The sequence below is a fragment of the Streptomyces wedmorensis genome, assembly GCF_000716445.1.
Lineage (GTDB): Bacteria > Actinomycetota > Actinomycetes > Streptomycetales > Streptomycetaceae > Streptomyces > Streptomyces wedmorensis.
The window spans coordinates 1-115,343 of sequence record NZ_JNWK01000021.1 but is presented as its reverse complement, the minus strand read 5'-3'; the positions used below and the strand labels follow the sequence as shown (position 1 = coordinate 115,343).

88 protein-coding genes, 1 pseudogene and 2 riboswitches (1 of these 91 running past the window's edge) are annotated in these 115,343 nt (G+C 72.5%); of the genes and pseudogenes, 33 read left to right on the top strand and 56 right to left on the bottom strand.

The window, feature by feature from the left end; all coding sequences use genetic code 11:
* Both pruA and OO54_RS18695 read right to left on the bottom strand, forming a co-directional pair.
* A protein-coding gene (pruA, locus tag OO54_RS18700; RefSeq protein WP_033204539.1) for an L-glutamate gamma-semialdehyde dehydrogenase crosses the window boundary here: on the bottom strand, window positions 1–1,210 show its 5' portion. 422 nt of this gene lie to the left of the window's left edge; the window shows 1,210 of its 1,632 coding nt (coding positions 1–1,210); it begins with the start codon at window positions 1,208–1,210; the stop codon falls past the left edge of the window.
* A gap of 30 nt (window positions 1,211–1,240) precedes the next feature.
* Window positions 1,241–2,167 (bottom strand): proline dehydrogenase family protein, encoded by a 927-nt coding sequence (locus OO54_RS18695; protein ID WP_017236005.1) that lies wholly within the window; start codon window positions 2,165–2,167, stop codon window positions 1,241–1,243.
* Window positions 2,168–2,350: 183 nt separating this feature from the next.
* On the opposite strand from OO54_RS18695, the gene OO54_RS18690 reads away from it, so the two are divergent.
* Both OO54_RS18690 and OO54_RS18685 read left to right on the top strand, forming a co-directional pair.
* Window positions 2,351–3,463 (top strand): PucR family transcriptional regulator, encoded by a 1,113-nt coding sequence (locus tag OO54_RS18690; protein WP_033204537.1) that lies wholly within the window; start codon window positions 2,351–2,353, stop codon window positions 3,461–3,463.
* A 112-nt stretch (window positions 3,464–3,575) separates the two neighbouring features.
* Window positions 3,576–4,568, top strand: a complete 993-nt coding sequence (locus OO54_RS18685) for an NAD(P)-dependent alcohol dehydrogenase (protein ID WP_033204535.1) — start codon at window positions 3,576–3,578, stop codon at window positions 4,566–4,568.
* On the opposite strand, the gene OO54_RS18680 is transcribed toward OO54_RS18685, so the two are convergent.
* The 7 genes from OO54_RS18680 to OO54_RS18650 all read right to left on the bottom strand — a co-directional run bounded on the left by OO54_RS18680 (window position 4,540) and on the right by OO54_RS18650 (window position 15,128).
* On the bottom strand, window positions 4,540–5,121 hold the full coding sequence (locus tag OO54_RS18680; protein ID WP_033204533.1) for a TetR/AcrR family transcriptional regulator: 582 nt from the start codon (window positions 5,119–5,121) through the stop codon (window positions 4,540–4,542). The genes OO54_RS18685 and OO54_RS18680 overlap by 29 nt on opposite strands.
* Window positions 5,122–5,201: 80 nt before the next feature.
* Entirely contained in the window at window positions 5,202–6,791 is a 1,590-nt protein-coding gene (serA, locus tag OO54_RS18675; protein WP_033204532.1) for a phosphoglycerate dehydrogenase, read from the bottom strand.
* A gap of 236 nt (window positions 6,792–7,027) precedes the next feature.
* Entirely contained in the window at window positions 7,028–8,029 is a 1,002-nt protein-coding gene (gene ilvC / locus OO54_RS18670) for a ketol-acid reductoisomerase (protein WP_017236010.1), read from the bottom strand.
* Between the two features lie 119 nt (window positions 8,030–8,148).
* Complete coding sequence (ilvN, locus tag OO54_RS18665) at window positions 8,149–8,676, bottom strand: acetolactate synthase small subunit (RefSeq protein ID WP_017236011.1); 528 nt, start codon at window positions 8,674–8,676, stop codon at window positions 8,149–8,151.
* 31 nt (window positions 8,677–8,707) lie between these two features.
* Window positions 8,708–10,558: an acetolactate synthase large subunit gene (locus OO54_RS18660; protein WP_033204530.1), complete on the bottom strand. Its 1,851-nt coding sequence runs from the start codon at window positions 10,556–10,558 to the stop codon at window positions 8,708–8,710.
* 230 nt (window positions 10,559–10,788) lie between these two features.
* The gene (locus OO54_RS18655; protein WP_033204529.1) at window positions 10,789–13,629 is read right to left on the bottom strand and encodes a putative bifunctional diguanylate cyclase/phosphodiesterase; all 2,841 of its coding nucleotides are present in this window, start codon (window positions 13,627–13,629) and stop codon (window positions 10,789–10,791) included.
* A 533-nt stretch (window positions 13,630–14,162) separates the two neighbouring features.
* Window positions 14,163–15,128: a 2-hydroxyacid dehydrogenase gene (locus OO54_RS18650; protein ID WP_063738300.1), complete on the bottom strand. Its 966-nt coding sequence runs from the start codon at window positions 15,126–15,128 to the stop codon at window positions 14,163–14,165.
* A gap of 75 nt (window positions 15,129–15,203) precedes the next feature.
* Between OO54_RS18650 and OO54_RS18645 the strand changes: the two genes are divergently transcribed.
* From OO54_RS18645 to OO54_RS47455, 3 genes are all read left to right on the top strand, one after another.
* Window positions 15,204–16,214 (top strand): aldo/keto reductase, encoded by a 1,011-nt coding sequence (locus tag OO54_RS18645; RefSeq protein ID WP_017236014.1) that lies wholly within the window; start codon window positions 15,204–15,206, stop codon window positions 16,212–16,214.
* Between the two features lie 95 nt (window positions 16,215–16,309).
* Complete coding sequence (locus OO54_RS18640) at window positions 16,310–17,446, top strand: PQQ-dependent sugar dehydrogenase (RefSeq protein ID WP_033204527.1); 1,137 nt, start codon at window positions 16,310–16,312, stop codon at window positions 17,444–17,446.
* Window positions 17,443–17,769 carry a DUF6191 domain-containing protein gene (locus tag OO54_RS47455; RefSeq protein WP_324611647.1) on the top strand — a complete coding sequence of 109 codons (327 nt, stop codon included), beginning with the start codon at window positions 17,443–17,445 and terminating at the stop codon, window positions 17,767–17,769. The genes OO54_RS18640 and OO54_RS47455 overlap by 4 nt, the downstream gene beginning before the upstream one ends.
* Here the strand turns inward: OO54_RS47455 and OO54_RS18635 are convergent.
* The 6 genes from OO54_RS18635 to OO54_RS18610 all read right to left on the bottom strand — a co-directional run bounded on the left by OO54_RS18635 (window position 17,653) and on the right by OO54_RS18610 (window position 26,839).
* Entirely contained in the window at window positions 17,653–20,709 is a 3,057-nt protein-coding gene (locus OO54_RS18635; RefSeq protein ID WP_078905255.1) for a helix-turn-helix transcriptional regulator, read from the bottom strand. The two genes, OO54_RS47455 and OO54_RS18635, sit on opposite strands and share 117 nt — an antisense overlap.
* Window positions 20,710–20,716: 7 nt before the next feature.
* Complete coding sequence (locus tag OO54_RS18630) at window positions 20,717–20,914, bottom strand: hypothetical protein (protein ID WP_017236018.1); 198 nt, start codon at window positions 20,912–20,914, stop codon at window positions 20,717–20,719.
* A 160-nt stretch (window positions 20,915–21,074) separates the two neighbouring features.
* Complete coding sequence (locus tag OO54_RS18625; protein WP_033204523.1) at window positions 21,075–21,722, bottom strand: hypothetical protein; 648 nt, start codon at window positions 21,720–21,722, stop codon at window positions 21,075–21,077.
* Between the two features lie 35 nt (window positions 21,723–21,757).
* Window positions 21,758–22,324, bottom strand: coding sequence for a GNAT family N-acetyltransferase (locus OO54_RS18620; RefSeq protein WP_033204521.1), 567 nt, complete (start codon window positions 22,322–22,324; stop codon window positions 21,758–21,760).
* Entirely contained in the window at window positions 22,302–24,548 is a 2,247-nt protein-coding gene (locus OO54_RS18615) for an MMPL family transporter (protein ID WP_033204519.1), read from the bottom strand. The genes OO54_RS18620 and OO54_RS18615 overlap by 23 nt, the downstream gene beginning before the upstream one ends.
* Window positions 24,549–24,736: 188 nt before the next feature.
* A complete protein-coding gene (locus tag OO54_RS18610; RefSeq protein WP_033204589.1) occupies window positions 24,737–26,839 on the bottom strand; it encodes a phosphocholine-specific phospholipase C in 2,103 nt (700 codons plus the stop codon).
* A 280-nt stretch (window positions 26,840–27,119) separates the two neighbouring features.
* Between OO54_RS18610 and OO54_RS18605 the strand changes: the two genes are divergently transcribed.
* Window positions 27,120–27,446, top strand: a complete 327-nt coding sequence (locus OO54_RS18605; RefSeq protein ID WP_157856491.1) for a hypothetical protein — start codon at window positions 27,120–27,122, stop codon at window positions 27,444–27,446.
* 152 nt (window positions 27,447–27,598) lie between these two features.
* On the opposite strand, the gene gatB is transcribed toward OO54_RS18605, so the two are convergent.
* The 9 genes from gatB to OO54_RS18560 form a co-directional block, all read right to left on the bottom strand.
* The gene (gatB, locus tag OO54_RS18600) at window positions 27,599–29,110 is read right to left on the bottom strand and encodes an Asp-tRNA(Asn)/Glu-tRNA(Gln) amidotransferase subunit GatB (protein ID WP_033204516.1); all 1,512 of its coding nucleotides are present in this window, start codon (window positions 29,108–29,110) and stop codon (window positions 27,599–27,601) included.
* Between the two features lie 16 nt (window positions 29,111–29,126).
* Window positions 29,127–29,360 carry a hypothetical protein gene (locus OO54_RS18595; protein ID WP_030693796.1) on the bottom strand — a complete coding sequence of 78 codons (234 nt, stop codon included), beginning with the start codon at window positions 29,358–29,360 and terminating at the stop codon, window positions 29,127–29,129.
* Window positions 29,361–29,365: 5 nt separating this feature from the next.
* Window positions 29,366–30,865, bottom strand: coding sequence for an Asp-tRNA(Asn)/Glu-tRNA(Gln) amidotransferase subunit GatA (gatA, locus tag OO54_RS18590; protein WP_033204515.1), 1,500 nt, complete (start codon window positions 30,863–30,865; stop codon window positions 29,366–29,368).
* Between the two features lie 6 nt (window positions 30,866–30,871).
* The gene (gene gatC / locus OO54_RS18585; protein WP_015036350.1) at window positions 30,872–31,168 is read right to left on the bottom strand and encodes an Asp-tRNA(Asn)/Glu-tRNA(Gln) amidotransferase subunit GatC; all 297 of its coding nucleotides are present in this window, start codon (window positions 31,166–31,168) and stop codon (window positions 30,872–30,874) included.
* A gap of 94 nt (window positions 31,169–31,262) precedes the next feature.
* Window positions 31,263–33,377, bottom strand: a complete 2,115-nt coding sequence (locus tag OO54_RS18580; protein WP_033204513.1) for a putative bifunctional diguanylate cyclase/phosphodiesterase — start codon at window positions 33,375–33,377, stop codon at window positions 31,263–31,265.
* A gap of 254 nt (window positions 33,378–33,631) precedes the next feature.
* Window positions 33,632–35,812 carry an NAD-dependent DNA ligase LigA gene (ligA, locus tag OO54_RS18575; RefSeq protein ID WP_033204511.1) on the bottom strand — a complete coding sequence of 727 codons (2,181 nt, stop codon included), beginning with the start codon at window positions 35,810–35,812 and terminating at the stop codon, window positions 33,632–33,634.
* Window positions 35,813–35,844: 32 nt separating this feature from the next.
* Window positions 35,845–36,885: a methionine synthase gene (locus OO54_RS18570; protein ID WP_399522778.1), complete on the bottom strand. Its 1,041-nt coding sequence runs from the start codon at window positions 36,883–36,885 to the stop codon at window positions 35,845–35,847.
* A 2-nt stretch (window positions 36,886–36,887) separates the two neighbouring features.
* Complete coding sequence (locus OO54_RS18565; protein ID WP_017236029.1) at window positions 36,888–37,586, bottom strand: SDR family oxidoreductase; 699 nt, start codon at window positions 37,584–37,586, stop codon at window positions 36,888–36,890.
* A 7-nt stretch (window positions 37,587–37,593) separates the two neighbouring features.
* Window positions 37,594–38,133, bottom strand: coding sequence for an LOG family protein (locus OO54_RS18560; protein WP_033204510.1), 540 nt, complete (start codon window positions 38,131–38,133; stop codon window positions 37,594–37,596).
* 98 nt (window positions 38,134–38,231) lie between these two features.
* Between OO54_RS18560 and OO54_RS18555 the strand changes: the two genes are divergently transcribed.
* The gene (locus tag OO54_RS18555) at window positions 38,232–39,041 is read left to right on the top strand and encodes an alpha/beta fold hydrolase (RefSeq protein ID WP_033204508.1); all 810 of its coding nucleotides are present in this window, start codon (window positions 38,232–38,234) and stop codon (window positions 39,039–39,041) included.
* Window positions 39,042–39,210: 169 nt separating this feature from the next.
* Here OO54_RS18555 and mnmA read toward each other — a convergent pair whose 3' ends face one another.
* Window positions 39,211–40,338: a tRNA 2-thiouridine(34) synthase MnmA gene (gene mnmA, locus OO54_RS18550; RefSeq protein ID WP_033204507.1), complete on the bottom strand. Its 1,128-nt coding sequence runs from the start codon at window positions 40,336–40,338 to the stop codon at window positions 39,211–39,213.
* A gap of 61 nt (window positions 40,339–40,399) precedes the next feature.
* On the opposite strand from mnmA, the gene OO54_RS18545 reads away from it, so the two are divergent.
* Entirely contained in the window at window positions 40,400–41,068 is a 669-nt protein-coding gene (locus OO54_RS18545; protein WP_033204506.1) for an N-acetylmuramoyl-L-alanine amidase, read from the top strand.
* Here the strand turns inward: OO54_RS18545 and OO54_RS18540 are convergent.
* From OO54_RS18540 to OO54_RS18490, 11 genes are all read right to left on the bottom strand, one after another.
* Window positions 41,061–42,224 carry a cysteine desulfurase family protein gene (locus OO54_RS18540; RefSeq protein WP_033204504.1) on the bottom strand — a complete coding sequence of 388 codons (1,164 nt, stop codon included), beginning with the start codon at window positions 42,222–42,224 and terminating at the stop codon, window positions 41,061–41,063. The two genes, OO54_RS18545 and OO54_RS18540, sit on opposite strands and share 8 nt — an antisense overlap.
* 87 nt (window positions 42,225–42,311) lie before the next feature.
* On the bottom strand, window positions 42,312–43,187 hold the full coding sequence (locus tag OO54_RS18535; protein WP_033204503.1) for a thioesterase family protein: 876 nt from the start codon (window positions 43,185–43,187) through the stop codon (window positions 42,312–42,314).
* A gap of 23 nt (window positions 43,188–43,210) precedes the next feature.
* Complete coding sequence (locus OO54_RS18530) at window positions 43,211–43,888, bottom strand: trimeric intracellular cation channel family protein (RefSeq protein WP_033204501.1); 678 nt, start codon at window positions 43,886–43,888, stop codon at window positions 43,211–43,213.
* A gap of 96 nt (window positions 43,889–43,984) precedes the next feature.
* Window positions 43,985–45,025, bottom strand: a complete 1,041-nt coding sequence (locus OO54_RS18525; protein ID WP_051787033.1) for an ABC transporter ATP-binding protein — start codon at window positions 45,023–45,025, stop codon at window positions 43,985–43,987.
* A gap of 8 nt (window positions 45,026–45,033) precedes the next feature.
* On the bottom strand, window positions 45,034–46,137 hold the full coding sequence (locus OO54_RS18520) for an ABC transporter ATP-binding protein (protein ID WP_033204497.1): 1,104 nt from the start codon (window positions 46,135–46,137) through the stop codon (window positions 45,034–45,036).
* A complete protein-coding gene (locus OO54_RS18515; RefSeq protein WP_033204495.1) occupies window positions 46,134–47,132 on the bottom strand; it encodes an ABC transporter permease in 999 nt (332 codons plus the stop codon). The genes OO54_RS18520 and OO54_RS18515 overlap by 4 nt, the downstream gene beginning before the upstream one ends.
* Before the next feature lie 114 nt (window positions 47,133–47,246).
* Window positions 47,247–49,013: an ABC transporter substrate-binding protein gene (locus OO54_RS18510; protein ID WP_033204493.1), complete on the bottom strand. Its 1,767-nt coding sequence runs from the start codon at window positions 49,011–49,013 to the stop codon at window positions 47,247–47,249.
* Window positions 49,014–49,123: 110 nt separating this feature from the next.
* The gene (locus tag OO54_RS18505) at window positions 49,124–50,152 is read right to left on the bottom strand and encodes an ABC transporter permease (RefSeq protein ID WP_017236041.1); all 1,029 of its coding nucleotides are present in this window, start codon (window positions 50,150–50,152) and stop codon (window positions 49,124–49,126) included.
* Between the two features lie 362 nt (window positions 50,153–50,514).
* Entirely contained in the window at window positions 50,515–51,306 is a 792-nt protein-coding gene (locus OO54_RS18500) for an enhanced serine sensitivity protein SseB C-terminal domain-containing protein (RefSeq protein WP_033204585.1), read from the bottom strand.
* Between the two features lie 103 nt (window positions 51,307–51,409).
* Window positions 51,410–52,150, bottom strand: coding sequence for an enhanced serine sensitivity protein SseB (locus tag OO54_RS18495; RefSeq protein WP_033204492.1), 741 nt, complete (start codon window positions 52,148–52,150; stop codon window positions 51,410–51,412).
* 270 nt (window positions 52,151–52,420) lie between these two features.
* Window positions 52,421–53,083 (bottom strand): AAA family ATPase, encoded by a 663-nt coding sequence (locus OO54_RS18490; protein WP_033204491.1) that lies wholly within the window; start codon window positions 53,081–53,083, stop codon window positions 52,421–52,423.
* Window positions 53,084–53,243: 160 nt separating this feature from the next.
* Window positions 53,244–53,342: riboswitch (glycine riboswitch) on the top strand.
* A 1-nt stretch (window position 53,343) separates the two neighbouring features.
* A riboswitch (glycine riboswitch) is annotated at window positions 53,344–53,455 on the top strand.
* A 59-nt stretch (window positions 53,456–53,514) separates the two neighbouring features.
* Here OO54_RS18490 and gcvT point away from each other — a divergent pair.
* The 4 genes from gcvT (at window position 53,515) to OO54_RS18470 (ending at window position 57,924) form a co-directional block, all read left to right on the top strand.
* Window positions 53,515–54,630, top strand: coding sequence for a glycine cleavage system aminomethyltransferase GcvT (gene gcvT, locus OO54_RS18485; RefSeq protein WP_017236045.1), 1,116 nt, complete (start codon window positions 53,515–53,517; stop codon window positions 54,628–54,630).
* A 77-nt stretch (window positions 54,631–54,707) separates the two neighbouring features.
* Complete coding sequence (gcvH, locus tag OO54_RS18480; RefSeq protein WP_033204489.1) at window positions 54,708–55,085, top strand: glycine cleavage system protein GcvH; 378 nt, start codon at window positions 54,708–54,710, stop codon at window positions 55,083–55,085.
* Window positions 55,086–55,109: 24 nt separating this feature from the next.
* Window positions 55,110–56,378, top strand: a complete 1,269-nt coding sequence (locus OO54_RS18475) for a serine hydroxymethyltransferase (protein WP_033204487.1) — start codon at window positions 55,110–55,112, stop codon at window positions 56,376–56,378.
* A gap of 175 nt (window positions 56,379–56,553) precedes the next feature.
* Window positions 56,554–57,924 (top strand): L-serine ammonia-lyase, encoded by a 1,371-nt coding sequence (locus OO54_RS18470; RefSeq protein WP_017236048.1) that lies wholly within the window; start codon window positions 56,554–56,556, stop codon window positions 57,922–57,924.
* On the opposite strand, the gene OO54_RS18465 is transcribed toward OO54_RS18470, so the two are convergent.
* A complete protein-coding gene (locus OO54_RS18465; RefSeq protein WP_033204485.1) occupies window positions 57,911–58,927 on the bottom strand; it encodes a helix-turn-helix domain-containing protein in 1,017 nt (338 codons plus the stop codon). The two genes, OO54_RS18470 and OO54_RS18465, sit on opposite strands and share 14 nt — an antisense overlap.
* 230 nt (window positions 58,928–59,157) lie before the next feature.
* Between OO54_RS18465 and OO54_RS18460 the strand changes: the two genes are divergently transcribed.
* The 3 genes from OO54_RS18460 (at window position 59,158) to OO54_RS18450 (ending at window position 64,380) form a co-directional block, all read left to right on the top strand.
* The gene (locus OO54_RS18460; protein WP_234439305.1) at window positions 59,158–59,682 is read left to right on the top strand and encodes a hypothetical protein; all 525 of its coding nucleotides are present in this window, start codon (window positions 59,158–59,160) and stop codon (window positions 59,680–59,682) included.
* Window positions 59,683–59,741: 59 nt separating this feature from the next.
* Window positions 59,742–60,899 carry a trypsin-like serine protease gene (locus OO54_RS42450; RefSeq protein WP_051787031.1) on the top strand — a complete coding sequence of 386 codons (1,158 nt, stop codon included), beginning with the start codon at window positions 59,742–59,744 and terminating at the stop codon, window positions 60,897–60,899.
* 88 nt (window positions 60,900–60,987) lie between these two features.
* Window positions 60,988–64,380, top strand: a complete 3,393-nt coding sequence (locus tag OO54_RS18450) for an ALF repeat-containing protein (protein ID WP_033204483.1) — start codon at window positions 60,988–60,990, stop codon at window positions 64,378–64,380.
* A 210-nt stretch (window positions 64,381–64,590) separates the two neighbouring features.
* On the opposite strand, the pseudogene OO54_RS18445 reads toward OO54_RS18450, so the two are convergent.
* Window positions 64,591–64,992: pseudogene (locus OO54_RS18445) on the bottom strand (CopD family protein); the annotation flags it as partial.
* A gap of 128 nt (window positions 64,993–65,120) precedes the next feature.
* The gene (locus tag OO54_RS18440) at window positions 65,121–65,336 is read right to left on the bottom strand and encodes an EF-hand domain-containing protein (RefSeq protein ID WP_017236050.1); all 216 of its coding nucleotides are present in this window, start codon (window positions 65,334–65,336) and stop codon (window positions 65,121–65,123) included.
* A gap of 74 nt (window positions 65,337–65,410) precedes the next feature.
* Here OO54_RS18440 and OO54_RS18435 point away from each other — a divergent pair, with 74 nt between their 5' ends.
* Entirely contained in the window at window positions 65,411–66,046 is a 636-nt protein-coding gene (locus OO54_RS18435) for an N-acetyltransferase (protein ID WP_033204480.1), read from the top strand.
* A gap of 46 nt (window positions 66,047–66,092) precedes the next feature.
* Here OO54_RS18435 and OO54_RS18430 read toward each other — a convergent pair whose 3' ends face one another.
* The 6 genes from OO54_RS18430 to OO54_RS18405 all read right to left on the bottom strand — a co-directional run bounded on the left by OO54_RS18430 (window position 66,093) and on the right by OO54_RS18405 (window position 72,549).
* Complete coding sequence (locus OO54_RS18430) at window positions 66,093–67,274, bottom strand: YncE family protein (protein ID WP_033204477.1); 1,182 nt, start codon at window positions 67,272–67,274, stop codon at window positions 66,093–66,095.
* A complete protein-coding gene (locus OO54_RS18425; protein WP_033204475.1) occupies window positions 67,274–68,041 on the bottom strand; it encodes a polysaccharide deacetylase family protein in 768 nt (255 codons plus the stop codon). The genes OO54_RS18430 and OO54_RS18425 overlap by 1 nt, the downstream gene beginning before the upstream one ends.
* A gap of 404 nt (window positions 68,042–68,445) precedes the next feature.
* The gene (locus OO54_RS18420) at window positions 68,446–68,952 is read right to left on the bottom strand and encodes an ATP-binding protein (RefSeq protein ID WP_033204473.1); all 507 of its coding nucleotides are present in this window, start codon (window positions 68,950–68,952) and stop codon (window positions 68,446–68,448) included.
* Window positions 68,953–69,048: 96 nt separating this feature from the next.
* Window positions 69,049–69,816, bottom strand: a complete 768-nt coding sequence (locus OO54_RS18415) for an enoyl-CoA hydratase/isomerase family protein (RefSeq protein WP_017236055.1) — start codon at window positions 69,814–69,816, stop codon at window positions 69,049–69,051.
* Between the two features lie 91 nt (window positions 69,817–69,907).
* On the bottom strand, window positions 69,908–71,167 hold the full coding sequence (locus OO54_RS18410; protein ID WP_078905253.1) for a L,D-transpeptidase: 1,260 nt from the start codon (window positions 71,165–71,167) through the stop codon (window positions 69,908–69,910).
* Between the two features lie 164 nt (window positions 71,168–71,331).
* Window positions 71,332–72,549 carry a L,D-transpeptidase gene (locus OO54_RS18405; protein WP_078905252.1) on the bottom strand — a complete coding sequence of 406 codons (1,218 nt, stop codon included), beginning with the start codon at window positions 72,547–72,549 and terminating at the stop codon, window positions 71,332–71,334.
* A gap of 164 nt (window positions 72,550–72,713) precedes the next feature.
* Between OO54_RS18405 and glgX the strand changes: the two genes are divergently transcribed.
* The gene (glgX, locus tag OO54_RS18400) at window positions 72,714–74,918 is read left to right on the top strand and encodes a glycogen debranching protein GlgX (protein ID WP_033204469.1); all 2,205 of its coding nucleotides are present in this window, start codon (window positions 72,714–72,716) and stop codon (window positions 74,916–74,918) included.
* 219 nt (window positions 74,919–75,137) lie between these two features.
* Here the strand turns inward: glgX and OO54_RS18395 are convergent, their stop codons facing one another.
* Window positions 75,138–76,109, bottom strand: coding sequence for an AraC family transcriptional regulator (locus OO54_RS18395; protein WP_033204467.1), 972 nt, complete (start codon window positions 76,107–76,109; stop codon window positions 75,138–75,140).
* 225 nt (window positions 76,110–76,334) lie between these two features.
* On the opposite strand from OO54_RS18395, the gene OO54_RS18390 reads away from it, so the two are divergent.
* Window positions 76,335–78,137 (top strand): ABC transporter ATP-binding protein, encoded by a 1,803-nt coding sequence (locus OO54_RS18390; protein ID WP_399522770.1) that lies wholly within the window; start codon window positions 76,335–76,337, stop codon window positions 78,135–78,137.
* The gene (locus OO54_RS18385; RefSeq protein ID WP_033204466.1) at window positions 78,134–79,972 is read left to right on the top strand and encodes an ABC transporter ATP-binding protein; all 1,839 of its coding nucleotides are present in this window, start codon (window positions 78,134–78,136) and stop codon (window positions 79,970–79,972) included. The genes OO54_RS18390 and OO54_RS18385 overlap by 4 nt, the downstream gene beginning before the upstream one ends.
* Window positions 79,973–80,126: 154 nt before the next feature.
* On the opposite strand, the gene OO54_RS18380 is transcribed toward OO54_RS18385, so the two are convergent.
* A complete protein-coding gene (locus OO54_RS18380; protein ID WP_078905251.1) occupies window positions 80,127–81,614 on the bottom strand; it encodes an MFS transporter in 1,488 nt (495 codons plus the stop codon).
* 125 nt (window positions 81,615–81,739) lie between these two features.
* On the opposite strand from OO54_RS18380, the gene OO54_RS18375 reads away from it, so the two are divergent.
* The 4 genes from OO54_RS18375 (at window position 81,740) to OO54_RS18360 (ending at window position 86,937) form a co-directional block, all read left to right on the top strand.
* Entirely contained in the window at window positions 81,740–82,636 is an 897-nt protein-coding gene (locus OO54_RS18375; RefSeq protein WP_033204465.1) for a TetR/AcrR family transcriptional regulator C-terminal domain-containing protein, read from the top strand.
* Between the two features lie 203 nt (window positions 82,637–82,839).
* Entirely contained in the window at window positions 82,840–84,663 is a 1,824-nt protein-coding gene (locus OO54_RS18370; RefSeq protein WP_033204463.1) for a M4 family metallopeptidase, read from the top strand.
* 98 nt (window positions 84,664–84,761) lie between these two features.
* Window positions 84,762–85,427 (top strand): response regulator, encoded by a 666-nt coding sequence (locus tag OO54_RS18365; protein WP_033204461.1) that lies wholly within the window; start codon window positions 84,762–84,764, stop codon window positions 85,425–85,427.
* On the top strand, window positions 85,420–86,937 hold the full coding sequence (locus OO54_RS18360) for a sensor histidine kinase (protein ID WP_033204460.1): 1,518 nt from the start codon (window positions 85,420–85,422) through the stop codon (window positions 86,935–86,937). Before OO54_RS18365 ends, OO54_RS18360 begins: the two co-directional genes overlap by 8 nt.
* Window positions 86,938–86,995: 58 nt before the next feature.
* Here OO54_RS18360 and glgP read toward each other — a convergent pair whose 3' ends face one another.
* The 6 genes from glgP to OO54_RS18330 form a co-directional block, all read right to left on the bottom strand.
* Entirely contained in the window at window positions 86,996–89,551 is a 2,556-nt protein-coding gene (gene glgP, locus OO54_RS18355; protein ID WP_033204458.1) for an alpha-glucan family phosphorylase, read from the bottom strand.
* A gap of 222 nt (window positions 89,552–89,773) precedes the next feature.
* Window positions 89,774–91,120, bottom strand: coding sequence for an FAD-dependent monooxygenase (locus OO54_RS18350; protein WP_051787029.1), 1,347 nt, complete (start codon window positions 91,118–91,120; stop codon window positions 89,774–89,776).
* Between the two features lie 222 nt (window positions 91,121–91,342).
* On the bottom strand, window positions 91,343–92,446 hold the full coding sequence (locus OO54_RS18345) for a monodechloroaminopyrrolnitrin synthase PrnB family protein (RefSeq protein WP_033204454.1): 1,104 nt from the start codon (window positions 92,444–92,446) through the stop codon (window positions 91,343–91,345).
* A 23-nt stretch (window positions 92,447–92,469) separates the two neighbouring features.
* The gene (locus OO54_RS18340) at window positions 92,470–93,885 is read right to left on the bottom strand and encodes an MFS transporter (RefSeq protein ID WP_051787028.1); all 1,416 of its coding nucleotides are present in this window, start codon (window positions 93,883–93,885) and stop codon (window positions 92,470–92,472) included.
* An 11-nt stretch (window positions 93,886–93,896) separates the two neighbouring features.
* On the bottom strand, window positions 93,897–95,327 hold the full coding sequence (locus tag OO54_RS18335) for a 4-hydroxyphenylacetate 3-hydroxylase family protein (protein ID WP_033204451.1): 1,431 nt from the start codon (window positions 95,325–95,327) through the stop codon (window positions 93,897–93,899).
* A gap of 138 nt (window positions 95,328–95,465) precedes the next feature.
* Window positions 95,466–96,431, bottom strand: a complete 966-nt coding sequence (locus OO54_RS18330) for an AraC family transcriptional regulator (RefSeq protein ID WP_033204449.1) — start codon at window positions 96,429–96,431, stop codon at window positions 95,466–95,468.
* Between the two features lie 118 nt (window positions 96,432–96,549).
* Here OO54_RS18330 and OO54_RS18325 point away from each other — a divergent pair, with 118 nt between their 5' ends.
* The 5 genes from OO54_RS18325 to glgB all read left to right on the top strand — a co-directional run bounded on the left by OO54_RS18325 (window position 96,550) and on the right by glgB (window position 105,544).
* Entirely contained in the window at window positions 96,550–97,491 is a 942-nt protein-coding gene (locus OO54_RS18325; protein ID WP_078905250.1) for an SDR family oxidoreductase, read from the top strand.
* A gap of 332 nt (window positions 97,492–97,823) precedes the next feature.
* A complete protein-coding gene (locus OO54_RS18320) occupies window positions 97,824–99,809 on the top strand; it encodes an alpha-1,4-glucan--maltose-1-phosphate maltosyltransferase (protein ID WP_063781451.1) in 1,986 nt (661 codons plus the stop codon).
* Window positions 99,806–101,500 carry a maltose alpha-D-glucosyltransferase gene (treS, locus tag OO54_RS18315; RefSeq protein WP_033204442.1) on the top strand — a complete coding sequence of 565 codons (1,695 nt, stop codon included), beginning with the start codon at window positions 99,806–99,808 and terminating at the stop codon, window positions 101,498–101,500. The genes OO54_RS18320 and treS overlap by 4 nt, the downstream gene beginning before the upstream one ends.
* Before the next feature lie 233 nt (window positions 101,501–101,733).
* Window positions 101,734–103,077, top strand: coding sequence for a maltokinase N-terminal cap-like domain-containing protein (locus OO54_RS18310; RefSeq protein WP_033204441.1), 1,344 nt, complete (start codon window positions 101,734–101,736; stop codon window positions 103,075–103,077).
* Window positions 103,078–103,243: 166 nt separating this feature from the next.
* Window positions 103,244–105,544: a 1,4-alpha-glucan branching enzyme gene (gene glgB, locus OO54_RS18305; protein WP_200146610.1), complete on the top strand. Its 2,301-nt coding sequence runs from the start codon at window positions 103,244–103,246 to the stop codon at window positions 105,542–105,544.
* On the opposite strand, the gene OO54_RS18300 is transcribed toward glgB, so the two are convergent.
* Entirely contained in the window at window positions 105,531–107,804 is a 2,274-nt protein-coding gene (locus tag OO54_RS18300) for a HelD family protein (protein WP_033204439.1), read from the bottom strand. The two genes, glgB and OO54_RS18300, sit on opposite strands and share 14 nt — an antisense overlap.
* 220 nt (window positions 107,805–108,024) lie before the next feature.
* The gene (locus OO54_RS18295; RefSeq protein WP_200146609.1) at window positions 108,025–108,543 is read right to left on the bottom strand and encodes an Lrp/AsnC family transcriptional regulator; all 519 of its coding nucleotides are present in this window, start codon (window positions 108,541–108,543) and stop codon (window positions 108,025–108,027) included.
* A 67-nt stretch (window positions 108,544–108,610) separates the two neighbouring features.
* Between OO54_RS18295 and OO54_RS18290 the strand changes: the two genes are divergently transcribed.
* A complete protein-coding gene (locus tag OO54_RS18290; protein WP_033204437.1) occupies window positions 108,611–109,531 on the top strand; it encodes an NAD-dependent epimerase/dehydratase family protein in 921 nt (306 codons plus the stop codon).
* The gene (locus tag OO54_RS18285; protein ID WP_033204435.1) at window positions 109,531–110,412 is read left to right on the top strand and encodes an aldo/keto reductase; all 882 of its coding nucleotides are present in this window, start codon (window positions 109,531–109,533) and stop codon (window positions 110,410–110,412) included. The genes OO54_RS18290 and OO54_RS18285 overlap by 1 nt, the downstream gene beginning before the upstream one ends.
* Before the next feature lie 209 nt (window positions 110,413–110,621).
* On the opposite strand, the gene OO54_RS18280 is transcribed toward OO54_RS18285, so the two are convergent.
* Complete coding sequence (locus tag OO54_RS18280; protein ID WP_399522759.1) at window positions 110,622–112,004, bottom strand: cation:dicarboxylate symporter family transporter; 1,383 nt, start codon at window positions 112,002–112,004, stop codon at window positions 110,622–110,624.
* Between the two features lie 167 nt (window positions 112,005–112,171).
* Here OO54_RS18280 and OO54_RS18275 point away from each other — a divergent pair, with 167 nt between their 5' ends.
* From OO54_RS18275 to OO54_RS18265, 3 genes are all read left to right on the top strand, one after another.
* Complete coding sequence (locus OO54_RS18275) at window positions 112,172–113,803, top strand: sensor histidine kinase (RefSeq protein WP_033204433.1); 1,632 nt, start codon at window positions 112,172–112,174, stop codon at window positions 113,801–113,803.
* The gene (locus OO54_RS18270) at window positions 113,800–114,495 is read left to right on the top strand and encodes a response regulator (RefSeq protein WP_033204431.1); all 696 of its coding nucleotides are present in this window, start codon (window positions 113,800–113,802) and stop codon (window positions 114,493–114,495) included. The genes OO54_RS18275 and OO54_RS18270 overlap by 4 nt, the downstream gene beginning before the upstream one ends.
* Before the next feature lie 145 nt (window positions 114,496–114,640).
* Entirely contained in the window at window positions 114,641–115,249 is a 609-nt protein-coding gene (locus OO54_RS18265; protein WP_234439304.1) for a helix-turn-helix transcriptional regulator, read from the top strand.
* Window positions 115,250–115,343: the final 94 nt, after the last annotated feature.

Below are 115,343 nucleotides of genomic sequence, written 5' to 3'. Positions count from 1 at the left end.
AGTCGTCGTAGGTGCCACCCGCGATGATCGTGCAGCTCGGGTCGGCCGCGGCACGGTCGATCGCGGCCTTGTTCTTGGCGAACGAACGCTCGTCGATGACGGCGCCGATGAAGTTCGACAGGTCGGTGACGTCACCCATGGTGATGCCGTCGACCTCGGCCGCGAACTCGTCCTTGAAGCCGTCGTTCCAGATGGACGCCGGGATGTACGCACGCGAGGACGCGGAGCACTTCTGGCCCTGGAACTCGAAGGAGCCGCGGGTCAGCGCGGTCTTCAGGATCGCGCGGTCGGCGCTGGGGTGCGCGACGACGAAGTCCTTGCCGCCGGTCTCGCCGACGATCCGCGGGTACGCGCGGTACTTCTCGATGTTGTTGCCGACCGTCTTCCACAGGTGCTGGAAGGTCTTGGTCGAGCCGGTGAAGTGGATGCCGGCCAGGTCGCGGTGGTTCAGGGCCACCTCGGAGACGGCGATGCCGTCACCGGTCACCAGGTTGATGACGCCCTTCGGCAGGCCGGCCTCCTCCAGGAGCTCCATGAGGAGCACGGCGGAGTGCGTCTGCGTCGGGGACGGCTTCCAGACCACCACGTTGCCCATGAGGGCGGGGGCGGTGGGCAGGTTGCCCGCGATGGCCGTGAAGTTGAACGGCGTGATCGCGTAGACGAAGCCCTCCAGCGGGCGGTGGTCCAGACGGTTCCACACACCCGGGGAGTTCGCCGGCGGCTGCTCGGCCAGGATCTGGCGGGCGTACGCCACGTTGAAGCGCCAGAAGTCGACGAGCTCGCACGGGGTGTCGATCTCGGCCTGCTGGGCGGTCTTGGACTGGCCGAGCATGGTGGACGCGGCCAGCGTCTCGCGCCACGGGCCGGCGAGCAGCTCGGCGGCGCGCAGGATGATCGCGGCGCGGTCGTCGAAGGACATCGCGCGCCAGGCCGGGGCCGCGTCCAGGGCCGCGTCGATCGCGTCCTGGGCGTCCTGCTCGGTGGCGCCGCGGAAGGTGCCGATGACGGCCTTGTGGTTGTGCGGCTGGACGACCTTGAACTCCTCGCCGCCGCCGAGGCGCTTCACGCCGCCGATGGTCATCGGCAGCTCGCGCGGGTTCTCGGCCAGCTCCTTGAGCTTGGTCTCCAGGCGGAGGCGCTCGGGGGAACCGGGGGCGTAGCTGTGCACCGGCTCGTTGACCGGAGCGGGGACCTGGGTGACAGCGTCCATGAGTCTCGATACTCCTTGTGAGAGGTGGGCTCAGCCCTTGGTGAGGATGGAGCGGACGAAGAAGAGCAGGTTGGCCGGCTTCTCCGCGAGGCGGCGCATGAAGTAGCCGTACCAGTCGGTGCCGTACGCGGTGTAGACGCGCATGCGGTGCCCCTCGGCGGCGAGACGGGTCTGCTCCTCGCTCCGGATGCCGTACAGCATCTGGAACTCGTACTCGTCCAGCTTGCGGCCGGCGCGGCGGGCCAGCTCCTGTCCGATGGAGATCAGGCGGGGGTCGTGCGAGCCGATCATCGGGTAGCCCTCGCCGTCCATCAGGATCTTCATGATCCGGACGTACGCCTTGTCGATCTCGGGCTTGTCCTGGATGGCGACGGAGGCGGGCTCCTTGTAGGCGCCCTTCACGATCCGGACGCGGGAGCCGTTGGCGGCCAGGCGGCGGGCGTCGTCCTCGGTGCGGAAGAGGTACGCCTGGATGACGCAGCCGGTCTGCGGGAAGGACTTCCGCAGCTCCTCGTGGATGGCGAACATCGAGTCGAGGGTGGTGTGGTCCTCGGCGTCCAGGGTGACGGTGGTGCCGATCTCGGCGGCGGCCTCGACGACCGGGCGGACGTTCGCCAGGGCCAGCTCGTGGCCGTTCTCCAGCGACTGGCCGAACATCGACAGCTTGACGGACATCTCGGCGCGGGCGCCGAGGCCCAGCTCCTTGAGGCGGCCGATGAGCTCCAGGTAGGCGTCCCGGGCGGCGTACGACTGCTCGACGGTGGTGATGTCCTCACCGACGACGTCGAGGGTGACCTCCAGGCCGCGGGCGCTCAGCTCGGACACGATCGGGACGACGTCGTCGACCGTCTCACCGGCGATGAAGCGGGCGACGACCTGCTTGGTCCCGGGGGCGGCCGACACGAGACGGCGCATCTTGTCGCTGCGCGACGCGGCGAGGATCACGGGACCCAGCACGGGGCACCTCCAAAAGGGGCTGCGGAGAACGGGGCCGTACCCGGATCAAGGGAACGAAACGGGAACAGCACGAAGAACCACCGTGAAACCTAAGGATCGCTCCGATCCTCTGCCATCGACAGCTGTCACGCATCCGTGCGCGGCTTCTCATACACATGTCTGAAGGGGTGCGAGAATGGCGCTGTGAAGGGCGATTACCAAGAACTGGTCGACGAGATCTCCGCGCTCCTCGGCGCCCCGGCGACCTTGGAGAACCGCGATTTCGGGCTGATCGCCTTCGGGGCGCACGACAGCGACGACGACACCGAGATGGACCCCGTCCGGACGCGGTCGATCCTGACCCGGAAGTCCACTCCGGCGGTCCGCGCCTGGTTCGAGGGTTTCGGCATCACCCGGGCCACCGGCCCGGTCCGCATCCCGGCCGCCCCGGAGGCCGGGGTGTTCCGGGACAGGATCTGCCTTCCGGTACGCCATCGGGGCGTCGTCCTCGGGTACGTCTGGCTGCTCGACGCCGAGCCCGGCCCCTCGCCCGAACGGCTGACCGCCGCGATGGACGTCGCCGCCCGGATCGGCGACCTCCTCGCCGACGAGGAGCGCGCGGGCGCCGACCTCTCCCGCGAGTTCCTCGCGGTGCTGACCGCCGGGCGCGGCTGGCAGAGCGACATGGCCGTCGCCGCCCTCCGCGCGGCCCTCGGCCCCAGCGCGGACGGCCTGCACACCGTCGTCTGCGTGACCCCCTGGCAGGGCGAGGCCCCCTCGATCCGGGCGGTCCCCGGCGCGGCGGCGGTCGCCACCCTGCCGGAGAGCGAGTCCCTCGCCGTCCTCGTACGGCTGCGCACGGCCGAGGACCTCTCCCCCGCCCACACGGCCGCCGACCGGCTGCGCGCCGCCGCGCCGGCCGGCATCGCGACCCCCCGGCGGGGCCTCACGGAGCTCCCGTCGGCCTGGCGCGAAGCCAACACCGCGGCCCGTGCCGCCACGGCCCAGCCGACGCTCGGCCCGGTGGCCGAGTGGGCCGGGATCGGCCCGTACCGGCTGCTCGCGGCGCTCTACCACCCCGAGGTCGACCCCGTCGTCGCGCCGCTGCTCGCGCCGGCCCATGCCGAACTCGCCCGCACCGCCGAGGCGTTCCTCGACAACGCCGGCCAGGCGGGCCGCACGGCGGCGGCCCTGGGCATCCACCGGCAGACCCTCTACTACCGGCTGTCCCGGGTCGAGCAGCTCACCGGCCTGGACCTGGACGACGGCGAGGACCGCCTGCTGCTCCACATGTCCTTGAAGTCGGCCAAGCTGTAAGCCTCCGGGTTGACGGCCCCTCAGGGCCGAATCGGGGTCGTCCCCGATGTCCCGGCGCCGCCGGGCGCCCTACCGTCTTAGGTGTGGGACGGTGAACTTCCGAGGGGGTGCCATGAAGGCCTGGGTGCAGGACCGGTACGGATCGGCGGACGTGCTGGAGTTCGCGGAGGTCGAGAGGCCGGTGCCGGGCGAGCGGGAGGTGCTCGTCCGCGTCCACGCCGCCGCCGTCAACGCGGCGGACTGGCACCTGATGCGGGGCGACCCGTACGTGGCCCGGCTGGCCCTCGGCCTGCGAAGACCGAAGGAGCGGATCCGGGGCCGGGACTTCGCGGGCCGGGTGGAGGCCGTGGGCGCCGGGGTGACCGGGCTGCGCCCCGGGGACGAGGTCTTCGGTGAGGCCCCCGGGGCCTTCGCCGAGTACGTGTGCGCCCCCGAGGAGGCGACGGAGCGCAAGCCCGCCGGCCTGACCTTCGAGCAGGCCGCGGCGATACCGCTGGCGGGCAACACCGCCCTGATGGGGCTGCGGGACCTGGGCGGTGTGCGACCGGGCGGGAAGGTGCTGGTCAACGGCGCCTCGGGAGGTGTCGGGACCTTCGCCGTGCAGCTCGCGAAGGCGTTCGGCGCCGAGGTCACGGGGGTGTGCAGCACCCGGAACGCGACGCTGGTCCTCGGCCTCGGCGCGGACCGGGTGATCGACTACACCCGGCAGGACTTCACCACCGGCCCTGACCGCTACGACCTGGTGTTCGACCTGGTGGGCAACCGGTCGCTGGCCGAGCTGCGGCGGATCCTCTCCCCCGCCGGCGTACTCGTCCTGTCCGGCGGCGGCGTCTTCGAGGGAGGCAGCGTCTTCGGGCCGATGGGGCTGATCATCAAGGGGCAGCTGCTCTCCCGGTTCTCGGGCCGCCGGCTCCACGTCCTCACGGCGGAGCCCCGCAGGGAGAACCTGGCGACGCTGCGGGAACTCGCCGAGAACGGCGACATCACCCCGGTGGTCGAGCGGACCTACCCGCTGGACGAGGCGCCGCGTGCCCTGCGGTACGTCGAGGAGGAGCACGCCCGCGCGAAGGTGGTCCTCAGCTGTCCTCCCCCATCAGGACCTTGAGCCCCGCGGTGAGGTCCTCCGCGCTCGGCGCGGTGTCCGGGTCGACCATCCACTGGATCATCACGCCGGTGGCCATGGCCTGGAGCAGCAGTCCGGCCACCCGGGCCTTCTCCGGGTCCGCCGCCGGGTCGATGCCGAGCATCCCCTCGGCGATGCCGAGCCGGCCCTCCCGCTGCGGCTCCTTGATCGCCTCGCGCAGCTTCTCGTCGTCGTCGAGCCGGGTGACGACCTCGGTCTGGAGCTTCCAGACCGGCCGGCTGACCTCGGCGGCGCCGATGAGCTGCGCCCACATCGCGCGGAAGCGCTCGTACGGGTCGGCCGGCGGGGGTGCGGCGCCCTCCGGGCCGTCCGGGACGCTGACCTGCTCGCCCCACTCCTCGGTGAGCGCGAGGAAGGCCTGCTGGAGCAGGGCGTCCTTGGAGCCGTAGTGGTAGCCGATGGAGGCGAGGTTGGTGCCGGACGCGGCGACGATGTCGCGCGCCGTGGTCCTCCCGTACCCCTTCTCCAGGAGGCAGCGCTTGGCGCCTTCGAGCAGGTCTTCCTTGTGTCCCATGACAGCACTGTACCCGGTCGATAGACAATCGTGTAAGACGAGCGTCTATCGACCGGGTACGAGTACGAGCGAGCCGCGCGTCAGACCAGGTTGACCGAACGGGCCGAGGTGGCGCCGATCTCCTGCGCGATCTCCGCGAGCACCGGCGCCGGCAGCTTGTCGTCCACGGTGAGCACGACGAGCGCCTCGCCGCCCTCCTCCGTACGGGAGACCTGCATGCCCGCGATGTTCAGACCGGCCTCGCCGAGGATCCGGCCGACCGTGCCGACGACGCCCGGACGGTCCTCGTAGCGCAGCACGACCATGTGGTCGGCGAGCGCCAGGTCCACGTCGTAGTCGCCGACCGCGACGATCTTCTGCAGGTGCTTGGGTCCGGCCAGCGTGCCGGAGACCGCGACCTCCTCGCCGTTCGCGAGCGTGCCGCGGACGGTGACCACGTTGCGGTGGTCGGGCGACTCGGAGCTCGTCGTCAGCCGCACCTCGACACCGCGCTCCTGCGCGAACAGCGGGGCGTTGACGTACGACACGGTCTCGTCGACCACGTCCTCGAACACGCCCTTGAGCGCGGAGAGTTCGAGCACCTTCACATCGTGCTGGGTGATCTCGCCGTACACCTCGACGTCGAGACGCGCGGCGACCTCGCCCGCGAGCGCGGTGAAGATCCGGCCGAGCTTCTCGGCGAGCGGCAGACCCGGCTTCACGTCCTCGGCGATGACACCGCCCTGGACGTTGACCGCGTCCGGCACGAGCTCGCCGGCGAGCGCCAGGCGCACCGAGCGGGCGACCGCGATACCGGCCTTCTCCTGGGCCTCGTCCGTGGACGCGCCGAGGTGCGGGGTGCAGACGACCTGGTCGAGCTCGAACAGCGGGGAGTCCGTGCAGGGCTCCTTCGCGTACACGTCGAGGCCCGCGCCCGCGACCCGGCCCTCCTTGAGGGCGGTGTAGAGCGCCGCCTCGTCCACGATCCCGCCGCGCGCGGCGTTGACGATCCGGACGGAGGGCTTGACCTTGTGCAGCGCCTCGTCACCGATGAGACCGATGGTCTCCGGGGTCTTCGGGAGGTGGACGGTGATGAAGTCGGCGACCTCCAGGAGCTCGTCCAGGGCCAGCAGCTTCACCCCCATCTGGGCGGCGCGGGCGGGCTGCACGTAGGGGTCGTACGCGACGATCTTCATGCCGAAGGCCGACATGCGCTGGGCGACCAGGACGCCGATGCGGCCGAGGCCCACGACGCCGAGGATCTTCTCGCTCAGCTCGACGCCCGTGTACTTGTTGCGCTTCCACTCGCCGTTCTTCAGCGCGGTGTTGGCCTGCGGGATGTTGCGCGCGGTGGCGACGAGCAGACCGCACGCCAGCTCGGCGGCGGTGACGATGTTCGACGTCGGGGCGTTGACGACCATGACGCCGGCCTTGGTGGCGGCGGAGACGTCGACGTTGTCCAGACCGACACCGGCACGGGCGACGACCCGGAGCTTGTTCGCGGCGGCGAGGGCCTCCGCGTCGACCTTGGTCGCGGAACGGACCAGGATCGCGTCCACATCGGCGATGGCGGGGATCAGCTCGTCGCGGTCGGCGCCGTTGCAGTGCCGGATCTCGAAGTCCGGGCCCAGCGCGTCGACGGTGGCGGGCGACAGCTCTTCAGCGATGAGTACGACAGGTTTCGAGCTCACGTGAGTCCTCACAGGTCCAGTGCGGACGGCCGTCCCGACGGCCGCAGGCGGTGGAGGGGGCTTGCCGCGTGAAAGCGCACGACGCTGTGGGCCTGACGCGTATGTTGTTGAGCAGTGTAGTGGTGCGTCGGCGCACTTCATGCGCCTCGTTGGAAGGATCACCCGTCCGTGGTTGGACGGGGTGTCCAACGATGTGGCGAGGGGCCGGACACGATGTCCGGCCCCCGCCCGAAGGCTTACGCCTCCTCGTCGTTCACCCAGCTCATGAGCTTCCGCAGCTCCTTGCCGGTGGTCTCCAGGAGGTGGTTCTCGTCCTGGGTCTTGTACTCGTTGTACTTCTTCAGACCGCCGTGGTACTCGGCCATCCACTCCTTGGCGAAGGTGCCGTCCTGGATCTCCGCGAGGACCTTCTTCATCTCGGCCTTGGTGGCGTCGGTGATGATCCGCGGGCCGGTGACGTAGTCGCCCCACTCGGCGGTCTCGGAGACCGACCAGCGCATCTTCTCCAGGCCGCCCTCGTACATGAGGTCGACGATGAGCTTCAGCTCGTGGAGGCACTCGAAGTACGCGATCTCCGGCTGGTAGCCGGCCTCGGTCAGGGTCTCGAAGCCCGCCTTGACCAGCGCCGCGGTACCACCGCAGAGGACGGCCTGCTCACCGAACAGGTCGGTCTCGGTCTCCTCCTTGAAGGTCGTCTTGATGACGCCCGCACGGGTGCCGCCGATGCCCTTGGCGTACGAGAGCGCCAGCGCGAAGGCGTTGCCGGTCGCGTCCTGCTCGACGGCGGCGATGCACGGAACGCCGCGGCCCTCCTCGTACTGACGACGGACCAGGTGGCCCGGACCCTTCGGGGCGACCAGGGCGACGTCGACGCCCTCGGGGACCTCGATGAAGCCGTAGCGGACGTTGAGGCCGTGACCGAAGAAGAGCGCGTCGCCCGCCTTCAGGTTGTCCTTGATGGACTCCTCGTAGACCTTGGCCTGGATCGGGTCGGGGGTCAGGATCATGATGAGGTCGGCCTCGGCCGCGGCCTCGGCGACGGACACGACGCGCAGGCCCTGCTCCTCGGCCTTGGCCTTCGACTTCGAGCCCTCCTGGAGGCCGACGCGGACGTCGACACCGGAGTCACGGAGCGACAGCGCGTGGGCGTGTCCCTGGCTGCCGTAGCCGATCACCGCGACCTTGCGGCCCTGGATGATGGACAGGTCGGCATCGGCGTCGTAGAACAGCTCGGCCACTGGAAATCTCCTTGAGGTGCTGGTGTTGCATCCCACCGTACGGCGGGGAGCGGAAGGAAGGTTTTCGGGTCTCGTCAGTCGGACCGCCGGGTGAACCGGCGGTCTGCCTCCGATGACTCTCAGGCGCTGCGGTCGAGGGCCCGCAGGGACCGGTCCGTGATGGACCGGGAACCACGCCCTATGGCGATCGTGCCGGACTGCACGAGCTCCTTGATGCCGAACTGCTCCAGCATCTTGAGCATCGCGTCGAGCTTGTCACTCGAACCGGTGGCCTCGATGGTGACCGCCTCGGGCGAGACGTCCACGGTCTTGGCGCGGAACAGCTGCACGATCTCGACGATCTGGGAGCGGGTCTCGTTGTCGGCGCGGACCTTCACCAGGACGAGCTCGCGCTGGATCGCAGCGCTGGGCTCGAGTTCGACGATCTTCAGGACGTTGACCAGCTTGTTGAGCTGCTTGGTCACCTGCTCCAGGGGCAGGTCCTCGACATTGACCACGATGGTGATGCGGGAGATGTCGGGGTGCTCGGTGATGCCGACGGCGAGGGAGTCGATGTTGAAGCCGCGGCGGGAGAACAGGGCGGCGATCCGGGCGAGGATGCCGGGCGTGTTCTCGACGAGAACGGAGAGCGTGTGCTTGGTGGACATGTCTTGGTCTCTTCCTTTTCGCTCTGCTCGCTCAGTCGTCTTCGCCGTCGCCGAAGTCGGGGCGGACGCCCCGCGCGGCCATGACCTCGTCGTTCGAGGTGCCGGCGGCGACCATCGGCCAGACCTGGGCGTCCTCGTGGACGATGAAGTCGATCACGACCGGGCGGTCGTTGATGGCGTTGGCCTCGGCGATGACCTTGTCCAGGTCGGCCGGGTCCTCACAGCGCAGGGCGACACAGCCCATGGCCTCGGAGAGCTTGACGAAGTCGGGGACGCGGGTGCCCTTGTTCGCCTGGACGTCGTCCGGGCCGGAGTGCAGGACGGTGTTGGAGTAGCGCTGGTTGTAGAAGAGGGTCTGCCACTGGCGGACCATTCCCAGGGCGCCGTTGTTGATGATGGCGACCTTGATCGGGATGTTGTTCAGGGCGCAGGTGGTGAGCTCCTGATTGGTCATCTGGAAGCAGCCGTCGCCGTCGACCGCCCAGACCGTGCGGTCCGGCATGCCGGCCTTGGCGCCCATCGCGGCGGGGACCGCGTACCCCATCGTCCCGGCGCCGCCGGAGTTCAGCCAGGTGGCGGGCTTCTCGTAGTCGATGAAGTGGGCGGCCCACATCTGGTGCTGGCCGACGCCCGCGGCGAAGATCGTGCCCTCGGGGGCGAGCTGGCCGATGCGCTGGATGACCTGCTGCGGCGAGAGGCTGCCGTCCTCCGGCAGGTCGTAGCCGAGCGGGTAGGTCTCGCGCCAGCGGTTCAGGTCGCTCCACCAGGCGGCGTAGTCGCCCTTGTTGCCCTCGCTGTGCTCGGCCTGGACGGCCTGGATCAGGTCGGCGATGACCTCGCGGGCGTCACCGACGATCGGGACGTCGGCGGCGCGGTTCTTGCCGATCTCGGCCGGGTCGATGTCCGCGTGGACGATCTTGGCGTACGGGGCGAAGCTGTCGAGCTTGCCGGTGACGCGGTCGTCGAAGCGGGCACCAAGGGCGACGATCAGGTCGGCCTTCTGCAGCGCGGTGACGGCGGTGACGGCACCGTGCATGCCGGGCATGCCCACGTGCAGCGGGTGGCTGTCGGGGAAGGCGCCGAGGGCCATCAGGGTGGTGGTGACCGGGGCGCCGGTGAGCTCGGCGAGGATCTTCAGCTCGGCGGTGGCGCCGGCCTTGATGACGCCGCCGCCGACGTACAGGACGGGCCGCTTGGCGGCGGAGATCAGCTTGGCGGCCTCGCGGATCTGCTTGGCGTGCGGCTTGGTCACCGGGCGGTAGCCGGGCAGGTCGGTCTGCGGCGGCCAGCTGAACGTGGTCTTCGCCTGGAGCGCGTCCTTGGCGATGTCGACCAGGACCGGGCCCGGGCGGCCGGTGGAGGCGATGTGGAAGGCCTCGGCGATCGTCCGCGGGATGTCCTCGGCCTTGGTGACGAGGAAGTTGTGCTTGGTGATCGGCATCGTGATGCCGCAGATGTCCGCCTCCTGGAAGGCGTCCGTGCCGATCGCCTTGGAGGCGACCTGGCCGGTGATCGCGACGAGCGGGACCGAGTCCATGTGCGCGTCGGCGATCGGGGTGACCAGGTTGGTCGCGCCGGGGCCCGAGGTCGCCATGCAGACGCCGACCTTGCCGGTCGCCTGGGCGTAGCCGGTGGCCGCGTGGCCCGCGCCCTGCTCGTGCCGGACCAGGATGTGGCGCACCCGCTGCGAGTCCATCATCGGGTCGTAGGCGGGGAGGATCGCGCCGCCCGGGATGCCGAAGACGGTGTCGGCGCCCACTTCCTCGAGAGAACGGATGAGGGACTGCGCACCCGTGACGTGCTCGACGGTGGTGGCGGGCTGCGCGCCGTTGCGGGGTCGCGGCTGCGGATGGTGCCCGGTGGCCTGGTCGGTCATCAGCATCTCTTCTCGAAGCAGAGGGTTTTTGCGAGGTGTTTTGCGAGGGTTTGCGTCGACTTTGGAGTGAGCCGGTGCAACAAAAAACCCCTCGTGCCGTGAGGCAAGCGAGGGGAGCGCGTCGGGTGCGTTCTCAGCGGGGCCTGATCGGTGGCCCTGCTTCAGCCGACGCGCTTTCCAAGTACGAGAATTCGGGTGCGCATGGCACTGACCCTCCCTCTCGGCCCTCATCACTGTCAAGTGGGTGGGACGGGCGTCTCATTATTTGAGCGGATCGGGGGACGGTTTCCGGCCGGTACGGGCACCCCGCCGGGCAGCGGATAGTCGTCCCGGACCAGTGCTCTGCGCAGCCGGTACTCGTCGAGCGGGCCCGAGAAGGCCATGCCCTGGGCGTGGCCGCATCCCATCGCACGCAGGGCGATCACCTGCTCCGGCACGTCGACGCCGTCGGCGACGGTCTGCACGCCGAGCTCGCCGGCGATGCGCAGCACGCCGCGCGTGATCTTGCGGAGCCGTGGCGACTCGACCACGCCCTCGACGAGCCCACGGTCCAGCTTCAGTATGTCGACCGGAAGCCTGCGCAGGGCGTTGATCGCCACGTGTCCGCTGCCGAATCCGTCGAGCGCGATCCGCACGCCGAGGCGGCGCAGGGCCACCAACCGCTGCTCGAGTTCGTCGAGCGGCGTCCTGGCGTCGCTGTCGGCGAGCTCGATGATCAGCGAGCCGGACGGCAGCCCGTGCCGGGTGAGCAGGGACTCGACCGAGCCGAGCGGCAGCGAGCGGTCCAGGAGGCGGTGGGCGGAGAGGCGGATGGAGACCGGCGCGCGGTGGCCGATCCCGGCCCGCTCGGCGGCCTGCTCCACGGCCTCTTCGAGGAGCCAGCGGCCGAGCTCCGCGGTGCGCTCTCCGTCGTCGGTGACCCGGAGGTACTCCGCCGGGGTGAAGAGGATGCCCTGCGTCGACCGCCAGCGGGCCTGGGCGCTGACGGCGGAGATCCGGCCGGTGGCGAGGTCGACGACCGGCTGGTGGAGGAGGGCGAACTCGCCGTCGTGGAGGGCCGTGCGCAGCCGGGCGGCCAGCTCGGTGCGCCGGACCACCTCGGCCTGCATCTGCGGTGCGTAGAGCTCGACGCGGTCCTTGCCCGCGGCCTTGGCGCGGTACATGGCGAGGTCGGCGTTGCGCAGGAGGTCGCCGGCCTCCATGCCGGGCTCGGCGAAGGCGACGCCGATGGAGGCGGCGACCCGCACCTCGTTGCCGCCGTCGACGCGGTACGGCTGGGAGAGCGTGAGCCGGAGCCGGTCGGCGATCTCCTGGACCTGGCTCTCGCGGGCCTCCTGCTCGCGTCCGCCGTCGCCGAGGATGAGGGCGGCGAACTCGTCGCCGCCGAGTCTGGCGGCGGTGTCCCCGGCCCGCACGGAGTCGTGGAGGCGGCGGGCGGCCTGGACGAGCAGGTCGTCGCCCGCCTGGTGGCCGAGGCGGTCGTTGACCGCCTTGAACCCGTCGAGGTCGATGAAGAGCACGGCGGTGCCGGAGTCCGAGGAGCGGCGGCCGCTGAGCGCCTGCCGGACCCGCCGGGTGAAGAGGGCCCGGTTGGGCAGGTCGGTGAGCGGGTCGTGTTCGGCGTTGTGCTGCAACTGGGCCTGGAGGCGGACGCGTTCGGTCACGTCCCGGCTGTTGAAGATCAGACCGCCCTGGTGCCGGTTGACCGTCGACTCCACGTTGAGCCAGTCACCGCGGCCGGAGCGGAAGCGGCACTCGATCCGGGTGGTGGGCTCCTCGGCGGGCGAGACGGCGAGGAAGCGCCGGACCTCGTGGACGACGGCGCCGAGGTCCTCGGGGTGGATGAGGGAGGCCAGCTCGGAGCCGATCAGCTCCTCGGCCTCGCGTCCGTAGACCCCGGTCGCGGCCGGGCTCACGTAGCGCAGTACCCCGGTCGGCGCGGCGATCATGATGACGTCGCTGGAGCCCTGCACGAGCGACCTGAAGTGGTTCTCCTTCTGGGCCAGTTCGTGGGTGAGGGCGATGTTGTCGAGGAGCATGATGCCCTGCCGCACGACGAGGGCGAGCACCACCGTGCAGCCGGTCAGGACGACGACCCGGTCGACCCTGCGCCCCTCGACCACGGTGTACAGGATGCCGAGGGTGCAGACCGCGGCCGCGAGGTACGGCGTGAGGGCGGCGAGCGACCCGGCGACGGGGCGGCTGTGCAGCAGGGGGCCGCGGGTGGGCGCCGCGGGGTCCGGCAGCCGGCGCGCGCCCCAGGGCGCGTAGGCGAGGAGGAGCGAGCCGGCGAACCAGCCGGCGTCGAGCAGCTGGCCCGAGGCGTAGTTCTCGCGGAGCAGCGGCGAGGTGAACAGGGCGTCGCACAGCACGGTCAGGGCGAGCGCGGCGATGGCGGTGTTGGTCGCCGAGCGGTTCGCCTGCGAGCGCCGGAAGTGCAGGACCAGGACCATGCTGACGAGCACGATGTCGAGCAGCGGGTACGCGAGCGACAGCGCGGCCTGGGCGACGGACTCGCCCTCGAAGTGGGCGGTACGGGCGAGGGCCAGGCTCCAGGACAGCGTGAGCAGCGAGCCCCCGATGAGCCAGGCGTCGAGCCCGAGGCAGACCCAGCCGGCCCGGGTGACGGGCTTCTTGGCGAGGACGAGGAGGCCGACGATGGCGGGCGGGGCGAAGAGCAAGAAGAAGAGGTCGGCGACGGAGGAGTCCGGCACCTCGGAGCGGAGCACCACCTCGTACCAGCCCCACACCGCGTTGCCCGAGGCGGCCATGAACGAGGAGAAGGCGAACAGCAGCCAGGCGGGCCGCGCGCTGCCGCGGTGGGCGCGGCCGTAGAGGAAGCAGGAGACCGCGGCGGTGAGCGCGGCGGCGCTGAGTCCGAAGTCGCCCATGAAGAGCGCGAGCCGCGGCGAGCCCCAGCCGAGCGAGGCGCCGGTCGTGTAGCCCGCGCAAATCAGCCCCAGGGCGATCTGGGCGAGGATCCCGCCCAGGCCGGACCGCCCGGGGTCCGGATGCCCGGGGCTGCCGCCACCGCCGACGGGGCGGCGGCGGGTGATGACCGCCCCGGGCGCGCTCACCGGACCCTCCGGCGGCGGGCCATCGCACCCGGCCGGTTCGTGCGGGCGCGCCGAGGGCTCGTCGAGAGTCCCGGGGGCGTGTCCGTCGCAGTCGCCGGGAGCGGCGTCCGATAGCGCGACGCCGTGGCTCTCGGTGCCGCTCCACCCGGCCGCCGCGTGCGGTCCGGTGCCGGGCGGTCCGGCGGCGCGGGGCGCGCGGTGGGGCGCGGCCTGGTCCGGTACCGATCGCGCGAGGCCGGCGGCGAGGCGCGGAAGGCTTGCCGACGGCGGCGTCGCCGCGTCGGATCGTCGGTCTTTCGGCCGTGCTTCACCCGTCGCCCCCCTCGGATTCTGATGACCCGTCACTTCGCTCCCCAGCGTCAGCCCGTACTCGACGCAGTCCCCCGCTTCGGGACGATACACCAGGACGGTCACTCAGGGACAGGGTCGCAGTACTCTCAGTGACGATCAGGGGGCTTGCGCACGGCGCGTGTCGGGGGCGCGGTTCACCCGTCCGGCCCCTCCGGTACGCCGGTCCGCCCGGTCCGCCGCGCTCAGTCGGTGGTGAGCAGGACGTTGACCAGTTCCTCGCCGGCCACGAAGCGCCGCAGCTGCCCGGCGATCAGCCGCTTCGCCCGCGGCATGAAGGCCGAAGTGGAACCTCCCACATGGGGACTGATCAGGACACCCGGAGCGTGCCACAACGGGTGCCCGGCCGGCAGCGGTTCCGGGTCGGTGACGTCGAGCGCCGCCGTGATCCGGCCGCCCTCCACCTCCTTGAGCAGCGCGGACGTGTCGACGACCGGCCCCCGGGCGACGTTCACCAGGAGCGCCCCGTCCTTCATCCGCGCCAGGAACCCGGCGTCGGCGAGGTGCCGGGTGCCGGGCGTGAGCGGAGTGGAGAGGACGACCACGTCCGCCTCCGGCAGCAGGGCGGGGAGGTCCGCGAGCGCCTGGACCGGGCCGCGCTCTGTGGTGCGCGCGGAGCGTGCGACGCGTGCCACCCGCGCGCACTCGAAGGGCGCGAGCCGGTCCTCGATGGCGGCGCCGATCGACCCGTACCCCACGATCAGGACGGACTTGTCGGCGAGCGCCGGGTAGAAGCCCGCCCGCCACTCCTCGGCGTCCTGGCCGCGCACGAATCCGGGGATGCCGCGCAGCGAGGCGAGGATCAGCGCGAGCGTGAGCTCGGCGGTGCTGGCCTCGTGGACGCCCTTCGCGTTGCACAGGGCGACGCCCGGCGGCAGCAGGTCGATGCCCGGCGTGACGTGGTCGATGCCCGCGGACAGGGTCTGCACGGCCCGCAGCGAGGTCATGGCGGCCAGCGGCCGTACGGCGATCTCGGAGCCCTTCATGTACGGCACCACGTAGAAGGCGCAGCGCGCCGGATCGGCCGGGAACTCCGGCCCGCCGTCCCAGAAGCGGTAGTTCAGGCCCGACGCGCCCGGAGCGGGAAGCCCCTCGATCTCGTCCGCGTGAACCGGAAGCCACACGTCGGCGGCCGTGTCTTCGAATCTCATGACCGGGAGGCTATGCGAAGAATCCCGTGCGCCATTGGTTACTTTGGGGGACGGCACAGGGAGGGGTACCGGCAGGTGGAGCGCAGGACAATCGGGGCGACGGCGCTCGACGTGGGTGCGATCGGCCTGGGGTGCATGCCGATGAGCTGGGCGTACAGCCGCTCCCAGCAGCGGGGGGACCGCTCGCTGCGGACCGTGCACGCGGCACTCGACGCCGGGGTGAGCCTGCTCGACACCGCCGACATGTACGGACCGTTCACCAACGAGCTCATGTTGGGACGGGTGTTGAAGGAGCGTCGGGCGGACGCCTTCGTCTCGACGAAGTGCGGACTGCTCGTCGGCGACGGGCACGTGGTCGCCAACGGCAGGCCGGGGTACGTGCGTCGGGCCTGCGACGCGTCGCTGCGGCGGCTCCAGACCGACGTGATCGACCTCTACCAGCTGCACCGCGCCGACCCCGAGGTGCCGGTCGAGGAGACCTGGGGCGCCATGGCCGAACTGGTGTCGGCGGGCAAGGTGCGGGCGCTCGGGCTGTGCGCGGTGGGTGCCAGGTCGGCCCGCCGGGGCGCGGCCGGCGCCGGTCGCGACGGATACGAGGGAACGATCCGCCAACTGGAGCGGATCCAGCAGGTCTTCCCGGTGGCGGCGGTCGAGGCCGAGCTGTCGGTGTGGTCGCAGGAGGCGCTGGCGCGGCTGCTGCCCTGGTGCGCGGCGCGAGGGGTCGGTTTCCTGGCGGCGATGCCGCTGGGGAACGGGTTCCTGACCGGGACGCTCACTCCGGGCGGCGGCTTCGAGCCGGACGATCCGCGCGCCCGTCACCCCCGTTTCACCGCGGAGATGATGGCCGCGAACCAGCCGCTCGTGGCGGGGCTGCGGAGGGTGGCCGCGCGGCACGGGGCGGACGTCACCCCGGCGCAGGTGGCGCTGGCGTGGGTGCTGGGCCGCGGCGCGCACGTCGTGCCGGTGCCGGGGGCGAAGCGGGAGCGGTGGGTGGTGGAGAACGCCCGGGCGGCCGGGCTGCGGCTGACGGCGGAGGACCTGGCGGAGATCGCGGCGCTGCCCGCGCCGCGGGGCTCCTGGGACTGAACCGCGCGACCCGGCGGCGGTCGGGAACCTGATCGGGCCGAGCGGTGTATCAAGGGTGAAGGGATGCCGCTCGACTCGTCGAAGGGGACCGGACCATGAGCCGTCCTGCTGTTGTGAAGGCCCTGTGGGGCGCCGCCGTGCTGGTCCTCGTGGCCGGCTGTTCCTCGGGAGGCACCGAGGACCGGCCGGGTACGGCTCCGCCGGCCTCCGCTTCGGCCTCCGCGTCCGCCTCCCCCACCGGGTCCGGGGCCCCGTCCTCCGGCGGGCGGGTGACGGTGGCGGGCACGCTCGCCGAGGGGCTGAAGTCGCCCTGGGGGGTCGCCGCGCTGCCCGGCGGCGACCTGCTGGTGTCCTCGCGGGACGAGCGGACGATCACCCGGGTGAACGGACGGACCGGCGCGAAGACCGTGCTCGGCGAGGTGCCGGGGGTCGTCCCGGGGGGAGAGGGCGGACTCCTGGGCCTCGCGGTCCGGGACGGCTGGGTGTACGCGTATCTGACGGCCGCCTCGGACAACCGCATCGTGCGCATGCGGTACGGCGGCGCGGACGGCGACCGGCTCGGCGCGCCGGAGCCGGTGCTGACCGGCATCCCGAAGGGTTTCGTGCACGACGGCGGGCGGATCGCGTTCGGCCCGGACGGCATGCTGTACGCGGGGACGGGCGAGACGGGCCGGACCGGGCTCTCCCAGGACCGGTCCTCGCTGGGCGGGAAGATCCTGCGCATGACGCCGGAGGGCGGACCGGCTCCGGGCAACCCCTTCCCCGGATCGGTCGTCTACTCGTACGGCCACCGCAATGTGCAGGGGATCGCCTGGGACGCGGAGGGACGTCTGTGGGCGGCCGAGTTCGGGCAGAACACCTGGGACGAGCTGAACCTGATCGAGCCCGGCCGGAACTACGGCTGGCCGGAGGCCGAGGGACGGGCCGGGCGGTCCGGGTTCGTGGACCCGGTGGCCCAGTGGCCGACCTCGGAGGCCTCCCCCAGCGGGATCGCGTACGCGCGGGGCGCGATCTGGATGGCCGGGCTGAGGGGCGAGCGGCTGTGGCGCGTGCCGCTGTCCGGAGCGGAACGTTCGGGGGAGCCGGAGGCGTTCCTGAGAGGTGAGTACGGACGCCTGCGCACGGTGGTCGCGGCGGGCGGCGACCGGCTCTGGCTGGTGACCAGCGAGACCGACACCCGGGGGACGCCCGGGGCCGGAGACGACCGGATCCTCCGGCTGGAGGTGAGGTGAAGGAGGCGGTGACCGTGTTCGGCGGGCTGGAGGAGATCTTCGCACCGGGGCGCAGGCACGCCGAGGACGAGCTGCGGCGGCAGGCCCTCACCCGGGAGGACCCGGGGGACGCCGACCCGGCGCGCGGCCCGATAGACCTGACCTCGGGCCGCGTGACGATACGGGTCCCCGGCGCCGGGGCGGCGGTGCCGGGGACCCGGCCGGGCTCAGAGGGCCGGGTCGAGGAGGTGGAGGCGGTGGGCCAGGGCGGCGGCCTCCCCACGGCCGGCGACGCCGAGCTTGGCGAGGATGTTGGAGACGTGGACGCTGGCCGTCTTGGGTGAGATGAACAGCTCCTCGGCGATCTGACGGTTGGTGCGGCCGACCGCGACGAGCCGCAGCACGTCCTGCTCACGGGGGGTGAGACCGAAGGTGTCGTCCCCCGGCTCCGCCGGGGCCGGGGCCTGCTTCTCGGCCGCGAGGGAGAGGCGGGCGCGGGCGGCGAGGAGTTCGACGTCCTCGCGGAGCGGGCGGGCGCCGAGGCGGACGGCGGTGGCGTGGGCCTCGCGGAGCAGGGCCGCGGCCTCCTCCCGGTGGCCGCCCTCGACGAGCAGCGCGTCGGCGAGGCGTCGACGGGCACGGGCGAGCTCGTAGGGGCGTTCGAGCGGCTCGTAGGCGGCGACGACCTCGGCCCAGCGGTCGGCGCTCTCGCGGCCCTCGGCGCGGGCGAGCTCCTCGGACACCTGCCGGGAGTAGGCCTGCCAGATCGGGGCCGGGGTGGCGAGGGCCCGGACGCAGCGGCGGACGACGGCGAGCGCCTCCTCGCGGCCCTCGTCGGCGGCGGGCAGTCCCCGGCTGTCGGCCTCCGCGGTGACGGCGGTGAGGACGAGCGGCCAGCCGTAGCGGTGGGTGCCGGGCGGGAACCCTGTCTCTGCGGTGGCGGCGAGCTGGTCCCGTACGTCCGCGAGGCGTCCTTCGGCGGCGGCGACGGCGATCTCGGACTGCGCCACGGGCAGGGTGTACTGCGGGATCGGGTCGCGGGTGCCGTAGCGCGTGAGGGCCTCGGCGAGGTGCCCGGTGGCCCGGGCCGGTTCGCCGCGGAAGGTGGCGAGGTGGGCGAGCTGGAGCAGGGCCGTGCCGCCCGGCTTGGTGCTGCCGGCCGCGGAGCGGAGCAGCCGCTCGGCCTCCTCCTTGCTCCGGTCCCATTCGCCGAGCGAGAGGAGCGACTCGGCGAGGTTGGCGCGGATCCAGCCCGCGCTGTCGACGAGGCCGCGGGAGCGGGCCAGTTCGATGCCGCTGGTGGCGGTCTCCACGGCCTCGCGGGAGCGGCCGAGGGCCTCCATGGAGGAGGAGAGGTTCACATGGGCGCGGGCGGCCTCGTGGAACTGTCCGAGGACGGTGGTCCGTTCGAGGGCCTCGGCCATGGCGGCGAGTCCGCCCTCGATGTCGCCGGCCGACACCATGATGGTGCCGAGGGTGATCCGGGCGTTCAGCTCGATCGGCTCGGCCTTGACGAACCGCGCGTACTCGACGGCGCGTTCGGCGGCGGCGAGCGCCTCGGGGCCGGGGTTGCGGAGCATGCCCCAGCCGGCGGCGCCGACCAGGACGGTGGCGTGCACGGCGGACGGCGGCAGGCCCTTGACGAGTTCCTGGGCGCGGGCGATCTCGGGCCAGCCGTCGCCCCGGCCGAGGTTGGACTGGAGCCGGGCCATCTCCGTCCAGAACCAGGCGGCGCGCAGCGGGTCGTTCTCGTCGCCGTCGAGGATCCGGAGCGCCGTGCGGCAGATCTTCGCGGCCCGCTCCCGCTCTCCGCTGAGCCGGGCGGCGACGGCGGCCTCGGCGAGCAGGTCGAGGAAGCGCAGCGAGGTGGTCTCGGGGTCGCAGCCGCAGGCGGGGTACGCGTCGGCGTAGTCGATGGGGCGCAGGGAGTCGCGCGTCTCGCCGGGGACCTTGTCCCACAGCTCCATGGCCCGTTCGAGGAGGCTGAGCTGCTCGGCGTAGGCGTGGCGCTTGCGGGTCTCGACGGCGGCCTGGAGGACGGCGGGGAGGGCCTTCTCCGGGGCGTGCGCGTGGTACCAGTACGTCGCGAGTCGGGTGGTCCGCTCGTGGGGGCGGACGAGCGCGGGGTCGGCCTCCAGGACCTCGGCGTAGCGCCGGTTGAGGCGGGAGCGTTCCCCCGGCAGCAGGTCGTCGCTGACGGCCTCGCGGACCAGGGAGTGGCGGAAGCGGTAGGCGTCGCCGTCGGGGACGGCGAGCAGGATGTTGGCGCCGACGCAGGCCCGCAGCGCTTCGATGAGTTCGTCCTCGGCGAGCCGGGCGACGGCGGCGAGCAGGCCGTACTCGACGGTGGAGCCACCTTCGGCGACGATCCTTGCGACCCGCTGGGCGTCTTCGGGGAGCGTCTCGACCCGGACCAGCAGGAGGTCGCGCAGGGAGTCGCTGAGCTGGCCGGCGGCGCAGCCGGCCTCGTGGGAGACGACGAGCTCCTCGACGAAGAAGGCGTTGCCGTCGGAGCGTTCGAAGACCTCTTCGACGAGGCCGGGGTCGGGTTCGGCGGCGAGGATGCCGGTGAGCTGGCGGTGTACCTCGGCGCGGGTGAAGCGGGAGAGCTCGATGCGGCGGATGGTGCGGAGCCGGTCGAGTTCGGCGAGGAGGGGGCGCAGCGGGTGGCGGCGGTGGATGTCGTCGGCTCGGTAGCTGGCGATGACCACGATCCGGCCGCGGCGGAGGGTGCGGAGGAGGTAGGTGAGCAGGTGCCGGGTGGAGGTGTCGGCCCAGTGCAGGTCCTCCAGGACGAGCACGATCGTACGGTCGGCGGCGAGCCGTTCCAGGAGCCGTACGGTCAGTTCGAAGAGGCGGGCGGTGGAGTCCTCGTCGGCGGGCTCGTGGCTGCCGGGGTCGCCCAGTTCGGGCAGCAGGCGGGCGAGTTCGCCCTGGTGGCCGTCGGCGGCGGCGGTCAGTTCGCCGGGGAGCTTGCGGTGGAGCGAGCGCAGGGCGGTGGCGAAGGGTGCGAAGGGCAGGCCGTCGGCGCCGAGTTCGAGGCAGCCGCCGAGGGCGACGACGGCGCCCCGGTCGCAGGCGGTGTCGAGGAACTCCTCGATGAGGCGGGTCTTTCCGACGCCCGCCTCGCCTCCTATGAGCAGGGCCTGGGGCTCTCCCGCGGTGGCGCGGGAGAGCGCCTCGGTGAGGGCGGTGAGTTCGCCGGCCCGGCCGACGAAGACGGGGCTGACTGACCTGGTCTCCACGGCGCCGAGCATCGCACAACCATCCGTGTTGTCGCTCATACGGGGGTCACGCGGCCCGGACGAAGCGGCCGCGGTCGCCGCCGTCCACCTGCCCCTCCGTGCCGTGGTTGCCGTGCCGGCGGCCGAAGAGGCGCAGGCCCCGGGCGGCGCCGACGGCCTCGGCGGCCTCGTGCGTGAGTCGCTGGGCGGCGGCCTCGCGGACGAGCTCGGCGTGGTTCATGCGCTGGAGTTCGTACTCGAACATGGGGTGCTCCCTGGTTCTTCTCGGTTTCGGTATCGCTCCTTGCGATGCCTCTACTTTCGTTTCCCAGGGGGTGCGGTCACATCGGGCGAGTGCCGCATGTTCGGGGTACGGGGGGCCTTAGGCGGGTCCCAGGAGGTCCTTAGACGGGTCGGGCCCCACCTCAGGACCCGGCGGTCGGGAGGCTCAGGAACAGGTCGAAGTAGGTACCGACCGACAGGAGCAGCCCCAGGCCGCCCAGGACGGCGCCGGCCGCGGCGACCGCGCGGACCCAGCCGGGGCGGCGGGGAAGGGTGAGCACGACGAGGGCGACGATCAGGGCGAGCAGGGCGAAGAGGCCGTTCACCAGTGCGGTGCTGTGCCAGGCGTCGCCGTAGATCTCGGAGATCTGCTGGGCCGTGGAGCCGCCCTGGGAGGTGCTGATCTGCCCGACGAGCGTCTCGCGCTCGGAGACGACCTTGCCGGTCCAGGTGCCGGTGAGCGCGACGGCACCGAGGGCGGCCGAGACCACGGCGGCGGCGCCGGCGCCGATCCCGGTGTCCTCGGCGGCCGTCTCCGTCACCGCCGCGGCCTCGTCGAGCTCGTCGTCGTCGAGCTCGTCGTCGTCGAGCTCGTCGTCCGGTTCGCTGTCGGGCTCGCTGTCGTCCGGGGCGTCGCTCCGGGCGTCGCTCACGTCGCCGGAAGGGTCACCGCCCGGGTCGCCGTCCGTCCCGTCGCGCGGGTCCACGACGGCGTCGGCGGCGGCCTCCGCGGTCTCCGGCTCCGGCCGCGACGTCTTCTCTTCGGTCTTCTCGGTCGTCTTGATGTCCATGCGGCGCACGCTAGGGGGCCCACATGAGAGCGGCCTTAAGAGGCGGCCGCCGCCTTCGCCGCGCGCCATTCGGGGGCGAGGACGGCCCAGACCTCGGTGTCCGAGCGGGTGCCGCGGTACAGGTAGTTCTCCCGCAGCACGCCCTCCCTCGACATGCCCAGGCGACGGGCCACGGCGATGCTCGGCCCGTTCTCCGAGGAGGCGAGCCACTCGACGCGGTGGATCCCGCGCTCCTCGATCGCCCAGTCGATGATGACCCGGCAGGCCCGGGTGATCAGGCCCTTTCCGGCGGCGGAGGGCTCCAGCCAGCAGCCCGCCTCGGCGGTGCCGTTCGCGGCGTCGAAGGTCCGGAAGAGCACACCGCCGACGAGGGTGCCCCCGGTCCAGATGCCGTACAGGCGTCCGGCGTCGTTCGCGGCCTTCTCGGCGTACGAGGTGAGGTAGGCGCGGGCGGAGTCGAGGTCGGCGACGAAGTCGGGGAGGGCGATGTGCTGCCCGACGAACTCCCGGCCCCGGTCCATGTGGGCGAGGAGCTCCTCCGCCTGCCAGGGTTCCAGGGGCCGCAGCTCGGCACCGTCGTCACCCAGCGATATCGCGAACATCGTCGTTCCTCTCCTCGGCGGCGGGAGCCGTCACGCGCTGCAGGGGGATCTTCGCACGCGTGTCGGCGGCCTCGCGGCACTCGGGCGGTTCGATGCTGATCCTCGGCAGGATCCGGTCGAGCCGCTTCGGCAGCCACCAGTTCGCCCCGCCGAGCAGGTGCATGAGGGCGGGGACGAGGAGCGTGCGCAGCACGAACGCGTCGAGGGCGACGGCCGCCGCGAGCGCGATGCCGAACATCGCGATGACCCGGTCGCCGGAGAGGACGAAGGCCAGGAAGACCGAGATCATGATGACGGCGGCGGAGTTGATCACACGGCTGGTCTCGGCGAGGCCGACCCGCACCGCCCGCCGGTTGTCGCCGGTCTCCAGCCACTCCTCGTACATCCGGCTGACCAGGAAGACCTGGTAGTCCATGGACAGGCCGAAGAGCACCGAGACCATGATCACGGGGAGGAACGGCTCGATGGGTCCCGCGCTGCCCAGGCCGAGGAGCTCGCTCCCCCAGCCCCACTGGAAGATCGCCACGACGATGCCGAAGGCGGCGGCGACGGCGGCGACGTTCATGGCGGCGGCCTTGAGCGGGATGCCGATGGAGCGGAAGGCGAGCAGGAGCAGCAGGCAGCCCAGGGCGATGACGACGCCGACGAAGAGCGGCAGCTTGCCGACGATGATCTCGGCGAAGTCGTCGTAGGAGGCGGTCACGCCGCCGACGTGCACCTGGAGCGAGGTGCCGGCCTCGGCCTCCGGGAGGACGTCCTGGCGGAGCCGGTCGACGAGCTCGCTGGTGGCCTTGGACTGGGGCGAGGAGTCGGGGACGACGGTGAGGACGGCGGTGTCGCCCGCGCTGTTGTACGTGACCGGGGAGACGGACGCGACGCCCTTGGCGGCGGTGAGCGCGGCCGGCAGCTGGTCGAGGGCGACCCGGTCGTCGGCGCCGTCCAGGCCGGCGACGAGGGTGAGTGGGCCGTTGACGCCCGGGCCGAAGCCCTCGGCGAGCAGGTCGTAGGCCTGGCGCGTGGTCGCGGTGGCCGGATTGTTGCCCTGGTCGGAGGTGCCGAGGTGGAGCGAGAGGGTCGGCAGCGCCAGGACGGCCATGACGAGGACGGCGACGCCGCCGAGGAGCTTGGGGTGCCGCTCGACGAAGGCGGACCAGCGGGCGGCGAAGCCGGTGGGCAGCTCGGGCTGCGGCCCGCGCTCGGCGAGCGTCCGGCGTTCGCGCCGGGACAGCGCCCGCATGCCGATGAACGAGAGCAGCGCCGGCAGCAGGGTGACGGAGGCGGCGACCGTGAGGATCACGGTGAGCGAGGCCGCGATGGCGACGCCGTTGAGGAAGCCGAGCCGCAGGATCAGCATGCCGAGCAGGGCGATGCAGACGGTGGCGCCGGCGAAGACGACGGCGCGGCCGGTGGTGGCGACGGCGTTCTCGGCGGCCTCCGTGACGGAGAGGCCGCGTTTGAGGCCCTTGCGGTGCCGGGTCACGATGAACAGGGCGTAGTCGATGCCCACGCCGAGGCCGACGAGCATGCCGAGCATGGGGGCGAAGTCGGCGACGGTCATCAGATGCCCGAGGAGCACGATCCCGGAGTACGCGATGCCGACGCTGACGAGCGCGGTCGCGATGGGGAGCACGGAGGCGGCGAGCGAGCCGAAGGCGAGGAAGAGGACGACGGCCGCGACGGCGACGCCGACGACCTCCGCGACGTGCCCGCCGGGGGCCTCGGTCAGGGCGACGGCGGTACCGCCGAGCTCGACCCGCAGGGCGTCGGTCTGGGCTTCCTTCGCGGTGGAGACGAGGGCCTCGGCCTGGGAGACGGGGATGTCGTCGGCCTGCTCGCGGAAGGTGACCGTGGCGTAGGCGGTGCGTCCGTCCTCGCTGATCTGTCCGGGGCCCGCGGCCTCCCCGTAGGGGGAGGCGACGGAGGCGACGCCGGGGAGTTCGGCGACCCGGTCGAGCACGCCGGTCATGCGCCGCTCGACGGCGTCGGCGCGGACGCTGCCGCGGTCGGTGTGCCAGACGATGGTGTCGCTGTCGCCGCCGAGGCCGTGGAAGCCGCGTTCGAGCAGGGCGGTGGCACGGCCGGACTCGGTCCCCGGGACCTCGTAGTCGTTCGAGTACGCGTTGCCGGCCACGACGGCCGCGGTGCCGACCCCGACGAGGGCGAGGACCCACAGGAGGACGGCGACGAGACGGTGCCGGATGCACCATCGTGCGATGGCTGCCAAAGGACGGGCTCCCTGGGTGGTTCGTGGATCTTCAGCGGGAAAAGCCCGTAAAGAACACATGACCTGTATGGGGGCAACTGTCGCAGCCCCGGGAGATCTTTTGCCCCTTTCGTGTCGATCCTCACAGCCGTGCGCGGACGAACGGGCCTTTGGACCCGTGCGTCCGCGCACGGCGGGAGGACCGAAGGTCAGCCGGAGACCGACGGACGTCCGTTCTCGATGTGGCCCATGAGCCGGCGGCGGAAGCCGTCGGGCGCGGTCACCTCGACGTCGTACCAGCCGTGCGCGTCGGCGGCCGAATGGACGACGGTACGGGTCTTCCCGGGCTTCACGGTGACGGTGCGGGTCCAGTCGGCGAGGTCGTCCTCCTCCACGTACCCGAGCGGCCGGACCGTGAAGGAGAGCGGGGCGTCGCCGGTGTTCCGTACGGTGAGATGCAGGTCGCGGTCGTGGTGGTCGATCCGCGAGGCCAGCTCGGCGCCGCCCGCCGCGGGGCCCTCGAACTCGCGCCGGAAGCCGTTGGGGCCGGTGATCGTGAAGCGGTAACGATCACCCGGAACGGGGACCGTCCACTCCCCCGTGCCCCTGACGTCCCGGTGCTGCGGGACGGCGAACTCGCCCGCGTACGGGTAGAGGGCGAAGTGCGCGCTCGCCTTCCCCGTGTTGCCGAGCGTGACCGTCACGGCACCGGCACCGGTCGTCGCGGAGGCGTCCGGCTGGTACGGCAGCGGGCGGGCGGGGCGGACGCCGGGCTCCTGGACGGGCATCCGCTGGACGGCCGGGGGCTGCGGCCGCCAGCGGCCGGTGAAGGGCGGGATCGGGGCCGGCTGCTCGACGGGAGGCTGCCGACGGGGCCGGTGGAAGTCGAAGGCGGAGGTGAGGTCGCCGGTGACGGTCCGGCGCCAGGGGGTGATGTTGGGTTCCCGGATGCCGGTCAGCTTCTCCAGGAAGCGGATCACCGAGGTGTGGTCGAAGGTCTCGGAGCAGACGTGGCCGCCGACCGACCAGGGGGAGACGACGAGCAGCGGGACGCGGATGCCCAGGCCGGTGGGCCGGCCCTGCCAGCGCTCGTCCGGGTCGTCGGCGGGCGGGACGGGCGGCGGGACGTGGTCGAAGAAGCCGTCGTTCTCGTCGTAGTTGATCAGGACGACGGTGTGGCGCCAGACGTCCGGGTGGGAACCGAGGGCGTCGAGGACCTTGTAGACGAGGGTCGCGGAGGCGATCGGCGAGGAGGAGCCGGGGTGCTCGGAGTCGATCGCGGAGGGCACGAGGTAGGAGACCTCGGGGAGGGTGCCGGCGGCGACGTCGGCGCGGAAGGCGTCGGCGAGGGTGCCGGACTCGACGCGGCGGAGCCCCCGCTCGAAGAGGGAGCGCTCGGCGGCGGTGAGCGTCGCGACGCCCTCCTCCAGGAGGCCGAGCAGCCTCGCCCGCTCGGCGGGGTCCCCGGTGTCGCGGACGGCGGCGTAGAAGGACTCCATGAAGGTGTGCCCGCCGGTGCCGGCGAGCGCCTTGCGGGCGATCTTCTTGAAGGTGGTGAAGAACTCGATGTTGTTGTCGGTGAAGTTCTCCCACTCGGTGTACGTCTTCCAGCTCCGCCCGGCGGCTTCGAGCCGCTCGGCGTAGGTGGGCCAGCCGTAGCCGGGGTGCGTGCCCTCGGCGTAGGCGGCGTTGGTGACGGCCCGGCTGCCGTCGGCCTCGAAGCCGGTCCAGCCGGACCAGAGGTGGTTGCGGTTGGGGCTCGTCGAGGTGTGGACGGACGAGTGGTAGGCGTCGCAGATGGTGAAGGTGTCGGCGAGCTCGTAGTGGAGCGGGATGTCCTGGCGGTCGTAGTACGCCATGGTGGCGGCGGTCTTGGCCGAGACCCATCCGTCCATCCAGCCGCCGTGCCAGGCCTTGGCGCCGCCGCTCCAGGAGTGGTCGAGATCGCCGATGTACTGGAGGTCCTTCTGCTGCGTCTCGGCGGCGCCGCGGATCGGGAAGGGCAGCACGGTCCGGCCGAGCGGGGCCGGCTGCTCGAAGACCGGCTTGCCGGAGGGCAGTTCGACGGCGTTGCGGTCGCCGAATCCGCGGACGCCGCGGAGGGTGCCGAAGTAGTGGTCGAAGGAACGGTTCTCCTGCATCAGGATCACCACGTGCCGCACGGCCCCCATCCCGCCGGCCGGAGGCTCCGCGGCCATCGCCGCCTGCAACGACGGCGGCAGCAGCGAACCTGCCGCGGCGACACCGAGGGCGCCCCCGCCCAGGGCGAGGAGCCTTCTGCGGGACAGCTCGGGGGACTTCTCGGGGGACAAGACCGACCTCCAGTCGACGGCCGACGGCTCGCCTTCGAGCCATCGGGTGGTACGCCGGGGACGGTAGTGAGACGCGGTGACGGCGAGAAGACCCCGCGGAGAAATGGCGATGAACGGCCACACACCGGCAATCCTGTTTACCGGACTCCCATTCGGGAATGCGGGGGCGCATCAATTCCCGAAGAATGCGCCCGTATTGCGCGGCCCGCGCTCCATTGCCCGAAAGGAGAATTCCCCCTACTCTCGACTCAGCCTGCTCGACGCATAGTTGGGGGTGGTGATGAGGCTTCGACCGATTTCTCTCCACTGCACGACGACAGAGGACGACCGCGGCGAGGACGAACAGCGCCTGCTGGTCAACGGGGTTCAGGTGTGGGGCGCGGAATCGCCGGGACCGAACAACGGGGACACAGCCGACCTGTCCGCCGTCCCGCTGATCGACTTCGGCACCCGTGCCCGAGTCGAACTCTTCGACGACGATTCCCCGGACGACGACCTCCTCGGCCGCTTTTACGCGGGCCGGTCCCATGTGGGCCAGGGAGAACTGGAGTACAAGTTCACCGAGGACGACGCGGACTGCACGCTGATCTACGAGGTACTCGCCTAGCGCCCGGACGAGGTGCTCGCCCGGCGCCCCGGGCGAGCGAGGTGCCCGCCCGGCCTCCCCGGCGATCACCCTGCCTCCCGGGCGACGGCAGAGGGCGGTACCGCCGTCTCGCGACAGCCGTACCGCCCTCGTACGAGGTTCCCGGAAGGGGATCAGCCCTCGGTGACGCCCAGCTTCTCCAGGATCAGGTCCTTGACCTTCGCCGCGTCCGCCTGGCCACGGGTGGCCTTCATGACCGCGCCGACCAGGGCGCCGACCGCGGCGACCTTGCCGCCGCGGATCTTGTCGGCGATGGCCGCGTTGCCCGCGATGGCCTCGTCGACGGCCGTGCCCAGCGCGCCGTCGTCGGAGACGACCTTCAGGCCGCGCTTCTCGACGACCTCGTCCGGGGTGCCCTCGCCGGCGAGAACGCCCTCGATGACCTGACGGGCCAGCTTGTCGTTCAGATCGCCGGAGGCGACCAGGGCGGAGACCCGGGCCACGTCCGACGGGGTGATCGCCAGTTCCTCCAGCGAGACGCCCTGCTCGTTGGCGTTGCGGGCGAGCTCGCCCATCCACCACTTGCGGGCCGAGGCCGCGTCCGCGCCCGCCTCGACCGTGGCGACGATCGGGTCGACCGCGCCCGCGTTGAGGATGGACTGCATCTCCAGCTCGGACACGCCCCACTCCTCGCGGAGCCGGTTGCGGCGCACGCGCGGCAGCTCGGGCAGCCCGGCACGCAGCTCCTCGACCCACTCACGGGCCGGGGCGACGGGGACGAGGTCGGGCTCCGGGAAGTACCGGTAGTCCTCGGCGTTGTCCTTGATGCGGCCGGCGGTGGTGGAGCCGTCGTCCTCGTGGAAGTGACGGGTCTCCTGCACGATCGTGCCACCGGAGGTGAGCACGGCCGCGTGGCGCTGGATCTCGAAGCGCGCCGCGCGCTCGACCGAACGGAGCGAGTTGACGTTCTTCGTCTCCGAGCGGGTGCCGAACGTCTTGGTGCCGTTCGGACGCAGCGACAGGTTCACGTCGCAGCGCATCTGGCCCTTGTCCATGCGCGCCTCGGAGACGCCCAGGGCACGGATCAGCTCGCGCAGCTCGGCGACGTACGCCTTGGCGACCTCGGGGGCCCGCTCGCCCGCGCCCTCGATGGGCTTGGTGACGATCTCGATGAGCGGGATGCCGGCGCGGTTGTAGTCGAGCAGCGAGTGCGAGGCGCCGTGGATGCGGCCGGTCGCGCCACCGATGTGGGTGGACTTGCCGGTGTCCTCCTCCATGTGGGCGCGCTCGATCTCCACGCGGAAGATCTCGCCGTCCTCCAGCTGGACGTCCAGGTAGCCGTTGAAGGCGATCGGCTCGTCGTACTGGGAGGTCTGGAAGTTCTTCGGCATGTCCGGATAGAAGTAGTTCTTCCGGGCGAAGCGGCACCACTCGGCGATCTCGCAGTTCAGCGCGAGGCCGATCTTGATCGCGGACTCGACGCCGATCGCGTTGACGACCGGCAGCGAGCCGGGCAGGCCGAGGCAGGTCGGGCACGTCTGCGAGTTCGCGTCCGCGCCCAGCTCGGTCGAGCAGCCGCAGAACATCTTCGTCTTGGTGCCGAGCTCGACATGGACCTCGAGGCCCATGACGGGGTCGAACGCCGCGAGGGCCGCGTCGTACGACAGCAGTTCAGTGACAGTCACGGTGAGACTTTCCCTCTCAGCCCAGCAGGACGTCGTCGTCGCCCAGGCGCTTGAGCTCCCGGTAGAGGATCGCCAGGCCGGTAACGATGGCGGCGGCGGACACGGCGGCGTCGATCAGCCGCAGGGTGTCGTTGTCGTTGCGGGCCAGCTTGGCCTGCTTGGCGACGCTGACGGCGCCGAACGCGGTGGTGGCCAGCGAGACGTAGACGCCGGTCTTCGACTTCTTGAAGTTCTTGGCCTTCTTTGCCATGGCACTCACAGCGACGGAGCCTCCTCGAGCAGCGGGTGCCCCCACTTTTCCACGAAGGCGGCCTCGACGGCGGCGCCGACCTTGTACAGCCGGTCGTCCTTCATGGCGGGAGCGATGATCTGCAGGCCGACCGGCAGACCGTCCTCGGGCGCCAGGCCGCAGGGCAGCGACATGGCGGCGTTGCCGGCCAGGTTGGTCGGGATGGTGCACAGGTCCGCGAGGTACATCGCCATCGGGTCGTCGGCGCGCTCGCCGATCGGGAAGGCGGTGGTGGGCGTCGTCGGGGAGACGATCACGTCCACCTCCTCGAAGGCCTTCTCGAACTCTCGGGTGATGAGGGTCCGGACCTTCTGGGCCGAGCCGTAGTACGCGTCGTAGTAGCCGGAGCTCAGCGCGTACGTGCCGAGGATGACGCGGCGCTTGACCTCGTCGCCGAAGCCGGCCTCACGGGTGAGGGCGGTGACGTCCTCGGCGGACCGCGTGCCGTCGTCGCCGACCCGCAGGCCGTAGCGCATGGCGTCGAAGCGGGCCAGGTTCGAGGAGCACTCGGACGGCGCGATCAGGTAGTACGCCGAGAGGGCGAGGTCGAAGGTCGGGCAGTCCAGCTCGACGATCTCGGCGCCCAGCTCCTTGAGCAGCTCGACGGACTCGTCGAAGCGCTGCACGACGCCGGCCTGGTAGCCCTCGCCGCGGAACTGCTTGACGACGCCGACGCGCATGCCGGCGACCGAGCCGTTGCGCGCGGCCTCGACGACCTGCGGCACCGGGGCGTCGATGGAGGTCGAGTCGAGCGGGTCGTGCCCGGCGATCGCCTCGTGCAGGAGGGCCGCGTCCAGGACCGTACGGGCGCAGGGGCCGCCCTGGTCGAGGGAGGACGAGAAGGCCACCATGCCGTAGCGGGACACGCCGCCGTAGGTCGGCTTGACGCCGACGGTGCCGGTGACGGCGGCGGGCTGGCGGATCGAGCCGCCGGTGTCCGTGCCGATGGCGAGCGGGGCCTCGTACGCGGCGAGGGCGGCCGAGGAGCCACCGCCGGAGCCGCCGGGGATCCGGGTCAGGTCCCAGGGGTTGCCGGTCGGACCGTACGCGCTGTTCTCCGTCGAGGAGCCCATGGCGAACTCGTCCATGTTGGTCTTGCCGAGGATGACGACGTCGGCGGCCTTGAGGTTCTTGACCAGGGTCGCGTCGTACGGCGGGATCCAGCCCTCGAGGATCTTCGAGCCGACGGTCGTCGGCATGCCGACGGTGGTGAAGATGTCCTTGAGCGCGAGCGGCACACCGGCGAGCGGGCCGAGCTTCTCGCCCCGGGCACGCTTCTCGTCGACGGAGCGCGCCTGCGCGAGGGCACCCTCGCGGTCGACGTGCAGGAAGGCGTGGACCTTCTCGTCGACGGCCTCGATGCGGGCGAGGTGGGCCTCGGTGACCTCGACGGCGGTGAGCTCGCCGGAGGCGATCTTCCCGGCGATCTCGGCGGCCGTGAGCTTGATGATGTTGTTGTCCGTCATGACTTGTTAGTCCTCCCCCAGGATCTGCGGCACCTTGAAACGCTGCTGCTCCTGGGCCGGGGCGCCGGAGAGCGCCTGCTCGGGGGTGAGCGACGGACGGACCTCGTCCGCGCGCATGACATTGGTCAGCGGCAGCGGGTGGGAGGTCGGCGGTACGTCTTGGTCGGCGACCTCGGAGACGCGGGCGACCGCGCCGATGATGTCGTCGAGCTGACCGGCGAAGTGATCGAGTTCTTCGCCCTTCAGCTCCAGACGCGCCAGCCGTGCGAGGTGGGCGACCTCCTCGCGCGTGATGCCAGGCATGCGGATCCTCACGGGGTGAGTTTGATGGTGTTGGCCCAATCCTATGGGGCCAGCGCCGCTGCCCGTGAAACGGTTTGCCCCCGGAGGGGGACGGTCACTGCACGACGTGGCCCGAGGGGTGGTCCAGATCGACGGGCTCGACCATGTCGGCGGGGCGGCGCCAGCCGTGCTCGCCGCGGGCCAGGAGCCAGGCGGTGGCCTCGGCGGGCGGCATGGCGGCGGCGACGAGCCAGCCCTGGACGGCGTCGCAGCCCAGGTCGCGGAGGCGTTCCCAGGTCTCGTCGTCCTCCACGCCCTCGGCGACGACGAGGAGGCCGAGGGAGTGGGCGAGGTCGACGGTGCAGCGGACGATCTCGGCGTCCTCGGTGTCGACGGCGAGCCGGGCGACGAAGGAGCGGTCGATCTTCAGCTCGCTGACGGGCAGCCGGCGCAGGTGGACGAGGGAGGAGTAGCCGGTGCCGAAGTCGTCGAGGGACATCTTGACGCCGTGGCCGGTGAGGCCGTTGAGCGTGTCGGCGGCCCGCTGGGGGTCCTCCAGGAGGACGTGCTCCGTTATCTCCAGCTGGAGGGCGCCGGCCGGGACGCCGTGGCGGGCGAGCCGGGCGGCGACGGCGCCGGCGAAGCCGGGGGTGTGGACGTCGCGCGGCGAGACGTTGACGGCGACCGGGACGTTGAGGCCCTGGGCGCGCCAGCGGGCGACCTGGGCGAGCGCGGTCTCCAGGACGTACTCGGTGAGGTGCGGCATCAGGCCGGAGGACTCGGCGATGGCGATGAACTCGTCCGGGGGGACCTTGCCGCGCTCGGGGTGGACCCAGCGCACGAGCGCCTCGAGGCCGGCGACCTGGCCGTCGAAGCGGACCTTGGGCTGGTAGTGGAGTTCGACCTCGCCGGCGTCGAGGGCGCGGCGGAGGTCGCCGAGGAGGCCGAGCCGGTCGGGGGTGTTGGAGTCGCGCTTGGACTCGTAGACCTCGACGCCGGTGCGGTCCCGCTTGGCCTGGTACATGGCGACGTCGGCGCGGCGCAGCAGGCCTTCGGCGTCGAGGGCGTGGTCGGGGAAGACGGCGACGCCGGCGCTGGCCTCCAGGACGAGGGTGAGGCCGTCGAGGTCGAGCGGGGAGGAGAGTTCGGCGACGAGGTGGCGGGCGACCCGCTGCGCGCTGGTGGTGGAGTCGGCGGTGGGCAGCAGGACGGCGAACTCGTCGCCGCCGAGTCTGGCGGCCTCGGCGCCGCGGGGCAGTGCGAGGCGGAGCCGTTCGGCGATCTGGAGGAGCAGCCGGTCGCCCGCGAGGTGGCCGAGGGTGTCGTTGACCGATCGGAAGCGGTCGAGGTCGATCAGGACGAGGGCTGCGCGGGCCCCTTCGCCTTCGGCTTCCTCCAGGGCGGTCCAGGCCCGTTCCAGGAGCCATTGGCGGTTGGGGAGTCCGGTGAGCGGGTCGCGGAGCTGTTCCTCGGCGCGGGCGCGGGCGATCCAGAGGGTGGAGTCGAGGGCGATGAGGGGGACGGCGAAGAGCGGCAGCAGCACGGGCCGGGTGGCGGCGACGACGCAGATGAGCGGGGCGATGCCGAGGAGGGCGACGGCGACGAGGCCCTGCCGGAGGAGGGCGCTGCGGGCGACGGTGGGCAGGCCGCGGCCCTGGGGCGCGAGGGTGTACCACAGGAGGAGCCGGGTCGCCACGAGGTAGGCGCCGGCGGCGAGGACGACTTCCGGGAGGTCCCGGATCGTCCAGTCGAGGGGCTGCCAGGGCACTTCGACGGTCGGTACGTCTCCGAACAGGCCGAGTACGAGGGCCGCGGTGCCCACGCCGAGGATGTCGGCGGCGCCGTGCAGTACGCCCTGGCGCCAGCGATGCCGGCGGGCGGCGCTGACCAGGGCGACGACGGTGAGCGACACGAGGCCGGCGGGGACCCAGCCGTACAGGAGGAGGACGGCGAGGGTGAGGGCGGCGCCGGAACCGGTGCCGCCCCACCAGCGGTCGCGGCCGAGGGCGACCAGGTGGCCGACGATCAGGCCGGCGAGGACGGCGAGGGACCAGCCGGGGATCCCGCCTGGGAAGAGTCCGTGACCGGTGCTCAGGGCCTGCTGGAGCCCGGCGACGAGCACGACGGCTGCGATGACCACCACGGCTGCGGGCAGCCGGGAGGTGAAGCCCGGGGTGACCGCACGGCGTTGTGGCCGTGGGACCGGGGCGGCGCTCTCGGTCGGTTCCATTCCCGTCCCTCTCACAGGCGGCGGTGCCGTCGGGTGTGTGCGGGGTCGCGGTGACGCGGCCGTCCGTCGTCCGGCCGGCGCGCGGCGGGGCAGAGCCCTGGGGCGGCCGTGCGGGACAAGACGCACGGTCACCACCCTAGGCCGCCGAGGGCTCCGACGGGCAGCGCTCTCCTTCTCTTGCCCGAATGCGACCCAGCCACCCGTAACGATCTGGTATGCGCCGAACGGGTGGCCTTCCGGGGGACGGTGGGCGGCTACTCGGCGACCGGGACCGCGGCCTCCCGAGCCGCCTCGGACCCCTGTTCGAGCAGGACGGAGAAGCCCTCCTCGTCCAGAACCGGAACCTTCAGCTGCATCGCCTTGTCGTACTTCGAACCGGGGTTTTCACCGACCACCACGAAGTCGGTCTTCTTCGAAACGGAACCGGTCACCTTCGCTCCGAGCCTCTGGAGGGACTCTTTTGCGCCATCCCTGGTGAACTTCTCCAGGGTGCCGGTCACCACGACCGTGAGGCCTTCCAGCGGACGCGGTCCCTCGTCCTCCCCGGCGCCCTCGTCCTCCAGGATGACCCCCGCGGCGCGCCACTTGCGCACGATCTCGCGGTGCCACTCCTCGGAGAACCACTGCTTCACCGCGGCCGCGATGATCCCGCCGACCCCGTCGACGGCCGCCAGTTCCTCCTCGCTCGCCTGCTCGATCCGCTCCAGGGAGCGGAACTCACGGGCCAGCGCCTCGGCCGCGACGGGCCCCACGTGCCGGATGGACAGGCCGTTGATGAACCGGGCCAGCGGCCGGGCCTTGGCGTCCTCGATGTTCTTCAGCATGGCGAGGGCGTTCTTCTTCGGCTCGCCCTTCTGGTTGGCGAAGACCGTGACGATCTTCTCCTCGCCGGTCTTCGGGTCCCGCTTCGGCAGTCCGCTGTCCGGGTCGAGGACGTACGCCTTGATCGGAAGCAGCTGCTCGATGGTCAGGTCGAACAGGTCGCCCTCGTCCGCGAGCGGCGGCTCGGAGGGCTCCAGGGGGCGGGTCAGCGCGGCCGCGGCCACCGCACCGAAGTTCTCGATGTCCAGGCACTGGCGCCCGGCCAGGAAGAACAGCCGCTCGCGCAGCTGGGCCGGGCAGGTCCGGGCGTTCGGGCAGCGGAGGTCGATGTCCCCTTCCTTCATGGGCTTCAGCGGCGTGTCGCACTCCGGGCACGTCGCCGGCATCACGAACTCGCGCTCGGTGCCGTCCCGCAGGTCGGCGACCGGACCGAGGATCTCCGGGATCACGTCGCCGGCCTTGCGCAGCACGACCGTGTCGCCGATCAGCACGCCCTTGGCCTTCACCACCTCCTGGTTGTGGAGGGTGGCGAACTCGACCTCGGAGCCGGCCACCGTCACCGGCTCCACCTGCGCGTACGGCGTGACGCGCCCGGTGCGGCCGACGCCGACCTTGATGTCGACCAGCTTGGTGTTGACCTCTTCCGGCGCGTACTTCCAGGCGATCGCCCAGCGCGGGGCACGCGCGGTGGAGCCGAGCCGGCCCTGGAGCGGGATCTCGTCGAGCTTGACGACGACTCCGTCGATCTCGTGCTCCACGGAGTGACGGTTCTCCCCGAAGTACGCGATGAACTCGCGCACGTCGGCGAGCGAGCCGACCACCTTGTTGTGCCGGGCGGTGGGCAGGCCCCACTCGTGGAGCAGCTCGTACGTCTCCGAGAGCCGGGAGATGTCGAAGCCCTCGCGGGCGCCGATGCCGTGGACCACCATGTGGAGCGGACGGGAGGCGGTGACCTTGGGGTCCTTCTGGCGGAGCGAACCCGCCGCCGCGTTGCGCGGATTGGCGAAGGGCTTGTCACCGGCCTCCACCAGACGGGCGTTGAGCCCTTCGAAGCCCTCCATCGGGAAGTAGACCTCGCCGCGGATCTCCACCAGCTCCGGGATCCGGTCGCCGCGCAGCCGGTCCGGGATGTCGGCGATCGTCCGCACGTTGGGCGTGATGTCCTCGCCGGTGCGGCCGTCGCCGCGGGTGGCGGCCCGGGTCAGCCGCCCCCGCTCGTACGTGAGGTTGACCGCGAGGCCGTCGACCTTGAGCTCGCACAGGTAGTGGAAGTCGGGGGTGCCGACGTCCCGCGCGACCCGCTCGGCCCAAGTGGCCAGCTCCTCGTCGTCGAAGGCGTTGTCCAGGGAGAGCATGCGCTCCCGGTGCTCCACGGAGGTGAACTCCGTCTCGTACTGCCCGGCCACCTTCTGGGTCGGCGAGTCGGGCGTCCGCAGCTCCGGGTACTCCTCCTCCAGCGCTTCGAGCACGCGCAGGAGCTTGTCGAACTCGCCGTCGCTGATGACCGGCTGGTCCTTCACGTAGTACCGGAAGCGGTGCTCCTCGACCTGCTCGGCGAGGTCGGCGTGCTTCTCCCGTGCCTCGGCGGGCAGGGCCCCCTGTTCGACTGCCACCTTCGTCCGTCCTCCCGTACCTCGAAACCCGGTCACTCTGGGTTGTCCGCGAGCGATCTCGCCGCCCGGGCGCAGTGGGCGAGCGCCGCACGGGCGTACGCGGGCGAAGCGCCCGCGAGCCCGCACGTGGGGGTGACGACCACGGACTCGGCGAGAGTCCCCGGATTCAGCCCCAGCCTGCGCCACAGCGTCCTGACACCCATGACGCTACCGCCCGGGTCTGACAATGCCGTGTCGGTGGAAGGCACCACACCGGCGAAGAGCTTCGTACCGGCCTCCACGGCCTCGCCGATCGGCTCCTCGTCACGTTCGGTGAGCAGCCCGAAGTCGAACGAGACGCCGGCGACACCGGACCGCCGGAGCAGTGCGAACGGCACGTCGGGGGCGCAGGAGTGGACGACGACCGGCCCGTCGTGGACGGCGGCCACGTCCCGCAGGGCGCTCTCCACGACCTGGCGGTCGACGGCCCGGTAGGTCCGGTAGCCGCTGGCGGTACGGACGTGGCCGCGCAGCACGGCGGTGAGCGAGGGCTCGTCGAGCTGGAGGACGAGCCGGGCCCCCGGGACGCGCTTGCGCAGCTCCGCGAGGTGGTCGTGGAGTCCCTCGGCGAGGGAGCCGACGAGGTCGCGGCAGGCGCCCGCGTCGCCGAGGGCCGCCTCCCCGCCGCGCAGCTCCAGGGCGGCTGCGAGCGTCCACGGCCCGACGGCCTGCACCTTGAGCGGGCCTTCGTACCCCTGGGTGAACTCCTCCAGGGCGTCCAGGTCCTCGCCGAGCCAGGAGCGGGCGCGCTTGGTGTCGCGGCCGGGCCGGTCGCTGATCCGCCAGCCGCTGGGCTCCACGTGCGCGTAGAGGTCGACGAGCATCCCGATGGTCCGGCCGATCATGTCGGCGCCGGGCCCGCGCGCGGGCAGCTCGGGGAGGAACGGGAAGTCCTCGAAGGAACCGGTGGCGGTCTTCGCCGCCTCGCGGGCGTCGCCGCCGGGCAAGGACCCGACGCCGGTGGCCGGGCCCCAGAACCTCGTGTCGTCCATGTCCGTCGCGTCGCCGCCCGTCGTGTCTGTCGTCGCGCCCATGCCTAGCGTCCCGGGCGGACGGTGAGGTCGTTGATCTCGGCGTCCTTCGGCAGGTCGATCGCGGTCAGGATCGCCGTCGCGACGGACTCGGGGTCGATCCACTTCGACGGGTCGTACTCCTTGCCCTCCTGCTGGTGCACCTTCGCCTGCATCGGGCTCGCGGTCCGCCCCGGGTAGACGGACGTGACCCGCACCCCGTTCGCGTGCTCCTCGTGGCGCAGGGCGTCCGCGAGGGCCTTGAGGCCGTGCTTCGAGGCGGCGTACGCGCCCCACTCCCCGTGCGCGTTGAGCCCCGCGCCCGAGTTCACGAAGACGACGTGCCCCTGCGAGACCCGCAGCTGGGGCAGCATGTGCCGGGTCAGCTCCGCCGGGGCGACGAGGTTGACGTTGAGCTGGTGGTGCCAGGTCTTCGGCGTGAGTTCGCCGATCGGGCCGAGGTCGACGACCCCCGCGATGTGCAGCAGGCTGTCCACCCGCTCCGGCATCGTCTGGTGCGAGAACGCCCACGACAGCCGGTCGGGGTCGGCGAGGTCCCCCACCAGCGTCCGCGCGCCGGGGAACCGCCCGGCGAGCTCCTTCGCCCTCCCCGCGTCGCGCGCGTGCAGCACGAGTTCGTCCCCGCGCGCGTGCAGCCGGCGCGCGACGGCCGCGCCGATGCCGGAACCGGCTCCGGTGATCACATGAGTAGCCATGGTCCCCATGCTCGCATCAGCGGGAGGCGATGTTCTCCTCCAGGTGGGCGAGGGCGGCCGGGCCGTCGTCCGCGAAGAAGACGAGGTCGGTGAGGGGCAGCGGGAGGAAGCCCTCGGCCTCCATGCGGTGGAACTGGGTCTTCAGGCCGTCGTAGAAGCCGGCGGTGTTGAGGAGGACGACCGGCTTGGCGTGCTTGCCGTGCTTCTTGAGCTCCAGGATCTCGGTGGCCTCGTCGAGGGTGCCGGTGCCGCCGACCATGACGACGATCGCGTCGGACTTGGCGAGCAGCAGCGCCTTGCGGGCGGCCAGGTCCTCGGCGATGACCATCTCGTCCGCGTCCGGGCGGGCCTTGTGGGCGAGGAAGTCGACGGAGACGCCGACGAGCCGGCCGCCGCTCTCCTGGACGCCGTCCGCGACGACCTTCATCAGGCCGGTGTCGGAGCCGCCCCAGACGAGGGTGTGGCCGGACTTGCCGAGGAGGCGGGCGAAGTCGCGGGCGGGGGCCGTGTAGCGCTCGTCGAGGTCGGCGGCGGAGAGGAAGACGCAGATGTTCATGGCCCCCACCGTAGGCCTTGACCAGGGGCTGGGAATTTCCTCGGGGAAATCGCGCCCGGCGGCGATGAGTTCCGGTGACGTCCGCGGTCTGCCCTGCCATGGACGAGGAGAGCACCACGCTGAACAGGGTTCGGGGGCGGGTCACGTCGCGGGACGGGACGCCGATCGCGTACGAGAGGTACGGCGACGGGCCGCCGCTCGTCCTGGTGAGCGGTGCGCTGGGCACGGCCGCGGGCGAACGGGTGCTGGGCGGGCTGCTCGCCGGGCGCTTCTCGGTCGTGGCGTACGACCGGAGGGGGCGCGGCGCGAGCGGCGACACCGGGCCGTACGCGGTGGAAAGGGAGATCGACGACCTGGCGGCGGTCGTCGGGGCGGCGGGCGCGGGGGCGGCCCTGCACGGGACGGGCACGGGGGGCGCGCTGGCGCTCGCGGCGGCGGCGGCCGGGGTGCCGGCGGGTCCGGTGTCGGTGTACGAGCCGCCGTACTCGGCGGAGGAGAGGGAGCGGTGGCGCCGGGTGGCCGCGCTCCTCGACCGGGGGCGGCGGGCGGCGGCGCTCGACCTTTTCCTGGCGGACGCGGCGGCGGCCGCGGGGCTGCCGCCCGGGGTGACCCGGCTGCGGCCCGGCGTCGCCGGGCCGGCCCGCACCCTCGCGTACGACCTCGCCCTCCTCGGCGACGGGACGCTTCCCGAGCGGAGCCTCGCCCGCGTCCACGCGCGCGTGCTGGTGGTCGACGGCGGCGCCAGCCCGGCCGGGACCCGTCAGGCGGCGCGCGCCCTGACGGCGGCCCTCCCCCGTGCCCGGCACCGCACCCTGACGGGCCAGACGCACGAGGTGGCCCCGCACGTCCTGGCCCCCGTCGTCGAGGAGTTCCTCGCCGAGGACCGGGAGACGGCCGGGGCGGTCTAGTGCCTGTCCGGCGGATCAGGGCCGGCTGGTCCGCGGCGCCGCGGACCCGGCCCTGATCCGCCGGACAGGCCCTGGCGGTGTCCTGTCGGTCAGGCCGGATCGGGCGGCGGGCCCGGACGGTCCCGGGCGCGGTCGTGGTGCGCGGGCCCGGTCCTCGGGCCTCGCGGGGTCAGGCCGGGGCCGGGGTGTGGCGGGCCGTCGTGGCGATGGTGGCGGAGCCGACGACGCGGGTGCCGTCGTAGAGGACGATGGCCTGGCCGGGGGCGACGCCGCGGACCGGCTCGGCGAAGGTGACGGCGAGCTCGCCGTCGGTGAGGGTGGCGGTCACCTCGGTCTCGCCGCCGTGGGCGCGGAGCTGGGCCGTGTAGCGGCCCGGGCCGTCCGGGGCGGTGCCGCACCAGCGGGGCTTGATCGCGGTGAGGGCGGTGACGTCGAGCGCCTCGGCCGGGCCGACGGTGACGGTGTTGTTCACGGGCGAGATGTCGAGGACGTAGCGGGGCTTGCCGTCCGCGGCCGGGTGGCCGATCCGCAGGCCCTTGCGCTGGCCGATGGTGAAGCCGTACGCGCCCTCGTGCGTGCCGATCTTCGTGCCGGCCTCGTCGACGATGTCGCCCTCCGCCTTGCCGAGGCGGGAGGCGAGGAAGCCCTGCGTGTCGCCGTCGGCGATGAAGCAGATGTCGTGGCTGTCGGGCTTCTTCGCGACCGCGAGCCCGCGTCGCTCGGCCTCCGCCCGGATCTCGTCCTTGGTGGTGAGGGTGTCGCCCAGCGGGAACATCGCGTGGGCCAGCTGCTTCTCGTCCAGCACCCCGAGGACGTACGACTGGTCCTTGGCCATGTCGGAGGCGCGGTGCAGCTCGCGGGTGCCGTCCTCGTTCAGGACGACGGTGGCGTAGTGGCCGGTGCAGACCGCGTCGAAGCCGAGCGCGAGCGCCTTGTCGAGGAGCGCCGCGAACTTGATCTTCTCGTTGCAGCGCAGGCAGGGGTTGGGCGTGCGGCCGGCCTCGTACTCCGCGACGAAGTCGTCGACGACGTCCTCGCGGAACCGCTCGGCCAGGTCCCACACGTAGAAGGGGATGCCGATGACGTCGGCCGCCCGGCGCGCGTCGCGCGAGTCCTCGATCGTGCAGCAGCCGCGGGCTCCGGTACGGAAGGACTGCGGGTTCGCGGAGAGGGCGAGGTGCACGCCGGTGACGTCGTGGCCCGCCTCGGCGGCACGGGCGGCGGCGACGGCGGAGTCCACTCCGCCCGACATGGCGGCGAGGACACGAAGGGGGCGCGGGGGCGGAGTCTGAGTCATAGCCCTACCAGGGTACGGGCAGCCGGGAACCAGGAGCGCGGGAGTAAGCGTTCTCGGTGGCATGGGGAGCAAGGACAGAGGGTCGGACGGGTCCGGCGGGCGGGTGGGGCGGCGGGCGGTGCTGCTCGGCGGCGGTGCGGCGGTGGTCGGGGTCGCCGCGCTTGCCCGGGACGACCTCGCGCGTTTCTGGTGGCGGCTGCCCGGGATGGAGAAGAAGCGGGTCGACGGCGAGCTCGACCACAAGGGCGCCGAGTGGGCTGCGGCGGCGCGGGCGAACTGGCGCCGGGCCGACCGGCCGGACGACTACCGGATCGACCGGGTCGTGATCCACGTCGTCCAGGGCAGTTACGCGACCGCCCTGAAGGTCTTCAAGAACCCGGGGCACGGGGCCGCCGCCCACTACGTCGTCCGCAAGGACGGGCACGTGGCCCAGATGATCCGGGAGCTCGACGTCGCCTTCCACGCCGGCAACCGCGACATGAACGAGCGCAGCATCGGCATCGAGCACGAGGGCTTCGTCGACCGTCCGCAGGGCTTCACGGCGGCGATGTACGCGTCGTCCGCGCGGCTGACGGCCGGGATATGCGCCCGGTACGGGATACCCGTGGACCGGGAGCACATCATCGGGCACGTGGAGGTCGAGGGCACGGACCACACCGACCCGGGTCCGCACTGGGACTGGGACCGCTACCTGAGACTGGTGCGCGAGGCGTCGAAGACGGTCACGTGAGGCCCGCGGTCCTGGCGCGCTCCACCGCCGGGCCGATCGCCGCGGCGACCGCGGCCACGTCCTCCTTGGTGGAGGTGTGGCCGAGGGAGAAGCGCAGGGTGCCGCGGGCGAGGTCCGGGTCGGTGCCGGTGGCGAGGAGCACGTGGCTGGGCTGGGCGATGCCTGCGGTGCAGGCGGAGCCGGTGGAGCAGGCGATGCCGGCGGCGTCGAGGAGCAGGAGCAGGGAGTCGCCCTCGCAGCCCGGGAAGGTGAAGTGCGCGTTGGCGGGCAGCCGCTCGACGGGGTCGCCGCCGAGGATCGCGTCGGGCGCGACCGCGTGGACGGCGGTGACGAGCGCGTCCCGGAGGGCGCCGACCTCGCGGGCGAACTCGGCGCGCCGCTCGGTGGCCAGCCGGGCCGCCACCGCGAAGGCGGCGACCGCCGGCACGTCGAGGGTGCCGGAGCGGACGTGCCGCTCCTGGCCGCCGCCGTGCAGCACGGGCACGGGGGTGTGCTCGCGGCCCAGGAGCAGTGCGCCGATGCCGTAGGGGCCGCCGATCTTGTGGCCGGACACGGTCATCGCGGCGAGGCCCGATGCGGCGAAGTCGACCGGGACCTGACCGACGGCCTGGACGGCGTCCGCGTGCAGCGGTACGTCGAACTCGGCGGCCACGTCGGCGAGTTCACGCACCGGCATGACGGTGCCGATCTCGTTGTTGGCCCACATGACGGTGGCCAGGGCGACCGAGCCGGGGTCGCGGGCGATCGCCTCGCGGAGCGCCTCGGGGTGCACCCGGCCGTGCCGGTCGACCGGCAGGTACTCCACGTCGGCGCCCTCGTGCGTGGCGAGCCAGTCGACGGCGTCGAGCACGGCGTGGTGCTCCACGGGGCTGGCCAGGACGCGGGTGCGGCGGGGGTCGGCGTCGCGGCGGGCCCAGTACAGGCCCTTCACGGCGAGGTTGTCGGCCTCCGTGCCGCCCGAGGTGAACACGACCTCGCTCGGTCGCGCGCCGAGCGCCGCGGCGAGCGTCTCGCGGCCCTCCTCGACGGTCCGCCTGGCCCGTCGGCCGGCGGCGTGCAGGGACGAGGCGTTGCCCGTGACGGCGAGCTGGGCGGTCATCGCCTCGATCGCCTCGGGCAGCATGGGCGTGGTCGCGGCGTGGTCGAGGTAAGCCATGGTGGGTCGATTCTACGAGCCCACCACGGCATGCTCGGCGCCTGGCCTGTTTACGCCCGCGCGGCGGCGGGCCGGCGGCCGGCGGGGTCAGTCGCGGGGGGCGCGGGCCAGCTGGCGGGACTGGGCCACGAGGCGGCCGGCGCTGTCCCAGACCTCGGCGTCCTCTTCGAGGAAGCCGCCGGCGAGGTTGCGGGTCGTGATCGAGACGCGCAGCGGGCCGGGGGCCGGGCGGCAGCGGACGTGGGTGGTGAGCTCGACGGTCGGGGTCCAGCCCTTGAGGCCCAGCTCGAAGGAGGTCGGCGGCAGGGCGTCGACGGTCAGCAGCAGGGACAGCGCGTCGGGCTCGCGGCCGTCGGCGAGGCCGAACCACGCCCGCATCTCGCCCTTGCCGGACGGGGCGCCGACCGCCCAGCCGACGCAGGAGGGGTCGAGGCGGAGGTCGAGGCGCTCGGCGATGGCGGACGACCCGGGGATCCGCGGGGCCGGGTTGTCGGCGGCGCTGAAGCAGTTCTCGATCGCGGCCATCGCCGGGGGCGCGGCGGTGGTGCGGACGTCGTCGGGGAGGGCGTCGAGGTCTCCGTACGAGGCGAGGACGCGGATGCGCTCCACCTCGGTGCCGTCCTCGGCGTACTGGAAGAGCGACGCCTGCCCCGTGGAGAGGGACCGGCCCGTGCGGACCGTCTCCGTCCGGATCACCGCCGGGCCGGGCACGGACGGCGTCAGGTAGTGCGCCGAGATCGTGAACGGGTCGGGGTGCGGGAGGTGGTCGCCGAGGGCGCGGCCGAGCAGGGCGAGGAGGTAGCCGCCGTTGACGGCTTGGATGATCGTCCAGCCGGCGGAGAGGTCCGCGTCGTAGACGCCGGGTTCCCGGAGGGTGACGGCGGTGTCGCGGTCGAACTCGCTCGTCGCGACGGCGGTCGACGGCGTGCGCGTCTCGGTGCTCATCTCGGTGCTCGTGCTCATACGATCGACGGTACCGCAGGTAATTACTGAGCGGTAGCTTTTTCCGGCTCCTCCCGAGCGGACGAACGGCGGTTCCAGGCGCGCGGCGCCCGCCAGTGGAAGCGCATCGCGAACAGCCGCAGCACGAAGGCGGTCAGGACGGCGGCACCGCTGGTGAAGGCGTTCAGCATGTCGAAGCGGATGCAGAGCACCACCATCGTGGCCCCCACGATCGCGGGCACGGCGTACAGGTCCCGGTCCCAGCGGAGCAGCGACGGAACCTCGTTCGCCAGCACGTCGCGCAGCACGCCGCCGCCGACGGCCGTCGCCAGACCCAGCGCCGCCGAGGCCGTCAGGCCGAGCCCGTAGTCGTACGCCTTCGTCGTCCCCGTCACGCAGAACAGCCCCAGGCCCGCCGCGTCGAACACGTTCACCGCGGTCTGCGTGCGCTCGACCTCCGGGTGCAGGAAGAACACCAGGACCGCGGCGATCAGCGGCATCAGGAAGTACCCGAGGTCCGTGAAAGCGGCGGGCGGCACCGCGCCGATGACCAGGTCCCGGAAGAGGCCGCCGCCGAGGGCGGTGACCTCCGCGAGGACGGCGATGCCGAAGACGTCGAAGTTCTTGCGGACGGCGAGGAGGGCGCCGGAGATGGCGAAGACGAAGATGCCGACGAGGTCCAGGGCGTGCTGGACGTCGGGGCTGAACAGATCGTGAAGCACGCGCCCATTGTCCCGGTTGTCCCCCGCGCCCTCCGATGCGGGCCTGGCGCGGGCATGACGAAGGCCCCCGACGCCGGGGCGGCAGGGGCCTTCGGGTTACGCCTCGGGAGCGTCGTCGGCCTCGACCGACTTGCGGGCCGAGGGGATCGGGAGGGACTCGGCGTTCTCCGGGTGGTGGCAGGCGACGCGCTGGCCGGGGCGGAGCTCGAGGAGCGGCGGCTCCTGGGTCCGGCAGAGGTCGGTGGCCTTCCAGCAGCGGGTGTTGAAGCGGCAGCCGGGCGGCGGGGCGATCGGGGACGGCACGTCGCCGGTGAGGAGGATGCGCTCGTTCTTGGCGCCGCGGCGGCGGGGGTCCGGGATCGGGACCGCCGACATGAGGGCGCGGGTGTACGGGTGCATCGGGTTCTCGTACAGCGACTTGCGGTCCGCGAGCTCGACGATCTTGCCGAGGTACATGACGGCGATGCGGTCCGAGACGTGCCGGATGACCGAGAGGTCGTGCGCGATGATCACGTACGTGAGGCCGAGCTCCTGCTGGAGGTCGTCCAGGAGGTTGACCACCTGCGCCTGGATGGAGACGTCCAGGGCGGAGACGGGCTCGTCCGCGACGACGAGCTTCGGCTTGAGGGCGAGCGCGCGGGCGATGCCGATGCGCTGGCGCTGGCCGCCGGAGAACTCGTGCGGGTAGCGGTTGTAGTGCTCGGGGTTGAGGCCCACGAGGCCGAGGAGGCGCTGGACCTCCTTCTTCACGCCGCCCTCGGGCTCGACGCCCTGGAGCTTGAAGGGTGCGGAGACGATCGTGCCGACCGTGTGGCGCGGGTTCAGCGAGCCGTACGGGTCCTGGAAGATCATCTGGATGTCCCGGCGGAGCGGCCGCATGCCCGCCACGCCGAGGTGCGAGATGTCCGTGCCCTGGAACTCGATGGAGCCGCCCGTCGGTTCGAGGAGCCGCGTGATGAGGCGGCCCATCGTGGACTTGCCGCAGCCGGACTCGCCGACGACGCCGAGGGTCTCACCGGGGAAGACCTCGAAGTCGAGGCCGTCCACCGCCTTGACCGCACCGGTCTGGCGCTGGAGCAGCCCCTTCTTGATGGGGAAGTGCTTCTTCAGGCCGCTGACCTTGAGCAGAGGTTCCATGTTGTCGCTCACAGTTTCGGCGCAATCTCTTCGGTCCAGATGCGGGTCCGCTCCTCCTGCGGCATGTGGCACGCCGAGAAGTGGCGGTCCCCGGCCGGCGTCAGCTCCGGCCGCTGGGTGCGCGTGATGCCGCCCTTGGGGACGTCCGCGTACGGGCAGCGGGGGTTGAAGGCGCAGCCGCTCGGGATGTTGATGAGGCTGGGCGGGTTGCCCTTGACCGGGATGAGCCGGTCGGTCTGGTCGCGGTCGATCCTCGGCATCGAACCGAGCAGGCCCCAGGTGTAGGGGTGCTGCGGCTCGTAGAAGACGGACTCGGCCGGGCCGCGCTCGACGCAGCGCCCGCCGTACATGACGAGGATGTCGTCGGCGAGCTCGGCGACGACGCCGAGGTCGTGGGTGATGATGACGACCGCGGAGCCGAACTCCTTCTGGAGGTCCCGCATCAGGTCGAGGATCTGCGCCTGGACGGTGACGTCGAGCGCCGTGGTGGGCTCGTCGGCGATGAGGAGTTCGGGGTTGTTGACGAGCGCCATGGCGATCATCGCGCGCTGGCGCATGCCGCCGGAGAACTCGTGCGGGTAGTTGTCGAACCGCTTGGCGGGCTCGGGGATGCCGACCCGGTCGAGGAGTTCGACGGCCCGCCTCTTCGCCGTCTTCTTGTCGACGGCGTTGTGGATGCGGTACGCCTCCACGATCTGGTTGCCGACCGAGTAGTACGGGTGCATCGCGGACAGCGGGTCCTGGAAGATCATCGCCATCTCGCGGCCGCGCATCCGGCGGACCTCTTCCGGGTCCGCGGAGAGCAGCTCGCGGCCGTTCAGCCAGATCTCGCCGGAGATCCGCGCCTTCTGCCGGCCGTACTGGCCGACCGTGTGCAGGCCCATGATGCCGAGCGAGGTGACCGACTTGCCGGAGCCGGACTCGCCCACGATGCCGAGGGTCTTGCCCTTCTCCAGCTGGAAGCTGAGGCCGTCGACCGACTTGACCAGACCGTCGTCGGTCGGGAAGTGGATCTTCAGGTCGCGTACGTCGAGGAAGGCGTCGGAGGGGGCGGAGCCGGTGGCGACGGGCTCTCCCACCGCCGCGCCCGTCTTCGTCAGCTTGTCCGTCATGCGAGCCTCACTCGGGGGTCGATCACCGCGTACAGCAGGTCCACCACGAGGTTCGCGATGACGACGCACGCGGCGGTGATGAGGGTGACGGCCAGGATCAGCGGAAGGTCGCGCTCGCTCACGCCCTTGATGGCGAGGCCGCCGAGGCCGTGGAGGCTGAACGCGGTCTCCGTCAGGATCGCGCCGCCGACGAGGGCGCCGAGGTCCATGCCGAAGATGGTCAGGATCGGGGTCATGGTGGAGCGCATGGCGTGCTTGCCGAGCACGACCGGCTCCGGCAGGCCCTTGGCCCGGGCGGTGCGGATGTAGTCCTCGCCGAGGACCTCCAGCATGGTGGCGCGGGTGAGCCGCGCGTACATCGCCGCGTACAGGAAGGCGAGGGTGACCCAGGGCAGGAGCAGGCCGCCGAACCAGCCGCCGAAGGACTCGGAGATCGGCACGTACGAGGCGTTGAGCCAGCCCAGCTGGGTGCGGAAGACGAGCATCGCCAGCATGGCGGTGAAGAAGATGGGGAGCGAGACGCCGGCCAGCGCGGTGATCATCGCCGCGCGGTCGATGATCGTGCCCCGCTTGAGCGCGGAGACGACACCGGTGGAGACGCCGAGCACCAGCCACAGCACGGCGGCGCCGATGACCATGGAGAGGGTGACCGGGAAGGCGTCGACGAGCATCGTCGAGACGTCCTGCTCGGTGCGGAACGAGTAACCGAAGCACGGCGCGGCACAGTGGATCGTGTCCCCGCCGCCGGTGTAGTCCCGGCCGACGAAGATGCCGGAGACGAAGTGCCAGAACTGCACCAGGATCGGCTCGTCCAGGCCCAGCTTCTGCCGGACGGCCTCGATGGAAGCCGGATCCGCCTGCTTGCCGACGAACATCGCGGCAGGGTCGCTGCCGGTCATCTTGGGGATGAGGAAGAAGATGCTGAGCGTCACGAGCGTGACGACGAGCAGCATCACGACGACTGCGAAGAGCCGTCGGATTATGTATGCAAGCATGCGGTCGGCCGGTCGGCGGCCGGGGAACCCGATCGGGTTCCCCGGCCGCCGCCCACGGCCATCACCTGCCCTTCGGACCTGGCGGCGGGTGGTGCGCCGGTGGAGCGGGTCGGATTACTTGACGACGCCGAGCGACGCGTAGTCGTAGCGGCCGTTGTAGGCGTCCGCCGTGTAGACGTTGGTCAGCCGGGAGCTGCGCCAGATGATGTTCTTCTCGTGGGTGAAGGGCAGGTAGACCGCGGCCTCCGACACCTTCGTGTTGATCTGCTTGTAGAGCTCGCCGGCCTTGTCGGGGTCGGTCTCCTTCAGCGCCTGGTCGAACAGACCGTTGATGGCCTTGTCGTTCAGCTCCGAGAAGTTGTTGTTACCGCTCTGCAGGATGAAGCGGCCGTCGACCAGCGGCTGGAGGAAGCCCTGACCGGTCGGGAAGTCGGCGCCCCAGCCCATGATGATGATGCCGTAGCCCTTGTCCTTGACGACCTTCGGCGAACCGATGATGCCGGAGGTCTGGGCGCCGTCGAACTGGTCGATCTCGGCCTCGATGCCGACGGCCTTCAGCGACTGCTGGAGGGACTCGGCGGTCGCGATCTCGATCTTCTTGTTGTTGCGGACCGCGATGGTGGTCTTGAAGCCGTTCGGCTTGCCGCACTTCGCGAGCGCCTCCTTGGCCTTGGCCAGGTCCGGGGCGCCACCGAGCTTGCCGTACGGGTCGGCCTTCGGGTCGGCACCCTTCAGCCCCGGCGGAAGCATGTTGGAGGCGATGTCGCCACCGGCCTGCGGGCCGCCACGGGCGGTCTGCAGGGACTTCGAGTCGGCGGCGTAGATGATCGCCTTGCGGCACTCGATGTTGGGGATGACCGTCTGCGGGAAGACCGCGTAGCGGATCATGCCCGTCTGCGGGTTGTCCGCGTTCTCCTTGTGCTGCTGGAGCACCTTCTGGCGGGCGGAGGAACCGATGCCGGTCGCGTTGATGTCGAGGTCGTACTCGCCCTCGATCAGGCGGTTGTCCATGTCGTCGGCGTTCGTGGTGAACGTGACGCTGATGCTGTCCGGGAGCGCCTTGCGGACGGTGTCCGTCTTCTGGTCCCACTTGTCGTTGCGGACCAGCTTCATGGACTTGTTCGGCGTGTACGACTGCCACTTGTACGGGCCGGAGGAGAACACGTTCAGGCCGTACTTGGCCTTGGTGTCCTTGTCCTGGCGGACCGGGGAGGCGGCGGGCATGGCCAGCATCTGCAGGAAGTCGCCGTTGGCGGCCGGCAGCTTGAAGATGATGGTCTTGTCGTCCGGGGTCTCGATGGCCTTCAGGCCGAGCTTGTCCGGGGCGGTGTCCTTGTACGGGCCCTTGTACTCGTTCTTCGGGTCGAGGACCTGCTGGATGTAGATCGGGCCGCCGGAGATGACGTCCTGGGCCCAGGTGCGCTCGATGCCGTACTTGATGTCCTTGGAGGTGATCGGCTTGCCGTCCTCCCAGGTCACCCCGTCCTTCAGCGTGAAGGTGTAGGTGAGGCCGTCGGCCGAGATCTTGCCGGTGTCGGCGGCGAGGTCGGGGACCAGCTCGGTGGACGCGGAGCCCGGCTCGGCCTTGAAGGTGACGAGCTGGCGCGTGTAGTAGCGCTGGAAGTCCCAGACGAAACCGTAGTAACCGCGCTGCGGGTCCCAGGAGTCGGCCTCCTGCGAGCCGATGAACTTCAGCTCGCCGCCCTTCTTGTCGGAGGGGTTGGCGACCTTGTTCACGCCGGCGTTGAAGCCGGGCGCGCCCGCCTTGCCGTTGCCGCCGTCGCCGGACTTGGCGCCGCCGCCGCAAGCGGTGGCGGCGACCATCGTGGCCGCGGCAAGCAGCGCGCCCGCGGCGATTCTGCGCTGAGAGCTCTTCAGCATGGGTCCAACAACCTCCGGGGTAGTGGCGGCCGTTACGGCGGTCCGCCGATTGGGGATGGGCCTCCTGTCGCCAGCGGCAGGGGCGGGTCTTGCGTGTCGTCGGCGAACGGTCAGCGGGAGCCCTTCGGGTCGAGCGCGTCACGCACGCCGTCGCCGAAGAGGTTGAACGCCAGGACGGTGATGAAGATCGCGAGGCCGGGGATCACCATGAAGAGGGGGTCCGCTTCGTAGGTGGTGATGGCCGTCGACAGCATCTGCCCCCAGGAAGCGGTGGGAGGCTTCACACCCGCGCCGAGGAAGCTGAGCGCCGCTTCGGTGAGGATGTTCGTGGGAATCATCAGGGTCGCGTAGACCGTGATCGGGGCGATCAGGTTGGGCAGCAGCTCGCGGCGCAGGATGTAGAGGCGGCCGGCGCCCAGGCTCTGGGCGGCCTCGACGTACTCGCGGTTGCGCAGCGAGAGGGTCTGGCCGCGGACGATGCGGCCCACGTACGGCCAGCCGAAGAAGCCGATCACGAGCACCAGGGCGGCGATGCGGACGCCCGAGCCGTCGAGGCCGAGGAGCTGGTTCGGCAGGACCGAGACCAGGGCGATGGTGAAGAGCAGCTGCGGGAAGGCGAGCATGACGTCCATGACCCGGCTCAGCGCCGCGTCGACCCAGCCGCCGAAGTAGCCCGCGATGATGCCGAGGACGGTGCCGAGGGCGACCGCGAAGACCGCCGCCAGGAAGGCGACGAGCAGCGAGATCCGGGCTCCGTAGACGATGCGGCTGAAGACGTCGCGGCCGTTGACGGGCTCGACGCCGAAGAGGAAGTCGGAACTGACGCCGCCCCAGGAGCCGATCGGCGTACCGAACAGCGGGTCGATCTGGTCCTCGTGGAACTCGTCCGGCGGGTGGCCCAGGAGGCCGACGATGACCGGGGCGAAGATCGCGACCAGGACCAGGAAGACGACGACGAAGGCGCCGGCGAGGGCGAGCTTGTCGCGCTTGAGGCGGGTCCAGGCGATCTGCCAGGGCGAACGGCCCTCGATCGCCTTGGCGGCCTTGCCGGGGCCGTCCGGGGTGCCGGAAGCGTCGGGCGCGCCGTCGACGGTGGCGGTCGCCTCGCCCGCACTCGTCTCGTGCAGTGGTGCCGTCATCGTGGTGAGGACCCCTCTCGGCCGCCGGTAGCCGGCCCTTGCCCGCCGCGGGTAGCGGCTCGGTGGAACAACCTGCTGGGTATCCGCTCGAAAGGAGCCGGACACCCGGTGTTCCGGGGAGTCTTCAATGCGTTCGTGATCACCCGCCAGCCCTGACGAGGAATGTTTGCTCAAACGTGATGCGGTGCTGCGACTTCCGTTATCCGGACGTCGCGATCACGTGAGCGGACCATCTCGGGTCCTCTTCCCCACAATCGGGCATGTCGCCCAACAGGGCGTTTGAGCTCCTCAATTGGGGCGAACGAAGGACTCCGCCCGGGCCCCGTGGGGCCCGTGGGGCGTGCGGGGAGAAGCGTGGCGTCTCAGTATCCGGACGGCGTCGGCGGCGGGTATCCGTATCCCGGGACGGAAGCGGAACCGCGGCCGGCGTGTGCCTCGCGGTCGTAGAAGGGACGCGCGTTCGCGCGCAGCCAGTGGGCCACCGGGTCGTACGCGTCGGAGAGGGCGACCGTCGAGACGGGCAGCCCGTCGGGTACGGAGCCGATCGACTGGCGCATCATCGTCCGGACCGTGTCGACGGCCGCCGGGGAGGTGTCGTACAGGTCGAGGCCGATGGCGAGGTACGGGGAGCCGAGCGCGGGCTGCACCCAGCCGCGGCGCAGCGCGCGGACGGCCGGGGTGCGGTGCGCGTTCTGCGTGAGCAGGGCGTAGAACTGCGGGATCTCCAGGGTGGGCTCGGAGAGGCGCAGGGGTCCCGCGGGCATCCGGTCGAGGCCGGTTGCGATGCGGCGGAGGTCGGCCCAGGGGATCCCGACGCCGCCGCCCGGGGCGTGCGGATTCAGCCAGACGCCCCAGCGGTCGGGGTAGAGGGCGCGGGCGATGTCACGGCCGGTGACGAGCTCGTGGGCGCGGTTCCAGCCGGAGGCGGCGAGTTCCTGGGGAGAGGTGACGCAGGGCGCGTAGCCGAAGCCGTCGACCTCCATGTTCCCGTACTGGGCGTCGGGCGAGCCGGGCGAGCCGTGCCAGAGCAGCATCCAGAGTTCGCCGTCGGCGAGGGCGTGCAGCAGCTGCTCGTACGCGTCGTAGCGTCCCGGTGCCACCTCGCGCAGCATGCGCTCGACCTCGCCGGCCGCAGCGGTGCCTGACGCGCTCACCATGGGTCCCCGCCCCTCTTCCGTCCACCATGTCCGCGCGGCTTCGATGCCGCTGCCGATTCCATTCGGCTCACCGGTCAGTTCAGCTTAAACAGCGGGTCGCTCACACGGCGGCGCGCTGGTAGAACGGGCGGACCCGCTCCAGCATCCAGTCGCCGACCGGGTCCTGCGCCATGTCGAGCAGGATGAGGTTGACCGGCCAGGCGACCTCGACCCGGCCGAGGGCGCGGCCGAGGGCGTCCAGGGGCGCGTTCCGGTCGGCGCCCTCCCAGTGGGCGAGCTGGACGCCGATGAAGAGGGCCGGTTCGGTGCCCTCGACGCTGGCGAGCGCGCGCCGGGCGCTGGTGACGACGCCGGAGGCCTCGAACTCGGCGGAGGCGGCGGCGAGGAAGTCGACCGGGTCGTCCTGCCAGTCGGGCTCGAAGAGCCGGACGCGGCCGCCGGTGGCGGGGCCGTCGAGCGGGGTCCGGCCGGCGCGGCAGAGTTCGGCGACGGCGGGCGGGGGCAGCGGGACCCCGGCGGTGCCGCCGGGGTTCACGGCGATGCCGAGCTGCGGGGGCAGGCCGCGGGCGAAGTCTCGGGCGGGGGCGACGGCGAAGGACATGTGGTCGCCGACGCAGGCGAGGAACTGCTGCTCGGAGCTGAAGACGGGGACGTAGGCCGCGCCGTCGATCTCCATGGTGGCGAGGTCCAGGTCGGGGCTGTCGGGGCCGCCGCCGTTCGGCAGGGGCACCCAGACCTGGCTGCGGCCCAGCACCTCGACGAGCCGGCCGCCCGCCGCGGGGTTGCCGAGTGAGGCGGCAAGGACCTCTTCGAGCTCATTGCCCGGCCACGTCACGTCCACGGTCGCGTTTCCCCTTCTCGCACGGCCTGCCGTACCGGCCGCCCGGCAGCACCCTAACGCCGCCCCGGCGCCGCCGTGGCCAAAAGGGAAGGGTACGGGGCCGCCGACGGGACCTCACGGCAGCCCCGCGCGCGCCCGGGCCGGACCTCCGGCGGCTCCCGCGGGCGTCGGGCGCGTGGACCCGGGCAGGCCCGCGACCCCTGACCGGTACGGCCCCGGGCGGACCCCCGCCCGTCGCCGGCACCGGCCCCTGAGGCGGGCCCGCGGGCGTCAGGCGGGGTCGCGGAAGGAGATGCGGCGGAGGACGTCGGCGGAGGCGCGGTCGAGGAGGGTGACGGAGGCGCAGCCGGGCGGGAGGCTGCCGGACTCGGCGGCCCGCAGCAGTCGGCCGACGGCCCGCCGGTGGCGGGCGAAGGCGTAGGCGGAGACACCGCGGCCGCGGGCGTCCTGGCCGGCCCTGGCGGTGTCCGGTGTGACGTCGAGGAGCAGCAGGTGCAGGGCGCGGCCCCGGCGGCGGGCCTCGCGGGCGAGCCAGCCGCGCACCCAGGACTGGGTGCCGCAGTCGTGCACGATCACGCTCGCGCCGGAGCGCAGGGCGCGGCGCAGCCCCGCGTAGTGCGCGAGGCGCACGACGGGGCGGTAGACCGCGTACGGCAGGAGGCGGGGCATGCGGGCCTCCCAGCGCTCGCGGGTGTCCTGGGAGTCGATGCCGTGGCCGTCGGCGGCGCGCTTCATGAGGGTGGACTTGCCGCTGCCGGGCAGTCCGGAGACGACCACGAGGTCGCCGGCGGCGAAGACGAGGGCGCGCGGACCGCGGCCGCCGCGCTCGCGGAGGTCACGCAGCAGCCGGCCCCGGCGGCGCGTCCTGGCGCGGGCCCGCTGGGCCGGTATGCCGGTGCTCGTCGCGAACGCCCCGGTGTGCTCGATCCTCATCTCGCTCCCCCTGTCGGGTCTCAGGAGACCTGAGGAGACCCTTGCCCACAAAGTGTAAAGAAACGGTAATGAGACACAAGCGATTTGCCCCGCCGACACCGCGTGCAATGATGTCCGCGCCAGGCGCGCACAGTCGCCACACAATCGCATACCGGCCGCTCGAATCCGCGCGGGAGAGTTCCGGACCGCCGAGGCGCCCGGACGCCGAAGGAGCAAGACCCTCCCTTGAATCTCTCAGGCCCCGTACCGCGCGGATGAGGCAGATCTGAAAAGCGGGACACCCTGGTGTGTCCCCACCCAAGGTGCAAGCCGATCTCTCGGTGACGAGATGCTCTCGGTGAACCTCTCAGGTTCCATGACAGATGGGGAGGACGTCCTCGCCGTCATGTGTTTCGTCACCGATCACGCCCTTGGGACCCGGGAGCCACCCCATGAGCACTGCCCCCCGTCTGACCGCCCTCGATGCCCTGCATCGTTCGCTGGGCGCGACCATGACCGACTTCGCGGGCTGGGACATGCCGCTGCGGTACACCAGCGAGCGCGACGAGCACAACGCCGTCCGCACCAAGGCGGGCCTCTTCGACCTCTCCCACATGGGCGAGATCACGGTCACCGGCCCGCAGGCCGTCGACCTGCTGGACTACGCCCTCGTCGGCAACATCTCCACGGTGGGCAACGGCCGCGCCCGCTACACGATGATCTGCCAGGAGGACGGCGGCATCCTCGACGACCTGATCGTCTACCGCCTGGGCGAGACCGAGTACATGGTCGTCGCCAACGCCTCCAACGCGCAGATCGTCCTGGACGCGCTCGTCGCCCGCGCGGAGGGCTTCGACGCCGAGGTGCGCGACGACCGTGACGCGTACGCCCTGATCGCGGTCCAGGGCCCGGAGTCCCCCGGCATCCTGAAGTCGATCACCGACGCCGACCTGGACGGCCTGAAGTACTACGCCGGTCTGCCCGGCACGGTCGCGGGCGTGCCCGCGCTGATCGCCCGTACCGGCTACACCGGCGAGGACGGCTTCGAGCTGTTCCTGAAGCCGGAGCACGCGGAGGGCGTCTGGAAGGCGCTGACCGAGGCGGGCGAGGGCGTCGGCCTGATCCCCTGCGGCCTGTCCTGCCGTGACACGCTCCGCCTCGAGGCCGGCATGCCGCTGTACGGCCACGAGCTGACCACCGCCCTCACCCCCTTCGACGCGGGCCTCGGCCGGGTCGTGAAGTTCGAGAAGCCCGGCGACTTCGTCGGCCGCAAGGCGCTGGAGGCCGCCGCCGAGCGCGCCGAGACCGCCCCGCCGCGCAAGCTCGTCGGTCTGATCGCCGAGGGCCGCCGCGTCCCGCGCGCCGGCTTCCAGGTCGTCACCGGCGGCGAGGTCGTCGGCGAGATCACCTCGGGCGCGCCGTCCCCGACCCTCGGCAAGCCGATCGCCATCGCGTACGTCGACGCGGCGCACGCCGCGCCCGGCACCGCGGGTGTAGGTGTGGACATCCGCGGCACCCACGAGCCCTACGAGGTCGTGGCGCTGCCGTTCTACAAGCGCCAGAAGTGACGTACTCGTCTCACCCGGCGTCTCACCCCGCAAGACCCACGTACATCAGTACTCCCCCGATCCAGGAGAATCAGGCCATGAGCAACCCCCAGCAGCTTCGCTACAGCAAGGAGCACGAGTGGCTGACGGACGCCGTTGACGGCGTCGCGACCGTCGGCATCACCGAGCACGCGGCGAACGCGCTCGGCGACATCGTGTACGTCCAGCTCCCCGAGGTCGGCAACACCGTGACCGCGGGCGAGGAATGTGGCGAGCTGGAGTCGACCAAGTCCGTCAGCGAGCTGTACTCGCCGGTGACCGGCGAGGTCGTCGAGGCGAACCAGGACGTCGTCGACGACCCGTCGCTGGTGAACTCCGCCCCGTTCGAGGGCGGCTGGCTGTTCAAGGTGCGCCTCGCGGACGAGCCGAAGGACCTGCTCTCCGCCGACGAGTACACCGCCTTCACCGCCGGCTAACCGAGACCCCCTAGGGATCGATTCATGTCGCTTCTGAACACTCCCCTCCACGAGCTCGACCCCGACGTCGCCGCCGCCGTCGACGCCGAGCTCCGCCGTCAGCAGTCCACCCTCGAGATGATCGCCTCGGAGAACTTCGCTCCGGTCGCGGTCATGGAGGCCCAGGGCTCCGTCCTCACCAACAAGTACGCCGAGGGCTACCCGGGCCGCCGTTACTACGGCGGCTGCGAGCACGTCGACGTGGCCGAGCAGATCGCGATCGACCGGATCAAGGACCTGTTCGGCGCCGAGTACGCCAACGTCCAGCCGCACTCCGGCGCCTCCGCGAACCAGGCCGCCCTCTTCGCGATCGCCCAGCCGGGCGACACGATCCTGGGCCTGGACCTGGCGCACGGCGGTCACCTGACCCACGGCATGCGCCTGAACTTCTCCGGCAAGCAGTTCAACGTGGTCGCGTACCACGTGGACGACGCCGGTCGGGTCGACATGGCCGAGGTCGAGCGCCTCGCCAAGGAGCACCGCCCGAAGGTCATCATCGCGGGCTGGTCCGCCTACCCGCGCCAGCTGGACTTCGCGGAGTTCCGCCGGATCGCCGACGAGGTCGAGGCCTACCTGTGGGTCGACATGGCCCACTTCGCGGGCCTGGTCGCCGCCGGTCTGCACCCGAACCCGGTCGAGTACGCGGACGTGGTGACCTCCACCACGCACAAGACGCTCGGCGGCCCCCGCGGCGGCATCATCCTGGCGAAGAAGGAGTTCGCGAAGAAGCTGAACTCCTCGGTCTTCCCCGGCTTCCAGGGCGGCCCGCTGGAGCACGTGATCGCGGCCAAGGCCGTCTCCTTCAAGGTCGCGGCCTCGGAGGAGTTCAAGGAGCGCCAGCAGCGCACCCTGGACGGCGCCCGTGCCCTCGCCGACCGTCTGGTCCAGGACGACGTCACCGCCCACGGCGTCTCGGTCCTGTCCGGCGGCACGGACGTGCACCTGGTCCTGGTGGACCTGCGCGACTCCGAGCTCGACGGCCAGCAGGCCGAGGACCGTCTCCACGAGGTCGGCATCACGGTCAACCGGAACGCCGTTCCGAACGACCCGCGCCCGCCGATGGTCACCTCGGGTCTGCGCATCGGTACGCCGGCGCTCGCGACCCGCGGTTTCCAGGCGGAGGACTTCGCCGAGGTCGCCGACGTCATCGCGGAGACCCTGAAGCCGGGCTTCGACGCCGACAAGGCCGCGGCCCTCAAGGCCCGGGTGACCGCTCTGGCGGACAAGCACCCGCTGTACCCCGGCCTGAAGTAATTTCGTACGATTTAGTTCCGGTTTCGTTCGTACGATAGTTCCGGGGCACCGCGCACACTGGACAGTGGGCGCGGTGCCCCAGCTCATGTCGTCACGCCCTTCCGAACGCCTCCCGCACGCTTTTCTGCACCACCCCGGCAGACAACGGCGTCTAGCCCCCACAAGGAGTCCTCCCGTGGCCATCTCGGTCTTCGACCTGTTCTCGATCGGCATCGGCCCGTCGAGCTCCCACACGGTGGGCCCCATGCGTGCGGCGCGGATGTTCGCGCGCAGGCTGAAGAACGAGGGGCTGCTCGCCCACACCGCGACGATACGGGCCGAGCTGTACGGCTCACTCGGCGCGACCGGCCACGGCCACGGCACCCCCAAGGCGGTGCTGCTGGGCCTGGAGGGCAACTCGCCGCGCACCGTGAACGTCGAGACCGCCGACGACGAGTTCGAGCGGATCAAGGCGAGCGGCCGGATCAACCTGCTCGGCGCCCACGAGATCCCCTTCGACTTCGACGCCGACCTGATCCTGCACCGGCGCAAGGCGCTCCCGTACCACGCCAACGGCATGACGGTCTTCGCCTACGACGCCGAGGGCGCCCTCGTCCTGGAGAAGACCTACTACTCGGTCGGCGGCGGCTTCGTCGTGGACGAGGACGCGGTGGCGGGCGAGAACCCGATCGTCCCCGAGGACACCGTCCTGAAGTACCCCTTCCGCACCGGTGACGAGCTGCTGCGCCTCGCGAAGGAGACCGGGCTCTCGATCTCCTCGCTGATGCTGGAGAACGAGAAGGCCTGGCGCACCGAGGACGAGATCCGCGAGGGCCTCCTGGAGATCTGGCGGGTCATGCAGGCCTGCGTCTCGCGCGGCATGTCCCGCGAGGGCATCCTGCCCGGCGGCCTGAAGGTCCGCCGACGCGCCTCCACCCTGGCCCGCAAGCTGCGCTCCGAGGGCGACCCGAAGATGCACGCCATGGAGTGGATCACCCTCTACGCGATGGCCGTGAACGAGGAGAACGCGGCGGGCGGCCGGGTGGTCACCGCCCCGACGAACGGCGCGGCGGGCATCATCCCCGCCGTCCTGCACTACTACATGAACTTCGTGCCCGGCGCCGACGACGACGGCATCGTCCGCTTCATGCTGGCGGCCGGCGCGGTCGGCATGCTCTTCAAGGAGAACGCCTCGATCTCCGGCGCCGAGGTCGGCTGCCAGGGCGAGGTCGGCTCGGCCTGCTCGATGGCGGCGGGTGCTCTCGCCGAGGTCCTGGGCGGCAGCCCGGAGCAGGTGGAGAACGCCGCCGAGATCGGCATGGAGCACAACCTGGGCCTGACCTGCGACCCGGTCGGCGGCCTGGTCCAGATCCCGTGCATCGAGCGGAACGGCATGGCGGCGGTCAAGGCCGTCACGGCGGCCAAGATGTCGATGCGCGGCGACGGCAGCCACCTGGTCTCCCTCGACAAGGTCATCAAGACCATGAAGGAGACCGGCGCCGACATGAGCGTCAAGTACAAGGAGACCGCCCGCGGCGGTCTCGCGGTGAACATCATCGAGTGCTGAGGCCGGACGGTTCCTCGCTCTTCGGGTGGCGGAGGGCGAGGCACTGGCCTCGGAAGGCCGCCGGGGTGACGCCGTAGGCGTCGCGGAAGGCGCGGCTGAAGGCGGAGGCGTGGCTGAAGCCGCGTCGGGCGGCGATGGCGTACACGGGCAGGCCCTTGTGTACGGGGTCCGCCAGGTCCCGGCGTGCCCGTAGGAGCCGCTGCCGCTGGAGGTATCCGGCCACGGTCGTTCCGTCGCCCTCCCGCTGGAACAGGCGGTGGAGGTAGCTGACGGAGATGTGGTGCGCGGCGGCGATCGCGGGGATGCCGAGGCACGGGTCGTCGGCGTTGTTGCGGATGAACTCCATGACGCGGAGCGTGAGGGCGCGCCGGTGCGTCTCGGGGGTCAGGGAGCGGTCGGCTTCGAGGACGCCGGCGAAGAGCGCGGCGATGAGGTCGGCCAGTACGGCGGTCAGGCGCGGGCCGTCCGCGGGCTGGTAGGAGCGGCTGTCCTTCGCCAGCTGGTCGAGGAAGGTGGCCAGGAGGGCGCCCATGCCGTTCCGGGCCGAGATGCGTTTGCCGATGGCCTGGGCCGCGGTGCGCGCGGGCAGCGGCAGCAGGGCCCGGGGCAGCTCGACGCCGATGACCTCGAACGACTCGTGGGCGACGTCGACCTCGAACGCGCGCGAGGAATCGCTGGTGTGATATTCGGCCACGCCGTGGGAAATGACGTCCTTTCCCATGGTGACCAGTCCCGTGCCGCGCTTGACGAGCGACAGGTGAAACGCCTCGGGGTCCGACCTCCGTATCAGCTTCGGCGTGCGCCGGAAGGTGAGGGAATTGCATTCCAGCGGATAGACGGTCGCCTCGCCGAGCGAAATGGTCCGCTGGTTCACCCAGAAGTCGACGGCGTGACCGCTCCGCATGTCCATGGGTGCGTGCGTCTGCGACATGAGCTCCCGCCACTGGTCGAACCGCTCGGCGGGGGGTAGGTCGGAACTGCGGAACATCATCTCGGGCAGCATGTTCGCGGGTATACACCCCGGGAAACGACCCGGGCAAAGGGTTCTACCGGCGTGGCGCTCCGGAGATCAAATCCGGAATTCAACATTCAGGGATCGGGTCGGGGTGCGGGGTCCCCTGGTGCCGGTGTCGACTGTCGGTCAAGGCACTGTGCATTTCTCGTCAAGTCCTTCCCACCGCGAATTGTCAGAGTGGTCCGCGCATCCGACCCACCGATGACGAGGACGACCCCTTGAAGACACGCAAGACGATGCTCCGCGCCGCCGGCGCGGCCCTGGGCGCGGGCGCCCTGGCCTGGCTCGCCGTCGGCGGCGGGACCTCCGCCACCTCCGCGCAGGAGCGCCCGGCCGCGATGACCGCGGTCGCCGAGACGGGGCCCGGCTACGCGATCGAGGACTTCGGCTATCCGGACGCCGACCGGATCCTGGCGGAGCGGGGCATCACCCTGAAGCGCGGGGACGGCCACATCGTGCTGGCCGACTGCACGGGCGGGACCGACCTGCTGGAGCTCTGGTCCCGTCACCGCGCCAACGACAGGGTCTGCTTCCGGGTCACCGGCACCACCGGCTATCTGAGCCTGGAGATTCCCGGGGTGTACGCGGCACGGGGCAACAGCTACTCGACGGTGATCGACATGACCACCGGGACCGAGGAGAAGTCGTTCGACGTGACCAGGAACACCTGGACGCCCGTCGGCGAGAGCGCCGACGACCAGAGCCGCGACTTCACGCTCATGGAGATCCGCACCTCCAAGTGACGCCCGCACGCGGCACCGCCCCGTCACCACGCCCGCACGACACATCCGAAGGAACTCACGTGTCCGCACCCCGTCCGCGCGCCGCGCGGATCTCCGGCTTCCTGACCACCACCGCCCTGCTGTCGACCGCCCTCTTCGCCGCCACCCCGGCCACCGCCGTCCCGGGCCCCGAGGCCGCCGCCGGGACGCACCCGGCCGCCGTCCGGCTCGCCCTCGGCGACGAGGCGAACTCCCGCGCCTGCACCGGCACCCTGGTCGACAGATTCTGGGTCCTGACCGCCGCGAGCTGTTTCGCCACCACCCCGGGAGCCGCCGTCCCGGCCGGCAGACCGGCCCTCGCCACCACCGCCACCCTCGGCGACGGCAAGGAGATCGAGGTCGTCGAATTCGTCCCCCGTACGGACCGGGACGCCGCCCTCCTCCGCCTCGCCACCCCCGTCACCACGATCACTCCCGCCCGGCCGGCCACCGCCGCTCCGACGGGCGGCACCGAGCTGACGGCCGTCGGCTTCGGCCGCACCAAGGCCGAGTGGGTGCCGGACAAGGCCCACACCGGCACCTTCACCGTCGACTCCGCCGTCCCCACGCCCACCACCATCGCCGTCACCGGCAGGAACGGCGCCGCGATATGCAAGGGCGACGCCGGAGGCCCGCTCCTCACCGCCGCGGGGGAGATCTCCGGCGTCGCCTCCCGCTCCTGGCAGGGCGGCTGCCTCGGCACCCCGGCCACCGAGACCCGTACCGGCGCCCTGGCGGCCCGCGTCGACGACCTCGCCGACTGGCTCCAGGACACCCGCCTCACCACCGCGTCCCTCCGGAACGCCCACAGCGACCGCTGCGCGTACGTCAGCTGGCGCACCCCTGAGAACAACGCCCCCGCGCAGCAGGTGGACTGCGACCCGCAGTACGCCGACCAGGTCTGGAACTTCGAACGGGTCGCGGGCGGCTACCAGATCCGCAACCGCAAGACCGACCGCTGCCTCGTGGTGTCGTGGTCCACTCCCCACGACGGCGCCCCCGTCACCCAGTACGACTGCCACCCCGAGTTCGGCGACCAGGTGTGGAAGCTGGAGCCGGTCGCCGGAGGCGGCTACTCGCTGCGCAACTCGGTGACCGACAAGTGCATGTACGTCTCGTGGACCACCCCCGAGTGGGGCGCACCGCTGCTCCAGGTCGGCTGCGACACGCGCTACGCCGACCAGGTCTGGAAGATCTGACCGTCCCGCCCCTCCTCTCTCTTCCCGTCCGGCGCGCGCCGCGCGGCACCTCGCGGCGCGCGCCGGACGCCGATCCCGAAGGACCGTTGTGGACACCACCTATTGGAGTCGGCGCCGTGTGCTGGAGGCCCTCGCCGCCGGCACCGTCGTAGTCGCCACCTCCAGTCTCGTACTCAACCCGCTGGCGGCCCACGCCGACGAAGTCCCGCCCGCCGATACCGACCCCTTCAGGCTGCCGGAGACGGAACGGGCCAAGGTCGTCCGGGCGTGGCTGCTCGGCGGCCGGGGCGTCCGCGCCGCCGCCGCCGTCGCGCTCACCGGATCCGACGCGGCCGTACGCGACTTCCTCGACGTCGAACTGGCCCGCGAGACCGCGCAGGACAACCGGGTCGCCGTGCTGCGGGGCCTGGCCGCCGCGGGCAAGGGCACCCGCCGTGACGCCGCCGCCGCGCTGACCGACGGGGACGCGGCCGTCGCCGCCTTCCTCGGCGGCGGGTTCAAGACCGCCGTGACGGAGGACCTGCGGGTCGCGACGGCCACCGTGATGTACCTGGGCGGCAAGGCCGTGAAGCGGGCAGGCGACGCGGCGCTGGGCGACGGCGGCCAGGCGGCCCTGGAGTCCTTCCTCCTGGACGGCCAGTACACCGCGCGCCTGGAGGACCTGCGCGTCGAGACCTCCAAGCTGATGTTCCAGGCCGGCCCCGAGGTGACGAAGTACGCCGACCGTGCCCTGTCGGGCACCGCCGAGGACATCGTGTGGTTCCTGGAGACGGGGCAGCACATCGCCCGCGCCCGCGACCAGGAGCGGCTGAAGATCGAGGAGCTCGTCGCCGTCGTCCAGCGCGAGGGCAAGAACGCCGAGGCAAGCACCAAGCAGGCCGAGGAGGCCGCGGCCCGCGCCGTGATCGCCGCCGCCAACGCGAAGGACGCCGCGGAGAAGGCCGCCGCCGAGGCGCGGGCGGCCCAGGACGACGTGGCCGCCGCGGGCAAGGCCGCCCGCAAGGCCGGCGCGGCCGCCGAGGGCGCGGCCGACGCCTCCCGCGTCGCCATCGACGCCTCCCACGCGGCCGTCGAGGCCTCCCGCAAGGCCTCCTACGCCTCCGCCGCCGCGAGTCAGGCGGCGGCCAGCGCGGGTTCGGCCGCCGCCGTCGCCTACCGGGCCGCGATCGCCGCGTCCAAGGACGCCTCCCAGGCCTCCGCCGCCAAGGACGCCGCCGTCGCCGCCCGCAACGCCGCCTACCGGGCGCGTACCGCGTCGCAGGCGGCCGAGAGCGCCGCGGTCGCCTCCACCCAGGCCGCGAGCGCCGGTGGCTCCGCCGCGGCGGCCGCGCGCGACGCCGCGGCCGCCGCGGCCGCCTCCACCCGGGCCTCGGAGGCCGCCGGCGCGGCCCGCGGCGCCTCCGCCGAGGCGAAGCGCCAGGCGGCGACCGCCGCCGACTACGCCACGATCGCGACCAACGCCGCCGGGACCGCGCAGGTCCTCGCGACCGCCGCCGCCACCGCCGCTCGGGCGGCACGCGACGCCGCGAACGGCGCCGCCGAGCACGCCGACAAGGCCGCCGCCGCCGCGGAGTGGGCCGTCCAGTACGCCGGCCAGGCGGTCGAGTACGCGAACAAGTCGACCGAGTTCGCCGACCAGGCCACCCGGGCGGCGAACGCCGCCACCGACGCGGTCGCCCAGGCCGTCGCCGTGGAGAAGGCGGCCCGCGAGGCGGAGTGGCAGCGCCTGGGCGAGGACACCCAGCGGGCGGTCACCGAGATGCGCCTGCTCGCTCAGGCGGAGGCCGAGGAGCGGGCCGCGCACGAGCGGGCGCGGACCCAGGCCGAGCAGACCGAGCAGGCCACCAAGGAGCTCATCGCGCAGGCCGAGGCGGCGCTGCGCGCGGGGAACACCTCGGGCGCCACCGACCTCGGCCGCCGGGCCGCGCTCGCCCTCCTGGAGTCCAAGGGCGGCTGGACCCAGGAGGCCGCCCGCTACGCCCTGGCCGGTGCGGACGCGGAGATCCACACCTGGATCGACGTCGACCGGGGCCTCGCCCAGCGGCAGGACGACCGGGAGTCCGCGCTCTTCCTCGCCCAGATCGCCCCGCCCGACGTCGCCTTCGCCGCGGCGGCGGCCCTCGACAAGGCCGACCCCGACGCGGCCGCCGCCTTCCTCGCCACGGGCGCGGTCGAGGCCGCCGCCCACGACAACCGTGTCGCGATCGCCCGAATCCTGGGCGAGAACCCGGGCCGCGCGGTGACCCAGGCGGCGAACGCGGCCCTGGACGCCGGGACCGCCCAGGCGGCGTCCGAGTTCCTCGCCACGGGCTTCCAGCAGGCCCTCGAAGAGGACGACGCGGTGGCGACCGCGACGCTCCTGCGGACCGGCGGCCCCTACGTACGGGCCCACGCCCAGGCCGCGATGGAGGGCCCGGCGTGGATGCGGCGCACCTTCGTCGCCGAGGTGCAGTTCGAGAGCGCGCAGCTCGACTTCGACTCGGCGACCCACATCGCCGCCATGCAGGGCGCGATCGCCGCCGCCGCGAAGATCGCCCACAAGTCGCAGGAGGACGCCGCCCGCGCCCAGGAGGCGGCGGCCACGGCACGTAACGCCGCCACCGAGGCACTCCAGTGGGCGGACCAGGCCAAGGCCTCGGCCGAGCGGGCCGCGGGCTCCGCCCAGCAGGCGAGCGCCTTCGCGGCCGAAGCCGACCGGGCGGCCGCGGACGCGCGGGCCTTTGCCGAGCGGGCCGGGAAGGCCGCCGCCACCGCCCGGCTCGCCGAGCGGTCGGCGAACTTCTCCGCCAACCGCGCGATCCAGTCGGCGCGCTCCGCGATCGCCTCGGCCAACGCGGCGCAGGGTTCCGCCGCCTCCGCCCGCGCCTCCGCGCTCCAGGCCGGCCGGGACGCGGGCACGGCCGCGACGGCCGCGAGCCAGGCGTGGCAGTTCGAGGCGGAGAAGCGGCGCATGGAGTACGCCGCCCTGGCCAAGAAGGAGGCGGCGGCGAGCCAGGCGTACAAGGACGCCGGCACCAACCCGTGCGAGACGTCGGCCGGCGACTCCCCGAAGGCCGACAGCCCCGCGGTCCGGGACGCCAAGTGGTGGGCCGACCATCTGAGCCAGGCCTCCACGGTCCTCAGCCGGGTGGCGATCGGTGTCGGCGTCGTCGGCTGGGGTGCCGGTTACCTCTGCCCGCCCGCCGGGGTGATCCTCATGGGCGTGGGCAGGGCCCTCGGTGCCGGCGCCGCGGTGCTCGACGTCGCGAGCGCGGTCATGTACGGGATCGGCTACGGCTGGACGAGCAACGAGTTCATCGGGCAGGCGGCCGGGGCGGTGGCGAGCATCACGACGCTCGGCCTGTCAAAGGTGGTGGGCCCCCTCGTGAAGGACGCGGCCGTCAGGGCGGGCGCCGCCGCCGTCGGAAAGATCACCGCGCTGGGGCGCGAGGGCGTCTCGCCGATCGTCAGACGGCTCACCGGCCGCTTCTTCCGCCGCTGACGCCGGCCCCGGCTCCGGCTCCGGCTCCGGCTCCGGCTCCGGCTCCGGCACAAGGGAAGGCCACGCGCGGGAAGGCCCCGGACCACACGGTCCGGGGCCTTCCCGTCTTCGTCAGGCGCGGCCCCAGAGGACGATCACGTCCGGGCGGGTGGAGCCGAAGGGCTCGCAGAAGAAGATCGGGCCCCAGATCTGGTACCCGGCCTGGCCGGCGGCCTGGGCGTTCCCGCCGGAGAGCATGCGGCCGCGGGCGGCGAGCGCGAGCTTCACCAGGAGGAGCCGGCCGTAGGCGGTGGTGAGGACGGCGTCGAGCGGCAGCCCGCGGAGCGTGGAGGCGGTGCCGGTGACGACGAGCGCGGCGTACACCCAGGCGGCCATCCGGGCGTACCTGACCAGGACGTCCCGGCCGCCGCCGCGCAGCCGCATGGTGCGGAGCACGTACAGGAGGGTGCCGACCCAGAGCGAGGCGGCGGTGAGGTGGACGACGGCCGGGCCGGTCCCCAGGGCCTGCTGGTGCGCCTCCGGGTGGGCGCGCATCGCCTCGGCGCCGATGGCGACGGCGAGCGGCAGGACGGCGAGATCGGGGCGCCGGGAGGCGGCGCGGAAGGCGGCGACCGCGGCGACGGCCGTCGCCGTCAGGCGGCTCGGGGTGCCGAAAGGTCCGGGAAGCGTCACCGGACGGTCGTCACCGAGCCCCGGGCGGGCGGCGACTCAGCGTTGCGCCGCCCGCCCGGGCGGGCGGGTCAGGCCTTGCTGTAGTGCGCCCAGAACTCGTCCCAGGACAGGACGCCGTCGCCGTTGTCGTCCCGCTGCTTGATGAGGACCTCGGCGACCGTCTCGGTGACGTTGAAGTCGCCGTGCCGCGCCATCAGGCTCTTGTACTCCGCGGCGGTGATGAAGCCGTCGCCGTCCGCGTCGAACTGGTTGAATGCCGTGCGTGCCGACTCGATGTCCGCCACTGCTTCCGCCCCTTCTCGGTGCTTATCTGACGGGGGTCAGATTAGCTGGCCCGCCCCTGCCGGATGATGGGGGCATGAACGAGGTGGCACGGATCCTGGCGGACGCGGCACGCGGGGAGTTCCCGCCCATGGACGGATCGACGACGGTGGTGCCGCAGCCGAACCCGCGGGACGCCGGGGTGCTGGCCTTCACCGCCCACTCGGTGATCTTCACGGACGCCGACCCGGCGTGGGTGCGGGCCCGGCTGGCGGCCGCGTCGAGCGACCCGCTCGCGGCCAGCATGAACCCGGGCTTCCTGGTCGCCCTGATGGCCCGTACCGGTCTGCACATGAACACGATCGACCTGCTCACGGTGGCCGACCGCCTGCCCGGCGCTCCCCCGCTGGAGCTGCACGAGATCGAGGACCCGGAGCACCCCCGGGTGGCGCGGGCGCTGAAGTTCCGCGACGAGGTCCGGGTGTGGGCGGCCGACGGCGGGGTGCTGATCCTGGGCCGGGGCGTCGCGGGCCGCTGGGAGGCCGCGATCGAGGTGGACGAGGCGGTGCGCCACCGGGGCCTGGGCCGCGCCCTGGCGACGGCCGCGCGCCACCTCACGCCCGGCGACGTCGTGTGGGCCCAGCAGTCCCCGGGCAACGCCCGCAGCGTCCGCGCCTTCCAGGCGGCGGGCTACCGCCCGGTGGCGTCGGAGGCGCTGCTGATCGCGGGCTGACGCGGGTCGGCCCCGGTCAGGGGCCGCCCCGCGCTCCGGACAGGTCCTAGCGGAAGACCCCGGTGTGGCCGAGGGAGTAGCGGCCGGGCTGGGGGTAGACGGCGAGGCCGTGGGGGCCGCCGCCGACGGGGATGCGGGCGAGCTGCCGGCCGGTGGCGGTGTCGATGGCGTAGACCTCGGAGTCGTAGCGGCCGGAGAGCCAGAGGACCTTGCCGTCGGCGGAGACCCCGCCCATGTCGGGGGAGCCGCCGTCGGGGAGCCACCACTTCTTGGTGAGCTTGTCCTGGGCGAAGTCGAAGACGGAGACGGAGCCCTCGCCGCGGTTGGGGACGTACATCTCCCGCGAGTCCCGGCTGATGTAGAGGCCGTGGGCGCCCTTGCCGGTGGGGAGCAGGCTGGGGACGGTGAACTTCTCCCCGTCGAGCACCCACATGCCGTGGGCCATCATGTCGGCGATGTAGAACGTCTTCCCGTCCGGGGAGAGCTTCACGTCCTGCGGCATGGCGCCCTCGAAGGGCAGTTTCAGCTGCCCGACCACCTCCATCTTCTCGGTGTCGACCTTGAGGAGTTCGCCGGAGAACTCGCAGGAGACGACGAAGTAGCGGCCGTCGGCGGAGAAGTCGGCGTGGTTGACGCCGTAGCAGCTGACCGGGACGGTCTTGCGCCGTTCCATGGTGTGCGGGTCGCGGAAGACGAGTTCGCGGTCGAGGGAGGCCATGACGACGGCGTACTTGCCGTCGGGCGTGAAGTAGAGGTTGTAGGGGTCGTGGACCTCGACGGGCTTGCCGGCGATGCCGGTGGCGGGGTCGATGGGGGTGAGGGTGTGGCCCCGGTTGTTGTTGACCCAGAGGGTCTTGAGGTCCCAGGAGGGGACGACGTGCTGGGGCTGGACGCCGACCGGGATGGTCTCGACGACCTTGTAGGTGGCGGGGTCGATGACCGAGACGGTGTTGGAGTTGGTGTTCGGGACGTAGACGCGGGAGGGGAAGTTCCGCACCACCGGCGAGAGCCGGTTCGGCCGGTCGGCCGCGTAGACGTCGTTCGGGTCGAGCAGGGGCGGCATGCCGGGCAGACCGGCGGGGGCGGCGGCCGGTTTGGGCGCGGCGGGGACGTTCGCCTTCTTCACGGCCGTGGAGCCGCCGCCGGGGTCGGCGCTGCCGCAGCCGGCGAGGGCGGCCAGGAGGGCGGCGGCGATGAGGGTCCTGGTTCTCGTCGTGTGGTGGGCCATCAGGTCAGCAGCTCCGTGGTGGTGACCGCGCGCAGTCCGCGGCGGTCGAGGTCGGCGAGGAGGAGGGGCAGCGCGGTGACGGTGTCCGGGTAGCCGAAGTGCAGGCTGACGACCGAGCCGGCCCGGACGGCTCCGGTGACGTTGCGGACGACGGCGGGGGCGCCGGGCGAGGTGAAGTCGAGGGAGTCGACGTCGTAGGAGAGGACGTGCGGGTATCCGGCGCGGCGGGCGGCGCGCAGGACGGCGGGGGCGGCGTGCCGGGTGCGGGAGGGGCGGAACCAGCTGCCGATGGAGCCGGTGAGCCGGCGGAGCCGGGTGGCGCAGGCCTCGATCTCGGCGTGGGCCTCGGCCTCGGTCATGGCGTTGACGTCGACGTGGTGCTGGGTGTGGTTGCCGAGGTCGTGGCCGCCGTCGAGGACGCGGCGGGCGAGGTCGGGGTGTTCGTCGAGCCAGCTGCCGACGGCGAGGACGGTGACGCGGGCGCCCGCCTTCTCCGCCTGGCCGAGGAGGGTGCGGGCCAGGGCGGGGTCGCCCTGCCCGTGGAAGGTGAGGGCGACGCGGGGCCGGTCGCGGGGGCCGTGTGCGATCTCGTCGGGCCGGCCGGGGAAGCGGCGTGGTGCGGGGGCGACGGCGGGCGCGGGGGCGGGGCGGCGCTCGGCGGTGGTGGGCGCGGGGCGGGGTTCCGTGGCGCAGGCGGTGGCGAGGGCTCCGGCGACGGCGACGGCCGCGCCCGCCCGGAGGGCTCCTCGGCGGTCGGTCGGCTTCACGCGACCATTTAAGGCGGATGACGTCCGATTTATCACGATTAGGCCAATTCAGGACGTTTGCAGCCCTCGCGTGGGCGTCCAGCATGCGGACGAGCCCGGCAAACAATCGATGAACCGCATAGTCATTCACCATTTAGAAGGTGGGTGCTGCACGTCACCAACGATTCATAATTAAACTGTCCGGTTTTGACCGACCTTGCCCCACTAGGGACTTTTGGCGTCGAGGCCACCTGTCTGCCATAGTCGGAGTCACCGACCCCCATTGACCCGGGCCAGGTCGACATAGCGGCCGTGGATACACCCCCCCGTCCACGGCGCATCACACGAAAGCCCCCAGGCGCCTCACCATGGCACACGGGGGCTTCCGTGCGTCCGGGGGAAGGTGGAGCCGGTCCGGGACCGACTCAGGGACGGTCCGCGACCCGCATCTCGAACCAGGTCGTCTTGCCGCGCGGCGCCAGGTCCACGCCCCAGCGGTCCGAGAGCTTGTCGACGAGGAAGAGACCGCGGCCGCTCGTGTCGAGCTCGTGCACCGGCATCAGACAGGGAAGCCCGCGCGAGGGGTCCCGGACCTCGACCCGGATCCAGCCGCGGCGCCGCTGGAGCCGCAGCGCGAAGACCCGGGCGCCGGTGTGCCGGACCGCGTTCCCGACGAGTTCCGAGACCAGGAGCACGGCGTGCTCGGCGATCTGCGGACCGAGGCCCCACTGACGCAGGATCACGTCCTTGGTGAGCCTTCGGGCCACCCACGCCGACTCGGGGCGGGACGGCAGCCGGACATCCTCCTCGGCCGGGTTGCCGTACAACTCCACTGCGTCGGCGGCCTGTTCGTCATCCACGGCCGGTGACCACCGCGCGGCGGCGGCGCTGCCGCGCTGCCAAGGTTGTTCCCTACCCTCCAGGCCCGCCATGCCCCCATCATGGCCGCACGGAGCCCTCCGCGGGGGCCGTTCCGGTGGAATCGGCCCCCGCCGGATCACCTTCACGATGACCCGTCAGGTCACGTGTCAGGCGAACTTCGCCTTGCCCGGACCCTCCTCGACGAAGCTGCGCATGCCGCGCTCGCGGTCCTCGGTCGCGAACAGGCCCGCGAACCAGGTGCGCTCGATGGCCAGGCCGGTGTCGATGTCGGCCTCCAGCCCCTGGTCGATCGCCTCCTTCGCGGCCCGCAGGGCGACCGCCGGGCCCTGCGCCAGCTTGGCGGCCCAGGCGTGCGCCTGCTCGTACACCTCGGCCGCCGGGACGACCCGGTCGACCAGGCCGAGCGTCAGCGCCTCGTCCGCCTTCACCATCCGGCCGGTGAAGATGAGGTCCTTGGCCCGGGACGGGCCGATCAGCCGCGACAGGCGCTGGGTGCCGCCCGCGCCCGGGATGAGGCCGAGCAGGATCTCCGGCTGGCCCAGCTTCGCGTTGTCGGCGGCGATCCGGTAGTCGGCGCAGAGGGCGAGCTCGCAGCCGCCGCCGAGCGCGTAACCGGTGATCGCGGCCACGACGGGCTTGGGGATGCGGGCGATGGCGGTGAAGGCGTCCTGGAGCGCACGCGACCGCTTGACCATGGCCACGTGGTCCATGACCTGCATCTCCTTGATGTCCGCGCCCGCCGCGAACACCTTCTCGCCTCCGTAGAGGACCACGGCCCGCACGTCGTCGCGGTCGGTCAGCTCCTGGGCCAGCTCGCGCAGTCGGTCCTGGACGGCGATGTCCAGGGCGTTCATCGGGGGACGGTCGAGGCGGATCGTGCCGACGCCTTCGGCGACTTCGAGGTTCACAGTCATGGAAGGAAGGTTAGTGGCCGTTAACGCCGCGGGACCCGGTGCTGTTGCTCACAGCACCGGGTCCCGCGGCGGTCGCTCAGGACGGGATCGACTAGGCGATCCACTCCGACCAGTCCATGTTCCAGCCGTTCAGGCCGTTCTCCGGCTTGATCTGCTTGTCCTTGGAGTTCTTCACGATGACGACGTCGCCGATGAGCGAGCGGTCGTAGAACCAGGCCGCCGGGGTCGAGCTGTCGCCCGCGCCGCGGGCGTCCTGGAGGCCGACGCAGCCGTGGCTGACGTTGGTGCTGCCGAAGGTCGACGAGGAGGCCCAGTAGTTGCCGTGCACGAACGTGCCCGAGTTCGACAGGCGCATCGCGTGCGGCACGTCCTTGATGTCGTACTCGCCGCCGAAGCCGACGGTGGCGCCGTTCATGCGCGTCACCTTGTACTTCTCGCTGATGACCATCTGGCCGTTGTACGTGGTCGTGGACGGGGCGCCCGCGGTGATCGGCAGCGTCTTGATGATGGCGCCGTCGCGCTCGACCTTCATGGTCTTGGCGCTCGCGTCGACGGTGGAGACCTGACGGCGGCCGATGGTGAAGGTGATCGTCTTCTTCTGCTTGCCGTAGACGCCCGGGCGGCCCTCGACGCCATCCAGGTTGAGGTGCACGGTCACCTTGGTGCCGGCGGCCCAGTACTTCTCAGGACGGAAGTCGAGGCGGTCGTTGCCGAACCAGTGGCCCTCGATCTGCACGGCCGGCTCGGCCGTCACCTTGATGGCCTTCTCGACGGCCTCCGGGTCGGTGATGCCCCGGGTGAAGTTGATGGACACCGGCATGCCGACGCCGACGGTCGAACCGTCCTCCGGCGTGTAGTGGCCGATGAAGGTGTTCTTCGGGACGAGCGTGGTGAAGGTGGTGTCCTTCGCCGACTCGCGGCCGTCCGCGTCCTTCGCGATCGCGTGGACCTTGTACTGGGTGCCCGCCGACAGGTGGGCGGTGGGCGTCCAGCTGGCGCCGTCCGTCGCGATCTTGCCCTCGACCTCGGTGCCCTTGGAGTCGGCGACCGTGACCGTGGTCAGCTTGCCCTGCGTCGCGGTGACCTTGAGGGCGCCGCTGGTGGCGACCGCGTCGGCGCCGTCCTTCGGAAGGATCGTCACGACCGCCTGGGAGGCCGCGTTGTCCTGCTTGCCGCCGCCCTGCGCGGCCGGTCCCTGGCCCCCCGTGCCGCCGCCGGTCTCACCGCCGCCGCCGCAGGCGGTGAGCACCAGGAGCAGCGCTCCCGCCGCCAGGGCCTGCAGCCGGACGCCCCCGCGCCGGCGCCGTCCCGTCGCCCCTACCGATGCCCCCGATATCGGCTGCCCGTTCACTTGGTCTTCTCCCCTCGCACGGCCTGGCAACCGCCACGGCCCCACCCCCGTGCGCATCCACTCGCGCACACAGCGCTAGATAATCACACCGTAGGACACGAAAGTTCCTCGCGTATGTCACCGTTCAGTCCCAGTCGCCGTGATAGGGGCGGATGGCCGTCGTGTCAGGTCAGGGCGGAGCCCGCCTTCCAGGCGGTCCAGTCCAGGTTCCAGCCGCCGAGGCCGTTGTCGGGGGCGACCTTGCGGTCACGGGAGTTGACCACTTCCACCACGTCGCCGATGAGCGTCCGGTCGAAGAACCAGCCGGCGGGCGAGTCGGCGCTGCCGCCCTTGTCGTCGCGCAGCCCCACGCAGCCGTGGCTGACGTTGGCGGAGCCGAAGGTGGAGGCCGGGGCCCAGTAGTTGCCGTGCAGGAAGGTGCCCGAGTCGGTGAGCCGCATGGCGTGCGGCACGTCCTTGATGTCGTACTCGCCGCCGAAGCCGACGGTCCGGCCGTCCATCCGCGTCACGTCGTACAGCTCCGTGACGACCATCTTCCCGTTGTACGTGGTCGTCTTCGGCGCGCCCGCGGTGATCGGCACGGTGGCCAGGACCTCGCCGTCCCTGCGGACCTCCATCGTGTGGGCGGCGGCGTCGACCAGGGAGACCTGGGAGCGGCCGATGGTGAAGCCGACCGTCTTGCGCTGGATGCCGTACACGCCCGGCGCCCCCTCGACGTCCCGCAGGCCGAGTTCGACGGTGACCTCGGTGCCCGGCTGCCAGTACTCGGCGGGGCGGAAGTCGAGCCGCTCCTTGCCGAACCAGTGGCCCACCACCTTCACCGGCGGCACCGAGGTGACGCGGATGGCCCGCTCGACCTCGGCCCGGTTCTCGACGGGCCGGCTGAAGCCGAAGGAGACGATCATGCCGGTGCCCACCGTCGAACGGTTCTCCGGCTTGAAGTAGCCGATGAAGCGGCTCTCCGGCACCACGGTGGTGAAGGTGGTGTGCCGGGCCGAGCGGCGCCCGTGCGCGTCGAGCGCGACCGCGTCCACGCTGTACTTCGCGGACAGCGCGAGCCGGGTCTCGGCCTTGGGCCGCCAGCTCAGCCCGTCCGCGGAGATCTCCCCGGCGACCCGGGTCCGCTGGGCGTCCTCGACCCGGACGACCGTCACCCGTTCGAGGCGGCCGCTGTCGACCCTCACCTCGACCGGCCCCTCGGCCGCCACCCCCTTGCTGCCGTCCTCCGGGCTCACCCGGATGACGTCGCCGGGGGCCCGTGCCTTGCCGGGCAGGGAGACGTCGAGGCCTCCCCCGCCGTCCGCGCCTGTGCAGCCCGCGAGGCCGGCGATCAGTCCCGCCACCGCCAGGGCGTACCTCGTCCGCTTCCATACTCGATTCACGCTCGGCCCAACGACGGCCACCCTCCAGGGGAAACGTCCGTACGGGTCATGTTGGGAGCACGGCCGTCCGGGCAGAACAGGGGGAGAACCACGCGCGGGAGCGGCGGCCGGGACGCCGCCGCTCCCGCGGATGCGAGCCCGACGAGCCGCGGGAGGCCGGGACGGTGTCGAGCGCAGCCGAGCAGGAGGCGGTACACGAGCATGCCCTGGAGCGGACAGGACCACCCGTGTGGCCGGGGGCGCCGACGCCGCTCGGCGCCCGCTGCCGGGTCGGACCCGGCGGGGTGACGGGCACCAACTTCGCCCTGTGGGCGGGCGGCGCGGAGGCCGTGGAGCTGTGCCTGTTCGACGAGGACGGGACGGAGACGCGGCTGCCGCTGACGGAGCTGACCCACGAGATCCGGCACGGCTTCGTGCCGGGCGTCGGTCCGGGGCAGCGGTACGGCTACCGGGTGCACGGCCGCTGGGACCCGTGGACGGGGGCCCGCTGGAACCCGGCGAAACTGCTCCTCGACCCGTACGCGCGGGCCGTCGACGGCGACTTCGACGCGCTGCCCCCGGAGGCGTACGGACACGTCAGGGACTGGCCGCAGCAGCACGTGGCCGACACCGTCCGCGACGAGCGGGACTCCGCCCCGTACGTCCCGAAGGGGGTCGTCGTCCACGACGACGACGACTGGTCGGACGACCGCAGGCCCAAGACGCCCTGGCAGGACTCGGTCATCTACGAGCTGCACGTCAAGGGATTCACGCGGCTCCACCCCGGCATCCCCGAACACCTGCGGGGCACGTACGCGGGGCTCGCGCACCCGGCGGCGATCGAGCACCTCACGGGACTCGGGGTGACGGCGGTCGAGCTGCTGCCGGTGCACCAGTTCGCGCACGAGGACCACCTGCTGCGGCGCGGGCTGCGCAACTACTGGGGCTACAACTCGGTCGGCTACTTCGCCCCGCACGCGGGCTACTCCTCGTCCGGGACGACGGGCCAGCAGGTCGGCGAGTTCAAGCGGATGGTGCGGGCGCTGCACGCGGCGGGGATCGAGGTCATCCTCGACGTCGTCTACAACCACACGGCGGAGGCCGGCGAGCTCGGCCCCACCCTCTCCCTGAAGGGCATCGACAACCGCGGCTACTACCGGCTCCAGTCCGACGCCCGCCGGTACGCGGACTACACGGGCTGCGGGAACACCCTGCACGTCGTGCAGCCCCAGGTGCTGCGGCTCATCACCGACTCGCTGCGGTACTGGGTGACGGAGATGGGCGTCGACGGCTTCCGCTTCGACCTGGCGGCGGCCCTCGCCCGCTCCATGCACGACGTCGACATGCTGTCGCCGTTCCTCGCGGTGATCGCCCAGGACCCGGTGCTCCGCCGGGTCAAGCTCATCGCCGAGCCCTGGGACGTCGGCAACGGCGGCTACCAGGTCGGCGCGTTCCCACCGCTGTGGACCGAGTGGAACGACCGCTACCGGGACGCCGTACGGGACTTCTGGCGGGGCGCGCTGCCCGACGTACGGGACCTCGGCTACCGGCTCTCCGGCTCCAGCGACCTGTACGCCTGGGGCGGGCGGCGGCCGTACGCCTCCGTCAACTTCGTCACCGCGCACGACGGCTTCACCCTCCGCGACCTCGTCACGTACGAGCGCAAGCACAACGAGGCCAACGGCGAGGGCAACCGGGACGGCACCCACGACAACCGCTCCTGGAACTGCGGCACGGAGGGCGAGACCGACGACCCGGGGATCAACGCCCTGCGGCTGCGCCAGCAGCGCAACCTGCTCACCACCCTCCTGCTGTCCACCGGGGTGCCGATGCTCGTCGCCGGCGACGAGACGGGCCGCACCCAGGGCGGCAACAACAACGCGTACTGCCAGGACAACGAGATCGGCTGGCTCGACTGGTCCCTGCCGGACGACCCGGACCGGGCGCAGCTCCTCGCCCTGACCCGCCGGCTGCTCGCGCTGCGCCACCGCCACCCGGTGCTGCGCCGCAGGGCCTTCTTCTCCGGCCGCCCGCAGCGCGCGGACGGGCTGCGGGACCTGGCCTGGTTCACCGCCGAGGGCGCCGAGATGACGGAAGGGGACTGGTACGCGCCCACCGCGACGCTCGGCCTCTACCTGTCGGGCCGGGACATCCCGGGCCGGGACGAGCGCGGCGAGCGGATCACCGACGACAGCTTCCTCGCCGTCCTGCACGCGGGCCCCCGCCCCCTGGAGTTCCGCCTCCCGGGTCCGCCGTGGGCGGCTACGTACGAACTCGTCGTGGACACCGCGCGCACGGACCAGTCCGGCCCCCCGGCCACCCGCCACGAGGGCGGCGGGACGATCACGGTCGGCGCGCGGTCGACGGTCCTGCTGCGCGTCAGGGAGTGAGGGCCGCGACGGGCCGGGGCAGGACACTCCCGGCCCGGCCACCGCGGCGCGACGGCGGTGGCCGGGCGGAGCGAGGGCGCCCGTCCCCGTGGACCGCGGCGCGGCCCACACGGGCACCCGTGCGGCGGGCCGTCCCTTGAGCCCCCGTGCGACGGGCCCGCGCGTCCGAACAGTGTCGGGCGGGGCCGTCGCCGCTGTCTTTGGCCCACGGCGCACGGCTCATTGACTCTGCGCGCACTCCCGGTGCTCGCTGGGGCTGCGGCCGTGGGCCGCGCGGAAGGCCCGGCTGAACGCGGCGGGGTGACGGAACCCCCACCGGACCGCGATGTCGTGGACGGGGGTGCGGCGCAGGGCCGGGTCCGCGAGGTCCCGGGCCGCGCCGGCCAGCCTCAGGTCACGGATCCACGTGCCGACGGTGAGGCCCTCGTCCTGGTAGAGCCGGTGCAGGTAGCGCACCGAGATGTGGTGCGCGGCGGCGACGGTCCCGGGCGTGAGGTCCGGATCGGCGAGACGGCCGCGGACGAAGTCCTGGGTGCGCAGGAACAGGGCCCGGCGCCGGCTCTCCGGCGCGGGGGCCGCCTCCGCGTCGAGCCGTGCCGCGGCGGCCCCGGCGAGCAGGTCCATCAGCACGGTCGTCAGACGCGGCCCTTCCTCGGGGCGGAAGGCCCCCGGGTCGGCGGCGAGCGTCGTCAGGAACCCGGCGAGCAGCCGTCCGAACCCGCTCCCCCCGTCCATCCGCAGGGCAACGACCCGCTCCGCCTCCCGCGCGGGCAGCGGCAGCAGCTCCTTCGGGAACTGGGCCACGATGTGGTCGAGGCGGCCCGTGGCGTGCCGGGTGACACCCACGAACGGCAGCGACGAGTCGTAGACCATCAGGTCTCCGGCCCGGAACGCGGTGTCCCGGCCCGCCTGCGAGATCGCCATCTCCCCGCTGAGGGTCAGCGACACCTGGTAGTAGCCGGGGTCGGCGCGGCGGATCAGCCGGGGTGTGCGCCGGGTGACGAGCGGCGGATACCGCAGGGCCGTGACCTGCACGGCTCCCAGGTCCACGACGCGTGCCTCGGCCCGGAACGCGTCGGCGTGTTCGCTCCCCATCACCGTGGGGATCAGCGCCGTCGCCATCGCGTCATGCCAGAACCCGAACCGCTCCCGCTCCGGCACCTCCTCCGTACTGAAGCGCTGGACCCACACCGCACTCCCCCGGTCATCTCCACCGACGCTTCCCGTCGTCCGGTTCTCGCCACCAACTTGCCATAGATGACGGCGAGATGGAGACGACTGGGGGGCGGCCGGGGCCGGAGGCGGTGCCGGGAGGGAGACCGGGGAGCCTCCCGGGCGGGACGGGACGCCTCCGGGGCGCTTCCGGAGGCCGGAAAACCGGATGAGACGTGTCAGGGGTGAACCGTATGGTCGGACATGATGCCCGAGATGCCTGTGAACCCAGCGAGTGCGCCGAAATCCCCGGAACGGTCGGCGGTGCGCGTCCTGTTGCGCCTGTGGCCGTACGTGCGACCCGTGCGGGGGAGGTGGTTGGGGGCCGCCGTGGTGGCGGTGGTGGCGTCGTGTCTGTCGCTGGTGATCCCACTGGTGCTCAAGTGGATGGTGGACGGGCCGGTCGCGGAGCGGGATCCGGGCGGCGTGTGGCGGGGGGCGTTGTACCTGTTGCTGCTGGGCGTCGCGGAGGCGTTGCTGTTCGGGTTCCGGCGGTGGCTGGTGGCGCGGCCGCTGTCGGCGGTCGAGGCGGGGATGCGGGCGGATCTGTACCGCAGGCTGCAGCGGCTGCCGATCGCGTTCCACGACCGGTGGGCCTCGGGTCAGCTGCTGTCGCGCGGGACGACGGACCTGATGCTGGTGCGGATGTTCCTGGCCTTCCCGCTGACGTTCCTGCTGGTCAACGGGGTGACCATTCTCGCTGGGTACGTACTGCTGATCGCCCAGGACTGGTCGCTCGGGCTGGTGCTGCTGACGCCCGTGCTGCCGTTGGTGATCGTCTGCTCGATGTTCGAGACCCGGTACGGGACGGTGGCGCGCCGGGCGCAGGACCAGGTCGGCGATCTGACGACGGTCGTGGAGGAGAGCGTCCTCGGCATCCGGATCGTCAAGGGATTCGGCCGGCACCGCAGCCAGGCGGAGTCCTTCCGGGCGCTCTCGGAGCGGCTGCGGGGGACCGAGCTGGTGAAGGCCCGGCTGCTCGCGATGATCTGGGCGGTCATCACCGTCGTACCGGAGCTGGCCATCGGGGCGGCCCTCGTCCTGGGCACCGTGCAGGTCGCCGACGGCGACCTGTCGGCGGGCACGCTCGTCGCGTTCCTGTCGACGGCGCTCGCGCTGCGCTGGCCGGTGGAGTCGATCGGCTTCCTGCTCGCGATGAGCCAGGAGGCGGCGACCGCCACCGAGCGGTACTTCGAGGTGATGGACGCCGAGGAGGAGCCGGACACCGCGTCGCCGACGGCGTCCACGGAGGACGGCCCCGGCGGGGTGCGGTTCGAGGGCGTGACGTTCCGCTATCCCGACGCGCCCGACGACGCCCCGCCCGTCCTGGACGGCGTCGACCTGCACATCCGCCCCGGCGAGACCCTCGCCCTCGTCGGCGGCACCGGCTCCGGGAAGACGACGCTCACCGCGCTCGTCCCCCGCCTTCACGAGGCGACCGGGGGCCGGATCCTGCTGGACGGCGAGGACATCGCCCTGATGGAGCGCGCGCGGCTGCGGACCCTGGTGTCGATGGCCTTCGAGGAGCCCACACTGTTCTCCGCGAGCGTCGGCGAGAACGTCCTCATGGGTGCCGGGGAGACCGCGGCGGAACCGGAGCTGGAGCGCGCCCTGGGCGTGGCCCAGGCGGACGGTTTCGTCGGGCGGCTGCCGGAAGGCTCCGCCACCCAGGTCGGCGAACAGGGCCTGAGCCTCTCGGGCGGCCAGCGCCAGCGGCTCGCCCTGGCGCGAGCGGTCGTCGGCCGTCCCCGGTTCCTGATCCTGGACGACCCGCTGTCGGCGCTCGACGTGCACACCGAGGCCCGGGTGGAGGCCGCCCTGCGGGAGGTCCTGCGCGAGACGACGGCCCTGGTCGTGGCGCACCGCCCGTCGACGGTCATGCTCGCCGACCGGGTGGCGCTGCTGTCGCGGGGCCGGATCGCGGCGGTCGGCACCCACCAGGAACTGCTGCGGAGCAGCCAGGAGTACGCCTGGCTGATGTCCGGCGAGAACCAGGAGAAGCGATGACGGAAACCCTTCCGGAGCAGAAGCCCGCGGACGGGGCCCCGCCGTCCGATCCCTTCGACCAGGACGACCTGCCCGCCCCGCACGGCGCGACGGGCGCGCTCCTGCGCTCCCTCCTCTCCGCCCACCGGACCCGGGTCGCGTGCGCCGCGCTCGTCCTCCTCGTCAAGGAGGCCGCCGTGCAGGCGGGCCCGCTGCTCGTCGCGTACGCCATCGACCGGGGCGTGCCGGCGTTCCGGGCCGGCGACCACGGCCCCGTCGTCGCGGTGGCGCTGGGCTACCTGCTGTGCGCGGCCCTGTCCGGGCTCCTCCAGTACGTCTTCGTGCGCGGCGCCGCCCGCGTCAACCAGGACGTCCTGCTCGATCTGCGGGGCCGGATCTTCCGCCACGCCCAGGTGCTGAGCGTCGACTTCCACGAGCGCTACACCTCGGGCCGGCTGATCTCCCGCGCCACCACCGACGTCGAGTCGCTGCGCGAGCTGCTCTCCGAGGGCCTCCAGGAACTCGTCGGCGTCGTCCTCTCCTTCCTCTCCATCTCCCTCGTCCTGCTCTGGCTCGACCTGGGCGTCGGGGCGGTGGCCGTCGTCTCCTTCGCGCCGCTGTACCTGCTGATCCGCAGCTACCGCCGGCGCGTCGGCGAGGTCTACACCCACCGGTCCACGGCGATCGCGGGCGTGATCGTGAAGTTCGCGGAGACGATGAACGGCATCCGCCCGGTCCGCGCGTTCCGCCGCGAGGAGGCCAACGACGCCGAGTTCGCCGTCCTCAACCGCCGCCACGAACACAGCAACGGCGACGCCCTCCTCGAAATGGCCCGCTACGTCGTCGGGTCACGTCTGGTCGCGAACACGGCCGTCGCCGGCATGTGTCTCTGGGGGGCGTACCGCGTCGCCGACGGCTCGCTCGAACTGGGCGTCCTGGCCGCCGCCGTGCTCTACATGCGGCGCCTGTACGACCCGATCGACCGGCTCGGCATGTTCCTCAACTCCTACGAGTCGGCGGCCGCCTCCCTCGCGAAGATCGCCGGTCTCCTCGCCCAGGAGCCGGGAGTGCCCGAGACGACGACGCCCCTGTCGCTCCCCCGGCGCACGGGGACCCCGGGCCGCCAGGTGGTCTTCGACGGGGTCCGCTTCGCCTACCGCACGGGCGGCGAGGTCCTGCCCCGCTTCGACCTGACGATCCCCGCGGGCCAGACGGTGGCCGTCGTGGGCGCCACGGGCGCGGGCAAGTCCACCCTCGCCAAGCTCCTCGCCCGGTTCTACGACCCCACCGAGGGCCGGGTCCTCCTCGACGGCGTCGACCTGCGCGACCTCACGACGCCGGACCTCCGGCGCGGGGTCGTCATGGTCACCCAGGAGGCCTTCCTCTTCTCGGGCACGGTCGCGGAGAACATCGCGATCGGCCGCCCGGACGCGACCCGCGACGAGATCGAGGCGGCGGCCAAGGCCATCGGCGCGCACGACTTCATCGCGAACCTGCCGGACGGCTACGACACGGACGTGCGCAAGCGCGGCGGGCGCATCTCGGCCGGCCAGCGCCAGTTGGTCGCCTTCGCCCGCGCCCTCCTCGCGGACCCGGCCGTCCTCATCCTCGACGAGGCCACCAGCTCCCTCGACGTGCCGGGCGAGCGCGCCGTCCAGCAGGCCATGGACACCGTCCTCGCCGGCCGCACGGCCGTCGTCATCGCGCACCGCCTGTCCACGGTCGAGGTGGCGGACCGCGTCCTCGTCATGGACTCCGGCCGCATCGTCGAGGACGGCACCCCGCAGACCCTGGTCACCGCCGACGGTCACTACGCCGGGCTCCACCAGGCCTGGCGCGACAGCCTGGTGGGCTGACCCGGCGAGCGGACGCGGCGGCGTGGCGGGCCCGGGCCGGCCCGCCCCGCCGCCACCCGTCCCACGTCCGCCGGCCTCGCCGCCACCCGTCCCACGTCCGCCGGCCTCGCCGCCACCCGTCCCACGTTCGGCGGCCCCTGTGCCGCCGCCCGTCTCACGTCCGCCGGCGCAGCAGCCGGAGGGTCGCTCCGGCGGCGAGCAGGGCGAGCAGGGCGGCGCCCACGGCCGCGCCCGCCATCGCGTCGACGAAGGCCGTGCGGGCGGCGTCGAGCACGGCCGGGGAGCCGCCCAGCGCACCGCCCAGGGTCTCCCGGGCCTCGGCGGGCGCGGACGCGGGCATCGTGGCCGTGTAGACGGCCGCGCCGACGGAACCGAGCACCGCCATGCCGAGCGCACCGCCCAGCTCCTGGCCGGCTTCGAGGACGGCCGTGGCGGACCCCGCGCGCTCGGGCGGGGCGGCGCCGAGGGCGAGTTCGTTGGCGAGGGTCATGACGGACACGAGACCGGCGGCGTACACGGCACTGGCGACGAGGATCACCCAGAACGGCGTGGCGCGCTCGATGGTGGTCAGCCACCCGAATCCGGCGGCGGCGACGAGGAACCCGCCGGCCATGACGTGCGCCCGGTCCGTACGTCCGGCGAGCATCGCGGCGAGCGGTGCGGCGACCACGACGCCGCCGGTGGGGACGAGGCTCCAGAGGGCCGCTTCGAGGGGGCTCTGGCCGAGGACGGACTGGAGGTACTGGGTGAGGAAGACGGCGAAGCCGACGGTCGCGGCCATGGCGAGCAGGTTGGCGAGGAGGGAGCCGCCGTAGGCCGGGGTCCGGACGAGTCCGAGGTCGACCATGGGGTGGGCGAGCCGCTTCTGGCGGCGGACGAAGACGAGGGCGAGGAGCAGTCCGAAGGTCACCCCGAGCGCGGGCACGGGGGCCCAGCCGTCCTTGGCGAGCTCCTTGACGCCGTGGATCAGCGGCAGCAGGGCGACGAGGGAGAGCACGGCGCTGAGGACGTCGAACCGCGCACCGGCCGCGGCCGGCCGGGACTCGGGGAGCAGCAGGGGACCGAGGACGAGCAGCAGCAGCATCGCGGGCAGGTTGATCAGGAACACCGATCCCCACCAGAAGTGTTCGAGGAGCGCGCCGCTGACGACGGGGCCGAGTGAGATGCCGCTCGCCATGACGGTCGTCCACAGGGTGACGGCCTTGGCCCGCTGGGCCGGGTCCTGGAAGAGGGTGCGGATCAGGGCGAGAGTGGACGGCATGAGGCAGGCGCCGGCGACGCCGAGGAGTCCGCGGGCGCCGATGAGGGCGCCGGCGCTGTGGGCGTAGGCGGCGAAGCCGGAGGCGACGCCGAAGAGGGCGGCGCCGCCGAGGAGGAGCCTGCGGCGCCCGAAGCGGTCGCCGAGGGCCCCCATGGTGACGAGGAGTCCGGCGAGCACGAAGCCGTACATGTCGAGGATCCACAGTTGCTGGGTCGCGCCGGGCCGGAGGTCGGCGGCGATGGAGGGGATCGCGAAGTAGAGGACGGAGACGTCCATGGAGACGAGGAGCAGCGGCAGCATGAGGACGCCGAGGACGGTCCATTCGCGCCGTCCCGCGCGGTCGGGTCCTGCCGTGGGCCGGGGGCTTTCGGTGAGTGTCATACGGGGAAGGAAGCAGCCCCGTATGTACGGCGCCACTCCCGCCCTAGTACACCTCGATCCGCGGTCACGAATGCGCAGGTCAATGCGGTGTACGCCGTCCCGTGCGCACTAGTACACTCCGCGCCGTGCCGACCACTCCGCCCTACCTCTCCATCGCCGCCGAGCTCCGCCGCCGCATCCGGACCGGCGAGCTGCCGCCGGGCTCCCGGGTGCCGTCGACGCGGGCCGTCACCCGGGAGTGGGGGGTGGCGATGGCCACGGCCACGAAGGCGCTCGCGGTGCTGCGCCAGGAGGGTCTGGTGCGGCCGGAGCCGGGGGTGGGCACGGTGGTCGTCGCCCCGGTGGATCCGGACGCGGCGCCCCTCTCGCGGGAGCGGCTCGTCGCGGCCTCGCTCGAACTCGCCGACGCCGAGGGCCTGAACGCGCTGACCATGCGGCGGGTGGCGACGGCGCTCGGGGTGTCGACGATGACGCTGTACCGCCATGTGCCGGGCAAGGCCGAGCTGGTGCGGCTGATGGCGGACGCGGCGTGCGGCGAGGTGCCGTTGGGGCCGGTGCCGGCGGACTGGCGGACGGGGCTCGAACAGGGGGCGCGCTGGCTGCGCGCGGTGTACCGCCGACACCGGTGGATGGCGCACGCGATGGCGTCGTTCACGCGGCCGGTCGCGACGCCGAACGCGATGGCGTACACGGAGTGGGTGCTGCGGTCGCTGCGCGGGACGCGGCTGTCGGCCGCGGACAAGCTCCACGCCCATCTGCTGATCTTCGCCTACGTCCAGGGCCTGTCGATGGCGGACGACCTGGAGGAGCAGGCGCGTCAGGACACGGGCATCTCCGACGGTGAGTGGATGGAACAGAATGAGCCACGATTCGACGCGATCCAGGCGGGTGGCTCGTACCCGGAGCTGACGTCGGTGACCAGCGAGGGAGGCTTCGGTCTGGACCTGGAGACGCTCTTCGAATTCGGGCTCCGCCGAACGTTGGACGGCATCGCGGCCTTGATCGACGAAACGTCCGGTTAACGAACACCGACGTACGGGCAGCGGACGATTTCCGGCCAACTTGTCGATGCGCTCCTGACAGGTCCCCGTCATTCCTGTCACTCTCTCCCCGGTTCTTCGCATCAATGTTCAGCGCTTCACCCGCACGTGCTCCACAGCTCCCTTGCTCCGCCCGGACGGGCTCACCCAAGTCCGCCGGTACCCCCCTCGCATAAGGAGTCTGCGTGAGATCCACGCCCAGCCGTCGCGCCACCGCGACCGGCGCTCTGATCGCTGCCGCCGCCATGATCGCCGTCGGCGTCCAAACGGGTTCCGCCACCGCGGCGAACACCCCCTGGAGCATCGCCCCCCAGGCCCAGCAGGGCACCTCGGCGAACCCCGGCAAGCTCCCGGCCGACCTCACCCCCGCCGAGCGCATCGCGCTCATCAAGGCGGCCGACGCCGACAAGGCCGCCACGGCCAAGTCCCTCGGCCTCGGCGCCCAGGAGAAGCTGGTCGTCCGCGACGTCGTGCAGGACCGCGACGGCACGACCCACACGCGCTACGAGCGCACCTACGCCGGACTGCCCGTCCTCGGCGGCGACCTGATCGTCGAGGAGTCCAAGGCCGGCGTGCGCCAGAGCGTCTCCAAGGCTTCCCGTGCGGAGCTGAAGAACGTCGACACCACCGCCACCGTCGCCCCGGCCGCCGCGTCGAAGCAGGCCCTGAGCGCCGCGCAGGCCGAGGGCGCCGACAAGGCCGAGACCAACCGCGCCCCGCGCAAGGTCGTCTGGATGGCCAACGGCACGCCCGTCCTCGCGTACGAGACCGTCGTCGGCGGCCTCCAGCACGACGGCACCCCGAACGAGCTGCACGTCGTCACCGACGCCAAGACCGGCGCGAAGCTGTACGAGTGGCAGGCCATCGAGACCGGCACCGGCAACACGATGTACAGCGGCCAGGTGACCCTCGGCACCGCGCCCTCGTACACGCTGACCGACACCGGCCGCGGCAACCACAAGACGTACAACCTCAACGGCGGTACGTCGGGCACCGGGACGCTGTTCAGCAACACCACCGACGTGTGGGGCAACGGCCTCCCGTCCAACAAGGAGACGGCCGGCGCCGACGCCCACTACGGCGCCGCGCTCACCTGGGACTACTACAAGAACGTGCACGGCCGCAGCGGCATCCGCGGTGACGGCGTCGGCGCGTACACCCGGGTCCACTACGGCAACGCGTACGTCAACGCGTTCTGGTCGGACTCCTGCTTCTGCATGACGTACGGCGACGGCTCGAACAACACCAAGCCGCTGACGTCCATCGACGTGGCCGCGCACGAGATGACGCACGGCGTCACCTCCAACACGGCCGGCCTCCAGTACAGCGGCGAGTCCGGCGGCCTCAACGAGGCCACCTCGGACATCTTCGCGGCGGCCGTCGAGTTCTACGCCAACAACGCCAACGACCCGGGCGACTACCTCGTCGGCGAGAAGATCGACATCCGCGGCAACGGCACCCCGCTGCGCTACATGGACAAGCCGAGCAAGGACGGCTCGTCCAAGGACTCCTGGTACTCGGGCCTCGGCGGCATCGACGTCCACTACTCCTCGGGCCCGGCGAACCACTTCTTCTACCTGCTGTCCGAGGGCAGCGGCACGAAGACGATCAACGGCGTCACCTACGACTCGCCGACCTCCGACGGCCTGCCCGTCACCGGCATCGGCCGCGCCAAGGCCGAGCTGATCTGGTTCAAGGCCCTCACCACCAAGTGGGGCACCACGACCAACTACGCCGGTGCCCGCACCGGCACGGTCGACGTCGCCAAGGCCCTCTACGGCGCCACCAGCCCCGAGGTCGCGGCCGTCGAGAACGCCTGGGCCGCCATCAACGTCGGCTCCCGCCCCGGCACCGAGCCGCCGTCCGGCGGCAGCGCCGACAACATCCAGCAGACGTTCACCGTGAACGCCTCCTCCGAGGTCGCCAACGGCGCCTGGAAGCTCCGCGTCCAGGACAAGGCCGCGATCGACACCGGCTACATCAACAACTTCAAGCTGACCTTCCCGTAAGCCCGGAAGGCACAGCCCGAAGCACGGTGAGATGAACCGACGGACGCCCGGAGGGAACCTTCCCTCCGGGCGTCCGCGCGTCTGCATACCCTGGACCGATGATCAGGGTGCTGCTGGCCGACGACGAGACGATGATCAGGGCCGGGGTGCGGGCCATCCTGGCCACCGACCCCGGCATCGAGGTGGTCGCGGAGGCCGGGGACGGCCACCAGGCCGTCGAACTCGCCCGGGAGCACCGGCCGGACGTGGTGCTGCTCGACATCCGGATGCCCCGGCTCGACGGGCTGGGCGCGGCGGAGGAGCTGCGCGCGGTGCTGCCCGGGGCGGCCGTCGTCATGCTCACCACCTTCTCCGAGGACGCGTACATCGCCCGGGCGCTCGGCAGCGGGGTGAGCGGGTTCCTGCTGAAGTCCGGGGATCCGCGCGAACTCATCGCGGGCGTGCGGGCGGTGGCCGGCGGCGGCGCCGCGCTCTCCCCCGACGTGGCGCGCCGGGTCATCGACACCCTCGGCGGCGAGCGGTTCACCCGCGCCGCCGAGGCGCGGGCCCGCCTCGAACCGCTCACCGGCCGCGAGCGGGAGGTCGTCGCCCTCCTCGGCGCCGGGCTCTCCAACCAGGAGATCGCCGACCGGATGTACGTCGTCGAGGGCACCGTCAAGGCGCATGTGAGCGCCGTCCTGAGCCGGCTCGGCCTGCGCAACCGCGTCCAGCTCGCGGTGCTGGCCCACGAGGCGGGCGCGGTCCCCGGGGACGCCGGTGCGTGAGCGTCTCGTCGACCTGGGCCTCTGGCTGCTGCTCTGCGTCCCCGTCCTGCTGAAGTCCGACCCGAACGACGGCGGGAGCTGGGGCCTGGTCGCCGTCGGCGTGACCGTGCTCGGCGGCTGCGTCGCCGTCGGCCGGCGGTGGCCGCTGATGCCGATCGCGGTGACGGTCGCGTTGAGCCTGCCGGCCTCCCTGGAGCTGTTCACCCCCTCGTACAGCCTGGCCCTGATCGCCTTCGGCTACCTCGCCGGGCGGCGGCAGGAGCACACCCGGGCGGCGCTGTGGCTGTTCGCGGCGGTGGCCGCGGCGGGGCTGCTGCTGACCCTGGTCACGCACACGTCGCTCGGTCAGTGGTTCACGCTGCTGCTCGCGCTGGCGCTCGCCGTCGTCGCGCCCTGGCTGACCGGCCGTTACGTGCGGCAGTACGGCCGGCTGGTGCGCAGCGGCTGGGAACTGGCCGACCGCATGGAGCGCGAGCAGGCGGCCGTCGCCGACCGCGAGCGGCTGCGCGAACGCTCCCGGATCGCGGGCGACATGCACGACTCCCTCGGCCACGACCTGACCCTCATCGCGGTCCGGGCGGGCGCCCTTGAGGTCGATCCGGCGCTCGGCCCCGCCCAGCAGCTCGCCGCCGGCGAGCTGCGGCGCGCGGCGGCGGACGCGACGGCCCGGCTGCGGGACGTCATCGGCGTCCTCCGCGAGGAGGGCACCGCCGCCCCGACCACCCCTCCCGGTGAGACCGTCGAGGACCTCACCGCCCGCGCCCGCGCGTCCGGTCTCGCGGTGACCCTCACGACGACACCCGTGCCCGCCCTCACGGGCATGCCCGGCCTCGCCCTGCACCGCGTCGTGCAGGAAGGCCTCACCAACGCGGCCAGACACGCCCCCGGCGCCGCCGTCTCGGTCTCGGTCGCCGAGGACGCGTCGACCGTCCTGGTCCGGGTGTCCAACGGCCCCGGCACCCCCGGCGGAGACTCCGCGCCGACGGAACCCGCCTCCGGCGGTACCGGGCTCGTCGGGCTCGACGAACGGGTGCGGCTCGCGGGCGGGACGCTGACCCACCGGGTGGGCGGGGACGGCGGGTTCGTCCTGGAGGCCGTACTGCCGCGGAACCCGCCGGCCCCGGTGGCGGCGCCCGCCGCGCCCACCTCGGCGCGGGAACTGGACCGGGCCCGCCGGCAGGTGCGCAAGGGCCTGGCGCAGGCGATCTGGATCCCGCTCGCGCTGCTCGTCGCGCTCGGGGCGCTGATGGCGGGGGTCGCCCTGTGGACCCAGCACCTGTCGTACCTGGAGCCGGGGGACTACTCCGGGATGCGGATCGGGCAGTCGCTCGCGGAGCTCGCGGACGACCTGCCCGAAAGGCCGTTGGACGGCCCGCCGCACCGGGTGCCCGCCGAGCCGCCGGGCATGGACGAATGCCGGTACTACCGGTCCACGCTGCTCGCCGCGATCCCGGTGTACCGGCTGTGCTTCGTCGACGGGCACCTCGCCGGGAAGTCCGAGGTGCCGTAGGGGTGTCCGGTGGACCGGGCCGATCCGGTCCGGTCCACCGGGCATCCCGGCACGCGCCCTATCGCAGGAGCACGCCCGCACCCTCGCCCTTCGTCTCCTCCGGGAGGGCCACGAGGCCCGGTTCGGCCGGGTGGGCGAGGAGCGGGTGTGCGGGCAGGACCCGGACCGTGCAGCCGAAGGTGCCGGTCCGGTCGAGCTCCAGGGTGCCCGCGTAGGGCAGCCGGCCCTCCAGGTCGGGTCCGCCGGCCGGCTTGAGGGTGACGGTGCGGGTGGCGGCGAGGGTGTCGTCGGCGTCGACCCGTCCGGTGACGGCCTGCACCTCGACGTCGTCGGGGCCGAGCTCGCCGAGGGCCACCCGGACCCGGACCACCGGGGTGGCGCCGAGCTCCGCGTCCGCCAGGTCGTCGGCGAGCCCGTCGCCGACCTCGACGTGGTCGACGGCCACCTTGGGCCAGGCCTCCCGGACCCGGGCCTTCCAGGCCGCGAGGTCCCGCGCCCGGTCCGGGGTGAGCGCCCGGCGGGCGCCGGCGGCGGGGACGTACAGGCGCTCGACGTACTCGCGGACCATCCGGTCGGCGAGGACCTTGGGACCGAGGTCGGAGAGGGTCCGCCGGACCATGGCCGTCCAGCCGGCCGGCACGCCGTCGGCGCCCCGGTCGTAGAAGCGGGGCGCGACCCGGCGCTCGATCAGCTCGTAGAGCGCGGCGGCCTCCAGGTCGTCGCGGCGGTCCTCGTCGGCGGCGGCCGCGCCGTCCGCGGTGGGGATGGCCCAGCCGAAGTCGGGCTCGAACCACTCGTCCCACCAGCCGTCGAGGACGGACAGGTTGAGGCAGCCGTTCAGGGCGGCCTTCATGCCGCTGGTGCCGCAGGCCTCGAGGGGGCGGAGGGGGTTGTTGAGCCAGACGTCGCAGCCGGGGTAGAGGCCGCGGGCCATCTCCATGCCGTAGTCGGGCAGGAAGACGATCCGGTGCCTGACCCGGGGGTCGTCGGCGAACCGGACCAGTTCCTGGACGAGCCGCTTGCCGCCGTCGTCGGCGGGGTGCGCCTTGCCGGCGACGACGAGCTGCACGGGCCGCTCGGGATGGAGGAGCAGGGCCCGGAGCCGGTCCTTGTCCCGCAGCATGAGGGTGAGCCGCTTGTACGAGGGGACCCGGCGGGCGAAACCGATGGTGAGGACGTCCGGGTCGAGGACGGAGTCGGTCCAGCCGAGCTCGGCGGCGGCCGCGCCCCGCTGCCGCCAGGAGGCCCGCAGCCGCTCCCGCACGTCGGTCACGAGCCGCTCCCGGAGAGTCCGGCGCAGCTCCCAGAGCTCCCGGTCGGCGGGGTCGGGGCCGAGCTCGCCGACCTCGGGGGCGACCCAGGTGGGGGCGTGGACGCCGTTGGTGATCGAGCCGATCGGCACCTCGTCGGCGTCGAAGCCCGGCCAGAGCCCCGCGAACATGTCCCGGCTGACGGCGCCGTGGAGGGTGGAGACGCCGTTGGCGCGCTGGGCGAGCCGCAGGCCCATGGCGGCCATGTTGAAGACCCCCGGCTCGCCGCCGAGCGGGGTCTCGTCGCCGAGGGCGAGGACGCGTCCGGTGTCGACGCCGGGGAGCGCGCCGTCCTCCCCGAGGTGGCGGGCGATCAGGCTCCGGTCGAAGCGGTCGATGCCGGCCGGGACGGGGGTGTGGGTGGTGAAGACCGTCCCGGCCCTGACGGTCTCGAGCGCGCTGTCGAAGTCGAGCCCCTCGCCCTGGAGTTCACGGATGCGTTCGAGGCCGAGGAAGCCGGCGTGACCCTCGTTGCTGTGGAAGACCTCGGGCGCGGGGGTGCCGGTGAGCCGGGTGTACGTGCGGACGGCGCGGACGCCGCCGATGCCGAGCAGCATCTCCTGGAGGAGCCGGTGCTCGCTGCCGCCGCCGTACAGCCGGTCGGTGACGCTCCGTTCGCCGGGGGCGTTCTCCTCGACGTCGGAGTCGAGCATCAGCAGCGGGACGCGGCCGACCCGCGCGATCCAGATGTGGGCGTGCAGGCTGCGGCCGCCGGGCAGCGCCAGGGCGATCCGGGCGGGGTCGCCGTCGGCCTCCCTGAGCAGGCTCACCGGCAGTTCGCCGGGATCCAGGACCGGGTACTGCTCCTGCTGCCAGCCGTCGCGGTCGAGGGACTGGCGGAAGTAGCCGTGGCGGTAGAGCAGGCCGACGCCGATCAGCGGGACGCCGAGGTCGCTCGCCGCCTTCAGGTGGTCGCCGGCGAGGATGCCGAGGCCCCCCGAGTACTGCGGCAGGGCGGCGGCGACGCCGAACTCGGGCGAGAAGTAGGCGACGGCGGCGGGGGCGTCCCCGGGCCGGTCCTGGTACCAGCGGGGGGCGTGCAGATAGTTGTCGAGGTCCTCGGCCGCGGCCCCCAGCCGGGCCAGGAACTCCCGGTCGGCGGCGAGCGCGGCGATCCGGGGCGCTTCGAGGGCGCCCAGCACCCGGACGGGGTCGGCGCCCTTCAGGCGCTCGGGGGCGAGGGAGTCGAAGAGCACCCGGGTGGGCTCGTGCCAGGACCAGCGCAGGTTGTGCGCGAGGTCGGCGAGGGGTCGAAGGGTGTCGGGGAGGACGGGACGCACGGTGAATCGACGGATTGCCTTCACGTTGTCCACCTTCGCAGGCGAGTACGGAGCGGAGCGGGCGCACCACGCTGTGCGTCCGGCGTGCCGCCGACGTTAGGTCACCCCGACCGGCGGTGCCACGGCGCACGGGGTCACGCGGCCCGGCGGTGACACCCCGCGGGGCCGCGCGCGTACCGGCTCCCGCGGTTCGGTGAAGCCCCCCGCGCGGGGTCACGCGGTGGACGCCGCCCCTGTCGTGCGGGCTCACGCCGTGGGGAGGGGCACCTCGTAGGGGGAGCCGAGGTTCACGGTCGCCGGGTCGAAGCCGCCGGTGGCGGCGTACCGGCCGGCGACGGCGGCGAGTTCCTCGGCGGGGATGACGTCGTGGATGTCGGTGAAGCCGTGCGGGGCGCGGGTGTGGGCGAGGTCGATGACGACCTCGGGGCCGCGCTCCCGGTTGGCACGCTGGAGCGCGGTGGTGACGGGCCGGCGTTCGCGTTCGTACGCGGCGAGGCCCTCGGCGGGGTCGGCGTGGTGGGCCAGGTGGTGGGCGAGGGCCCGGGCGTCGACGATCGACTGGGTCGCGCCGTTGGAGCCGATCGGGTACATGGCGTGGGCGGCGTCGCCGATGAGGGTGGTGCGGCCGTGGCTCCAGCGGTCGAGGGGGGTGCGGTCGACCATCGGGTACTCGTGCGCGGAGTCGGCGGCGCGCAGCACGTCGGGGACGCTGACGCCGTCGAACTCCCAGCCCTCGTAGTACGGGAGGAACGTCTCCACCGGTACGGCCCGGTTCCAGTCGCCGCGCAGCCGCTCCGCCGCGGACGCGCACGCGGCCTCGGCGGGCCGGGCCAGCGCCCAGTTCACGAGGACCTCCCCGCTCTGCCCGGTCGGCCGGCTCATCGGATAGACCACGGCCTTCTGCCGGTCGTCGCCCGCGATCAGCATGAACGGGCGCACCGCCCGCGCCGGCATCCGGGACACCCCGCGCCACACCAGCATCCCGTTCCACGGCGGCCCGCCCTCGCCCGGGTGCAGCGCCGCGCGGACCGCCGACCGGATGCCGTCCGCGCCCACCAGCACGTCCGGTTCGAGCGAGGCCCGGCCGCGCACGGCGCCCTCCCGGTGCTCGATGAGCAGCCGCGGCCGTCCGCCCGGCAGCGGCTCCGCGCCGGTCACCCGGACGCCGGTCACCAGCGCGCCCGGCCCGAGCCTGGCCCGTACCGCGCCCGCGAGGACCTGTTGGAGGTGGCCGCGGTGGACCGACAGCTGAGGCCAGCGGTAGCCGGCGCCGAGGCCGCGCGGCTCGCGCGATATCAGCCCGCCGGACCGGTGGTAGTAGCGCAGTTCGCGGGTGCGGACGGCACCCGCCTCGACGGCTTCGAGCAGTCCGAGGGCGTCCAGTTCGCGGACCGCGTTCGGCATCAGGTTGAGTCCGGCGCCCAGCGGGCGGATCGCGGCCGCCGCCTCGACGACCGTCACCCGCTCGAACCCCGCGGCGTGCAGGGCGAGCGCGGCCGTCAGACCGGCGACGCCGCCGCCGGCGATCACGACGTGCGGACTCGGCCCGTAGGGATGGGCGTACGGGGCCGGGTGCGTGGTGTGGCGCGACATCTTCGCTGCTCCTAGGGGGTGTCTTGTCGATCGGGCCGGATCAGGGAGCGGCGTCTGGTGCCTGGGGCCTCCCCGGGCCCGCCAGGGCCGAGGGGACGGATCGCAAGGCGGAGGAGGGAGGCGACGCGGAGCGTTGCGGACCGACGACAACGCGGCGAGGCGCGGCACCAGACGCCGCGAGCCCGGCCTGATCGGCAAGACACCCCCTAAGCAAGACACCCCCTAGGCGGTCGGCCCCACGGGGGCACCGGCGGGGCGGCGTCGCACGGTCGCGTGGCGCACCATGGTCTCGTTCTCCCTGGTCAGGTCCAGGATGGAGCGCAGTAGCGCGACCGGGGCGCCGCCGCTGCCCTCCTCGTAGAGGCGGACGTCGTCGTCGTACGCCTTGCGGGCGATGCCGAGGTGCCGGGCCCGGAAGGTCTTGAGGACGCGCAGGACCCGGCCGAGGGCCTCCGCCGACGCGGCGAGCCGTGGCGGGAGCCGGTCCGCGCCCTCCCAGCTGACCGCCGCCGACAGCTTGCTCACCGCCGACACCCCGCCCCGGTGGCGGGCGTGGAACTCCCGCCAGGCCGGCAGCGCGTACGGCACCGACTCGGCGAGGAAGGCGTCGTACGCCGGGTCCGTCCGGTCGCACTGCCAGAGCGTCAGGTCGACCGGCCAGAGCGGCACCTGCGCGGCGGCCGGCCCCAGGTAGTCGCGGCCGCCGACCTCGACCTCCTCGAAGTACGGGCGCAGCGTCAGTGCGAAGTACTCGGGGGACACCTTCGCGACGGTGAGGTCGATGGAGTCGACCATGGCCCGCACCTGGCGGGCGATCCGGTCGAGGGTGGCGGCGAAGCCGGGGTCGTAGGGTTCGAGTGCGGCGAGCCGGGCGCAGTCGTCGAGGGCGCCGGTCAGTGCCGGGAACACCATCCGTACGGCCTCCTGGAGCAGGGCCTCCGTCGGATGGCCGGTGTAGGAGCGGCGGCGCGGGCCGACCGGGTTCCAGGTCGTGTAGTGGTGGACGGTGTCGCGGGGCACCATGTCCGTTCGGCGGCCGAGGAGTTCGAGCACCGGCAGCGCCTCGGGCACCGCGGCCAGCGGCTGCACCCCGTGCCGTTTCAGCGAGCCGAGGAGGATGCCGAGGTCCCGCATCGCCGCCGCCGCGCCGCCCACGCTCCACAGCGCCGCCTCGTCCGGGTCCGGGACCAGGGCGCGCAGGGCGACCGTCAGTGCGGCCACGTCGGCCCGTTCGTTCATCCCGGGTACGGCGGCGAGCAGGGCGTCGGCGCCCAGCGGGTCGGCGGCGCGTATGTCCTCGGTGCGGTGACGCGGATCGCCGAGCAAGACCGGCTCCTCTCTTCGCCGGCTCACTGGCCGGTGGTGGTGGACGACGGGTGGCGCTTCGGGGAGCGCTCCGGAAGGTGGAGCCGTACGGAGAGCAGGGCGGCCAGGGCGGCGAGGGCGGCGCCGGTGAGGAGGGCGGCGCGGAAGCCGGCGGTCTCGGCGGCGGCGCGGGCGGTGTCCCGGGCCTCGGTGCGGGTGGTGGCGACGGCGACCAGGACGGCGAGGCCGAGGACGGAACCGAACTGCTGGGCCGTGTTGACGAGTCCGGAGGCGAGGCCGGTCTCCTCGGGTGCGGCGTCGGCCGTGGCCGCCACGTTGGTGGTGACCATGACGAGCGGGAGCGCGGCGCCGAGAAGCAGGCTGGGCGCGAGGACCGTGGTCGCGAAGGTGCCGTCGGCGGTGAGCGCGAGGCCGAGCCAGAGGGTGCCGGCGCAGAGGAGGGCGAAGCCCAGGGTCATGGTCCGGTGGAGGCCGATCCGGAAGATGATCCGGCCGGTCTGCGGGGCGACGGCGACGACGACGAGCGAGAGCGGGAGGAGGCCGAGGCCGCCGCCGAGGGGCGCGTACCCGAGGACGCTCTGCAGGTAGAGGCTGACCAGGAAGAACATCGGGAAGAGGGTCGTCTGGGCGAGCGCGGCGAGGATGTTGGCGAGCCGGAGCGCGGGGCGGGCCAGGACCGGCGGCGGGACGAGCGGCGCGGTGGCCCGGCGCTCGACGGCGGCGAAGGCGAGGAGCAGCGCCAGGCCCGCTCCCCCGGCGCCGAGGGTGCGGCCGGAGAGGTGCCCGGCGTCGGCGCCGCCGACGAGCGCGAAGGCGACGAGGCCGAGTCCGGCGGTCGCGGTGAGCGCTCCGGCGAGGTCGAAGCCGCCGCGGAACGCCCGTCCGGTGCGCGGGTCGAGGACGCCGAGGGCGAGGACGGCGAGCACGGCGGCGAGGAGCACGTTCAGCCAGAACGTGGCGCGCCAGCCGAGGAGGCCGGTGAGGACGCCGCCGAGGACGGTGCCGAGGACGCCGCCGAGGCCGCCCATGGCGGCGAAGGCGCCGAGCGCCTTGTGGCGGGCGGGCCCGTCGGGGAAGAGCAGGAGCAGCAGGGCGAAGGCGGCGGCCGCGGCGAGGGCGGCGCCGGCGCCCTGGACGGCGCGGGCGGCGACGAGGGTTCCGGCGTCGGGGGCGAGACCGCCGAGGGCGGAGGCGGTGGCGAGCAGGGCGAGGCCGCCGAGGAGGACGCGCCGGTGGCCGAGGAGGTCGGCGGCGCGTCCGCCGAGGAGGAGGAGTCCGCCGAAGGCGATCAGGTAGGCGTTGGCGACCCAGGAGAGGCCGGTGGAGCCGGATCCGAGGTCCGCGCCGACGGAGGGCAGGGCGACGTTGACGATCGCGGTGTCCGCGATGAGGAGGAGCTGGGTGGAGGCGAGCAGCGCGAGCGCTCCCCGTCGTGGCACCGGTGGTGGCGTCACCGGGTCGTCCCCAGGCCGTAGCCGTCGAGGCAGGCCTGTGCGAGGCTCTCGCACTCCCCCGCCGAGCCGGCCCAGGTCTGCATGGTCAGGTAGACGTGCGGGGCGCCGTGGTAGAAGCGCTCGTACTGCTCGTGGCGTCCGGCGAACTCCGAACCGAGCGCGTCCCAGGCGAGTTTGAGGAGTTTGACGCGGTCCTCGGCGGGTTGGCCGGGGGCCGCGTAGTAGCGGTTCACCAGCGGGCCGAGGTCGGGGTGGAGGAGGTCGCGGCCGCTCGCGGGCAGCTGGACGAGGGAGCCGCCGGCGAGCAGCTTGATGTCCTGGATCGCCCGCGGGTAGAGCTCGCCGGCCATGATCCGCTGGGCGAAGGAGATCTCCTGGCCGGGGCGGACGCCGCCGCGGCCGCCGTCGACCTCCTCGTACGAGGCTTCCGCGGCGAGGACGAACGCCTTGGCCTGGGCGACCATGCCGAGGAGCCGTCCGAGGGCCTGGGTGACGGGCGGCAGCTTCTCGGTGCCGTGGGAGCGGGTGACGAGGATCGCCAGGCCGGTGAGGAACGCGAGCTTGGTCCAGAAGCGGGTGGCGGACTGGTGGACGAGGTTCAGGTAGGCGGGGGTCCGCCACCAGATGGCGCCTGTGGTGGCCGGGTCCCTGTAGGTGAGGACCCGTTCCCAGGGCACGAGGACGTCGTCGCAGACCAGCATCGCGTCGTTCTCGTCGTACCGGGAGGAGAGCGGGTGGTCGAAGACGGACCGGGACCGCTGCTCGTAGGAGGTGCGGGAGATCAGGGCGAGGCCGGGGGTGTCGGGCCGTACGGAGAAGGTCACGGCGTGCTCGGTGTCGTCGTCGGCGAGCGGCTCGATGGTGCCGACGAGGAGTTCGTCGGCGAAGACCGCGCCGGTGCCGATGGTCTTGGCGCCGCGGACGACGATCCCGCCGTCGCGTTCCCCGACGACCCGCAGGGTGAGGTCGTCGCCGCCGAGGCCCGGGGACGGGTTGGTGAGGGTGAACGCGGTGTGCAGGTCGCCCTCGGCGAGCCGGCGGTGGAAGGCGAGCGCGTTCCCGGCGCCGTCGAACGTGTCGCCGGTGAAGACGCCGGGGGCGGCGGCGAACCCGGCCGCGCCGGCGGCCATGTAGTCGGGGGTGCGGCCGAGGAAGCCGTAGCTGGCCTCGGCCGTCGTGCGGAAGGCGCGGCGGCGGGCGACCAGGTCCTCGTAGGAGCGCGGTACGGCGCAGGCGCGGCGCACCCCGCCCTGGACGAGGACGGGGTGGTGGACGGGGTCGTCCGCGAGGTCGAAGAGCCGGGCGAAGGAGGCCGCGGAGGCCCGGAAGGCGGGGTGCGCGGTGACGTCGTCGACCCGCTCCCCGTCGAGCCAGATCGCGCGCCCGTCGCGCAGCCCCTCCAGATACTCCTGCCCCGACCTCGTCACCGGTGCCTCGCCTCTCCTCGGGTGTCAGCGCTCTGCCGGACCCGAGCCTGGGCCTGCGCGGACCGCCGGGACAATGAGCTTCCGTCCAGGGGTCCTTAAGATCCGTCCAGGGGCTCCCGAAGATGTCAGGTCGGGGTGTCAGGCGGCGCTGACCTCCCCCGCGCGGTACTCGCCGGGGGTCACCCCGAACCACTTGCGGAAGGCGAGGTGGAACCCGACGGCGCTCTGGTAGCCGACGCGGGACGGGACGGCCGACTGGGGCAGCGAGGTCTCGGAGAGGAGGCGGCCGGCCTCCTGCATGCGGCGGGCGGCGAGGTACCGGGCGGGCGACTCGCCGACCAGGTCGCGGAAGGCGGCGGTGAACGCGGAGCGGGACATGCCGACTTCGCGGGCGACGGAGTCGATGGTCCAGGGTTCGGCGAAGCGGGTCGCCATGATGACCACCGCGCGGCTGATCCCGGGGTGGCGCAGCAGCGGCAGCGAGGCCGGGTTGTCGGCGAGGTCGCGGAGCAGCGGGCGCAGGGCGAGGACGAGGGCCATCTCGAAGGCGCGCAGGGTGATGAGCCGGTCGCCGGGTCCGACGGGCCGGTCGGGTGCGGCGAGCAGCCGGAGGGTGTCGCGGAGCAGCGGTTCGCGGTCGACCTGGGGGCCGTCGAGGACGAGGGCCCAGGGCAGCGAGGTGTAGAGGCCGGTGGCGGCGCTGGCGTCGTAGTGGAGTCCGGCGCACAGGAGCCGGCTCTCGGGTCCGGTGCCGTCGATGACGATCTCGCCGGAGGTGCCGGGCTGCCGTTCGGGCAGGACGGCCTTGAGGGGGACGCCCTGGCGCTCGGGCCGGTCGGCGAGGCGGTGCGCGGTGCCGGTGGGGAAGACGACGAGGTCGCCGGCGTGCAGTTCGACGGGGGGTTCGTCCTCGGTGGTGATCCAGCAGTCGCCCTCGACGACGTAGTGGAGGACGGCGCAGCTGCGCTCGGCGTCGCCCTCGATGGCCCAGGGGGCCCGGACGTGCCAGCGGCTGTCGAAGACCCCGGTGAGGCGGAGGGGTTTCAGCAGTTCGCTGAGGAGGTCCTCGCGCTGCTCGTGCCGGTCGGTTCCCACGGTTTCCATGGACGATCCTTCAACTTCCGCCCCGGTTTGTTAATTGAACGGCCGAAGCCGTCGCGGCGAGCCTGGAAGGGCGCCGACACGACAGCGGTGACAGCCTATCGAAGGGCCTCAGACACACATGTCCAGTGAGATTCCGATGCGGGTGGCGGTGGTGGGCGCGACCGGCTTCCAGGGCGCCGCGGTGGCCCGTCTCCTCGCCGAGCGGCTGCACCGGGTGCGGGCCATGACCCGGCGCCCCGAGGCGGACCGGCCGCCGCTGCCCGGTGCCGTGTTCGTCGCCGGCGACCTGGGGCGGCCGGCCGAGGTGCGGCGGTTCTTCGAGGGGACGACGCACGCGTTCGTGACGATGCCGCTGGTGTACGAGAGCGAGCGGGTGGAGACGTACGCGTGGAACGTCGCGGAGGCGGCCCTGAAGGCGGGCACGGTCCGGCTGGTGTTCAACGCCAACACGCGCATTCCGCTCGGTCCGACGGACATCGCCGCCTTCGAGACGCGGCGGCTCGCCGAGCGGGTGCTGCGGGACAGCGGGGTGCCGCTGGTGGTGATCCGCCCGCCGGTGTACCTGGACAACCTGTTCTCGCCGTGGAACGGCCCGGCGCTCGTCGACGAGGGCGTTCTCTCCTATCCGCTGCCGGAGTCGGCGCGGACGGCGTGGCTGTCCCACCGGGGCCTGGCGGAGGCGGCGTTCGCCGCGCTGACCCGGGAGGGCCTGGAGGGCCGGACGTTCGACATCGGCGGTGCGCGGTCGCTGACGGGCGGCGAGCTGGCGGCGGCCTTCGGCCGGGGGCTCGGCCGGGCGGTGCGGTACGAGGAGCTGGATCCGGTCGCCTTCGAGCACGGTCTCGCCCGGGTCCTGGGCGGGGCGGCGGCAGCCGGAGTGGCCGGGATCTACCACTACATGGCGAGCGGCGCGGATCCACTCCTGATGGCCGACGACGACGGCGTCTCCACCGAGGTGTTGGCCCTCGACCCGCCGCCGGTGGAGGAGTGGGTGGCCCGCCAGCCGTGGCAGGTCTGGGCGACGGACGCGGACGAGCCGGACGCGTCGCCGCACCACTGACCCGCGGCCGGAAACAGAGCCCCGCCCCACAGAAGGCGGGGCTCTTTTCTGTCCGGACCGCGTGCTTGCCGGTACGGCTACGCCCGAGTAGTTAACAAAGCGCCGGATTGCCCGCCCGACGACCGTGGAAGGCTCCTCCGGTACGCCTCCCGAAACCATCCCTCGTGACCCCGTACTTCCCGTGGACCCCCGTACTCCCTGTGGACCCGCCATTCGAGTGAACGCGGACAGGAGCGGCCATGCCCGCAACCCGCCGGCCGTCGACGGAGCTAGAAAGAGCGCACCACCAACCGCACCCCCGTAACCCGTCAGGTGATGCTGTGAATCCGCTCATGGGACGCATTCCCGTACTGGACGTACGCCCGCTGGTCGACTGTGGCCGGCGCCCCGCGAAAGCGGTGGCCGGAGAGACCTTCGAGGTGACGGCGACCGTGTTCCGCGAGGGCCACGACGCGGTCGCCGCCAATGTCGTGCTGCGCGGCCCGTCCGGTCGCCCCGGTCCCTGGACCCCGATGCGCGAACTGGCCCCCGGCAGCGACCGGTGGGGTGCCGAGGTCACCCCGGGCGCCGAGGGCCTGTGGACGTACACCGTCGAGGCCTGGAGCGACCCGCTGGCGACCTGGCGCCACACGGCGAGGATCAAGATCCCGGCCGGGATCGACTCCGAACTGGTCCTCGCCGAGGGGGCCGAGCTGCACGAGCGCGCCGCGAAGGGCGTCCCGAAGAAGGGCGGCGGCCGTGAGGCGGTGCTGGCGGCGGCGGACGCGCTGCGCGACCCGTCCCGGCCGGCCGCCGTCCGGCTCGCGGCCTCGCTCGCCCCGCGGGTGGTCGAGACCCTCGACCGGTACCCGCTGCGCGAACTGCTGTCCTCCTCGCCCGCGTTGCCCCTCCAGGTGGAGCGGGAGCGGGCCCTGTTCGGTTCCTGGTACGAGTTCTTCCCGCGCTCGGAGGGCGTACGGAAGGTCAGGGGCCGTACGGTCCCCGGGAACTTCCGCACCGCGGCCGAACGCCTGCCGGCGGTGGCGGCGATGGGCTTCGACGTGGTGTACCTGCCGCCGGTGCACCCGATCGGCGAGACCCACCGCAAGGGCCCGAACAACTCGCTTTCGGCGTCGCCCGAGGACGTGGGCGTGCCGTGGGCGATCGGTTCGCCGGAGGGCGGGCACGACGCGCTCCACCCGGACCTGGGCACGTTCGAGGACTTCGACGCGTTCGTGGCGCGGGCCCGGGAGCTGCGGCTGGAGATCGCGCTGGACTTCGCGCTCCAGTGCTCCCCCGACCACCCGTGGGTGGAGAAGCACCCCGAGTGGTTCCACCACCGGCCGGACGGCTCGATCGCGTACGCGGAGAACCCGCCGAAGAAGTACCAGGACATCTATCCCATCGCGTTCGACCGGGACATGGACGGGATCGTCGAGGAGACCGTGCGGATCCTGCGGTTCTGGATGGGCCACGGCATCCGGATCTTCCGCGTCGACAACCCGCACACCAAGCCGGTGGTGTTCTGGGAGCGGGTGATCGGCGAGGTGAACCGGGCCGACCCGGACGTGATCTTCCTGGCGGAGGCGTTCACGCGGCCGGCGATGATGCGGACGCTCGGCGCGATCGGCTTCCAGCAGTCGTACACGTACTTCACCTGGCGGAACACCAAGGAGGAGCTGACGGAGTACCTCACCGAGCTGTCCGGCGAGACGGCCGCGCAGATGCGCCCGAACTTCTTCGTGAACACCCCCGACATCCTGCACGCCTACCTCCAGGAGGGCGGCCGGCCCGCGTTCGAGGCACGGGCGGTGCTCGCGGCGACGCTGTCGCCTTCGTGGGGCATGTACGCCGGGTACGAACTGTGCGAGAACACCGCGCTGCGGGACGGCAGCGAGGAGTACCTCGACTCGGAGAAGTACGAACTGAGGCCCCGGGACTGGGAGTCGGCGGAGCGCGCGGGGGCCACGATCACCCCGCTGATCACGACCCTGAACCGGATCAGGCGCCGTCACCCGGCGCTCCGCAGGCTGCGGAACCTGACGTTCCATGACACCGACAACCCTCAGGTGATCGCCTACTCGAAGCGCTCGGGTTCGAACACCGTCCTGGTGGTCGTCAACCTCGACCCGCACCACACCCAGGAGGCTTCACTCTCGTTGAACATGCCGGAACTCGGCCTCGACTGGCACGAGACCGTGCCGGTGCGCGACGAGCTCACCGGCGAGACCTATCACTGGGGCAGGGCCAGTTACGTGCGCCTGGAACCGGGTGTCACACCCGCGCACGTCCTGGTCCTGCGACCGTCCCCGCAGACCGGAGGGTCACCCACATCATGACCGTCAACGAGCCCGTCCCCGACACCTTCGAGGACACCCCCGCCAAGGACCGCGACCCCGACTGGTTCAAGCGGGCCGTCTTCTACGAGGTCCTCGTCCGCTCCTTCCAGGACAGCAACGGGGACGGAGTCGGCGACCTGAAGGGCATCACGTCCAAGCTGGACTACCTCCAGTGGCTGGGCGTGGACTGCCTCTGGCTGCCGCCGTTCTTCAAGTCCCCGCTGCGGGACGGCGGCTACGACGTCGCCGACTACACCTCGGTGCTGCCGGAGTTCGGCGACCTCGCCGACTTCGTCGAGTTCGTCGACGCGGCCCACCAGCGCGGTATGCGCGTGGTCATCGACTTCGTCATGAACCACACCAGCGACCAGCACCTGTGGTTCCAGGAGTCGCGGCGCGACCCGGAAGGGCCGTACGGCGACTACTACGTCTGGGCCGACGACGACAAGCAGTACGCGGACGCCCGGATCATCTTCGTCGACACCGAGACCTCGAACTGGACCTTCGACCCGGTCCGCAAGCAGTACTACTGGCACCGGTTCTTCTCGCACCAGCCGGACCTGAACTACGAGAACCCGGCGGTGCAGGACGAGATCCTCTCCGCCCTGAAGTTCTGGCTCGACCTGGGGATCGACGGGTTCCGGCTCGACGCGGTGCCGTACCTGTACCAGCAGGAGGGCACCAACTGCGAGAACCTGCCCGCCACCCACGCCTTCCTCAAGCGGGTCCGCAAGGAGATCGACGACCACTACCCCGACACGGTGCTGCTCGCCGAGGCGAACCAGTGGCCGGAGGACGTCGTCGACTACTTCGGCGACTTCCGCTCCGGCGGCGACGAGTGCCACATGGCCTTCCACTTCCCGGTCATGCCGCGCATCTTCATGGCCGTTCGGCGCGAGTCCCGCTACCCGGTCTCCGAGATCCTGGCGAAGACCCCGGAGATCCCCTCCGGCTGTCAGTGGGGCATCTTCCTGCGCAACCACGACGAGCTCACCCTCGAGATGGTCACCGACGAAGAGCGCGACTACATGTACGCCGAGTACGCCAAGGACCCGCGCATGCGGGCCAACATCGGCATCCGGCGCCGTCTCGCCCCGCTCCTCGACAACGACCGCAAGCAGATGGAGCTGTTCACCGCGCTGCTCTTCTCGCTGCCGGGCTCCCCGGTGCTGTACTACGGCGACGAGATCGGCATGGGCGACAACATCTGGCTGGGCGACCGGGACGGCGTACGGACCCCGATGCAGTGGACGCCCGACCGGAACGCGGGCTTCTCCTCCTGCGACCCGGGACGGCTCTACCTGCCGGCCATCATGGACCCGGTCCACGGCTACCAGGTGACCAACGTCGAGGCCGGCATGGCTTCGCCCTCGTCCCTGCTGCACTGGACGAAACGGATGATCGAGATCCGAAAGCAGAACCGTGCCTTCGGCACGGGGACGTACACGGAACTCCCGGCGTCCAACCCGGCGGTGCTCGCCTTCCTCAGGGAGGACGACGACGACCTGGTGCTGTGCGTGAACAACTTCTCGCGGCACGCGCAGCCCACCGAGCTGGACCTGCGGCGCTTCGACGGCATCCGGCCGGTGGAGCTGATCGGCGGGGTGAAGTTCCCGGCGATCGGGCAGTTGCCCTACCTCCTGACCCTTGCGGGACACGGCTTCTACTGGTTCCGTCTCAAGAAGGCCTGAGCGGGAGCCAGTTCTCGCTCACCCGGGGTGGGACGGTTTCCCCCGTCCCACTCTGGGCACTGTGAACGACACACGATTCAGGTCCATCCGGGCCCACTTGGCGGACCCATACGGATCTTCCCTTTCCGACACGTCCCGCACATCCGGACAGTCACAGCCGCAATCCGGGACACTCTGCGCATTTGAAAGCACACGAAAGCCCATTGCGCACCCCGGGGAAAGGACGCGATGCCATGCCGGAGACCGCATCCACCACCCGGGCCCCGGACGCCCTCCTCCCGGCCCTCGCCCCCCTGCTCCACGAATGGCTGCCACGGCAGCGCTGGTTCGCGGGCAAGGGCCGCCGGGTCACCGGATTCACGCTGGACGCGGCCACCGAGCTGCTGCCTCTGGACGGCGCGGGACCCGGCCTCCTCCATCTCCTCGTACGGGTCGAACAACCGGGCCGCCCGGCCGGGACGCCCGCCGACTGCTACCAACTCCTCCTGGGCGTACGCACCCAGCTGCCGCCCCGCCTCGCCCCCGCCCTGATCGGGCGGATCCGGCAGGGGCCGCTCGCCGGACGGGCCGTGTACGAAGGGCTGCGCGACCCGCGGCTCGCCGGACTCCTCTACGAGCGGCTGCGCACCCCGGGCCGGACCGGCCCCCTGCGCTTCCACGCCACCACGGCCCTGCCCGCCGCCCTGGCCCCCCGCATGCTCGACGCCGAACAGTCCAACTCGTCTCTGGTCTACGGAGATTCGTTCATCCTGAAGATCTTCCGGCGGGTCAGCCCCGGTGCCAACCCCGACCTGGAACTCCCGCTCGCCCTCAGCCAGGCCGGCTGCGAACGGGTCCCCGCGCCGGTCGCCTGGTTCGAGTCCGGGGCCTCCACCCTCGGCGTCCTCCAGCCCTATCTGCGCAACTCGCGGGACGGCTGGCGGCTCGCCCTCGACGCGCTCGCCGACGGCCGCGAGTTCACCGCCGAGGCCCGCGCCCTCGGCCGCGCCACCGCCGAGGTCCACCTCGCCCTCGCCGCGGCCCTGCCCACCCGGCGGCTGCGGAAGGCCGAGGCCGAGGAGGCCGCCGACGCGATGGACCGCCGCCTCCACGCGGCGGCCCAGGCCGTGCCCGCGCTCCTGCCGTACGTGCCCGGCCTGCGGGCGGTCTTCGCGGCGGCCGGCGCCGGCGCGGGGGCGCTCCAGCGCATCCACGGCGACCTGCACCTCGGGCAGACCCTCCGCGGATCCGACGGCGCCTGGGCCGTCATCGACTTCGAGGGCGAACCCGCGAAGCCCCTCGACGAACGGCGCAGCCCCCAGCCCACCGTCCGCGACGTCGCGGGCATGCTCCGCTCCTTCGACTACGCGGCCCGCACCCACCGCCCCTGGAACGCCGACTGGGCCGCCCGCTGCCGGGCCGCCTACTGCACGGGGTACGCCGAGGCGGCCGGGGAGGACCCGCGCGCGGACCCCGCGCTCCTCCGTGCCTACGAGACCGACAAGGCGGTCTACGAGGTCGTCTACGAGGCCCGTCACCGTCCCGACTGGCTCCCCGTCCCCATGTCCGCCATCCACCGCCTGGCCACCCCCCTGTGATCGGGCGCCCCACGCCGTCCGCGACACGTTCGGAGCAGAGGGAGGCCGCGGGGGACGGCGCTCGCCTGCGGGAACGGGGTGGGGCCCGTTCGGCCGAGTGTCCAGCGGGACCCAGAGACGTTGCGCATCCGTACCCCCGTTCCCCTCGCCCTCCAGGAGGCCCCCGGTGACCGCCCGATCCGCAGGCAAGACGTCCCGTACCAACAAGACGCCCAAGCCGGACCGGACCGCGGTACGGAAGGCGCCACCGGTGGACCGGACGGCGCCGCGGAAGGCGCCACCGCTGGATCCGGGCGAGCGGGCCCGGCTGCTGGCGGGCGAGCACCACGACCCGCACGGCGTGCTCGGCGCGCATCCGGTGCGGGGCGGCGTCGCCGTCCGGGTGCTGCGCCCGTGGGCGAAGGAGGTCGCCGTCGTCACGAAGGACCGGCGCGTGGTGCTGCACGACGACGGGGACGGGCTCTTCTCTGTGGTGATCCCGCTGCTGCGCAAGGTCCCGGCGTACGAGCTGCGCGTCCGCTACGAGGACGGCGGCGACGAGCTGGCCGTACGCGACCCGTACCGCTTCCTGCCGTCGCTCGGCGAGCTCGACCTGCACCTCATCGGGGAGGGCCGGCACGAGGAGCTGTGGACGGCGCTGGGCTCCCGGACGATGACCCACGAGGGCGTCGCCGGGACCCGGTTCGCCGTGTGGGCGCCGAACGCGCGCGGCGTGCGGGTCACGGGCGACTTCACGTGCTGGGACGGCACGGGGCTGCCGATGCGGTCGCTGGGTTCGACGGGCGTGTGGGAGCTGTTCGTGCCGGGGATCGGCGAGGGCGCCGTCTACAAGTACGACATCGCCCGCCCGGACGGCTCGCACACCGTCCGGGCGGATCCGATGGCCCGCCGCACCGAGTGCCCGCCGAACACCGCGTCCATCGTCACGGAGTCGCACTACGTGTGGGACGACGCGGAGTGGATGGAGCGGCGCGGGGCCCGCCCGCACCACGAGGCGCCGCTGTCGGTGTACGAGATGCACCTGCCGTCCTGGCGTCCGGGCCTGACGTACCGGCAGCTGGCCGAGCAGCTCCCCGGCTACGTGCGGGACCTGGGCTTCACGCACGTGGAGTTCATGGCCGTCGCCGAGCACCCGTTCAGCGGCTCCTGGGGCTACCAGGTGACCGGGTTCTACGCGCCGACGGCCCGGATGGGCACCCCGGACGACTTCAGGCACCTGGTGGACGCGCTGCACCGGGCGGGGATCGGGGTCCTGATGGACTGGGTCCCGGCGCACTTCCCGAAGGACGACTGGGCGCTGGCCGAGTTCGACGGGCGCCCGCTGTACGAGCACGAGGACCCGCGCCGCTCGCACCACCCCGACTGGGGGACCCTGGAGTTCGACTACGGCCGCAAGGAGGTGCGGAACTTCCTGGTGGCGAACGCGGTGTACTGGTGCCAGGAGTTCCACATCGACGGGCTCCGGGTGGACGCGGTGGCGTCGATGCTCTACCTCGACTACTCGCGGGAGCACGGCGAGTGGCTGCCGAACGAGTTCGGCGGCCGGGAGAACCTGGACGCGGTGGCGTTCCTCCAGGAGATGAACGCCACGGTGTACCGGCGCTGCCCGGGCATCGTGACCTTCGCCGAGGAGTCGACGGCCTGGGACGGGGTCACGCGGGCGACCGACCAGGTGGGTCCGGGCGGCTTCGGCGGCCTGGGCTTCGGCATGAAGTGGAACATGGGCTGGATGCACGACTCGCTCGGCTACGTCGAGAAGGAGCCGGTGCACCGCAAGTACCACCACCACGAGATGACGTTCTCGATGGTGTACGCGTACAGCGAGAACTACATCCTGCCGATCTCGCACGACGAGGTCGTGCACGGCAAGCGGTCCCTGGTGTCGAAGATGCCGGGCGACTGGTGGCAGCAGCGGGCCAACCACCGGGCCTACCTGGGGTTCATGTGGGCCCATCCCGGCAAGCAGCTCCTCTACATGGGCCAGGAGTTCGCCCAGGGCGCGGAGTGGTCGGCGGAGCACGGCCCGGACTGGTGGCTGCTCGACCCGGCGTACGGGGCGGAGGCGGACCACCGGGGCGTGCGGGACCTGGTGCGGGACCTGAACACGGTGTACGCGGCGATCCCGTCGCTCTGGGAGCGGGACACCGCCCCGGAGGGCTTCCAGTGGGTGGTCGGGGACGCGGCCGACGACAACGTCTTCGCGTTCCTGCGCTTCGACGCGTTCGGCTCGCCGCTGCTCGCGGTGTCCAACTTCTCGCCCGTCGTCCGGCACGACTACCGGCTCGGGGTGCCGGACACGTTCGCCGCCTGGGCGGAGGTCCTGAACACGGACGCGGCGCGGTACGGCGGCGGGGACGTCGTCGGCACCGACCCGGTGAAGACCGAGTCGGTGCCGTGGCACGGCCGCTCGACGAGCCTGCGGATGACGCTGCCGCCGCTGGCGACGGTCTGGCTCAGGCCGGCGTGACGGCCCGCGCGGAGGCCGGTGGGACAGCCGCCGGGCGGATGATCCCCAGGCGCTGAGTGGCCCGGGTCAGCGCCACGTACAGGTCGTTGACCCCGTGCGTGGCGCCGGCCCGGATGCCGTCCGGGTCGACGACGAGGACGGTGTCGAACTCCAGGCCCTTGGCCTGCCGGGGGTCGAGCAGGACGACCGGGCTGGTGAGGTCGGGCTTCGGGCCGTACGAGGCGTCCGGGAGGGCGGCGACGAGACCGGGGTGGAGCGCGGGCGGGGCGATGACGGCGAGCCGGCCCTCCGCGCGGGCCTCGGCGGCGACGGCGTCGGCGGCCTCCTTGACCGGGTCCTCGACGGCGCGGTCCCAGGGTTCCACGCCGGTGGAGCGGACGGAGCTCGGCGGTTCGAAGGCGGGGTCGTCGGACCGCCGCACCTCGGCGGCGACGGCCATGATCTCGGCGGGCGTGCGGTAGTTGACGCCGAGGCGCACGTGGTCCCAGCGGTCCTCCACGTACGGCGCGAGGATGCTCTCCCAGGCGCCGACGCCCGCCGGGTCGCCGGTCTGCGCGGGGTCGCCGACCAGGGTCATGGAGCGGGTGGGGCTGCGACGCATGAGAAGCCGCCAGGTCATCGCGGAGAGCTCCTGGGCCTCGTCGACGATGATGTGACCGAAGGCCCAGGTGCGGTCCGCGGCGGCCCGTTCGGCGGCGGTGCGGTGGTCGGCCTCCTCGTGGCGCTCGGCGAAGCGCTCGGCGTCGATGATGTCGTGGGCGGAGAGGACCTCGGAGGCGTCCTTGTCGAGTTCCTCCTTGTCCTCGAACTCGTAGGTGCGGGAGGCGAAGGAGACGTCGAGGACGCCCTGCGCGTACTGGATCTGCTTCTGCCGTTCGGCCTCCTCGGCGGCGCGGGCGGCCGAGTCGTCCTCGCCGAGGAGTTCGGCGGCCTCGTCGAGCAGGGGCACGTCGCCGGGGGTCCAGGGTCCGCCGTCGCGCCGGATCGCCGCGGCGTCCGCGTCGGGGAGGTGGGTGGGTTCGGCGAGGTAGTCGGCGAGGAAGTCCTGCGGGGTGAGGGCGGGCCAGAGCGTGCCGATCGCCTCGTACACCTCGGAGTTGGCGGCGATGCCCTTGGCGAGCAGCGCGATGTCGTCGGGGCCGAGGAAGTTGGGGCCGCCGTAGGGGTCGGCGCCGATCCGGTCGGCGAGCTGCTCGGCGAGCGCGTCGAGGATCCGGAAGACGAAGTACGGGCGGGCGAGGTTGTGCGGGAGGGCGGTCTCGCGGGCCTTGTGGCGGGCCTCCAGCGCCATGTCCCAGTCGATGACCAGGTCGCCGTCGTCGTGCGGGACGACGAGCGGCTCGCCGCGGTCGGGGACCTGCTGGCGGTCGCGTACCGCCGCGGCGAGGGCGTCGGCCATGGCCGCGGATCCCTTGACGGCGGCGGCCTCCGGGGTGTCGGTGCCGGTGGCGCGGACGCCGGGGAACAGTTCGGCGGGGGTGGCGAGGAGGACGCCGGTCTCGCCGAGGGAGGGCAGGACGTTGCCGATGTAGCCGAGGAACGCCGGGTTGGGGCCGACGATCAGGACGGCCCGCCGGGCGAGCTGCTCACGGTGGGCGTAGAGGAGGTACGCGGCCCGGTGCAGGGCGACGGCGGTCTTGCCGGTGCCGGGGCCGCCCTCGACGACGAGGACCCCGCGGTGCGGCGAGCGGATGATGGCGTCCTGCTCGGCCTGGATGGTCTGCACGATGTCGTGCATCCGGCCGGTGCGGGCCGCGTCGAGCGCGGCGAGCAGCACCTCGTCGGCGTCGCGGCTCTCGTGACCGGTGCGGGTGGCGTCGGCGAGGTCGAGGACCTCGTCGTGGAGCGCGGTCACGGTGCGGCCGGCGGTGGTGATGTGCCGGCGGCGGGTGAGGCCCATCGGCTCGTACCCGGTGGCGAGGTAGAAGGGCCGGGCGACCTCGGCGCGCCAGTCGACGACGAGCGGGGTGCGGTTCGCGTCGTCCTCGCGGATGCCGAGCCGGCCGATGTGGTGGTCGCGTCCGTCCTTGAACACGAGCCGGCCGAAGCAGAGCCCGCTCTCCCCCGCGTTCAGCGCGGCGAGGAGGCCGGACTGCTCGGCGACCATCACGTCCCGTTCGAGCCGGCCCTGGTTGCTGCCGACCCCCGGGGTGCTCAGGGCCTGCGCGACGGAGGCCTCGGCCTGGTCCCTGAGGTCGTCGAGCCGTCCGTACAGATCGGTGATGAATTGCTGCTCTTTCCGAAATTCCTCGGTTGACAATTCGACTCCCGGCGCGATACAGTGCGTTTATTGAACTTCTCCGCGTCTTCTGTGTGTCCGGACACGGAATCCATGAATATACGCGAAGCAATACCCCGACTGTCAATTCTAGTCGGGGTATTTCTGTATGCGCGCTCAGCGGGTCACACGGGCGGGACGTCCTCCGGTTCCGCCAGGGGGCGGCGCCGTCAAGGCGAGGGGGAGGCCGGGACGGGCGGCGTCATGCGGGCGGCAGCAGGGGCTTCCGCTCGACCGGGGACGACAGGACGATCGAGGTCGTGGTCCGGCCGAGCGCCGAGGTCTGCTCCAGGACCTCTTCGAGGTGGATCGTGTCGGTGACGGCGACCTTGAGGATCCAGCAGTCCTCGCCGACCACGTGGTGGACCTCCAGGACCTCGGGGCGCGCGGTGAGCTCCAGGGTGCGGGGGTGCTTGAGGGTGTAGCCGCCGTGCGGGTTCACCCTGATGAAGGCCTGGATGCCGTAGCCGAGCCGCGCCGGTGAGACATGGGCCCCGTATCCCGTGACCGCCCCTCCCGCCTCCAGGCGCCGCACCCGCTCGGTGACCGCCGCCGGACTGAGCCGTACCCGGCGCCCGAGCTCGCTGAGCCTGATGCGGCCGTCGCTCTGGAGGAGGTCCAGGATCTGCCGGTCGATGGCGTCGAAGGCGGCCACCGACGTTTCGTCGGCGCCGGCGCGCGAAGGCCGTGGTTCCTTCGGCGGGACGGCCCGCATTCCCATGTCTCCCCCTTCATCCGGCGAGCGCACAACGTAACACTTGTCCCCGAAGGCAAAGGAGTTGGGATTCGTGAACATTCTGGTCATCGGCGGCAACCGCTATTTCGGAAAGCGGCTCATCGCGCTGCTGCGGGAATCCGGGCACGGCGTCACGGTGCTCAACCGGGGCTCCTCCCCCGCCCCCGAGGGAATCGAGCAGCTCGTCGCCGACCGCGACGACGAAGCCTCCCTGGAATCGGTTCTCGCCGGCCGTTCCTTCGACGTCGTCGTCGACCAGGTCTGCTACACCCCCCGCCAGGCCGAGATCGCCCTGCGGGTGTTCCGGACCCGCACCCGCCGCTACGTGATGACGTCGACGGTGGAGGTGTACGAGTACGAGGACTCGGCCGCACCGGTCGCCGAGTCCGCCCTCGACCTCTCGGCGGTCACCGTCGACACCGCCCTGCCCTGGGGGGACCCGGAGTTCCTCGGCGCCCACTACGGCGAGGGCAAGCGTCAGGCCGAGGCGGTCTTCGCGGCCGGCGCCCCCTTCGCCTGGGCGTCGGTACGGGTCGCCCACGTCCTCGGCGGGCCCGACGACTTCACCGGCCGGCTCGACCACTACGCCCGGCGCGTCCGCGCGGCCGAACCCATCGCCGTACCGGCCGTCAACCACCCCGCCACGTACGTGTACGTCGACGAGATCGCCGCCTTCCTCGCCTGGGCCGTCGCCTCGGAATTCACCGGGCCCGTGAACGCGCATTCCCACGGCCCCCTCACCACCGCCGACATCTGCGCCGAGATCGAGAAGCACGTCGGCGGCCGCGTCGTCTTCCGGCGGGTCGACGTCGGCGAGGTCTCGCCCTTCTCCTTCGCCCGCTCGTACGGCATGGACAATTCCCGTGCCGTCTCGCTCGGTTACTCCTTCGGTCATTCCGCGGAATGGCTGGCGAAGGCCGTCGCCGAGACGGTCGGGGCCGCGGTCGCGGAGACCGCCGGGGAGGCGAGCTGATGCGGTACCGCATGCTCGGGGACGTACGCGTCGGCGCGGTCGGCTTCGGCACCATGCCACTCTCCATCGAGGGCCGGCCCGACGAGGCGCGGGCCGTCGCCACCGTGCACGCCGCCCTCGACGCGGGAGTCACCCTCCTCGACACCGCGGACTCCTACCACCCGCCGAACGGCACGCCCGGCGAGGGCGAACTCCTCGTGGCGCGCGCCCTCGCCTCCTACGGCGGCGGTACGGACGGCGTGCTCGTCGCGACGAAGGGCGGCCGGGGGCGCACACCGGACGGCGGCTGGACCGTCGACGGCCGCCCCGAGCACCTGCGCCGGGCGGCGGAGGCCTCGGCGCGGCGGCTCGGCGGCGGCGCGATCGGCCTCTACCAGCTGCACAAGCCGGACCCCGCCGTCCCGTTCGCCGAATCCCTCGGAGCGGTAAGGGAGTTGCTGGACCGGGGCACGATCCGCCTCGCGGGCGTCTCGAACGTGGACACCGGGCAGATCCGGCTGGCCCGCGAGGTCCTCGGCGACCGGCTGGTCTCCGTACAGAACCGGTACTCGCCGGCGGTGCGGGAGAGCGAGGCCGAACTGGGGCTCTGCGCGGAACTCGGTCTCGCGTTCCTGCCGTGGAGCCCGCTGGGCGGAATCTCCCGGAGCTCCCTGGACGGGGCGTCCGCCCTGGAGGAGGGCCCGGAGTTCGGCGTCTTCCACCGGATCGCGCGGGAACGCGGGGTCAGCCCCCAGCGGATCGCGCTGGCCTGGCTGCTGGCCCGCTCGGAGACCGTCCTGCCGATCCCGGGGGCGAGCCGGCCGGAGACCGTACGGGACTCGGCTGGAGCGGCGGAGCTCCTGCTCTCACGGGAGGAACTGGCGGCCCTGGACGGCCGGTGACGTGGAGGAGGGCGGTCCCGGACAGCCGGTGACGTGGAGGAGGGCGGTCCCGGACGGCCGGTGACGACGAGGAGGGCGGGCTTGGACGTCCGGTCACGACGAGGAGGGCGGGCTTGGACGTCCGGTCACGACGAGGAGGGCGGTCCCGACGCGGGGCCGCCCTCCTCCCGGGGCCCGGATCCGGCTCAAGGCCCGGGACCCGGGGTTCGTCAGACGCCCGCGCGGGCCTTCTCCTCGCCCTCCTCGGACCGCTGGTCCGGGACGGCCGCGGGGGCGTGGTCGTCGACGAGGGTCTGCTCGTCGAAGGGGACGCGGCCGGCGAGGACCTCGGCGGCCCGCGCCTTGTCGATCTCCTTGGTCCAGGTGCCGACCAGCACGGTGGCGACGGCGTTGCCGGCGAAGTTGGTGAGGGCGCGGGCCTCGCTCATGAAGCGGTCGATGCCGACGATGAGGCCGACGCCGTCGACGAGTTCGGGCCGGTGCGACTGGAGGCCGCCCGCGAGGGTGGCGAGCCCGGCGCCGGTGACGCCGGCGGCGCCCTTGGAGGCGATGATCATGAAGACGAGGAGGGAGATCTGCTCGCCGAGCGAGAGGGGGTCGCCCATGGCCTCGGCCGTGAAGAGGGAGGCCATCGTGAGGTAGATCGCGGTGCCGTCGAGGTTGAAGGAGTAGCCGGTCGGCACGGTGATGCCGACGACGGGCTTGCTGACGCCGAGGTGCTCCATCTTCGCGATGAGCCGGGGCAGCGCCGACTCGGAGGAGGAGGTGGAGAGGATCAGCAGGAACTCGCGGCCCAGGTACTTCAGCAGGGACCAGATGTTGATCCCGGCGACCAGCCGGAGGAGCGCACCGAGGACGACGAAGACGAAGAGTCCGCAGGTCAGGTAGAAGCCGATCATGATGACGGCGAGCGACTTGAGGGCGGCGGCGCCGGTCGCGCCGACGACGGCGGCGATCGCGCCGAAGGCGCCGACGGGGGCGGCCCACATGATCATGCCGAGGATGCGGAAGACGAGCCGCTGGATGTGGCCGATCCCGCGCAGGACGGGCTCGCCGGCGCTGCCCATGGCCTGGAGCGCGAAGCCGGCGAGGAGGGCGACGAGGAGGGTCTGGAGGACCTCGCCGCCGGTGAAGGCGGAGACGAGGGTGGTGGGGATGATGCCGAGCAGGAAGTCCGTCGTGGACTCGCTCGCGCCCTCGGCCTGCTTGGCGCCGGCCTCGGCGATCTCCTGGGTGAGGTGGAGCCCGGAGCCGGGCTCCAGGAGATTGCCGACGAGCAGGCCGATCGCGAGTGCGACGGTCGACATCACGAGGAAGTAGCCGAGGGCGAGGCCGCCGACGGCGCCGACCTTGGCGGCCTTCCTGACCGATCCGACGCCGAGCACGATCGTGCAGAAGATGATCGGCGAGATCATCATCTTGATCAGGCTGACGAAGCCGGTGCCCAGGGGCTTGAGCTCGACGGCGACGCCCGGCGCCAGGAAGCCGACCGCGATGCCGAGCAGTACGGCGCCGATGACGGCCAGATACAGATAGTGCGTACGGTCCCGCCGTGCGGCCACGGGGTCCTCCTCGTGCTGATGGATGTCCACGTCCCGGTGGACTCCGCGACTATCCACCAGCCTGTGACCGGGGTCACGGTTGCGTACGTTTCGTTCACGGCCGAAGCGTGCGGAGGGACCGGAAGGGCACGGGCGGGAAGGGAACGATTCGGGAACGCAATGACCCGGCGCAAACTCCGCCGTGCACACTTACCCGCATGCGCCTCCCCCTCCCCCGCCCCCGCAGCCTGGCGGGCCAGCTGTTCGCGATGCAGGTCGTGCTCGTGGCCGTCGTCGTGGCGGGGTGCGCGTTCTTCGCGTACGTCACGGACCTCGCGCAGGCCGAGGAGACCGCGCGCCGCCAGTCCACGGCGACCGCCGCGGCCGTCGCCGACTCCCCCGCCGTGGCGGCCGCCGCCCGGTCCGCCGACCCGACGGCCGTCCTCCAGCCGTACGCCGAGTCGCTGCGCCGGCACGCGGACGTCGCCTTCGTGGTGATCATGGCGCCGGACGGCACCCGGTGGACGCACCCGGAGCCGGAGCAGATCGGCCGGACGTACCTCGGCCACATCGAGGAGGCGCGGCAGGGCCGCTTCTACTCCGAGACCCACCTCGGCGTGCTCGGGCCCTCCGTGCGGACGGTCGCGCCGGTGTACGCCGACGGCAGGGTCGTCGCCCTGGTCAGCGCGGGCATCACCATCGAGCGGATCAGCGAGCAGGTGCGGGAGCAGGTGGCCGCCCTGCTCGGCATGGCGGGCGCGGCGCTCGCGCTCGGCGGTGCGGGGACGTACGTCGTCAACGCGCGCCTGCGCCGCCACACGCACGGCATGAACGCGACGGAGCTGAGCCGGATGCACGACTACCACGAGGCCGCGCTGCACGCGGTCCACGAGGGGCTCGTCATGCTCGACGGCGGGCGCAGGATCGCCCTGATCAACGACGGGGCGCGGGAGCTGCTCGGTCTGGACGAGGGGGTCGTCGGCCGGCCGGCCGCCGAACTCGGCCTGCCCGCGTCGCTGACGGGGGCGCTCCTCTCCTCGGAGCCGCGCGTCGACGAGACGCACCTGACGGCCGACCGGGTCCTCGTCGTCAACACCCGCCCGGTGGTGGGCGGGGAGCGGCGCGGCACCGTCGTCACCCTCCGGGACCGGACGGAACTCCAGGCCCTTTCCGGCGAGTTGGACTCCGAGCGGGGGTTCACCGAGGCGCTCCGCTCGCAGGCCCACGAGGCGGCGAACCGGCTGCACACGGTCGTCTCGCTCATCGAACTCGGCCGGGTGGCCGAAGCGGTGGAGTTCGCGACCGCCGAGCTGGAACTCGCCCAGGCCCTCACCGACCGGGTCGTGGACGCGGTCGGCGAGCCGGTGCTCGCCGCCCTGCTGCTCGGCAAGGCGGCGCAGGCCAACGAGCGGGGCGTCGAGCTGGTCCTCACCGAGGACAGCCGCATCGACGACGGCCTGGTGCCGGCGGCGCTGCCCTCGCGGGACCTGGTGACGATCCTCGGCAACCTCATCGACAACGCGGTCGAGGCGGCGGGCGGCACCCCTCACGCGCGCGTGACGGTCACCGTCGCCGCCCGCGCCGGCGACGGCGAGCTCCTCCTCCGCGTCGGCGACAGCGGACCCGGTGTCCGCCCCGCCGACCGGGACGCCGTCCTCGGCCGCGGCTGGACCACCCGGGGCCCCGGCCGCGGCCTCGGCCTCGGCCTCGTCGGCCAGGCCGTCTCGCGCGCCGCCGGCACCCTGACCCTCACCGACGCGGCGGCGGGCGGCGCCGAGTTCACCGTACGACTGCCGCTGCCGGACGCCTCCGCGCCCGCGGGCGCCGCCCGCGTGGAGGTGACCGCGTGAGCACCGCTCCCCTCCGGGTCCTCGTCGTCGAGGACGATCCCGTCGCGGCGGACGCCCACGCGCTGTACGCGGGCCGCGTCGAGGGCTTCACCGTCGTCGGCGTGGCGCATTCGCGGGCCGCCGCGGTGCGGATCCTGGACCGGACGCCGGTCGACCTGATCCTCCTGGACCTGTACCTGCCCGACGGACACGGTCTCCAGCTGCTGCGGGCGCTGCGGGCGGCCGGGCACGCGGCCGACGTGATCGCGGTGACCTCGGCCCGCGACCTGGCGATCGTCCGGGAGGGGGTGTCCCTGGGCGTCGTGCAGTACGTACTGAAGCCGTTCGCCTTCGCGACCCTGCGGGACCGGCTCGCCCGGTACGCCGAGTTCCGGGCGGCGGCCGGGGAGGCGTCCGGGCAGGACGAGGTGGACCGGGCGCTCGCCGCGCTGCGGGCCCCGCAGCCCGCGACGCTCCCCAAGGGCCTCAGCGCGCCCACCCTGGAGTCCGTCACCCGCGCCCTGCGGGACACGCCGGCCGGACTCACCGCCGCCGAGGCGGGGGCGGCGGTCGGGATCTCCCGGATCACCGCGCGCCGCTATCTGGAGCACCTGGTGACCGAGGGCCGGGCCGTGCGGGCGCCGCAGTACGGCCAGATAGGACGGCCCGAGCTCCAGTACCGCTGGCTCGACGGGCGCAAGCGCGGTTACTGATCGGTTCCCACGTTCCTACGACCTCGCACGTTGGGCGAACGCACCGTAGCCAGTCGTCACCGTCCGCACCTACCGTGGCCGGGTGCACCAACCCTCCCCACCCTTCGACGCCCAGGCCGCCCGCCGGCTCCGCGAGGGCCTCGGCATGGCCCCCGGCCACGTCGCCTACGGCCTGCGCGCGCAGTACGGCCTCCTCGTCGACCCCGAGACCGTCGCCGCCTGGGAACGCGGCCGAGCCCGCCCCGACGAACAGGAGCTCACCGCCCTCGCGGGCGTCCTGTGGTGCTCCCCCGCCGAACTGATCGCCACCGCCTCCACCCTCCGCGAGCACCGGATGGCGCGCGGGCTCTCCGCCGAGGAGCTGGCCCGTCTCGTGGGCGTGGCCGCCCACGCGTACCAGCGGATGGAGGACGAGGGCCGGTGGCGCGGCACCGAGCGCCAGACGGCCGCCCTCGCCGAGGTCCTCGGCCTCGGCCCGCGCGCCCTGATCACCGCGACCGGCGGCGACGAGCGTCTCGCCGAGCTCCTGCGGGACGCCGCCACCACCCGCTGGCAGGCCTATGTGAAACCGGCCGTGAAGATGCTGCCGCTGCCGAAGCGGAGGCTGGAGTCCGCTCTCCAGCGGCTCCACACGGACTACCACGCCCGCATGGCGGCCACCAGCAGCTGGGGCGCCTCGGGCGCGACCGGCGACGAGGGCCGGGCCTACCTCGACGACATCACGGGCCACTTCTGGGCCGCGGTGGGTTCCTAGTCTTCTGAGTCAGGAATTCTGTTCAGATGTATAGGCTTGCCCTATGGCACGTACGGGGCGGCCGAAGGCCGAGTTGATCCTGTCGGATAAGGAA

Bases quoted from the DNA above. Each gene is read 5' to 3' on its own strand.
- OO54_RS18685 (WP_033204535.1), top strand. From the start codon at position 3,576: ATGAAGGCCTGGGTGCAGGACCGGTACGGATCGGCGGACGTGCTGGAG.
- OO54_RS18680 (WP_033204533.1), bottom strand. From the start codon at position 5,121: ATGGGACACAAGGAAGACCTGCTCGAAGGCGCCAAGCGCTGCCTCCTG.
- ilvN (WP_017236011.1), bottom strand. From the start codon at position 8,676: ATGTCCACCAAGCACACGCTCTCCGTTCTCGTCGAGAACACGCCCGGC.
- OO54_RS18660 (WP_033204530.1), bottom strand. From the start codon at position 10,558: ATGCTGATGACCGACCAGGCCACCGGGCACCATCCGCAGCCGCGACCC.
- OO54_RS18650 (WP_063738300.1), bottom strand. From the start codon at position 15,128: ATGAGATTCGAAGACACGGCCGCCGACGTGTGGCTTCCGGTTCACGCG.
- OO54_RS18640 (WP_033204527.1), top strand. From the start codon at position 16,310: ATGAGCCGTCCTGCTGTTGTGAAGGCCCTGTGGGGCGCCGCCGTGCTG.
- OO54_RS18635 (WP_078905255.1), bottom strand. From the start codon at position 20,709: ATGAGCGACAACACGGATGGTTGTGCGATGCTCGGCGCCGTGGAGACC.
- OO54_RS18630 (WP_017236018.1), bottom strand. From the start codon at position 20,914: ATGTTCGAGTACGAACTCCAGCGCATGAACCACGCCGAGCTCGTCCGC.
- OO54_RS18625 (WP_033204523.1), bottom strand. From the start codon at position 21,722: ATGGACATCAAGACGACCGAGAAGACCGAAGAGAAGACGTCGCGGCCG.
- OO54_RS18620 (WP_033204521.1), bottom strand. From the start codon at position 22,324: ATGTTCGCGATATCGCTGGGTGACGACGGTGCCGAGCTGCGGCCCCTG.
- OO54_RS18605 (WP_157856491.1), top strand. From the start codon at position 27,120: ATGAGGCTTCGACCGATTTCTCTCCACTGCACGACGACAGAGGACGAC.
- OO54_RS18595 (WP_030693796.1), bottom strand. From the start codon at position 29,360: ATGGCAAAGAAGGCCAAGAACTTCAAGAAGTCGAAGACCGGCGTCTAC.
- gatA (WP_033204515.1), bottom strand. From the start codon at position 30,865: ATGACGGACAACAACATCATCAAGCTCACGGCCGCCGAGATCGCCGGG.
- gatC (WP_015036350.1), bottom strand. From the start codon at position 31,168: ATGCCTGGCATCACGCGCGAGGAGGTCGCCCACCTCGCACGGCTGGCG.
- OO54_RS18580 (WP_033204513.1), bottom strand. From the start codon at position 33,377: ATGGAACCGACCGAGAGCGCCGCCCCGGTCCCACGGCCACAACGCCGT.
- OO54_RS18570 (WP_399522778.1), bottom strand. From the start codon at position 36,885: ATGGGCGCGACGACAGACACGACGGGCGGCGACGCGACGGACATGGAC.
- OO54_RS18565 (WP_017236029.1), bottom strand. From the start codon at position 37,586: ATGGGGACCATGGCTACTCATGTGATCACCGGAGCCGGTTCCGGCATC.
- OO54_RS18560 (WP_033204510.1), bottom strand. From the start codon at position 38,133: ATGAACATCTGCGTCTTCCTCTCCGCCGCCGACCTCGACGAGCGCTAC.
- OO54_RS18555 (WP_033204508.1), top strand. From the start codon at position 38,232: ATGGACGAGGAGAGCACCACGCTGAACAGGGTTCGGGGGCGGGTCACG.
- mnmA (WP_033204507.1), bottom strand. From the start codon at position 40,338: ATGACTCAGACTCCGCCCCCGCGCCCCCTTCGTGTCCTCGCCGCCATG.
- OO54_RS18545 (WP_033204506.1), top strand. From the start codon at position 40,400: ATGGGGAGCAAGGACAGAGGGTCGGACGGGTCCGGCGGGCGGGTGGGG.
- OO54_RS18540 (WP_033204504.1), bottom strand. From the start codon at position 42,224: ATGGCTTACCTCGACCACGCCGCGACCACGCCCATGCTGCCCGAGGCG.
- OO54_RS18535 (WP_033204503.1), bottom strand. From the start codon at position 43,187: ATGAGCACGAGCACCGAGATGAGCACCGAGACGCGCACGCCGTCGACC.
- OO54_RS18525 (WP_051787033.1), bottom strand. From the start codon at position 45,025: ATGGAACCTCTGCTCAAGGTCAGCGGCCTGAAGAAGCACTTCCCCATC.
- OO54_RS18520 (WP_033204497.1), bottom strand. From the start codon at position 46,137: ATGACGGACAAGCTGACGAAGACGGGCGCGGCGGTGGGAGAGCCCGTC.
- OO54_RS18515 (WP_033204495.1), bottom strand. From the start codon at position 47,132: ATGCTTGCATACATAATCCGACGGCTCTTCGCAGTCGTCGTGATGCTG.
- OO54_RS18510 (WP_033204493.1), bottom strand. From the start codon at position 49,013: ATGCTGAAGAGCTCTCAGCGCAGAATCGCCGCGGGCGCGCTGCTTGCC.
- OO54_RS18505 (WP_017236041.1), bottom strand. From the start codon at position 50,152: ATGACGGCACCACTGCACGAGACGAGTGCGGGCGAGGCGACCGCCACC.
- OO54_RS18490 (WP_033204491.1), bottom strand. From the start codon at position 53,083: ATGAGGATCGAGCACACCGGGGCGTTCGCGACGAGCACCGGCATACCG.
- gcvT (WP_017236045.1), top strand. From the start codon at position 53,515: ATGAGCACTGCCCCCCGTCTGACCGCCCTCGATGCCCTGCATCGTTCG.
- gcvH (WP_033204489.1), top strand. From the start codon at position 54,708: ATGAGCAACCCCCAGCAGCTTCGCTACAGCAAGGAGCACGAGTGGCTG.
- OO54_RS18475 (WP_033204487.1), top strand. From the start codon at position 55,110: ATGTCGCTTCTGAACACTCCCCTCCACGAGCTCGACCCCGACGTCGCC.
- OO54_RS18465 (WP_033204485.1), bottom strand. From the start codon at position 58,927: ATGCTGCCCGAGATGATGTTCCGCAGTTCCGACCTACCCCCCGCCGAG.
- OO54_RS18435 (WP_033204480.1), top strand. From the start codon at position 65,411: ATGAACGAGGTGGCACGGATCCTGGCGGACGCGGCACGCGGGGAGTTC.
- OO54_RS18430 (WP_033204477.1), bottom strand. From the start codon at position 67,274: ATGGCCCACCACACGACGAGAACCAGGACCCTCATCGCCGCCGCCCTC.
- OO54_RS18420 (WP_033204473.1), bottom strand. From the start codon at position 68,952: ATGGCGGGCCTGGAGGGTAGGGAACAACCTTGGCAGCGCGGCAGCGCC.
- OO54_RS18415 (WP_017236055.1), bottom strand. From the start codon at position 69,816: ATGACTGTGAACCTCGAAGTCGCCGAAGGCGTCGGCACGATCCGCCTC.
- OO54_RS18390 (WP_399522770.1), top strand. From the start codon at position 76,335: ATGATGCCCGAGATGCCTGTGAACCCAGCGAGTGCGCCGAAATCCCCG.
- OO54_RS18385 (WP_033204466.1), top strand. From the start codon at position 78,134: ATGACGGAAACCCTTCCGGAGCAGAAGCCCGCGGACGGGGCCCCGCCG.
- OO54_RS18380 (WP_078905251.1), bottom strand. From the start codon at position 81,614: ATGACACTCACCGAAAGCCCCCGGCCCACGGCAGGACCCGACCGCGCG.
- OO54_RS18365 (WP_033204461.1), top strand. From the start codon at position 84,762: ATGATCAGGGTGCTGCTGGCCGACGACGAGACGATGATCAGGGCCGGG.
- OO54_RS18350 (WP_051787029.1), bottom strand. From the start codon at position 91,120: ATGTCGCGCCACACCACGCACCCGGCCCCGTACGCCCATCCCTACGGG.
- OO54_RS18330 (WP_033204449.1), bottom strand. From the start codon at position 96,431: ATGGAAACCGTGGGAACCGACCGGCACGAGCAGCGCGAGGACCTCCTC.
- OO54_RS18325 (WP_078905250.1), top strand. From the start codon at position 96,550: ATGTCCAGTGAGATTCCGATGCGGGTGGCGGTGGTGGGCGCGACCGGC.
- OO54_RS18320 (WP_063781451.1), top strand. From the start codon at position 97,824: ATGGGACGCATTCCCGTACTGGACGTACGCCCGCTGGTCGACTGTGGC.
- treS (WP_033204442.1), top strand. From the start codon at position 99,806: ATGACCGTCAACGAGCCCGTCCCCGACACCTTCGAGGACACCCCCGCC.
- OO54_RS18310 (WP_033204441.1), top strand. From the start codon at position 101,734: ATGCCGGAGACCGCATCCACCACCCGGGCCCCGGACGCCCTCCTCCCG.
- OO54_RS18295 (WP_200146609.1), bottom strand. From the start codon at position 108,543: ATGGGAATGCGGGCCGTCCCGCCGAAGGAACCACGGCCTTCGCGCGCC.
- OO54_RS18285 (WP_033204435.1), top strand. From the start codon at position 109,531: ATGCGGTACCGCATGCTCGGGGACGTACGCGTCGGCGCGGTCGGCTTC.
- OO54_RS18275 (WP_033204433.1), top strand. From the start codon at position 112,172: ATGCGCCTCCCCCTCCCCCGCCCCCGCAGCCTGGCGGGCCAGCTGTTC.
- OO54_RS18265 (WP_234439304.1), top strand. From the start codon at position 114,641: ATGGCCCCCGGCCACGTCGCCTACGGCCTGCGCGCGCAGTACGGCCTC.